Origin of the sequence: Occallatibacter sp. (assembly GCF_036502485.1) — a bacterium.
Classification (GTDB): domain Bacteria; phylum Acidobacteriota; class Terriglobia; order Terriglobales; family Acidobacteriaceae; genus Telmatobacter.
The window spans coordinates 1-82,559 of record NZ_DASXYM010000051.1; the positions used below are offsets into that span (position 1 = coordinate 1).

The 82,559-nt window shown below is 61.3% G+C and carries 70 protein-coding genes; 36 read left to right on the forward strand and 34 right to left on the reverse strand.

All coding sequences use genetic code 11. The features are described from left to right. A partial coding sequence (locus VGL22_RS08350; RefSeq protein WP_465266446.1) for a YncE family protein occupies positions 1 to 785 on the reverse strand: 785 nt, incomplete at its 3' end. A gap of 255 nt (positions 786 to 1,040) precedes the next feature. On the opposite strand from VGL22_RS08350, the gene VGL22_RS08355 reads away from it, so the two are divergent. The 3 genes from VGL22_RS08355 to VGL22_RS08365 all read left to right on the forward strand — a co-directional run bounded on the left by VGL22_RS08355 (position 1,041) and on the right by VGL22_RS08365 (position 3,621). Further along, complete coding sequence (locus tag VGL22_RS08355; RefSeq protein ID WP_465266447.1) at positions 1,041 to 1,919, forward strand: aldo/keto reductase; 879 nt, start codon at positions 1,041 to 1,043, stop codon at positions 1,917 to 1,919. Between the two features lie 930 nt (positions 1,920 to 2,849). Then, on the forward strand, positions 2,850 to 3,107 hold the full coding sequence (locus tag VGL22_RS08360; protein ID WP_465266448.1) for a hypothetical protein: 258 nt from the start codon (positions 2,850 to 2,852) through the stop codon (positions 3,105 to 3,107). A 175-nt stretch (positions 3,108 to 3,282) separates the two neighbouring features. After that, the gene (locus VGL22_RS08365) at positions 3,283 to 3,621 is read left to right on the forward strand and encodes a DUF3303 domain-containing protein (protein ID WP_465266513.1); all 339 of its coding nucleotides are present in this window, start codon (positions 3,283 to 3,285) and stop codon (positions 3,619 to 3,621) included. 132 nt (positions 3,622 to 3,753) lie between these two features. Here VGL22_RS08365 and VGL22_RS08370 read toward each other — a convergent pair whose 3' ends face one another. The 3 genes from VGL22_RS08370 to VGL22_RS08380 form a co-directional block, all read right to left on the reverse strand. Continuing rightward, the gene (locus VGL22_RS08370; protein ID WP_465266449.1) at positions 3,754 to 4,077 is read right to left on the reverse strand and encodes a MoaD/ThiS family protein; all 324 of its coding nucleotides are present in this window, start codon (positions 4,075 to 4,077) and stop codon (positions 3,754 to 3,756) included. A gap of 82 nt (positions 4,078 to 4,159) precedes the next feature. Next, a complete protein-coding gene (locus VGL22_RS08375) occupies positions 4,160 to 5,335 on the reverse strand; it encodes a WD40/YVTN/BNR-like repeat-containing protein (protein WP_465266450.1) in 1,176 nt (391 codons plus the stop codon). Between the two features lie 154 nt (positions 5,336 to 5,489). Beyond that, positions 5,490 to 5,933, reverse strand: a complete 444-nt coding sequence (locus tag VGL22_RS08380) for a MarR family winged helix-turn-helix transcriptional regulator (RefSeq protein WP_465266451.1) — start codon at positions 5,931 to 5,933, stop codon at positions 5,490 to 5,492. Between the two features lie 215 nt (positions 5,934 to 6,148). Between VGL22_RS08380 and VGL22_RS08385 the strand changes: the two genes are divergently transcribed. Next, complete coding sequence (locus VGL22_RS08385; protein ID WP_465266452.1) at positions 6,149 to 7,903, forward strand: ABC transporter ATP-binding protein; 1,755 nt, start codon at positions 6,149 to 6,151, stop codon at positions 7,901 to 7,903. A gap of 69 nt (positions 7,904 to 7,972) precedes the next feature. Here the strand turns inward: VGL22_RS08385 and fliS are convergent, their stop codons facing one another. From fliS to VGL22_RS08400, 3 genes are all read right to left on the reverse strand, one after another. Beyond that, positions 7,973 to 8,422 (reverse strand): flagellar export chaperone FliS, encoded by a 450-nt coding sequence (fliS, locus tag VGL22_RS08390; RefSeq protein ID WP_465266453.1) that lies wholly within the window; start codon positions 8,420 to 8,422, stop codon positions 7,973 to 7,975. Positions 8,423 to 8,436: 14 nt separating this feature from the next. Further along, on the reverse strand, positions 8,437 to 10,497 hold the full coding sequence (gene fliD, locus VGL22_RS08395; RefSeq protein WP_465266454.1) for a flagellar filament capping protein FliD: 2,061 nt from the start codon (positions 10,495 to 10,497) through the stop codon (positions 8,437 to 8,439). A 141-nt stretch (positions 10,498 to 10,638) separates the two neighbouring features. Continuing rightward, positions 10,639 to 11,931 carry a flagellin N-terminal helical domain-containing protein gene (locus tag VGL22_RS08400; RefSeq protein WP_465266455.1) on the reverse strand — a complete coding sequence of 431 codons (1,293 nt, stop codon included), beginning with the start codon at positions 11,929 to 11,931 and terminating at the stop codon, positions 10,639 to 10,641. Between the two features lie 720 nt (positions 11,932 to 12,651). Between VGL22_RS08400 and VGL22_RS08405 the strand changes: the two genes are divergently transcribed. The 4 genes from VGL22_RS08405 to VGL22_RS08420 all read left to right on the forward strand — a co-directional run bounded on the left by VGL22_RS08405 (position 12,652) and on the right by VGL22_RS08420 (position 15,128). After that, a complete protein-coding gene (locus VGL22_RS08405; protein WP_465266456.1) occupies positions 12,652 to 13,137 on the forward strand; it encodes a hypothetical protein in 486 nt (161 codons plus the stop codon). Positions 13,138 to 13,209: 72 nt separating this feature from the next. Continuing rightward, positions 13,210 to 13,512, forward strand: coding sequence for a flagellar FlbD family protein (locus VGL22_RS08410; RefSeq protein WP_465266457.1), 303 nt, complete (start codon positions 13,210 to 13,212; stop codon positions 13,510 to 13,512). A 36-nt stretch (positions 13,513 to 13,548) separates the two neighbouring features. Next, positions 13,549 to 14,319 (forward strand): flagellar motor protein, encoded by a 771-nt coding sequence (locus VGL22_RS08415; protein WP_465266458.1) that lies wholly within the window; start codon positions 13,549 to 13,551, stop codon positions 14,317 to 14,319. After that, positions 14,316 to 15,128, forward strand: coding sequence for a flagellar motor protein MotB (locus tag VGL22_RS08420; RefSeq protein ID WP_465266459.1), 813 nt, complete (start codon positions 14,316 to 14,318; stop codon positions 15,126 to 15,128). The genes VGL22_RS08415 and VGL22_RS08420 overlap by 4 nt, the downstream gene beginning before the upstream one ends. Before the next feature lie 21 nt (positions 15,129 to 15,149). On the opposite strand, the gene VGL22_RS08425 is transcribed toward VGL22_RS08420, so the two are convergent. Next, on the reverse strand, positions 15,150 to 15,566 hold the full coding sequence (locus tag VGL22_RS08425; protein ID WP_465266460.1) for a secondary thiamine-phosphate synthase enzyme YjbQ: 417 nt from the start codon (positions 15,564 to 15,566) through the stop codon (positions 15,150 to 15,152). Positions 15,567 to 15,610: 44 nt separating this feature from the next. Here VGL22_RS08425 and VGL22_RS08430 point away from each other — a divergent pair, with 44 nt between their 5' ends. Next, complete coding sequence (locus VGL22_RS08430; protein ID WP_465266461.1) at positions 15,611 to 15,979, forward strand: tetratricopeptide repeat protein; 369 nt, start codon at positions 15,611 to 15,613, stop codon at positions 15,977 to 15,979. Continuing rightward, the gene (locus VGL22_RS08435) at positions 15,976 to 16,686 is read left to right on the forward strand and encodes a base excision DNA repair protein (protein WP_465266462.1); all 711 of its coding nucleotides are present in this window, start codon (positions 15,976 to 15,978) and stop codon (positions 16,684 to 16,686) included. The genes VGL22_RS08430 and VGL22_RS08435 overlap by 4 nt, the downstream gene beginning before the upstream one ends. Positions 16,687 to 16,788: 102 nt before the next feature. Here the strand turns inward: VGL22_RS08435 and VGL22_RS08440 are convergent, their stop codons facing one another. Together VGL22_RS08440 and VGL22_RS08445 are read right to left on the reverse strand one after the other, a co-directional pair. Next, positions 16,789 to 17,226: a deoxycytidylate deaminase gene (locus VGL22_RS08440; protein ID WP_465266463.1), complete on the reverse strand. Its 438-nt coding sequence runs from the start codon at positions 17,224 to 17,226 to the stop codon at positions 16,789 to 16,791. A 126-nt stretch (positions 17,227 to 17,352) separates the two neighbouring features. Continuing rightward, positions 17,353 to 19,449, reverse strand: coding sequence for a glycoside hydrolase family 3 C-terminal domain-containing protein (locus tag VGL22_RS08445; RefSeq protein ID WP_465266464.1), 2,097 nt, complete (start codon positions 19,447 to 19,449; stop codon positions 17,353 to 17,355). A gap of 385 nt (positions 19,450 to 19,834) precedes the next feature. Here VGL22_RS08445 and VGL22_RS08450 point away from each other — a divergent pair, with 385 nt between their 5' ends. From VGL22_RS08450 to VGL22_RS08460, 3 genes are all read left to right on the forward strand, one after another. Further along, positions 19,835 to 20,362: a prepilin-type N-terminal cleavage/methylation domain-containing protein gene (locus VGL22_RS08450; RefSeq protein ID WP_465266465.1), complete on the forward strand. Its 528-nt coding sequence runs from the start codon at positions 19,835 to 19,837 to the stop codon at positions 20,360 to 20,362. Continuing rightward, positions 20,359 to 21,039, forward strand: a complete 681-nt coding sequence (locus VGL22_RS08455; RefSeq protein WP_465266466.1) for a LolA family protein — start codon at positions 20,359 to 20,361, stop codon at positions 21,037 to 21,039. The genes VGL22_RS08450 and VGL22_RS08455 overlap by 4 nt, the downstream gene beginning before the upstream one ends. Before the next feature lie 80 nt (positions 21,040 to 21,119). Next, positions 21,120 to 21,368 carry a four helix bundle protein gene (locus VGL22_RS08460; protein ID WP_465266514.1) on the forward strand — a complete coding sequence of 83 codons (249 nt, stop codon included), beginning with the start codon at positions 21,120 to 21,122 and terminating at the stop codon, positions 21,366 to 21,368. 100 nt (positions 21,369 to 21,468) lie between these two features. Here VGL22_RS08460 and VGL22_RS08465 read toward each other — a convergent pair whose 3' ends face one another. The 14 genes from VGL22_RS08465 to VGL22_RS08530 all read right to left on the reverse strand — a co-directional run bounded on the left by VGL22_RS08465 (position 21,469) and on the right by VGL22_RS08530 (position 37,147). Beyond that, a complete protein-coding gene (locus VGL22_RS08465) occupies positions 21,469 to 22,710 on the reverse strand; it encodes an ABC transporter permease (protein ID WP_465266467.1) in 1,242 nt (413 codons plus the stop codon). 51 nt (positions 22,711 to 22,761) lie between these two features. After that, positions 22,762 to 24,018: an ABC transporter permease gene (locus VGL22_RS08470; protein ID WP_465266468.1), complete on the reverse strand. Its 1,257-nt coding sequence runs from the start codon at positions 24,016 to 24,018 to the stop codon at positions 22,762 to 22,764. Between the two features lie 120 nt (positions 24,019 to 24,138). After that, on the reverse strand, positions 24,139 to 24,531 hold the full coding sequence (locus tag VGL22_RS08475) for a PIN domain-containing protein (protein ID WP_465266469.1): 393 nt from the start codon (positions 24,529 to 24,531) through the stop codon (positions 24,139 to 24,141). Then, entirely contained in the window at positions 24,528 to 24,782 is a 255-nt protein-coding gene (locus VGL22_RS08480; protein WP_465266470.1) for an AbrB/MazE/SpoVT family DNA-binding domain-containing protein, read from the reverse strand. The genes VGL22_RS08475 and VGL22_RS08480 overlap by 4 nt, the downstream gene beginning before the upstream one ends. 47 nt (positions 24,783 to 24,829) lie before the next feature. Further along, a complete protein-coding gene (locus VGL22_RS08485; RefSeq protein WP_465266471.1) occupies positions 24,830 to 25,687 on the reverse strand; it encodes a 3-hydroxybutyryl-CoA dehydrogenase in 858 nt (285 codons plus the stop codon). Positions 25,688 to 25,768: 81 nt separating this feature from the next. After that, positions 25,769 to 27,832 carry an alpha/beta hydrolase domain-containing protein gene (locus tag VGL22_RS08490; protein ID WP_465266472.1) on the reverse strand — a complete coding sequence of 688 codons (2,064 nt, stop codon included), beginning with the start codon at positions 27,830 to 27,832 and terminating at the stop codon, positions 25,769 to 25,771. Between the two features lie 65 nt (positions 27,833 to 27,897). Continuing rightward, complete coding sequence (locus VGL22_RS08495; RefSeq protein ID WP_465266473.1) at positions 27,898 to 28,497, reverse strand: hypothetical protein; 600 nt, start codon at positions 28,495 to 28,497, stop codon at positions 27,898 to 27,900. Positions 28,498 to 28,565: 68 nt separating this feature from the next. Further along, complete coding sequence (locus VGL22_RS08500) at positions 28,566 to 29,462, reverse strand: hypothetical protein (RefSeq protein WP_465266474.1); 897 nt, start codon at positions 29,460 to 29,462, stop codon at positions 28,566 to 28,568. A gap of 1 nt (position 29,463) precedes the next feature. Beyond that, complete coding sequence (gene leuS / locus VGL22_RS08505) at positions 29,464 to 32,007, reverse strand: leucine--tRNA ligase (RefSeq protein WP_465266475.1); 2,544 nt, start codon at positions 32,005 to 32,007, stop codon at positions 29,464 to 29,466. A gap of 33 nt (positions 32,008 to 32,040) precedes the next feature. Continuing rightward, complete coding sequence (locus tag VGL22_RS08510) at positions 32,041 to 32,868, reverse strand: hypothetical protein (RefSeq protein WP_465266476.1); 828 nt, start codon at positions 32,866 to 32,868, stop codon at positions 32,041 to 32,043. 212 nt (positions 32,869 to 33,080) lie between these two features. After that, positions 33,081 to 33,650, reverse strand: a complete 570-nt coding sequence (locus tag VGL22_RS08515) for a DinB family protein (RefSeq protein ID WP_465266477.1) — start codon at positions 33,648 to 33,650, stop codon at positions 33,081 to 33,083. Between the two features lie 142 nt (positions 33,651 to 33,792). After that, on the reverse strand, positions 33,793 to 34,653 hold the full coding sequence (locus VGL22_RS08520) for a deoxyribonuclease IV (protein ID WP_465266478.1): 861 nt from the start codon (positions 34,651 to 34,653) through the stop codon (positions 33,793 to 33,795). 84 nt (positions 34,654 to 34,737) lie between these two features. Next, positions 34,738 to 36,084, reverse strand: a complete 1,347-nt coding sequence (locus tag VGL22_RS08525; RefSeq protein ID WP_465266479.1) for a Gfo/Idh/MocA family oxidoreductase — start codon at positions 36,082 to 36,084, stop codon at positions 34,738 to 34,740. A gap of 85 nt (positions 36,085 to 36,169) precedes the next feature. Next, complete coding sequence (locus tag VGL22_RS08530; protein WP_465266480.1) at positions 36,170 to 37,147, reverse strand: hypothetical protein; 978 nt, start codon at positions 37,145 to 37,147, stop codon at positions 36,170 to 36,172. A 152-nt stretch (positions 37,148 to 37,299) separates the two neighbouring features. Between VGL22_RS08530 and VGL22_RS08535 the strand changes: the two genes are divergently transcribed. From VGL22_RS08535 to VGL22_RS08545, 3 genes are all read left to right on the forward strand, one after another. Then, a complete protein-coding gene (locus VGL22_RS08535; protein WP_465266481.1) occupies positions 37,300 to 38,055 on the forward strand; it encodes a class I SAM-dependent methyltransferase in 756 nt (251 codons plus the stop codon). Between the two features lie 879 nt (positions 38,056 to 38,934). Beyond that, on the forward strand, positions 38,935 to 39,279 hold the full coding sequence (locus VGL22_RS08540) for a hypothetical protein (RefSeq protein ID WP_465266482.1): 345 nt from the start codon (positions 38,935 to 38,937) through the stop codon (positions 39,277 to 39,279). Positions 39,280 to 39,472: 193 nt separating this feature from the next. Further along, on the forward strand, positions 39,473 to 40,843 hold the full coding sequence (locus tag VGL22_RS08545; protein ID WP_465266483.1) for a TROVE domain-containing protein: 1,371 nt from the start codon (positions 39,473 to 39,475) through the stop codon (positions 40,841 to 40,843). On the opposite strand, the gene VGL22_RS08550 is transcribed toward VGL22_RS08545, so the two are convergent. After that, entirely contained in the window at positions 40,840 to 41,568 is a 729-nt protein-coding gene (locus VGL22_RS08550) for an aquaporin (protein ID WP_465266484.1), read from the reverse strand. The two genes, VGL22_RS08545 and VGL22_RS08550, sit on opposite strands and share 4 nt — an antisense overlap. Before the next feature lie 305 nt (positions 41,569 to 41,873). Here VGL22_RS08550 and VGL22_RS08555 point away from each other — a divergent pair, with 305 nt between their 5' ends. The 8 genes from VGL22_RS08555 to VGL22_RS08590 all read left to right on the forward strand — a co-directional run bounded on the left by VGL22_RS08555 (position 41,874) and on the right by VGL22_RS08590 (position 56,451). Next, the gene (locus tag VGL22_RS08555; protein ID WP_465266485.1) at positions 41,874 to 43,091 is read left to right on the forward strand and encodes an OpgC family protein; all 1,218 of its coding nucleotides are present in this window, start codon (positions 41,874 to 41,876) and stop codon (positions 43,089 to 43,091) included. 173 nt (positions 43,092 to 43,264) lie between these two features. Next, the gene (locus VGL22_RS08560) at positions 43,265 to 46,771 is read left to right on the forward strand and encodes a TonB-dependent receptor (RefSeq protein ID WP_465266486.1); all 3,507 of its coding nucleotides are present in this window, start codon (positions 43,265 to 43,267) and stop codon (positions 46,769 to 46,771) included. Between the two features lie 605 nt (positions 46,772 to 47,376). Further along, complete coding sequence (locus tag VGL22_RS08565) at positions 47,377 to 48,075, forward strand: winged helix-turn-helix domain-containing protein (RefSeq protein ID WP_465266487.1); 699 nt, start codon at positions 47,377 to 47,379, stop codon at positions 48,073 to 48,075. A 66-nt stretch (positions 48,076 to 48,141) separates the two neighbouring features. Beyond that, positions 48,142 to 49,533 carry a sensor histidine kinase gene (locus VGL22_RS08570; RefSeq protein WP_465266488.1) on the forward strand — a complete coding sequence of 464 codons (1,392 nt, stop codon included), beginning with the start codon at positions 48,142 to 48,144 and terminating at the stop codon, positions 49,531 to 49,533. A 319-nt stretch (positions 49,534 to 49,852) separates the two neighbouring features. Further along, a complete protein-coding gene (locus VGL22_RS08575; RefSeq protein WP_465266515.1) occupies positions 49,853 to 51,880 on the forward strand; it encodes a glutaminase family protein in 2,028 nt (675 codons plus the stop codon). 140 nt (positions 51,881 to 52,020) lie between these two features. Further along, complete coding sequence (pstS, locus tag VGL22_RS08580; protein ID WP_465266489.1) at positions 52,021 to 53,019, forward strand: phosphate ABC transporter substrate-binding protein PstS; 999 nt, start codon at positions 52,021 to 52,023, stop codon at positions 53,017 to 53,019. Between the two features lie 501 nt (positions 53,020 to 53,520). Next, positions 53,521 to 56,082, forward strand: coding sequence for an ABC transporter permease (locus tag VGL22_RS08585; RefSeq protein WP_465266490.1), 2,562 nt, complete (start codon positions 53,521 to 53,523; stop codon positions 56,080 to 56,082). Between the two features lie 189 nt (positions 56,083 to 56,271). Next, positions 56,272 to 56,451 (forward strand): hypothetical protein, encoded by a 180-nt coding sequence (locus tag VGL22_RS08590; protein WP_465266491.1) that lies wholly within the window; start codon positions 56,272 to 56,274, stop codon positions 56,449 to 56,451. Positions 56,452 to 56,758: 307 nt separating this feature from the next. Here the strand turns inward: VGL22_RS08590 and cyaY are convergent, their stop codons facing one another. Beyond that, positions 56,759 to 57,082 (reverse strand): iron donor protein CyaY, encoded by a 324-nt coding sequence (gene cyaY / locus VGL22_RS08595; RefSeq protein WP_465266492.1) that lies wholly within the window; start codon positions 57,080 to 57,082, stop codon positions 56,759 to 56,761. Positions 57,083 to 57,346: 264 nt separating this feature from the next. Between cyaY and VGL22_RS08600 the strand changes: the two genes are divergently transcribed. Then, positions 57,347 to 58,219 carry a hypothetical protein gene (locus VGL22_RS08600; RefSeq protein ID WP_465266493.1) on the forward strand — a complete coding sequence of 291 codons (873 nt, stop codon included), beginning with the start codon at positions 57,347 to 57,349 and terminating at the stop codon, positions 58,217 to 58,219. 10 nt (positions 58,220 to 58,229) lie between these two features. On the opposite strand, the gene VGL22_RS08605 is transcribed toward VGL22_RS08600, so the two are convergent. Next, positions 58,230 to 60,101, reverse strand: coding sequence for a serine hydrolase domain-containing protein (locus tag VGL22_RS08605; protein WP_465266494.1), 1,872 nt, complete (start codon positions 60,099 to 60,101; stop codon positions 58,230 to 58,232). A gap of 231 nt (positions 60,102 to 60,332) precedes the next feature. Between VGL22_RS08605 and VGL22_RS08610 the strand changes: the two genes are divergently transcribed. Beyond that, positions 60,333 to 60,938 (forward strand): hypothetical protein, encoded by a 606-nt coding sequence (locus tag VGL22_RS08610; protein WP_465266495.1) that lies wholly within the window; start codon positions 60,333 to 60,335, stop codon positions 60,936 to 60,938. A gap of 147 nt (positions 60,939 to 61,085) precedes the next feature. Here the strand turns inward: VGL22_RS08610 and ribA are convergent, their stop codons facing one another. After that, on the reverse strand, positions 61,086 to 61,754 hold the full coding sequence (ribA, locus tag VGL22_RS08615; protein WP_465266496.1) for a GTP cyclohydrolase II: 669 nt from the start codon (positions 61,752 to 61,754) through the stop codon (positions 61,086 to 61,088). Positions 61,755 to 61,840: 86 nt separating this feature from the next. Beyond that, positions 61,841 to 62,722: a hypothetical protein gene (locus tag VGL22_RS08620; RefSeq protein ID WP_465266497.1), complete on the reverse strand. Its 882-nt coding sequence runs from the start codon at positions 62,720 to 62,722 to the stop codon at positions 61,841 to 61,843. Between the two features lie 258 nt (positions 62,723 to 62,980). Here VGL22_RS08620 and VGL22_RS08625 point away from each other — a divergent pair, with 258 nt between their 5' ends. From VGL22_RS08625 to VGL22_RS08660, 8 genes are all read left to right on the forward strand, one after another. Next, the gene (locus VGL22_RS08625) at positions 62,981 to 64,330 is read left to right on the forward strand and encodes a sensor histidine kinase (RefSeq protein ID WP_465266498.1); all 1,350 of its coding nucleotides are present in this window, start codon (positions 62,981 to 62,983) and stop codon (positions 64,328 to 64,330) included. Positions 64,331 to 64,410: 80 nt separating this feature from the next. Continuing rightward, the gene (gene tpiA, locus VGL22_RS08630; RefSeq protein WP_465266499.1) at positions 64,411 to 65,172 is read left to right on the forward strand and encodes a triose-phosphate isomerase; all 762 of its coding nucleotides are present in this window, start codon (positions 64,411 to 64,413) and stop codon (positions 65,170 to 65,172) included. A gap of 118 nt (positions 65,173 to 65,290) precedes the next feature. Next, positions 65,291 to 66,466 (forward strand): acyltransferase family protein, encoded by a 1,176-nt coding sequence (locus VGL22_RS08635; protein ID WP_465266500.1) that lies wholly within the window; start codon positions 65,291 to 65,293, stop codon positions 66,464 to 66,466. A gap of 508 nt (positions 66,467 to 66,974) precedes the next feature. Then, positions 66,975 to 67,868: a phosphoribosylaminoimidazolesuccinocarboxamide synthase gene (locus VGL22_RS08640; RefSeq protein ID WP_465266501.1), complete on the forward strand. Its 894-nt coding sequence runs from the start codon at positions 66,975 to 66,977 to the stop codon at positions 67,866 to 67,868. A gap of 35 nt (positions 67,869 to 67,903) precedes the next feature. Continuing rightward, positions 67,904 to 68,443 (forward strand): CvpA family protein, encoded by a 540-nt coding sequence (locus VGL22_RS08645; protein WP_465266502.1) that lies wholly within the window; start codon positions 67,904 to 67,906, stop codon positions 68,441 to 68,443. 98 nt (positions 68,444 to 68,541) lie between these two features. Next, positions 68,542 to 68,832 carry a helix-turn-helix domain-containing protein gene (locus tag VGL22_RS08650; RefSeq protein ID WP_465266503.1) on the forward strand — a complete coding sequence of 97 codons (291 nt, stop codon included), beginning with the start codon at positions 68,542 to 68,544 and terminating at the stop codon, positions 68,830 to 68,832. A gap of 318 nt (positions 68,833 to 69,150) precedes the next feature. Beyond that, positions 69,151 to 69,906: an HAD family hydrolase gene (locus VGL22_RS08655; RefSeq protein WP_465266504.1), complete on the forward strand. Its 756-nt coding sequence runs from the start codon at positions 69,151 to 69,153 to the stop codon at positions 69,904 to 69,906. Then, positions 69,903 to 71,900 (forward strand): type II secretion system protein GspD, encoded by a 1,998-nt coding sequence (locus VGL22_RS08660; RefSeq protein WP_465266505.1) that lies wholly within the window; start codon positions 69,903 to 69,905, stop codon positions 71,898 to 71,900. Before VGL22_RS08655 ends, VGL22_RS08660 begins: the two co-directional genes overlap by 4 nt. 304 nt (positions 71,901 to 72,204) lie before the next feature. On the opposite strand, the gene VGL22_RS08665 is transcribed toward VGL22_RS08660, so the two are convergent. From VGL22_RS08665 to VGL22_RS08680, 4 genes are all read right to left on the reverse strand, one after another. Beyond that, positions 72,205 to 73,221, reverse strand: a complete 1,017-nt coding sequence (locus VGL22_RS08665) for a DsbA family protein (protein ID WP_465266506.1) — start codon at positions 73,219 to 73,221, stop codon at positions 72,205 to 72,207. 232 nt (positions 73,222 to 73,453) lie between these two features. Then, complete coding sequence (locus tag VGL22_RS08670) at positions 73,454 to 75,097, reverse strand: NAD+ synthase (RefSeq protein WP_465266507.1); 1,644 nt, start codon at positions 75,095 to 75,097, stop codon at positions 73,454 to 73,456. 37 nt (positions 75,098 to 75,134) lie between these two features. Further along, positions 75,135 to 76,577: a sensor histidine kinase gene (locus VGL22_RS08675; protein WP_465266508.1), complete on the reverse strand. Its 1,443-nt coding sequence runs from the start codon at positions 76,575 to 76,577 to the stop codon at positions 75,135 to 75,137. Beyond that, a complete protein-coding gene (locus tag VGL22_RS08680) occupies positions 76,578 to 77,267 on the reverse strand; it encodes a response regulator transcription factor (protein ID WP_465266509.1) in 690 nt (229 codons plus the stop codon). It abuts the gene before it with no gap. Between the two features lie 263 nt (positions 77,268 to 77,530). Between VGL22_RS08680 and VGL22_RS08685 the strand changes: the two genes are divergently transcribed. Continuing rightward, on the forward strand, positions 77,531 to 77,743 hold the full coding sequence (locus tag VGL22_RS08685) for a hypothetical protein (RefSeq protein WP_465266510.1): 213 nt from the start codon (positions 77,531 to 77,533) through the stop codon (positions 77,741 to 77,743). Positions 77,744 to 77,900: 157 nt separating this feature from the next. On the opposite strand, the gene VGL22_RS08690 is transcribed toward VGL22_RS08685, so the two are convergent. Next, entirely contained in the window at positions 77,901 to 78,893 is a 993-nt protein-coding gene (locus VGL22_RS08690; RefSeq protein ID WP_465266511.1) for an energy transducer TonB, read from the reverse strand. A 428-nt stretch (positions 78,894 to 79,321) separates the two neighbouring features. Between VGL22_RS08690 and VGL22_RS08695 the strand changes: the two genes are divergently transcribed. Then, on the forward strand, positions 79,322 to 82,399 hold the full coding sequence (locus VGL22_RS08695) for an isoleucine--tRNA ligase (RefSeq protein WP_465266512.1): 3,078 nt from the start codon (positions 79,322 to 79,324) through the stop codon (positions 82,397 to 82,399). The last annotated feature ends 160 nt before the right edge of the window (positions 82,400 to 82,559 follow it).

Sequence of the window (82,559 nt, forward strand, 5' to 3'; positions counted from 1 at the left end):
ACCCCGGCTGGCTGGCCCGCAATCGCAATCGCCGCGGTTTGCGTATTCGTTTGGCTGCTGTAGATCGTCGCCGTCCCCGTGCCCATTCCTTGGTCAGCCGAGTAGAACGCACTGTGGAACGGATCTACCGCAACCCCAAACGTAAAGCTGCTCCCCGCCGGCGCCTTGGCGATAATCTGGTTCGTCTTCCCGTCCAGCACCCATACCGCGCCCGGGTTGTAGAGCTGCATCGCGATGTAGACACGATTTCTCAACGGGTCCGCGACCAGGTTCTGAATTCCGTTCATATCGCTGTTCGTGTAAACGATGTTTCCCGTATTCCCATCCACCACCGTCAGCGTGTTGCCGAAATCGGAAACGTAGACGGTATTGGTCTCCGGGTTCAGCGTGACACTCGCCGCATTCACATTCACAAATCCGATCGTCTTGAGCGACTTCGCATCCACCTCGAAGAGTCCGCCGCTCTCCGTCCCCACCCAGAGCACGCCGGTCTTCGGATTCAGCGCCACAGAAGTCGCCGGCCACGGCGTGTTCAGGTTGATGGTTCTGGCAATGCTCAGCTTTTTCTCGTCGATCACCTCAACCACGGCGCTGCTGCCGTTGCTGTTTCCCGCGGGAATGTACGCGCGGTGTCCCTTCGTGTCCACTGCCCCGCCGCCCACGTATCCGGGCACCGGAATGTTCGCAACTACAGTTTGCGCAAAGCTTTGCGCACCGGCGAGCGCCAGTGCACACGCACACAAGCCCGCCAGGGACGCGCGCCCCTCAATCGCTACTAGCCTCATAATGTAAGCTCCTTTAATTGCATCGTGCCGGAAACGGCTTTTGGAATCGTGCGATCTTAATAGATGCCAGGCTTCTCTGCGCGGGTTGCAGTACCAGGCACATTTCACAACCCGTTCACGTTGCCCCGCCAGCCCCTCTGGACCAATGTGCAGCTTTGCCACTCTGTAACTTTGTAACTTTGTAACTTTGCAACTTGTCACTCCCTATCCCTCTTGCCCGTTTCCTGCTACCATTCAGCCAATCGGAGGTCACGCATGAAGGGCTACTCCCGTCGCGATTTCCTTAAGACCGGCATCGCCGCCGGCACCGCGGCCACCGTCGCACCGCCGCTCCTGGCGCAAAAGCTCACCGCCACAGACAAGGTCACGCTGGGCAAATCGGGAATCCAGGTTACCCGCCTCGCCTTCGGCACCGGCAGCCAGAACGGCCACGTGCAGTATTCCCTCGGTCAGAAGGACTTCAACAAGCTCGTCGCCTATGCCTACGAGCGCGGTATCCGCTTCTTTGAAACCGCAGAAGCGTATATGACCCCGGCCATGCTCGGCGAAGCCCTCAAGCCCTACCCGCGCGACAGCTACGTGCTCATGACCAAGGTGACCACCAACGGCGGCGATCCGCACCAGCGCCTCCAGGACATGCTCCGCGTCCATAAAATGCAGTACTTCGACATCATGCTGCTGCACTGGCAGCACGACGCCGGCTGGGTCGAGGAGACCAAGCCCTGGCAGGAAGCCATCGACAACCTGCACTCCAAAAAAACCATCCTCTCCCGCGGCGCCAGCGTCCATGGCCTGCCCGCCCTCCGCCAGATGCCCGGCAATCCCTGGCTGCAGGTAGCCATGATTCGCATGAACCACAACGGCACCCGCATGGACGGCCCCACCTACGCCGACAGCGACAACCCCGGCACAATACCCGAAGTCGTGCAGCACGTCCACCAGGTCAAGAAGGACGGCATGGGCGTCGTCAGCATGAAACTGGTCGGCGACGGCGTCTTCACCAAACACGAAGACCGCGTTGCCGCCATGCGCTTCGCCTTCCAGACCGCCAAAATCGACTGCGCCACCGTCGGCTTCAAGAGCAATCAGGAAATCGACGAAGCCATCGACAACATGAATCTGGCCCTGTCGTAAGCCCAGTTCTCAGTTCTCAGTTGTCATCTACAACCTGCCGTGCCCCATCCTCGCGACTTTTCTCTGTCGCGAGGGTGGGAAACCACACCCCCCCACCCCCTCCTGCCCGCTCCCCCCACGATCCCGGGTGCCCCATCTTCGCCGCGCCTTTGGTTCTTGCGGCTAAGGTGGGAAACCACACCCCCCACCCGCTGTGACAGCGCGCACAGCCTCCTCACCCCGAACCGCGCATACTACCTTCTGCCGCTCTCACAGGCAGCCAGGAAAACTGTGCCCAATTCCGAATTTCAGCTCCGGAACCCTTCAGAATCCCTCGCGAGATCGAGCAGCAAATGTTTACTAGACAATTACCTAGTGCGACTTTTTTGCGACTTCAGCGCACGCCAGGAGCCACTCGTTGAAAATAAACAGATTAGGGTGACTCCGATTGGTGATTCAGATCACATTTTGGTGCCGGAATTCACCCGGAAACACCTCCGCCGCCCGCCCTTTTCTCAGAACTCAACCTACCCGCAACTGTTAACTTGGCAGACAACCCCCACCCCCCCTTGACTCCCCACCCAACCAGCGCTAATCTAGCGGTACACGGGAAAGGAGGTTGATCCAGCTGATGAAATCTGACTGTAATTGTTATGGCTACCAACGTGAGGTGACTGAGGCCTAGGGCATCGCGCCCCAGACCTTCTTGTAAGTCCCCAGCGGAATCAACCCGCCGGGCCAAACGGACTCGCGGCAGCGCGATGGCCTTAGTCCAATCCCAACAGATCACCGGCAACGGCCTGGGACCTCCTCCCAGGCCGTTGTTGCGTTTGCGCGCCTTTCCCCCCCAAGAATTCTCTCGCCCCCTCTCTACCATCAACGCTAGAATCCCGCAGACGTCTCTGTTCGACACCAGCAGGGCTTCGGCGACTGCCGAATAAGGAGGTCCACGTGGCAGACAAAATTACCTTTCATCTGAGTAACGATCAGATGACCGACGTGAACGTGAGCGTGTGGGACGATCGAAACGGCAGCCTGGTGCTCGATACGGCTCCACTCAACCAGGGCGAAAGTGTGGACGTACAGGTCATTGCGGATTCGTCGGGCCACGGAGCGGCCCATTGGGCCTTTGCAAGTAGCGATGGCAGCGTAAACAGCAACAAGCAGCAAACCGATATCGACGAGGGCGATAACTGCACCCTCGGATAAACACGCCTTTGGCGGAGTTCACGCCCGTTACTCTCCGCCGTCCTCGCATCCTGGCCGAGTGCAAACCAGCCACGAGTTTCTACTGGCGCACACTCCTCCGGCAGCGCTGGAATCCCCCAATCCAGTTCCCCCCTGGCCCCCAAACCCCAAGCAGGAGGCTCTCTCCGTGAAAACCATGTTGGTATGGTCACTCAAGTCCGGCGCGTTTCGCGAAGCCGCCGGTCGCTTTCTCGCCGGTCAGGCCAGCCCTCCCGCCGGCATAACCCTTCTCGGCCGCTGGCATAGCACCGATCTCAGCATCGGCTTCACTCTTTACGAAGGCGACGACGCAGCGGCAATGTATGCCGGCTCCGCGCCGTGGGCCGACCTTCTTGACCTGAAAACCCACATTGTTGTCGAGGACGCCGAAGTCGGCCCCATCCTCGCCCAGACCCTTGCCGCCGGCCAGCAGCCGGAGAAGGAAGCCATAAGGAATCCGCCATCCGGGCGCAAACCCGCGTCCTCCACACATTGAGCGCGTGGAACTCCGGTCGTCACCAGTGCTTTGAAGGCAGCACTCAATCGGAGCCGGAGCAATCAACTTCTGGAGGACACGATCTCACTCGGTCCAACAAAAGCGCAGAATCAGCTCAACTTAGCCCAGGAGCTATGAGCAGCCACCCGCAATCGCTCCCACCACCAGCAGCGGCTCTCTCCCGTCCGCTACCCCCTGTGGCAGCTCCGTCTCCATCGGTTCCAGCGAGAAATCCTCCTGGCATGCAAAGAACCGAAGAAACGCCCGCCGCTTTCCCGTATCGTATTCGCGGATCGTGCCGCGCAGCATGGGATACCGCGCCTCCACCCCATCCAGCACCGACCGGATGGTGACCGGCCGCGCCACCTCCACCGCCACTTCCGCCCCTACCTGCGCCAGATTGCGCAAATGAAAAGGCAGACACACCCGCACCATCGCCGTTGATTGACTCTCCATACTCTCCCGCCAAACGACCCCGCTCACACAGCAGAACGGCGCGGACCTCCTCCGCGCCGCCTTTGTCCCGTTGTCCCTGCTTTTACAACGTCTGCACTTCCACACTCAACACCGCCGGCAGGTTGTCCGCGATCGGCTGCCAGGTGTCTCCGCCGTTGGGCGACACATACACCTGCCCGCCGGTCGTTCCGAAATAAATTCCGCAATCATCCAGCGTATCCACCGCCATCGCATCGCGCAGTACGTTCACGTAGCAGTTCTGTTGCGGAAGCCCCTTATCCAGCGCCTCCCACTCATTGCCGCCCGTCCGGCTGCGAAACACTTTCAGCGCCCCGTCAATGGGATAGTGCAGCGAGTCGCTCTTGATCGGCACCACGTACAGCGTCTCCGGCTCGTGCGCGTGCACATCGATGCAGAACCCGAAATCGGTGGGCAGATTGCCGCTGACCTCCGTCCACTGATCGCCCGCGTTATCGCTGCGCAGCACGTCCCAGTGCTTCTGCATAAACAGCACGTCGGGCCGCGACGGATGCATCGCCATGTGATGCACACAGTGCCCAATCTCCGCATCCTCATCCGGCATGTAATTCGAACGCAGCCCCTTGTTGATCGGCGTCCAAGTCTTGCCGCCATCTTCGGTGCGGAACGCCCCAGCCGCCGAAATTGCAATAAACATCCGGTCAGGATTTTTGGGATCGATCATGATCGTGTGCAGCCCCATGCCGCCCGCACCCGGTGTCCACTTCGAACCCGTGCCGTGCCCGCGCAGACCCGGCAGTTCATGCCAGCTCTCGCCGCCATCCGTCGACTTGAACAGCGCCGCATCCTCCACGCCCGCATACACCACATTAGGGTCATTCGGCGAAGGCTCGAAATGCCACACCCGCTTGAACTCCCAAGGATGCTGCGTGCCGTCGTACCACTGATGCGTGGTGAGCGGCTTTCCCGTCTCCTCGCTCGTGTCATACGAGAACCGGTTGCTCGGCTTGGGAGGCCACGCCGGAGTCTCCTCGCCCACCTTAACGCCGGGCTGAAACCACGTCTTGCCGCCGTCATCGGAGCGCTGCACCACCTGGCCGAACCACCCGCTCGTCTGCGACGCATAAATCCGATTCGGATCCGCCTGCGAACCCTTCACGTGGTAAATATCCCACCCGCCGAAAAACGGCCCGTTCACTGTCCACTTCTCGCGCTTGCCATCTGCCTCGCACACAAACGCACCCTTGTGCGTCCCCACCAAAACCCGCACCGAACTCATCGCTTCCGACCTCCTCCTGGGATTCAATAGCCACAACTACAAACACCTTGTCATCCTGACCCTGAGTGCAACGAAGGGGAAGGCTCCGCTTTCTGCACTCGCTCTTCTTTCTGTCATACCCGCAGGGAATCTGCTTCGGCGGGCTCTCACCAACCTATAACAACGCCCTCAACCCTCTCCGCAAACCCTCCGCGTCCCCCTGCAGTTGCTCATCCAGTTCCGCGTGCGTACTCTCCCAAACCGGCATCGCGCGCCCCAGCAATTCCCTACCCTTGCCCGTGAGTTTCAAAACGCGACTGCGCCCATCCTGGGGATGCGGCATCACCTTCACCAGCCCGCGCCGCTCCAGCGGCTTCAGCGCCGCCGTCAACGTCGTCCGATCCACAGCCAGCAACTCCGCCACCGGCCCCATCGGCGGAGCCTCCGGCCGGTTCAACGACATCAATAACGAAAACTGCTGGTTGGTCAGATCAAATGGCCGAAACGCCTCGTCGAATCTCCGCGCCAGCGCCCGCGCCGCCCTCTGCACATGCAGACACAGGCAGGCGTCCTTCACCTTCAGGGTCGTCTGGTACGGAACTCCACAATCGTTCGCCATTACGCCCGTAGCTTACCTTGATATCAACGCTTCACGCAAGAGCGATGATCAGGTAAGTCCATACCCCCTGCACAGGCGGGAAAAACCACACGTGGCGGAGTCTCTTCCCGCCAACGCCCGCGCTCTGCGCAGATTACAGCGGCCGTTTCATGGCAAACTGGAGCCTGTCTGCCACTCCACCCGTACGGCTTCTCCGCGGCCGATACAATAAGATCATGCTTCGCGACCTGCGCCCCCTCTTCTCCTACATGCGACGCTACCGCTGGGGATACATCTGGGGAAGCCTCTCCGTGATTGCCACCAACATCGTCTCGGTTCAGGGACCGCGCATCCTGGGCAAAGCCATTGACTACCTGAAGCAGAACGGCGCCTCGCGCAACGAAGTCCTCTTCTATGCCGGTCTGCTGGTCGCCGTGTACCTGGTCAAAGGCGTCTTCCTCTACGCGCAACGCTGGATTCTCATCGGCATCTCCCGTGACATCGAGTTCGACCTTCGCAACGACCTCTTTAAGCATCTCGAAAAACAGGATTCGGGCTTCTATCACCGTTACCGCACCGGTGACATCATGGCCCGCATGACCAACGACCTGAACGCCGTGCGCATGCTGCTTGGTCCGGCGCTCATGTACAGCGCCAATACCATATCGCTATTCCTGTTTGCGCTCGTCTACCTGCTGCATTACAGCCCTTACCTCACGCTGGTGGCGCTGGCCCCCATGCCTGTAGCCAGCATCCTGGTGCAATACCTGGGCAGCAAAATCCACAACCGCTTCGAACGCATTCAGGCCAGCTTTTCTGATATCTCCGCGCAGGCCCAGGAAAACTACTCCGGCGTTCGCCTCATTCGCGCCTTCGCGCGCGAGGAATCGCAGATCGGTCTCTTCGAGCGACTCAACCAGCAATACATCTCCCGCGCCCTGCGCCTCGTGCAACTCATGGGCATGCTTTGGCCCACGCTCGAATTCATCCTCGGCGTCTCGATGATGATCACCCTGCTCGCCGGAGGTCACCTGGTTCTCCAGGGGCGCATCTCAGCCGGCGACTTCGTGGCCTTCAACGCGTACATGATCCAGTTGATCTGGCCCATCATCGCCGTGGGTTGGGTCGTCAACATCTTTCAGCGTGGGACTGCCTCAGTCAAACGCATTGCGGAACTGCTGGACGAGAAACCCGCCATCGACGACCGCGACGCCGACACGTCCATCCCCGAAACCACGCGCCTTCGCGGCGATATCGAGTTCCGCCACCTCAACTTCAATTACGGCGACATCCCGGTGCTGCACGACGTCAATCTTCACGTTCCGGCGGGAACCAGCCTGGCCATCGTCGGACCCACCGGATCAGGCAAAACCACCCTCGTCAGCCTCCTCTCCCGCCTGTATGAAGCGCCCGACTCCGGGCTGCTCATCGATGGCCGTCCCATCCGCGAATATCCGCTGCACGTGCTTCGCCGCAACATCGGCATGGTTCCGCAGGAAACCTTCCTCTTCAGCGAAACCCTCCGCGAAAATCTCCGTTTCGGCGCGACGGAAGCAACTGAAGCCGACATACTCCAGGCCGCCCACGCCGCCCACATCCGCCAGGAATTCGAAGACTTCCCCAACGGCTTCGACACCATGGTGGGAGAGCGCGGCGTCACCCTGAGCGGCGGGCAAAAACAGCGCAGCGCCATTGCCCGCGCACTGCTGCGCAATCCCGCCATCCTCATCCTCGACGACGCCCTCGCTTCGGTGGACACCTACACCGAAGAACGCATCCTCGGCGGCCTGCGCAGCTACACCACCGAGTCCACCACCATCCTCATCTCCCACCGCGTGTCGACGGTCCGCAACGCCGATCAGATCGCCGTTCTGGACCGCGGACGCATCGTAGAACTGGGCAAACACGAGGACTTGTTAGCGCTCGACGGCTACTACGCCAGCCTCTATCAGAAGCAGCAACTCGAAGAGGAACTCACCGTCACTGGCTGACCTGTTCTGCCTTCGCTTCTCCGTTTGTCGTCCCCGAAGGGGATCTGCTCTTGCGCTTACAGCCACCCCTCACGCGTTCCACCGCATCTGACCGGCCTCCGCAGCATACGCATTGTCCTCACGCCGAGGCGGCATCAGCATTTGCGCAGGCGCGGGATTGATGGTCCCATCCTGCGCTACCTGCCTCCACGCCTCACGCACGTTGCGCACGCACGCGATCGCGTTCTCAAACTTCGCCCGCGAAGCCGCCTGCGAACCCTGCAGAATCTGCGCAAACGTGGCCGCATAGAACTCGCTCAGCGCCTCTGCCGGACTACCGCCCACATCCATACGTAGCCGCGCCTGCAGATGAATGATAATGTCGAGCGCCCGCTTCACCGCCGCCCGGCGGCCCCCCTCGTCGCCGCGATCCACTGCCTCGCATGCCTGGTAAAGGAAACGGACGATCCCGTCGTACAACGCCACAACCAGATCCACCGCCGATGCGCCATCCAGCGCGTACTCCTGGTAACCGTTCATGAAATGACCTCTCCTCACGAGCTCTTATAGCCTGTGATCGCCGAGTAGAGAATGTTGATGCCGTCCAGTTGCGACTTGAGCCCCTGCATGATTTCGTTCGCCTGGTTCAACTCCGCGGTCAGGCTTTTCTGCTGAATCGAGATCAGGCTCTCCTGCTTGGAAACCTGCTTGTTCAGCGACGCCTCCATGTTGCTGTTGGCGTTCTGCGCCAGCTTGACCACGCCCTTGGAAGAAGTGTTGCCGGCACTGTTCAGCACCTTCGCAAAATTCTGGCCCCAGCTGTTCACACTCTGAAAGAACCCAACCACGCTGCCGAAATCCGTGTTAAGCGCCGAATCCAGCACGCTCGCGTCGAACTCCAGAGACCCGTCATAATTCTTTGAAACCGTGATCCCCAGATTGGCAAGGCCCGAGATGTCCGACGAGTTGGTATAGGAGATAGCCTGGGTCGTTGTCTGCGTTGTATCCAGCAGGTTCGAGGTCACTGTTAGAGCTCCTCCGCTTCCCGCCGTTTGCGATAGCAAGGCCAGATACGCCGACCCGTCGCCGTTGGTCACCACCGAAGCCGTCACCCCCACTCCCGCCGTTCCGTTGATGGCATCGGCCATCCCCTGCAGGGTGTTGTGCCCTGAATCCACGGTGATGGTCTGCGCGGTTCCATTGCCCACCTGGATGCTGATCGAGCCGGAAAGAACGTCCGAAGCGTCAGCGACCGAATCCAGCGCCCCGCTTGCGTTTGAATTCCCCGAGGAAGGCAGGCTCGCAAAGCTCAGCAATGTGTCGGTCGTCGCGGTCAGGCTCGAGTCCACTGACAATGCTCCGGCCGTGCCCGCGGTCTGCGACGAAAGCATCAATCGCGACTCGCCATACTGCGTCGAGATCCCCGCCTTCACGCCAATGTTCGCCTGGTTGATACCGTCTGCAATCCCTTGCAGAGTATTCACTCCATCGCCGGTATAGATCGTGTTCGCCTCTGCTGGATCCGGCGCGGCCCCGATCACGATCTTCTGCTCCGTCCCGTTCCCCACCTGGATCGTCATAGATCCAGAGAACGCCGCATTCGTGCCGGCTTCAATCTGATCCAGATAGCCGTTGGGATTCTGTGCGTTGATGCTGCTCACCAGTTGCTGCTGCAGAAGACCCAGTGTCGGCGATCCGAACAAAGGCTCCGAATTGCCCGAGCTATCCTTCCCCTGCTGCGTGTTTATCGCCGACAGGAGCGAGTTGTAGTCCGTCACCATCTGCGCCACAGCGCTCTCCACGCCTGAAGTGTCGTTGCCGATCACCACCTGAATCTCTTCAAGGCTGCCGTCTGACTGCTGCGCACTGGGCGCCAGCACTTGAAACGTTACGCCCGGTATTAGGTTTGTCACTGTATTTGAACCGCTTGTAAGGTCCACGCCGTCTATCGACAGCTGTGCATCCACTCCGTGCACCTTCTCGGTATAGGCGAGGCTGGCATTCGAATTACTCGTGTCCACGAGGCTGGAGCTGATACTGAGGTGCCCGCTCCCTCCGGAAGTGCCGGAAACCAGACTCAGACGCGACCCTTTGGAGTCGGTCAGCACGCTGGCCGTCACACCTATTCCCGCAGAGTTGATCGCCGCCGCCAGCCCGGTGAGTGTGTTATTCGAGCTGCTTACAGTGAGGGTGTGCGCCTTTCCCGTGCCCACCTGGATTGTGAGCGCTCCCGATAGCTTGTCAGAGGCATTCGTGATTGCGGTGAGATACCCGCTCCCGGTCTTAGCCAGACTCGTCACCGTCACACTGTGCGTTCCCGCCACCGCGGAAGAACTCGCCGACGCCAGTGCAAGAACATTCGTGTCCGAGCTCGACCCCGTCTTCTGCGCCAGCACCCCTGTGAAATCACTCAGGCTGCTCACATCCGTCGATATCTTGGAGAGAAGCGTGCCTAAATTCGACAGGACCGTGTCCTGACTCTCGAGCGACGTAAGCTGCGTCTTCCACGGCGTCTCCACCTTCTGAAGATTGGCCACGATGGTCGAGACCGTCGAGCTTACATCAAATCCCGTTCCGCTTGTAGGCGATCCAAAGTTAAGTCCTACCGTACCCATCGCTAGCTCCGCGCTCGTATCTTGCAGTCGGACTACCAAGGCCGGCGGTGAGGAATTAAAGCCATCTCACGAACAGCTTTACCCCAGCACGAAAGGGGCGCCCCCCGGCACCCCTTCCTGCCCGCTAGCGCAGCCTTCTGCTTACTGCAGAAGCTTGGTTACTTCCTGCTGCATGCTGTTGGCCTGTGCCAGAGCCGAGATGCCGGTCTGGCTCAGGATCTGGTACTTCGACATGTTCGAGGCTGCCGACGCATAGTCCGTCGCCTGCACTGCGTTCTGCGCTGACACAATGTTCTCCTGCTGCGTGCTCATGACATTGCTGACAGCGTTGAGGGTGTTGATCTGGGCGCCGATGTAACCATCCTGTGCCGCAACCGAGGAGATGGCCGCATTCAGCGACGTCAACGCGGTCTCCGCGTTGCCTTGGTTGGTCAGGCTGGTTCCGCCCAGGCTGGTGGTGCCCGTGGCACTGTAGGTGATGGCCGCGATGCCGCCGGTGTTGTCGGCCGTCAGAGCGGTAGCGGCAGCGGCCGTTGCCGACTGCGATGTGTCATAACCGCCGGTCGTGATGGCCACCTGCTGCTGGGCAATGCTTGCCGCCGCTGTGCCGATGTTGCCGGAAATCATGATGCCCATGTTGCCGCCAGGCACGGTGCCGCCCGCCCCTGCCTGCGTGGCGGAGGTGAAGGTCGCCGAAAGGCCGCGGCCAGAGGAGTTGATGGCGTTGATCAGACCGCCGACCGTAGTCGCGGCAGACGTGACCACCGTACCGCTCGAGTTATCCGGATTCTTGTAGGTGATGGTCAACGTGGTGGAGTTGATCGTATCGGTGAGCGATGCGTTGTTGACCTGGGCAGTGCCGTTCGACAGGTCCAGGAAAACGTTTTTGCCGCTCGTGTAGCCCATCACGCCGCCCGTATCGCCAAGCGTGGTAGACGAGAGCCCGGAGATGCTGAGGTTATTCAGCGAAGCGCCTTGCGTGGAAGAGTCGCCGGTGTAGATTCCGACCGTGCCGGCGCCGAACACCTTCTGCTGGTTGAAGGTTGTCGTCGATCCGATGTTGTTGACTTCGGAGAGAATCGACTGGTACTCCTGATCGGCCGCGGTCTGCTGAGAGCTGGTCAGAGTTCCGTTCGAGACCTCGGTGGCCAGCGTAACCGCGCGGTTCAGCAGGTTGGTTACCTGCGAGAGAGCGCCGTCCGCTACTTGCAGCAGGCCTACGCCCTCCTGGGCATTGGTCTGCGACTGCGCCAGAGCGGTTGCATTGGCCTGAAGGCCATTGACGATCGAAAGGCCTGCGGCATCATCGGCGCCGGAATTGATTTTGGAGCCGGACGACAACTGTTGCAGAGTCTTCGAGAGGCTGTTGTTGGTGTTGTTCAGATTATGAGCCGCATACATCGCGGACAGGTTGTTCAAGACGCCAAGGGACATGGTGTAACTCCTTAAAATGCGTTGAGTTTACGGTCCACTAACCCTGAAATGCTTGCTAAATGCCTCATACGTGCTGCAAGACATCCCTGGGTGCTTCTTGCACCCATGTCCCTGCCATCGGGCTGCTGCGGGGTGGATACCGTCGCATCTGCGCCATTCTTCGGCTAATCGTTGGGCGTCTTTATCGAACCCCGGAGTTGTCCAGAGCGGGACAGTCGTTTCTTAGAAGGGCGCTTATGCAGCGCCAAACGCCGATCAGTTTCGAGCCGTAGGCGCTCCTGAACGCGCAAAGCAACTGAAGCGGGACTTTTCAGGGTTGTGTCCTTGCGCTTATGCAGTTTCTCCGGCCTTTCAAGCGCATGGCTTTCGACTGAGCTTGTCAGAGTTCTTCTACAAGTTTCAATGAGCCGATGCGACCGTTCAATCGTCAATGCGTAACTGATGCGCGAACTCGCGACAGTCGATTCGGCCTTACGCGGTTGGGAGAGTGTGCGGAGGTCAGCGGCTGAGTGTGCGGAACACGATCAATTGGTTGATCCACTCCCATTCGCCCACCGAGAATGCGTGTCCACAACAAGGCCGAATCCTCTTGTTCGCTCTGGGCAGTGTGCATTGCACGTCTATTTTTGCCGCAGTGCGGGCACTCAGTCTTTGCCTGGTCCTTCATGATGCGGCCGCTTTCACAATTGAGAGCTTTAGCACAACGTTCGTTACGAGATCATGGACGAATTCTTCCATTGGGAGTTGACCAATCACCACGGAAGAAGGATGAGCGGCCGAGTTTCGTCTTCCGAGTTTGCCATCAAGCACTTTATAGATATCGTTGTTAATCGCGTCGCCCGATTTCGCCATTTCCAAAACCTCGGACTCCTTCAAATCGACCGGGAAATCGTCGCAGGATGCAATCGGCTTGGCCTTTGCCCATTTGCCTGGAACAACCTGATATTTCGGATTGAATCCGGCGACGTGATGAGCCAGGATAAATTCGAGCAAATGGGAGTACGCGAGATTCCAACTCATCACGATGGCGGCTCGAAACGCCTTGTGCTCAAAACAAAGGAGCGTTTCATCAAGAATTCACGCTCAGCTACATTTGGAACCAACGCGGGCAGGTCTTTGAGAATCTTCGCGACCTCGATTGTGCTTTGGCGCGGCAAGTATTCCTTGTCGGCTAAGGGATACGTTTTACGCGGCCAAGGTCAGTAATGCCCTTCAGCTTTCTAATCTCTTCAATCTTTTCCGCCCCCCGCCGATAAGCCCTCTATAAAGGAACGCGCAATGATCGAACTAACTCGGCTCAACGGCAATCCAATGGTCCTCAACAGCGACCTTGTCAAAACCGCAGAGGCCTCGCCCGACACCATGCTCACCCTCATTACCGGCGAAAAGCTGATCGTCCGCGAAACCTGTGCCGAGGTCCTGGAGCGCGTGATGGACTACCGCGCCAAACTCCTCGCATGCGTCGCGCGAAGGCTACCTCCCGGCGTGACTCTCGAGCGCGTCGTATCCGTAAGCACGCTGCAAAATCCTGAAGATCCCGCGTGCCGGCCTGAAACCCCGCGCAGGCTCAACCAATGTTGAAGGGCGCCCCTTCCGCATCCACCGCAGGAGCCCATCATGGATAAGTCGAGTATCGGCGGCGTATTGCTCGCTGTGGCCGGCATCCTTGCTGGCCTTCTCATGGAAGGCGGCCGCCTCAGCCAGATCCTTCAGCCCACAGCAGCAGTCATAGTCTTTGGGGGCACGCTCGGCGCGGTCCTCCTGCAGTTCCCCCTTGCAACCGTCGTCACCGCCTTCGGACGCATCCTCCACATCTTCACCGCCCCGCAGAAGCACGACGACCAGCTCGTCACGCAGCTCGTCGGGTTTGCCAACAAAGCCCGCCGCAATGGCGTAGTCTCCCTCGATGCAGACCTCGAGACCATTCAGGACCCGTTCCTTAAGCAGGCCGTGATGCTGGCCGTAGATGGAACGGAGCCCGCCGACCTGAGGCGCATCATGCAGGTCTCACTGGACTCGACCGTTGAGAACGAAGACAGGCTGCCCGCCGTATTCGAATCCGCTGGCGGCTTCTCCCCCACAATCGGCATTCTTGGCGCGGTATTGGGACTCATACAGGTCATGCAGCATCTCGATAACATCGCCGAGGTCGGCCGTGGCATCGCCGTAGCTTTTGTTGCAACCATCTATGGCGTTGGCATCGCGAACCTGCTGTTTCTGCCCATGGCCGGCAAAATGCGTATCCGCCTCCGCGATGACGTGAAGCGCCGCGAGATGATGCTTGAAGGCGTCATCTCCATCCTCGAAGGCATGAACCCGCGCATGCTCGAAGTAAAGCTCTCGGGCTTCGTGAACCATACGCCCAAAAAGCAGGAGCGCGCCGCGTGAGGGCGCGCATTCATCGCAGCCGCGTAACCCATGAGCGCTGGCTGGTTTCATACGCCGACTTCATCACGTTGCTCTTCGGCTTCTTCGTCGTGCTCTACGCCTTCGCGCGCGCCGATGAAAAAAAGAAAGCCGAAATCCCGCAGGCAATCGATTCCGCCTTCACTGCCATGGGCGCATTCCCCGACTACTCCTTCAAACCCGGCAACGACAGATCCTCACGAGGACCCGCAGAAAGTTCCACGGTTGTCATGGGCGCCCAGGCCCTCACGCCCAACATGGTGAAGGATGACCTGAACCGCATCCGCCACGAGCTTGAGCAGCGACTAGCCGGCCAGGTAGCGCAGCACACCGTCATCATCAAGATGGGCCGCGATGGCCTGGTCATCAGTCTGCGTGAGGCTGGATTCTTCAACTCCGGTTCCGCAATCCCCCGCTCTGAAGCGCTGCTCGCCCTGCGAAAGATCGCCGCATCGCTCGCCGGAACAGTCTACGATCTGCGCGTCGAAGGTCATACGGACAACGTACCCATCCACACCCCGCAGTTCGATTCAAACTGGGAGCTCTCGACAGCGCGCGCCAATCACATCGGCCGCGTGCTCCTCGAACTGCATGCCATCCCGCCCGACCGTCTCTCCGCCGCCGGGTACGCCGAGTTCCATCCCGTCGACACCAACTCCACCGCCGAGGGCCGCGCCAACAATCGCCGCGTCGATCTCGTCGTGACTCCCCGTATCGCCATCAACTTCGCCGCCGGCAAGCCCGCCACCAGCAACGGCGCCTGGCGCAAAATCACCGAAGACGATCAATAGACGGGCACTCAGCCCCAATCCCTACGCAATCCCGAGCACCTTCACAATGACACGCTTGCTGCGCTGCCCGTCGAACTCCGCATAGAAGATCCGCTGCCACGTCCCTAGATCCAGCCGGCCATTTGTCACTGGCAGCGTCGTCTCGTGATGCAACAGCAGCGATTTCAGATGGGCATCGGCGTTGTCCTCGCCCGTCTGGTGGTGCTTGTACTCCGGCCGCGCGGGCGCCAGCTCTTCCAGCCATTTCCCAATGTCTTCAATCAGCCCGCTCTCATGGTCGTTTACATAGATTGCCGCTGTAATATGCATGGGCGATACAAAACAAAGCCCGTCCCGCACTCCGCTCTTACCCACAATCTCTTCCACACGCTCCGTAATGTGCACCATCTCACGCCGCTTTTTCGTCTCAAACACAAGATATTCGGTGTGACTCTTCATCGCGCCTTCCACGTGAAATCCTCCAAGCCTTTATCCTAATAACAGTGGACCCCACCGGCCGCCAATCCGCGGAAGATCTTTCGCAGCACGCCCTTGACCTGCTCGCCGCAGGCAGCGCTGCCGAAGCCGCGCGCGCATTTCGCGCGGCCATCGCCGCCGATGAGCACTATTACGAAGCACATCATGGCCTGGTGCGCGCCCTCCGCGATGCCGGCCAGCTTGAAAACGCCGTCGGCGCGGCACTCGCGCTGACGGCCATGACCCCGCAAGATCCGCTGGCACACACCGCCCTCTCCATCTCTCTACAGACCGCCGGCCACATCCCCGAGGCGGAAGCCGCCGCAGCTAGAGCGCGCATCCTGGAGTGGAAAGTCCAGTTGCAATCCCCGCTCCCTGAGAACCAGTCCCCGTGAGCCGCCATCCAGACCACACTCCGGCCAGGCGTCTGCGCCGGATCCATCACCGCCTCCTCGACACCTACGGCTCGCAGTCCTGGTGGCCTGCGCAGACGCCGTTCGAAATGATCGTCGGCGCCTACCTGACTCAGAACACATCGTGGAAGGCCGTTGAGTTATCCCTCAGCAGCCTGCGCGCTGCCGGAGCTCTTACCATGGCAGGCTTGCACGCGCTGCCCCTGGACGAGTTGCAGCGGCTCATCCGCCCGTCAGGATTCATCACGCGCAAAGCGCCGGCACTCAAGGCCTTCGTCACTATGCTGATCGCGGAGTTCGGCGGATCGCTCGACAAGCTGGGTGCCGTGCCCTCAGGCCCGCTTCGAATCCGGCTGCTCGCCCTGCCCGGTGTTGGGCCGGAAACCGCCGACGCCATCATGCTCTACGCGCTCGGCCACCCCGTTCCCGTCGCGGATGAGTATCTGCGCCGCATCGCGGAACGGCATCGCCTGATCCAACCCGCTCCCGGCAAGAACCGCCGCGGCTACGAATCTCTCGTGCAACTCACGGCCAGCGCCTTCGCCTCCGAGCCCGACCCCGAAAAGGCCCAGCACTTCAATGAATTCCACGCTCTCACAGTAGCCGTGGGCAAGGCCCATTGCGGACGCACTCCGCGTTGCCAGGGGTGTCCCCTGGCCTACGATCTGGAATGCGCAGCCACAGGCTGATAAGTGGCGGCATCGGCCTTTGTCTTTCTTTCTGTCATTCCCGGAAGACCGTGTCGTTAGTCGGTGCCGCCATCTTCCCGGCGCGGCACATCGACTCTGGATTCAGTCCCCCGACAGCGCCGGCCGGATAATCAGCTCAACACCCGCTTCCGCAAAAATCGTTCGCGTTATTTCGAAGCTCTCGATCCACCGCTCATTGTTGTTTTCGAGCGTAACCACCCGCTTGATGCCCGACTGCACAATCACCGCGCCGCAGTTGGAGCACGGCATGAATGGGACAACGTAAAGCGTGCATCCCTCAATCGGCTGCCGCGCGCTCAGAATGGCGTTCATCTCGGCGTGGATGATGGTGCGGTACTTCTGTTCCCGGTCATGGAGACGTCCCACCGAGTCTTCCACCCCCGCTGGATGGCCGTTGAATCCAAGCGAAACCACGAACTTGCCGCGCGTAATCACGGCGCCTACCTTGGTGCTCGGGTCCTTGCTCCAGGTGGCCACCAACGCGGCCATATCGAGAAATCGTGCGTCCCAATCGCTCATCTGTCAGCTAATCCTTTGCAGGAAATGCGAAAGATCAGACTAACAGCCACAGCAGCTTTTCAAACTGACACTGCCCGTCCCAGCCACGACACCTCCGTGGCCATGATCGGCAGTTCTGATTTGTCGTTACGGCTTGTATTCGCCCGCCTGATCGACATCGAGCGTCGCCTGCACAGGCAGTTTGTCGCTGGAGCCGCCCGCGAGAACCCGCACCTGCTCCTTTTCCACCCGCCATTCGTGCGCAGCAGCATCCCAGTACGCCAGGTCGCGCGCCTTCAGATCCAAGGTGACAGTTTCCGTCGCTCCCGCCGCAACGTGCACGCGCTTGAATCCCTTCAGCTCAATCTGAGGCCGCTCCACCTTCGAACCCAGGTGCTGCACATACATCTCTACCACTTCATCACTGGCGCGCCGCCCCGTATTCTTCACCTTCACGCTAACCTGCACTGTCCCATCCGCATTCACATTCTGCTTGCTGAGCAAAACGCCTTGGTACGCGAACGTGGTGTAACTCAGGCCATATCCAAATGCATAGAGCGGCTTGTCCTTCGAGTACATGTAGGTGCGCCCGTGCAGCAGGTTGTAATCCATCATCGGCAGCAACTGCGCATCGCCCGTGGGCCACGTCTGGTTCAGGCGGCCCGCCGGCGAATAGTCCCCGAACAGCACGTCCGCCAACCCATGCCCCTCTTCCTGGCTGTTATGCGTCATGTGCACAATCGCGGGCAGGTTCTGCTGGCTCCACGTAATCGCATAGGGAAAGCTCGACCGCAGCACTTCCACCGTATGCGGATTGGCAGCAAACACCTGCTTCACCAGCTCTTCCTGCTCCAGCGCGATCGTCTTGCGGTCCACGTCTTCCTTGCCGTTTGAAGGCACCGGACACTGATCCCAGCCGGCGTTGCAGGTGGGATGATTGCCGACAACCACAATGGCCACATCTGCCTTCTTCGCAAAGGCCTTTGCCTCTTCGGCATTGGAGCCGTCGGTGAAAAGTATGTTGATCTTTCCGGCCGCCGCTTCCTTCATGGCATCCACAATCCCCACCGAATACGGCGGCGTCCCGCTATACCAGTCGAGCAGCACCGTATCGGCCCACGGTCCAATGATCGCTATCGTCTTCACCTTCGCGCGATCCAGCGGAAGCGTATTGTTCTCGTTCTTGAGCAGCACAATCGATTCATCCGTCGCCTTCCGCACCAGTTCTCTGCTCGCGGGCTGCTCCCAGGGCGGCAATGAGCCGTCTGTCTCAACGCCAATTTTGGCGTATGGATCGACTCCCTGCGGGTCCATCTCCCCCAGCCGCAGGTAAAGGCGCAGCAGGTTCTTGAGAGCCGCATCCATATCGGCCTCCGTCACCAGGCCATCCTTGAGCGCCTTCGTCAGGTCCTCCTTGTAGCGGTCCAGGAAATGATTGATACCGGCCTTTACCGCCGCCGCAGAGCCCTGCTCCTTGTTCGGAAACGTCTTGTGATGCGTTATCAGCAGCCCCAGCGCGCCGCCATCCGTGCAGATCAGTCCATCGTTGCCCCACTCCTTGATCATCACGTCTTTCAAAACCGGATGAATCATCATGGGCGTGCCATTCCATGAGTTGTAGGCCGCCATCACCGCGCGCGACCCGCCCTCTTCAAACCCCATCCGGAACGGGACTGAGTAGTACTCGCGGAAAAGCCGCTCGTCGAAATCCGACGAGCTCGACGCCCGCCCATTCTCGTTCTCGTTGGCCAGAAAGTGCTTCATCAGCGACGACGCCAGCCAGTGCTTCGGGTCAGGCCCCTGCAGCCCATGCATGAACCCCACGGCCAGCGTCCCCACCAGGTAGGGATCCTCGCCCATCGACTCTTCCGTGCGCCCCCACCTCGGATCGCGGCTGAGGTCCACATTGGGCGCCCGCACCACCACACCCCCAAAGTCATACACCGGGTTCTGATAGTAGTAGCGCGCCTCCTGCCCCTCCAGTGCGCCAATCTTCTTCAGCAGGTCCACATCCCATGTGTTGCCGAGCCCCTTCTCCTGCGGAAAGGTCGTCGTCGGCAGCGGCTGCCGCCCCTTGGGCCCCCACCCGCCCGGGCCGCCCAGCGCCAGCCCATGCAATCCCTCCACCTGCCCGGAAAACACAAGGTTCAACCGCGCAATCTTGGGATGATCCGACATCAGATTGACCTTCTCGTCCAGGCTCAGCCGCCCCAGCAGGTCAGCGATGCGCTGATCATCGGGCAACTTGGTATCCCGGAACGGATAATCGGCCTGCGCGAACGTGAGAACAGGACACGTCAAAAGAAGCACAAGAGCAAACAAAAGCGATTTTTTAGAGCACACTCGCACAAGCATTCAGTCTCCCAAGGTGGAACAGCGAAGGTTAACATAGCAGGGTTCAGGTTTCGGGGGGTCAGGGTCAGTCGTCAGCCGCAAACGCTCAACCGCCTCAGGCAATCCAACCGCCATGAACTGAACCCTCAGCCCACAGAACCCAAACTTGAATCAGACCCCTGAACCCAGAACGCTGCCTTCCGAGCGCTTTCTTTCCGTAATGCGTCCTTACGTTGTACGATTCTCTCGGATGGGCCGCCGTGTGCGGTCTGCCGACTGAGGGGCTCACAACCTTATGACACGCACGAATTTGCTCTTGAGGCGCAACCGCCGCCCGCAGCCCAACGGCTTCACCCTGATGGAATTGCTGATTGTGATGGCCATCATCGCCATCCTGATGCTCATTGCCATCCCTACCATGGGGAACATGAAGCGCTACGCCAACGAGACATCCGCGATGCAGTCCATCCGGGCCATCAACATGGCGGAGAGTCAGTTCGAAAACACCTATCCCGCCCAGGGATATTCCTGCACGCTGCAGGCACTCGGTGGCGATCCCCACTCCGGACCGCCCTCCGCAACCAGCGCTCAAATGCTGCAGCAGGACCTCTCCACCGGCATAAAGTCGGGTTATCAGTTCGCCATCGGCAACTGCACCAAGAACTCCGCCAATGGTAGCGACCGCGTTACCGGCTACACCATCACCGCGCAGCCGCTCACCGTCGGCCAGACCGGCAACCGCACGTTCTGCAGCGACCAGTTCGGCAGCATCAAATTCGATCCCACCGGCGGCACCAACTGCACCCAGAACCTCGGCCAATGAACTCGGTATTTCAAAAAAATTGGGGCGGCCGGCACCTGCTGGCCGCCATTCTCTTGTGGGCGTGTTCTTCCGCGCTTCCCGCCCATTCTCAGGCGCCCGACGCCCACACCATGGCGCAACGTGTCGACCAGCATTACAACAAACTGCATTCCCTCAAAGCTTGGTTCACCGAGAGCTACGACGGCCTCGGAGTTAAACGCTCCGAAAGCGGCACCCTGCTGATGGAAAAACCCGGCCGCATGCGCTGGGACTACTCGTCGCCGGCCGGCAAGCTGTTCCTGCTCGACGGCAAGTACGCCTGGTTCTACGCCAATGGCGACCCGCACGTGCAGCGCATGAAAGTCAAAGACCTGGACGATCTGCGCTCCCCTCTCCGGTTTCTGCTGGGACACACCCAGCTCGAAAAGGAATTCAATCAGCTCACTCTCAAGCCCGCCGCCAACGGCCAATTCAGCCTCACCGGCGTGCCCAAAGGCCAGGAGAACCGGATCGCCCACGTCACCCTGACCGTACGCCCCGACGGCGCCATCACCGGCATCGAAACCGAGGAGAACGACGGCGTAACCACACGCTTCTCCTTCACCAGCGAGATCGCAAACGCACCAGTCCCCGCCGGAGTATTCAAATTTGTACCCCCACCCGGCGTCCCCGTCGTCGACGGACTGCCTCCCGTGTAGTGCGAGCAACAGCCGACCGGAACCATGCTTTCTCTGGCTCTTAGGTCCAAGATCCGTGCGTTAAACTCACATTCATCCAACTGCGCCGCGCTTCCTTTTCGGTCGCGAGTCATATAGCCGAGGGATACGGCAAGAACAGCAAGGGCCAGTACCTGCAGTCTCTTGGCCATGCGGGAGGATCGAACTCCGAGGTGCAGACGCAGTTGTTCATCTCTGGGCGCTTGAGGTACGGCAATCCCGAGAGCTATGGGAAAATCGACGATCTCTCGCAGCAGGTGAGCCGCATGCTGGTTTCGCCCATGTCGAAGCTGGAGCACGCAACAAATTAGCAGTTCTGTTGCCTCTGGGCTCCGGCCTCCACGCCTCGATCGAATCCAGATGCGCCGCGCAAGTGTCCGGCCTTCTGTTGCCTGTTGCCTGTTCCCTGCTTCACTCATACCTCAACGCTTCAATCGGATCCAGATTCGCCGCCCGTATCGCCGGAATCATGCCGCTGATCAACCCCGTCACAACAAGGATCACAGTGGCTACCACTACGGAAATCGGCGAGATGATCAGCTGAATATCGGCGTCCTGCGCATGCAGCGCGATCTCGCTGTAGAACGGGATGCGCCCCACCAGAATCGAGATCAGATACGCAAGCGCAACTCCCGAGAATCCACCCGCCCCGGTGATCACCATGGCCTCCGCCAGAAACTGCGTCAGGATATGCTTCCGCTGCGCCCCCAGCGCCTTCTCTACCCCGATTTCGCGCGTGCGCTGCTGCACTGCAACCAGCATGATGTTCATCAGCCCGATGCCGGCAATTCCCAGAGTCAGTGTCCCCACAAACGCCAGCAGCACCTGCAGCGCCATAGACAGGATGCTGAACTGGTGCAGCTCCGTCAGCAGATTTGCAACGTAAATCGCATTGTGGTCCGAGGGCCGGAAGTGGTGCGCCGAGGCAAGAATGGAGCGCACGTTCTGCTCAACCAACACGGAATTTCCCTGGTAGTTGAACCAGAACCCGCCCAGATACGTGGTATCGGTGAGGTCGCTCATGGTGCTGAATGGGATGTAAATCTGCCGATTGCGGTCGCTGTCTTCACCCTCCTGCATCTTGGGCGCGAGCACGCCCACAACGGTAAATAGAACGCCGTTCAGCCGTATCGTCTGGCCGATCGCCCACTGGCCTGAAAAGAGCTTGGTCTTGGCTTCCGACCCGATCACGCACACATGTGCCCGCTGCTGCTCTTCCGCGCCGTTGAAAAATCGGCCGCTGTCCGTATTCAGCTTCCAGATGTCCTGGAACACAGAGAGCACCCCATTCACAGTCCATGTATAGGAGTGCAGGTCGTTTCGCACTGTCACGTCTTTGTTCGCCATCGGCGAGATGTGGTAAATGCCGGGTACCGCGGCACTAACGCGGTCCACGTCCTCCTGCGTGAAGCGCACCTGCATCCCCGCCTTGTCCCCGCCCGCCTGCTCGCTGGTGCGCCCGGGGAAGACTCCGATAATGTTGGTGCCCCACTGCGCAAAAATAGCCTGAATGGCGCGGCTGAATCCTGCCCCATACGCCAGTAACAGCACCACCGTCGCAATGCCCCACGCCATCCCCACCATCGTGATCGTGGTACGCCGGCGGTTATACAGCATGGCTTCCCACGCCTGTCCGAAAATGTCTTTGAGCATGGCTCGTCACTCCCCCGCGCGCTTACTAACTCCCCTAGCTCCACTGCCTTTTCAGTTCTCCCGCCGCAGCGCCTCCACCGGATCAAGCTGCGCCGCCTTGCTGGCCGGATAGAGCCCCGCCGCCACGCCACTCACCACCAATGACAGCATCGCCGCAGCCGCAGACCACGGAACAAGCCGCGGCGGGTCCCAACCCGGCATCTTCCCCGTCAGCAGCGCTTGGAGCACACCCATAAACAGTGCAGACGCACCAATGCCAATCGCCCCTGAGACGCCCGTCAGCAAAAGCCCCTCCCAGAAAAACTGCGTAAGGATGCTGCGCTTGGTCGCGCCCAGCGCCTTGCGCAATCCAATCTCTGAAGTACGCTCCGTGACCGAAACAAGCATGATGTTGATAATGCCCACTGCGCCCAGCCCCAGGGTCACAATCCCCACGCCCCCCAGGAAAACGTCCATCGCCGTGAAGATAGCGCCCATCATCTTCATCTCCGTTACAGTGTCCCACTCCTGGAACGCGTCTTTCACCGACGGATCAAACCCATGGTTCTTTGCAACCACCCGGTGCACGGCTGCCTTTGCGGCAATAACCTCGCCCTTCTGCGCCGGCTGGTATTGAATCGAACTCAGCGCGTCCTGGGCCATGTTCTCTCCCTTCAACGGAAAGAGCTGCAGCATGGTGCTGATCGGGACATAAATCTTGCGGTCGTCATAGTCATAATCGCCGCGGGATATCTTGTCCACGGTGCCAATCACCCGGAATGCCGTGCCGTCAATGGTGATCGTTTCACCCAGCCGCGGGCGCCCCGGAAACAGCAGATTCGCGGTCTTGGAACCTACCACCGCAACCAGCCTGCGCTCGTCTACGTCCTTCTGATCGATGAAGCGGCCCTCAATCACCGGGATATTACGCACCGAAGAGTAGGTGGCGTCTGTTCCCATCACGTGGCTCGACGTGTTCGCCCACTGACTCACTTCATACAAATCAGACCGGTTGATTTCGGGGGTAGCCGCTCGCACATCCGCCAACCGGCGAATGTCTTCAAGGTCCCGCATCGTGAGCTGGTAAGGACGCATCCCCGTGTGCTGGTTGGCGATCGCGGGGATGGTCCCGTTAAACATCAGGACAACGTCGTTGCCGAAGCGGGCCAGGTTGCGCTTCTGTCCCGAGCGGAAACCCTCCCCCAGTCCCACAAGCACCAGGAGCGACCCCACCCCCCAGGCAATGCCGAACATGGTTAAAAAACTCCGCAGCTTGTTGGCTGCGATGGCTTTGAACACCTGCCCGAGTGTATCTGCAAAGCTCTGCATAACCGTTCGACTGGACTCACATCGCTTTGGTCCGCCGGAGTACGGAACCCAAGAGGCAAGCCGGTTGCAGACTGATACGAACAGGATGGAGAGAAGGTTCCGTCCGGGAGAGTTATAGCGCTACAGCAGCTTCATCCCTGCCATCTTGGCGGCACCCTTGTCGAAGGTTACCGTTTCTTTGCACCCGGCTACTGACCCGCATCGCTCGATCAGACAGTCGGAAAAATCCGATTGCGCCCGTCCGAACTGAACCAGCGCCTGAGCCACCGCGACCTGACCTTCAATCACGACTTCTGGTGAGTTGAGCAGATGTTCAAGGACACGCGCAATCTCCACTCTCTTCATTCCGTAGCGACGTTGAAGGACCCAAGTCACTTCGGCCAGCGCGACAAGAGACACGAACCCTGGCGCGTTGGGCGTCAAAGCGGCAAGGAATGCCTGAGCCCGGTTGAATTGCTTCGTGTCGTCCTTGGCAAAAAAGCGCACCAGTACGTTGGTGTCGAGTCCAGTCATCGTTCCTTTGACCAATCACCAGCCCAGCCCTGAGCAATGGTCTCGTTCATCTCCTCGATCGTGACGGGTGGGCCGGAATAGTGCGCAATTCCCGCAAGATCCATGATCGAATTTGTCTTAGGCCTGAGGATGTACTCACCATTCGCACCTTCAACAAACCGCACGCGGTCACCCGGTTTGAGCCCGAGCTTTCTTCGAACGTCGATTGGGATCGTGATCTGCCCCTTGGATGTGAGAGCCGCGCTGGCCATAATGGGACCTCATACTCAATATACGCCTTACCAATGGTAAGGAATGGCTACTTCTCGTACGTGTAAAACCCCCGCCCTGACTTCCGCCCCAGCCACCCCGCATCCACCATTCGAATCAACAGCGGGCACGGATTGTACTTCGCATTCCCCAGCCCGTCATACAGCACCCGCATAATGTCCACGCACACATCCAGCCCGATGAAGTCCGCCAGCGTCAGCGGTCCCATGGGATGCGCCATGCCCAGCTTGAACACCTGGTCCACAGCCTCCGGCGTCGCCACACCCTCCATCACCGCGTAAGCGGCCTCGTTGATCAGCGGCATCAGAACCCGGTTCGACACAAATCCCGGCGCATCATTCACCTCCACAGGTGTCTTGCCCAGCTTGATCGCCAGGTCGCGCACCGCCGCGTACACCGCATCCGTCGTCGCCATCCCCCGGATCACTTCGACCAGTTGCATCACCGGCACTGGATTGAAGAAGTGCATCCCGATCACCTGCGCCGGCCTCTGGGTCTGCGCCGCAAGTTTTGTAATCGAAATCGAAGACGTATTTGTCGCCAGAATCGCCTCCCCCGGCAGAATACGGTCGAGTGCCCGGAACAGGTCCGCCTTGATCTCAAAACGCTCGCTCGCGGCCTCAACCGCGAAGTCGGCAGCAGAAAGAGCCTCACGGTCGACGGTCGTCGTGATCCGCGACATCGCCGGCTCCAACTCGGCTTCGGCCAACTTTCCCTTGGCCGCCTCACGCCCCAGATTCGCGCGAATCTGCCCCACCGCCCGGTCCAGAAATCTCTGCTCGATATCGCACAGCAACACCCGAAACCCGCTGCGGGCAAACACGTGCGCAATGCCGGAGCCCATCGTCCCCGCACCGAGAACCGCAATCGTTTGAAGCTCAGACATCGAAGTGCCTCCAATAGACCATCAGGGACTCTACCACCGGCGAATCACAGCAACGGTGACGAGGCGCGAGAACAATGGCGCCTACTTCGTCGCGAAATCCCACTCCTGCTCGCCGCGCTCGAGCACGGCCGCACGGTCCTCCGCAAGAATCCAGCGCTGCTTGATCAGTTCATCCAGCGCGGCCGTGTATTTAGCCACATACTGCTCGCGGCTCTTGTAACGCTCCTCAACCGACTTGCGCGGATCCCCCGTGCGCTGGCGATCCGCAGCCGTCTTCGCAAACGGAATCCACGATGCCTCAAACGACACCCGCTGCTCCGGCGCCCCAATCGACGCATCACGCAAATTCCACGGAGCATACGTCGCAAGCGGTGCGGCAAACTCAGGCAGACGCACTCCGTCACGTTCATTCCCGTCCGAGTCCACCTGCGGCACCAGCACCGGAAACGGCTGCCCCAGCGTCGGCGGCTGGCGCGCGAGAATGCCCGTTTTCCGCCAGTCAGGCCCAAAGTCGAGCCGCCACGCCTCATTCGCTTCGTGCGGAACATTCACGCCCGGAATCTTCGGAAACGCATACTTCTCCAGCGGAATGAGATTCTGGTCCGCAATCCATGGATAGCTGCTGGGCGGCGGCTCCGTATTGCTCCGCACCCACGCATCCATGTTGGTAATCATGGCTCGCCAGAAATACTTCACCGGCAGCGGCGACTGGGGCTGCTGCCCTAGCAGGTCGCCCTTCCCCTTCTCCGGCGGAAACGGCACGGAGAAGTGCTGCAATCCCGTGAAGTGATAAATGCGGACATAGGGCGAAATCTCCGCATCCAGCATGCCCTCCGCGGACGGATGCGCGCTCCCCGAGCCGCCCCCTGGCCCTGGAACCACATGGATCAGCGCCGCCGCGCGCCCCCAATACTCATACGAAGTGTTCGAAAAGAAGATCTTCGGCACATTGCGCTCGCCCGCAACGCGATCCAGCAGCCCACCCTTCACCTTCGCTGAAGCAACCGCCCGGTCCGTTTCCGGCAAATCCGTGAACGGGAACACGTCCGTGGGAAAGAACACAGACGACGTCGGCTGCGCGTCCCGCGATGGTTGCGCAAATCGGTAATTGAAGCTGCCCCTTCCCGCACCGGCCACATGCGCCAGCACACCATCCAGAGCCATGCGGCCCTCTTCATCCCCATTGAATGCCTGGTAAAGATAGTCTCGGAGAAAACGGCCGTTCTGCGAAATCCCTTCACCATATACGCGCTTCACCGGCGCGACCGCGTCCGGCGCATTCTTTGACCACGCGGCGAAATCGCGAATCGCCGCAAAGCCCGCTCCCGCAACCACCGGATCGGCAACCGCATACACATACTCGTAAATCCTGCCCGGCTGAAACCCGCCGTCAAGATGAATGAACCGATCGCTTGCCGTGAGCTTCCCGTCCACCGCATGCGCAAACTTCCACTGCGCGCGCGGAATCGGCGTGCGCGGTGCGTTGCGGGAGTCGCGCACCGTCAGCACATTGCGCGTGTCCTCAGGATCGGAAACCGGGTACTCGGATCCGCCCATCGTTCCCAGGATCAGGTGTCCCAGCGGCACATCCTCCGCAGCCTTTGACAACATGAAATCCCCGCGCAGCAATCCAATGATGGTCTTCCCGCGCTCCTTCGCAACCGGCGCGACAAAACCCAGCGCGCCTTCCCCCGCCGCATCCCACTGCCAGCCCACCGCGGCAATGGTGTAGCCGTTGCGCAGCAGCCAGCCGTCCCCTGCGTTGTGCGCAAGGTCCCAGTCGCCTCCATCCACCAGCCCAATGATCCGGCTGCGGCCGCGATTCGGAACCTCCAGCAACATCGAGCCGTTACCCTTCGCCATGTCCTTGGGCCGGACAACGATGAAGTCTGATGCGAATTCAACCTCGCCGTTCTTGAGGTTCACCGCGTTCACCAGATCCACAATCGCCGAGTTATGCCAGTTGTCCACCTTCAGCTGGTAGTACACGCGCCCCGTGATGCGCTCGTACGCCCCCACATCGCCAAAGGCTTCGCCGTCGAGCACATCCGCGCGCGAGGTGATCTCCACGCGGCTAACACGCGCATGCGCCAGCGTGGCGCAGAGTATCAGGACAACTGTGAGCAGACGAAATGTGCAGCGCATGCGACGCAGAATACCACGCCTTATAACAGCCCTGATCACTCAAGGCGCCACCAGAGCGCAGTTGCTCAGAAATACAGCCAGGGTTTCAACGAATACACCCGCCGAACCTCCTTTTTATAGAGGGCATACCCGGCGGCCGGAATGTATAACGAGACTCTATTTGGACCTTCAAATGAAAGAGTGCCTTCACTCGCGCCTTCAAACCAGTCCAGGAACTTCACGGCATATAAGCCGGGAAAAATGTTCCTTCGTTGCTGCAGGCTCACGCCGTGCGGCCCTATCGCACCGCCTGACGTCTCGTCCCAGCTAAGACGCACCGAATACTGTTCCTGATAGATCGTGCATAGCTCCCGGCTCAGTTGCGCGTGGTTGATTGCGTCTGGGATGTCGCACGCGGCCATGGACGACAAGCCGAAAAAGGACAGCACCAAGACCGGCGCGAGCAGAATCAGACTCGTGATCTTCGCTAAGCGGGGCAGGCGCCGGGCAGGCCTGACTGCCAGAAGCGGGAGCAGATAGAAGACAGCCCCGAACGCCAGATTCAGCCCATCGTTGGTGAAACGTAGCGTGCAGGAGCACAGGTACATGAAGACCATCAGCGCGGCCAACACGGCCAGTGACCGCAGGGGATTGAAACTGCGATTCCCCGCAACCGAGCCACTCATCTAGGGATGCCTCCATCTGTAGCAATTACCGGACGGATGGGGACAGTTCTACGCTCAGGCTGAAAGTTCTACGCTGCACCGCAAAAAATCCGCCAGAACTCAATAAAGCCCTTGAGCCGGACGACATGGAAGTAGTCGCTGGCGATGAAGTAAAACACCGAAACAATCAGCCACTCCATCTGCAGCGTTCCTGCTCCAATCTCGCCCGCAAACGGAATCAGCACGGACGAGAACACCATCGCCAGCACCAGCAGCGCCAGCTTCACAATGCCCATTACCAGGTTGACTTCAACCAGTTTGCCGGTGAAAGGCCTCCCCAGTTTGGCGCTTCTCTTCAGCGCCTCCCACGTCGAGCAATCTTCAAGCAGCAACAGCATCGGGGCGATTGCCACAACCCAGCTGATCAGCGCCCACAGCGTAAAGAACCCCAGCGTCAAAAAAATCGCCCACATGGTGTACCCAACCAGGTCCGGCTCCCCGCCGCTCCCCATGTGTTTGCTCGCCGTCCAGCCAATCGACGCCCACCATCCCCAGCCCGTGATCGCGAAAGCCGCCACCCACGCAGCCTGCAGAGCAATCATCGCGACCGGTCGAAACCGCACGCCCGGCTCCATACGCTTGATCACAACATTGCGGCCGATCGCCGACACCAGAATCCACGCCACCGCGCCCGCCGGCACAAGCCACTGCAACACCGACAGAACATGCGGCTTGTACATGTCCCACGCCACCGCCAGCCGCAACGCACTCACCCACGGATTCGTCAGGTCGACGTTGCTTAGCCCCGTAGCTTCCGGCGGCAATACCGCAAGGATCTTCTGCAGCTGAATCCAGCACACGGCCAGAATCGGCGCGCCAATGATCCACCGCCACGCCACCTCCAATGCCGTGAGCGACGGGCGCGCAAACACCCAGCCCATCTGCCCGACAATGGACTGGGTGCCGCGTAACGGTTTCGCTGCCATGCTACTTGACGACAAGGTTCACTGTCTTTCCGGGTACTACGATCACCTTGGCCACCGTCTTCCCGGCAATGCGCGACCGCACCCTTTCATCCGCCAGCGCCGCGGCCTGCACCACATCGTTCGCCGAGCCCGCCGGCACGCGCACCACGTTCACCAGCCTGCCGTTCACCTGCACCGGAATCTCCAGCTCATCTTCCTTTGCCAGTGCCGGATCGCTCTTCGGCCAGCTGGCTCGTAGCACTGCACCCTCGCCTCCCAGCTCCTCCCACAACTCCGCCGAAAGATACGGCGCAAACGGCGACACCAGCAGCACCAGTGTCGTTAGCAGTTCCCGCACAACCGCCGCGGGCACTTCGCCGGAAGCAAGCTGCACATCCGCCGCGGTCATGTCGTTCACCAGTTCCATAATGGCTGCCACGCACGTGTTGAAGTGCCACCGCCCTTCAAAATCGTGCGTGATCTTCGCGATAGTCTGATGCAGCTTGCGCAGCAGCTTGAGTGAAGGGTCGGCCGGCGCGGTCACAGCCCGGCCCCCGGCAGCCTCGCGCGCCGCACCCGCATGCTTCATCACCAGCCGATACACGCGCCCGAGGAACCGGCTCACTCCCGCCACGCCGTCTTCCTGCCATTCCAGATCGCGATCCGGCGGAGCCGCGAATAGCGCGTACATCCGCGTAGCATCCGCGCCGTAGCGCGCAATCATGTCATCGGGCGAGACCACGTTGCCCTTCGACTTCGACATCTTCGCGCCGTCTTTGATGACCATTCCCTGCGTAAACAGCCGCGTCGCTGGCTCATCGTTTTTGATCAGGCCCAGGTCCCGCATCACCTTGGTCCAGAACCGCGAATAGATCAGGTGCAGAATCGCGTGCTCCACGCCGCCAATGTACTGGTCGATCGGGAACCAGTGCTGCGCCTTCGCCGGCTCAAACGCAGCCGCCGCATTCTTCGCGTCCGTGTAGCGATAAAAGTACCAGCTCGAGTCCACGAACGTATCCATCGTGTCGGTCTCGCGCCGCGCCGGCTGCCCGCACTTCGGGCATGTCACGTTCACAAACTCCGCCACGCGCCCCAACGGCGATCCACCCTGCTGCGTGATCTCGATCCGCTCCGGCAGAATCACCGGCAACTGCTCATCCGGCACCGGCACAATCCCGTCCGTTGCGCAATGGACCATCGGGATCGGCGTGCCCCAATAACGCTGCCGGCTCACCCCCCAGTCCTTCAACCGGAACGTCACCGTCGGCTCGCCAATCCCCTTCTCCATCGCCATCTGCCCCAGCCGCTCCTGCGCCTGGTGACACGTAACCCCGTCAAACTCGCCTGAGTGAATCAACACCCCGTCTTCGCTCAGATAAGGAAGCTCCGGCTCCTCCGCCGCTGCCTCAGCCGGCGCAATCACCCGCCGCACCGGAATTGCATACTTCTGCGCAAATTCAAAATCGCGCGCGTCGTGCCCCGGTACGCTCATGATGGCGCCCGTCCCGTAGTCCGCCAGAATGTAGTTCGCCACCCAGATCGGAATCTGCTCGCCGCTATACGGATTCACCGCAAAATGCCCGGTCGGCACGCCATGCTTCTCAATCGCGCCCACATCCCCGGCCTCGCGCGCTTTCTTCTGCTCGTCCAGCAGCTCACCCACCTGCTTCGCCAGCCCTGAGTCGAGCGCAGCCATCTCCTGTACCAGCGCGTGCTCCGGCGCCAGTTGGATACTGGTGGCCCCAAAAATCGTATCGATGCGCGTAGTGAAAACCCGGATCGGCCTCCCTGCTGTTCCCTGTTCCCTGTTCCCTATCCCCTGGTTGAGTTCTTCCGCCAGGAAGAACTCAACCTCCGTGCCTTCGCTGCGGCCAATCCAGTTGCGCTGCATCGTGCGCACCTTCTCCGGCCACCCCTCCAGCTTGTCCAGCCCATCCAGCAGCTCCTGCGCATATGCCGTAATACGGAAGAACCACTGCTCTAGGTCGCGCTGCTCCACAAGCGTGTCTTCGTGCCGCCAGCAGCGGCCATCAATCACCTGCTCATTGGCCAGCACCGTGGCGCACTCCGGACACCAGTTCACCTTGCTCTTCTTGCGATACACAAGCCCGCGCTCGTACATCCGCAAAAAGAACCACTGGTTCCACTTGTAGTAATCCGGAAGACACGTGGCGATTTCCGTCGCCCAGTCGTATCCCAGCCCCAGTCGCTGCATCTGCCGCTTCATGGCGGCAATATTGCCCAGCGTCCACTCCCGCGGCGGCGTATTGTTCTTCAGCGCCGCGTTCTCGGCCGGCAATCCAAACGCATCCCACCCCATCGGATGAAGCACGTTGTAGCCCCGCATCCACATATGGCGCGCCAGCGCATCCCCAATCGAATAATTGCGCACGTGCCCCATGTGGAGCTGGCCGCTGGGATACGGCAGCATCTCCAGCACGTAATACTTGGGCTTGCCACTATCGGTTGGGTCAGCCGCATACAACGCGGGGTCCGCGGCCCAGCGCTCCTGCCACTTCGGCTCAATCCCCGCCGGGTCGTATCTCAGTTCTTTCTCTTCCGCCATAACTTCTTAGTGTAAACGGACAGATGCTGGCGGCTATCTGGGGTCCGCATGCAACGGAGCACACGAAATCGGGCGCATTTCCTTCCTGGTAACGGGAATGTCTGCCGGCGGCTCAAACCCAGCCACGTCTGGTTCGCCGAGTCTGAGATTCACCAGCTCCTTCATCCAGGATTTCGTCCGGCCCGGGTTATCAAAAAATTGCACCGCCTGGCGAACCCAGAGCCCGCCGAGTGCCGGATCGGTGGCAACCCAGTGCTCCTCGGACTGCACCCCATTGCCTGGAGGATAAGTCCACCGGTATCCCCGCGCCTCCACCCCCGCAATCATGGCCGTGCCCAGTTCTTCGTAGATGGGCGTCGGTTTGCGGGTCTGCGGTTCTGCGTTCCGCCCCATGGCAGCAACGGCATCTGCTGACGCCGCCTCACCCGCCTGCGGCGCTTCCTTTTCTGAGGGAGCGTCTCTCTGATCTTGAGCTCGTTGGAACGAAGCCTGGCGAGAAGCGCACCCTCCGAACGCAGGCGCATCAAAATTAAAGCTGAACTTGAAACGGTCTGAATCCACTTGCCAGCAGCCGTGCCGATTCGCGCTATCCGGCATCTTCCACACCATCACCATGTTTTCGCGGGCGCTCCACAAGATCTCGGTTCCTGCAACCGGGTCGAAAATTCTTGAGCCCCCCAGGTCGGGATGTTTGCCGGTCTTGGCAACATACGAATCCGCGACAATGGTGCGCCCCCGCGAGTCGGCCGCTTCAACACCCGAGTGGACGAACGGGTATGCCGTCTTTCCATCGGCCAGCATGCTTGTATCGGTGAATCGGAATTCTGCCGTGTATGGCTGGAAGATCGGAGATTCTGCCACGCAATCCGGACCCGGCGCGGATCTCTGAGCCACGATGTAAGTCGCCGCTATGATGAAGCCAAACACTGCTGGAACCCTTGAGAAATTCGCACCCATCGGCAAATCTCCGCGATAAAGCCTCGACGGATGCCATTTTACTGCGTAAAGTCGCTCGCGAGCGAAGCCGGTCCCCAACAGCAAACCGGCTTTCGCCCGCGGACCTGCAAAGCTGCCTACTTCTTCGGCCTTGACTCCGGCGGCACCAGCCCTGCCGTGCGGTAGTACACCACCAACTGCCCGTAGTGCTCCCCGTCGTGCTCGATAAATCCCCACGCAAAATCGCTGATGCGCGACTGATTCTTCGAGAACGGATCGACCATCAAGTCGTTCAGGCCGGAGTCCCCCTTGCTCTCGATCAGAGCCGCACTGTCGCCAAACGACTTCTTCACAAACTCCACCACCGCCGCCTTGGTCTTGTAATCCGCGCGCTTCGGATCGCCCTTCGGCGCATCCATCCCTCTCGCCGGATTGATGAAGAAATAGTTCGCGCCCGCCGCGTGCAGCAGTTGCTCGGCAAAGCTGCGCTGCGCCGGATTCGGCTTGAAATCGTACTTGTCCTCTGGCATATCTTCAGCCATCGCAATCAGCTTGCGCCCAATGTCGTTCCACGAGTCGAGCAGTACCTTCGACGGGCTATCCGGCGGCTTCGGCGCCGCATCCTTTGCGGGCGCCTGCGCCATTACCCCGGCAATGCTCAAACAGAAAACCAGAACCAGCGAGGACACTCTGAGAACCTTCCGCATGCCACGATCTCCTTTGCAGTCAAACTACTTTCCATGACTTTGACATCTCGGAGGGGCTCGCCTTAAAGCGAATTGTTGCGGTGCGGCCTCATACGCCGTCGACCGGGATGCATCGACGCAGCCTGCTGCCATCCCAACATCCTTAGCGCTTCTTCACCAGGCTTTTCAGCGCCCGCACATTGCTCGCCTCGTCGCCGTCCTCATCCACCGGCGTCTCCGCAATAAACGCGGAATGCGCAAACCGCGCATCATTCAGCAGCCGCCGAAACGGCTCCTTCCCCATCGTTCCCTGCCCAATGTGCTGATGCCGGTCCAGCTTCGACCCCCGCGCGGCCTTGGCGTCATTGCAGTGCCACACCCGCACCGCATCAAACCCCACCGTCGCCTCGATCTGGATCATGGTCTCCTCGTACCCCTCTTCTGTCACCAGGTCGTACCCCGCTACATGCGTGTGGCAGGTGTCCAAACACACGGCCACCGGAGCATGATTGCGCAACAGCATCACCAGTTCCGCCACCTGGTCAAAACTCCCGCCCAGCGAGCACTCCGCTCCTGCCGTGTTCTCAATCAAAACGCTGAACGGCGTCCCCTGCCAGGGCAACCCATCAATCGCCCGCTCAATCGACTCGGCCGCCAGCCTCAGCCCCTCATGCCGCGTCATGCCCTTCCACGATCCCGGATGCAACACCAGGTACTCCGCCCCCAGCATCAGCGCGCGTTCCATCTCGCCGCGGAACCCCGACACGCTCTTCCGCCGCACCTCTTCCGTCACACTGCACAAATTCACCAGGTATGAAGTGTGTATCACCAGCGGCCCCACGTCATGCTGCGCGCGCAGCTCGCGCAACCTTTCCGCCTGCTCGGGATCCACGGCCGACGCCCGCCACATCCGCGGACTCGAAGAGAAAATCTGAAAGGTGTTCGCGCCCATCTCTCGCGCCCGCAAAACCGCGTTCGACACCCCACCCGAAGTGCCCAGATGAACACCAATACGCCTGGTCATGCTTGCCATTCTAGAAGAGGTGAACCGTAGACTCCTCCATCGGTACTGAGGCGGCGAAGCCGCGACCGGCCCCGCCGCAGGTGGTTATGCCAGCTTCATCGCATCCGGATCCCAGTGCACCACCTGCCCCTTTTCCGCACTCAGATTCGACAGCAGCGCCGCCCCCGCCGCCCGATACCCGAACACCGCATCCTCCACCGGCTGCCTGCGCGTGCGCACGCACTCGAAGAAATTCTTGAAATGGTCGTAGCTGTCGGAATACCCCTTTGGCGCACTGTACTTCTCGCTGCTGCCCAGGTCGCCGTCGCCCGAGTGCGGCGGATACTTCTTGTCATACTCCGCCACCGTCGCCTTCCGGATATCCGCCGGAAACGTCTCGATCGTGTACCCCGGCGCCTTTTGCCGCGGAACCCGCGTCACCGTAAGCCCCGTCCACCCAATCTCAATCGAGCCTTCGTCCCCGGTGAAAAGCAGCGCCTCGCTCTCTTCGCCGCCGTTCACGAAGTTCACCCGCAGGCTCAGGTTGAACCCCTCGCGATAATCGAACAGCCCCAGCATCACGTCATCCACGTCGCGGCCGTCCTTCCAGTAGCGCAGGCCTCCGGTCGCCATCGCGCGCACCGGTCCCTTCGACCCCGTGATGAAATGCGTTCCGCTGAAAAGATGCACAAACAGATCGCCCGCCACGCCGCTGCCGTAAGCCTTCCATTTGCGCCATTGAAAGAACTGCTCCGAGCTCCACGCAATCTTCGGCGCCGAGCCCAGGAACCGCGGCCAGTCGCACGTCTCCGCCGAAGCATCCACCGGGATCGTGTAGTCCCACGCGCCAATCGCCGAGTTGCGATCCCAGTACGCCGTCACCATGTTCAGCTTGCCAATCTCGCCCGCCTGCAGCAGTTCCTTGGCCTTCGCGTAGATCACCGAACTCACGCGCTGGCTTCCAATCTGCAGAATCCGCTTCGTCGACCTCGCCGTCTCAATCATCTCCGGCCCATCCGAATACAGATGGATCATCGGCTTCTCGCAATAAACGTCCTTGCCCGCCTTCATCGCATCAACTGACGCCTGCTTGTGCCAGTGGTCGGGCGTGCCGATAATCACCGCATCGATGTCCTTGCGCGCCAGAATTTCGTTGTAGTCGCGCGTAGTGAAAACGTCATCGCCCCAGATCTCCTTCGATCGCGCCAGCCGGCCGTTATAGCAGTCCGCCACAGCCACCAGCTTCACGCCGGGCACCTGCACCGCAGCCTTGGTGTCGTTCATGCCCTGGCCGCCTGCGCCAATCAGAGCAATCTGGATGTGATCGTTAGCGGCCACCGGCTTCGCCGGCTCCGCTTCCTGCGCAGCGAGAAGATGCATGCCGGGAAGCACGCCCCCCGCCGAAACCGCGCCCGCGGCGCGCAAAAAATTCCTGCGATTCCAAACCATCATGGTGTATGTATCTCCGATGTGTGATTGCGGCAACGCATACAACAATACACACCGGGACCCGAGCGGCGCGATTCCCGCTTCCCCTTCAGCGCGCCTGTGCCGCCCGCGCCGAATCCTCCCGCTCCGCCGCTGAAACTCGCAACCAGCCCGCCCACAACAACCCATCCGCCGCAATAAAAATCAGCAGCCCGGCGAACGCCGGCAGCAGGTGCATAGAGTCCACATACCCCACTACAAAATGCACGCCGAGTGCTGCCCCAAAACCCGCGCAGCCCATCACCAGCACAATCTCCACAAAGCTGCGGCTCAACTCCGCCCATCGCGCCATAAACAGCAGCAGGCATCCAATCGAACACAGCCCCCCGCCAAAGCCGGATCGATCGTGCGCAATGACCGGAATCAGCCGCGGTGAGATGTGCGCCAGCGCCTGCGGATCAAGCCCGATGAAGCGCAGATCGGACGGCACAAACACCATCGTCATCCCGAACACCGCAATCGTTCCCCCGGCCAGCACCAGCCCTGCCGCGCAGCACCCCAGCAGCACCCGGCCCCACCGTCCCACACCCTCATCCCGTCCCCGCGGCGCGCTCCATCTGTCGCCGGCTTGCGCATGCGGCCTCGATCGCCACAGCCCCGTCGCAAACACCGGCAGCAGAAACAGCGTGGCCACCCCGTGCCACGTATCCAGATATCCCTGTCCCAGGTAAGTGAGAAACGCCAGGAACCCAATCACCCCTGAAGCCAGAAGCCCCCACCATGCCCATCGCTCCCGTCGCGCCAGCGGAAAGGCAGCGATCCACATGTACCCGGCGCCAATCGCCAGCAGCGTTCCGCCGTAAGCCACGCGGTCATGAAACATGAATCCCAGCAGTCGATGATTCGCCGCGTGCGCAAGCGTCTCCGCATCCATGCCAATCGCGTGGCTATCCTGCGGCAGCAATTGCCCCGCAACCGATTGCAAAATCGCAAACCCGCCCGCCAGCGCAAGCGAGACCCCGGTCAGCGCCAGCAAGGGCCGCCCATCCGACATCACCGCACTCCACAGGCTGCGCTCGTCTCTCATTGGAATCGCAGTATAACAACGGCTGATTTCAGCGCGCATCGCGCATCGCGCGCGAACCGCTGATCATAAGCAATGCTTATCAGATCGCAAACGATAATAACTTTGCCTGATACGCCCATCAAAGGCGACACTGCCTCTCAGGAGGGCAATCCGTGACACAGAACTGGGATCCGCAAGCATATGGGCGCGAGGGCGCATTCGTTCACAAACTCGCCGGAGACGTAGTGGAGTGGCTCAACGCGCAACCTGGAGAACGGATCCTCGACCTTGGCTGCGGCGATGGCCAACTTACCCGCCAACTCGCCGCTGCAGGCGCACTCGTCACCGGAGTAGATGCCTCCGCAGCGATGGTGCAGGCAGCCAGAAGCCGCGGCATCGACGCAGTCCACGCCGCCGCCGAGCAACTTCCCTTCCCCGACGCTGCCTTCGATGCAGTCTTCTCGAACGCCGCCCTGCACTGGGTCCGTGGCCAGGACGAGACGATGTCTGAGGTGCGCCGCGTGCTCAAGCCCGGCGGCCGCTTCGTCGCGGAGATGGGCGGCCACGGCAACATCGCTGCCATCCGCGTAGCGCTGATGGCAATCCTTGCCCGCCACGGGTATGCGGACCGCGAAGACGGCGTCAACTACTACCCCACACCTGGCGCCTACCAAACCCGCCTTGAACGGCACGGCTTCAATCTCGACCGTATCGACTGGATTCCCCGCCCCACTCCCCTTGGCGAACGAGGCATGGCCGCATGGCTGAACGTCTTCCGGCGCGGCGTGCTCGATAGCCTGCCCGCTGAAATCCGCCAGCCCGTCATCGACGAAACCTGCGCCCTTCTCGCGCCCGCGTTGCAGGATGAACAAGGCAACTGGGTCGCCGACTATGTGCGCCTGCGCTTCGTTGCACGCATCCCTGCCTAACTCGTGCTAACTTCCAACACTTTCTTTTGGAATATCCACACGAATAACTTGCTTTGATTTCGAAGTTATGGCAGAGTAGTTTGAGCGTAGGAGACACACCCGATGAATCACACAACGCAAATCTCGATGCGTAGGCTGGAACGGCTCGATACGAGCTGCGTCGGCCGCCGGGCGTGGTTTCCTAAATTCCAATAGCCCACTGGCTGCTGCTCCTGCGCAAAGCACACGCACATTGGATTCATCTGACCGGATCGTCCCGTAACAGCGGCATGTCCGCGGTTCCGCAGCTCTGTGCCCGAGTGGCGAAGAGGCCTGGTTCCTCGACTCGGATCGAATCCACCAGTCCCCGTCTGTTCCCTCGGACATAGATGACGGCTCTTTGGCTGATGCCTGTGAGACATCGGCGGCTTTGTCTCAGGGCGCCACTTTAGAGCTCGATGAAAATGCTGGTGGAACGGGCTTTGTAACAAGGGCACGACTTTAGTCGGGCCGATAAGCTCTTTCTTTGCGTCTGGGCTTTAGCCCCTGAGGGATGATCCTGATTGTTGCTGAGTTAGTCAGCTTATCGCTCGTGCAACTTAGCACACCCATCGGGATATTTCTCTTCAGGTAACCCGGATTCAATGTCCGTGCAACACAACTCCAGGTTTGGCCGGTGGCGCAGGTTACGGATACTTCGCCTGACACGCTGGTGGTCGCGGGTTCGATTCCCGCCTGGGTCGCGCGAGTGATCCAGTAGCTCAGTGGTAGAGCGCCAATCCCGTTGCCGCTTATTCCCCGGCCTTAACTCCTCCGCGCTGGCTGACCATCACCCCGGCGCAGATTTCCGCGGAAACCGCAGCATAACTCTCCGGCACGCCGGATTAGAAAGCAAATGCCATGGGCAGGTTGAATGTCAAGAATGGAACCCCGGTCGGCCACGAACACCTGTGCCGCCGCTGCAACTGGGGCCAGTGCATGACCGGATACCGCGAGTCGGATTTCATCGTGATCTGCACCAACACGAATCCGAACCTCAAGGTGCCGTTCACCATGCTCGACTGCTCGGAGTTCGACGACCGCAGCCGTCCGGACTGGAAACAGATGTCCAAGCTGGCGCTTGAAGTGGCGCCCACCCGCGTCTCCATGCGCACCGCCGGCTTCAGCACGATTACAACCGTGCAGCCAGTCCGCCGCGTAGCCGACGACGATGAGGATGAGGACGAAGCCGCCCGCATCCTCTAACCACAACTGAACAAGACTGCCGGTGGCGCAGGACACGGGTTCATCTGGAGAACTCCGTTAACCACGGAGGAGCAGGTTCGATTCCTGCCGTCGGTCCGAAAGACCGATGAAGCTAACCGCGTCCGACTTTTCCCCGGCAGTCTTTCTGATCCCTGTTGCCTGTTCCCTCTTCTTTTCGAAAGGAGGCGATGGTATGCGCCTGAATGTATTGAAGCTGAGTCATCTCATCACGCCCCGCACGCACGAGGGCGCGCCCGCCGCGCTTCTCAGCGCCGAGCAGGCCCTCCGCCGCTCCGTTCTCTCCTGCATGCTGTGGGAGCGCGAATTCTACGAGGACGGTGTCGAGATCGCCAGCCGCATCCGCGAACTTGTTCCGCGTGTCGAGGCCGAAAAGGTCGCCGCGCTCTCCGTGGAGGCGCGCGAGCAGATGAAGCTGCGTCACGCTCCGCTGTTCCTGGTGCGCGAGATGGCACGTCATGCCACGCATCGCGGGCTGGTGGCAGACACTCTGACGCGCGTAATCCAGCGTGCCGACGAGCTGGCCGAGTTCGTCGCCATCTACTGGGCGGGCGGAAAGCAGCCGCTCTCCGCGCAGGTGAAGAAGGGGCTGGCCGGCGCATTCGTCAAGTTCGACGAGTACGCGCTGGCTAAGTACGATCGCGCCGGCGCGGTGCGCCTGCGGGACGTGCTGTTCCTCTCCCACGCCAAGCCTGTCGATAGCGCCCAGGCTGAGCTCTGGAAGCGCCTTGCGCAGAATGAGCTGGCCACCCCGGAAACGTGGGAGGTTGCGCTTTCCGCAACCGGCCGCGAAGCCGGAGAGCAGGCTCGGTCAAAGCGCGAGACGTGGGAGCGCCTGCTGGCCGGGCGCAAGCTCGGTGCGCTGGCGCTGCTTCGTAACCTGCGCAACTTCCGCGAGGCCGGTGTAAGCGAGGAACTGGTGCTGAGCGCGCTGGCTGTGGTGAAGACGGAGCGGGTGCTCCCCTTCCGCTTCCTCGCCGCTGCTCGCCACGCCCCGCAGTGGGAGGAGGCGCTGGAGACCGCCATGTTCCGGGCGATTGAGGGCAACGGGGAAGGCCGCACCGCTCGGCTGGCAGGCCACACCGTGCTGCTGGTCGACGTATCGGGCTCGATGGAGTCGCCGCTGTCGCGCAAGGCGGAAATGCGCCGTGCCGACGCCGCATACGGGCTGGCGATCCTGCTGCGCGAAATCGCGGAGAAGGTGACGGTCTACACCTTCTCAGAGCACGCGCGGCTGGTTCCGTCGCGCCGCGGCATGGCGCTGCGTGATGCCATGGAGAAGAGCCAGGCGCATGCGGGGACGTACCTGGGCGCGGCGATGCGGCACGTCGAAGAGAATCACCGGAACGGTTACGACCGCCTGGTGGTGATCACCGACGAGCAGTCGCACGACCATGTGCGCGCGCCCAGCGGCAAGGGTTACGTGATCAACGTAGCTTCAAACCGCAACGGCGTGGGCTACGGCGAGTGGACCCACATCGATGGCTGGAGCGAGGCGGTGGTGGATTACATCGCCTCGCTCGAGACCCTCGATCACCTCGACTAATCACCAACAGCAACCGGCGTTTCGCGGAAAGCCTTCTGCGGAACTCCGGTTGCAACTTCCAGTGTGCCCGCCCGGAACAGCAGCCCGGCCACCAGTCCGCCGATAGTTGGGAAGACGAGGAACAACCACACCTGCGCCAGCGCATGACCGCCGGCCATCAGTGCCGGTCCCAGGCTCCGTGCCGGATTCACGCTCGTTCCCGTGATCAAGATTCCGAACAGATGGATGGCCGTGAGGGTGATTCCGATGGCGAGCCCGGCAAATCCCGCCGGCGACGCCTTCTGCGTTGCTCCCAGAATCACAACGACGAAAATAAACGTCGCCACCAGCTCGAACAGAATGGCCGAGATCATGGTGTATTCACCCAGGTACCCCGGTCCCCAGCCGTTTTGCGCCAGCTTGGATGGATCGTGGCCGCCGCCGACTCCGCTCACGATCACGGAAAGAATCCACGCCCCCACAATTCCGCCCGCAAACTGGCCGGCCCAGTATCCGATCATGTCGCGAAGGCTCATCCGGCCGGCCGCCCAAACCCCCAGGCTCACAGCGGGGTTGATATGGCAGCCGGAGATCGGCCCGATTCCATAGGCAGCGCCGATAAGGGCAAAGCCGAAGGCGACCGCAATCCCGAGGACGCCGACCTTCTCGCCCGCTACCACGGCTGTTCCGCAACCGAAGAGCACCAGAATCAAGGTTCCGATCGCTTCTGCAAGGTATTTCTTCATGGTTTCCTCCTGAGTCCGAGTGGCGCGCCTTTCGGCGCGAATTTCGAAGGCATAGCCGCCGCGCCGGAGAACCAGAGTCCGGGGAGATGGAATGCCGCCCAAAGGCGACCCAGTGTGCGCGGCAGAATATGCGTACCGGAGTCTGGCAGAGCCCCCAAGGCGGGGTCAACCGGATGAAGTGACAGTGGCCATCGCAAAAGATTTACGGCAATTCGAAGTCCCAAACTCAACTCCAGCGCCGGCAGATCATCTAACTCCCCAGGGGGAATCTCGCTCAAGTGATGCCTCTTGCCGAGATAATCGAAATGCCGCTGCCCAAGCACCTTCATCTACCCAAGCTCGAGCGCAGTCCGGAACTGGATGCGCTGCGCGGGCTCTTCCTGGTGTGGATGACCATTACGCACCTGCCCACGCGGTTCAGCGACTTTGTGAACCAGCCGCTGGGGTTCGTGTCTTCGGCGGAAGGATTCGTCTTCATCTCCGCCCTGCTGATCGGAAGACTCTACATCCGCGGCTTGGTGCAGGATCCGCGCCATGCGCGCGCCCAGCTCTGGAAGCGTTCCCTGAAGATCTACAGCTATCACCTCATCATGCTGGCGCTGGCGTTCACCGTCGTGGCGCAAATCGCGATCCACACCCACAAAGCCGCACTCACCAACCTGCTCAATTTCTATTTCGCCCACCCGTTTGTCGCCATCGCCGGCTCTGTCCTGCTCATCTATTGCCCCCCGCTGCTCGACATCCTCCCCATGTACGTCACCTTCCTCTTCTTCACCCCCATCGTGCTCTCCGCGGCCGTGCGCTGGGGTTGGAAGTGGATTCTCGCCGCCAGCGGCCTCGTCTGGCTCCTCGCGCAGTTCGGCGTGCGCGACCTCGTCCACAACGCCATCGTGCACGTAACCCATCTGCCTATTCCCCTGCAGGAATCTGGCGCCTTCAACCTCTTCGCCTGGCAGATGATCTGGACAGTCGGCATGTGGCTCGGCGCCAAATCCGCAACAGACCGCGTCCCCCTCGACAAAATCCCCGCCTGGCTGGCCGCCGTCTCAGCGGCGGTCTGCGTCTTCTTCATCGGTGTGCGCTTCGGCTGGTTCGGCCCGCAACTCACTCCTCAAACGCTTGGCCTCAAACTCGACAAATGGCAGATCGGCCCGCTCCGTGTCCTCAACCTCGCCGCCTTCATGGTCTGCGCTTACTGGTCGCGAAAGTACGTGCTCAAGCTCATTCATCGCGAGCCGTTCATCACCCTCGGCATGGCCTCGCTGCGCGTCTTCTGTGCCCACATCGTCTTCGTCTTCGCCGGGCTCACCATGCTCTACGGCAACTTCAACTCCGACGGACTCGACCAGCTCCACGGCATGCCCGCCATCGCCCTTCTCGCGTGCACGTTCATTTCACTCATGTGGCTCGCCTCACGCGAAGTGCGCAACAAACGCCTCGAGCGCGAACGCCGCAAAGCCCAGCAGCTCCGCGAGCAACACCGCGCAGAAGCCCAACCCGAACTCGCCAAAACCGGCACCTGAGCCAATCGCAATCAGCGCCCCCGCTCCACGGAGCCCCCTGCTGCTTCCCCCTTATCGATTTTTTGCCCCCTCCGCAGTTCTCCTCAGCCGCAATTGACGATACCCTGTAATCGTTCCGTAACAATTGCACTCCTGCGTATCGCGCTTTGGATTCCACCTGGAAGGTGAGAGGGATGTCATGTTGCTCTTCCTCGGCCCGTCTCCGCGGCCGAACCCTATTCGTCCTGCTCTGTTCCCTCATCGCCCTCACGCCTCTTGCGGCCAGGGCACAGTCCACATTCGGCTCCATCCTGGGCACCGTGCGCGACCCCTCCGGCGCCGTCGTCGCCGGGGCTGACATCAAGCTCGTAAACACCGGCACCGCCGCCGAACGTGCCGCGCAAACCGATCAGGACGGCAATTACGCCTTCAACAATATCGATACCGGAGCCTACGAACTGCGCCTGAGCGCGCCTTCCTTCGCCACCGCCTCGCTGCCCGGCATTCAGCTCACAGCAAGAGAAATCCGCCGCGTCGATTTTGTCCTGCACGTGGTCGCCGACACCCAGACCATCGAGATCAACGATCCCCCCCAAGTCATCAACACTGAAACTTCTTCCATCACGCAAACCAAGGTTGGAGAAGAACTGGTCCAGCTTCCCGTCGCCATCTACTCCCGCTCCACCGGCTCTACCAGCCCCATCTCCACCCTCACCACGGAAGCCGGCGTGCAAACCGACGACAGCGGTAACCTCGCCATCATGGGCACCACACCCGCCCTCCTCAGCGTCACCATTGATGGCATTTCCAGCGTGGGCGTCGAATACTCCGGCCCCGTCAACGAGATGTTCCCATCCTTCAATTCCATTGAAGAAATCCAGATCAGCGCCACCAACAACAATGCCGAATTCTCCGGAGTCGCCGACATCACCACCGTCTCCAAGGCCGGAACCATCAAGTACCACGGCGGCGCATTTGAGAATCACCAGAACACCGTCTTCAACGCCGGCGACCCCTTTACCCTCTCCAAACCGAAGATCATCATGAACGACTTCGGCGCCACTCTCGGCGGCCCCCTCCGTTTCAGCCGCTCCGCCAGTCCCTCCACCTTCTTCTTCCTCAGCTATGAAGGCCTCCGCCTCCCTCGCGAAACCCCCATCGTCCTCAGCGTCCCCTCCCAGGACATGCGCAACGGAAACCTGGTGAACTACCTCACCGGTCAGGGCGTGGACGCCATCTACCAGCCCGACGGCATCACCCCCATCGATCCCGCCCACGTCCCCGTGAGCACCATCTCCGCCGCCCTGCTCCAGCATCTCTTCCCCGCTCCCAACACCAACGGCCCGGACAGCTACGCCAACAACTACCAGGTGAATTTCCCGTCGCCCATCTCGAGCGACCAGGGCGACGTGCGTCTCGACCACACCTTCTCGTCACAGCAGAATGTCTTCGCGCGCTTCTCCTACAAGAACCGCCAGGTCGTCACCGCGCCCTCGTCCACCTGCGTCTATACCTACTGCGCTGAGGCCGGCAGCCCCCTCCAGGGCGGCTTCAACACGCCCGAAATCGATGAAGGCCTCACCTTCGCCCACAACTACATCTTTTCCCCCTCCCTCCTCAACGAGTTCCGCGGCGGCTATAACGCGCAGCACACCTCTGAGACCCAGAGCTACTCCACCACCGAGCTACTCGACAATATCGGCCTCACCGTTCCTCAGCCCTCCACCGACTACTCCGAAGCTCCCCAGGTGCTCATCAACGGGTTCATGTCCACCGGCGCCGGAAACCCCGGCAAGCAGCGCGGTCAGATCATCCAGGCGCTCGACAACGTCTCCTGGATTCACCACACCCACACCCTTAAATTGGGAGCCGACTTCAAACGCATCCGCGATCACGATGACAACGTCTTCGGCAACTACCGCTCCGGCTGGTACGTCTTTGACGGCAGCTCGCAGGTCGGCGCCAACGTCGGCGACCCTTACGCCGCGTTCCTCCTTGGCTATCCCGACTGGACCGAGGTCAGCACCACCAACCGTCCCACCATGGACGGCCTCGGCTACTCCTATTCCGTCTACGCCCAGGACGCCTGGAACGTCACCCCGTCGCTCACCCTCAACCTCGGCCTGCGCTACGAGATTCACCCGCCCATCAAGGAGCAGCACGGCAACACCGCCTTTTTCCAGCCGGACTTCAACGGAACCGGAACCGATGGCGCCAACGTGCAAGGCGCCGTAGTGGTGCCTGACGCCGCCGCCCTTGACTACACTTCCAGTGACTTCGCCGCCGCCATCGCGCCCACCCCCATCATGACCGCGCATCAGGCCGGGCTTCCCTCCGGCCTCCATTACACCGATCATCAAGACTGGGGTCCGCGCATCGGCTTTGCCTGGCGGCCGTTCCGCAACGACAAAACCGTCCTCCGCGGCGGATGGGGCCGCTTCATCGAATCGCCCCTGGGCTTTTCGCTGGTCGCCGGCTGGGCCGTGCACGCAAGCTACGTCGGCACGTACAACCAGGACTTCGCCGACGAAGCCCAAACCACGCCCCTGCTCACCTTCAACAATCCCTTCAATCCCGCCGGCGGCAGCACCACCGGAACCGCGGGCTTCTATTACGCCTTCCCCATCCACTACAACGACCCTTCCGTCCAGCAGTGGAACATGACTTTCGAGCGCGATCTGGGCCACAGCATGGGCATGCGGCTCTCTTATGCCGGCAGCCACGGCCACAACCTCGACGCCATGGTCGACCTCAACCAGGTTCCCGCCAATCCCTACGGCTACTACAGCGCCGACCCCGACGCACCCGCCACCGGCTCCTGTATCGACAACGCCGGCTCGGACGGCAGCCAGGTCGCCGATCACCGCCCCTATCCCTGCTGGAGCATCATCCAGAGCGTCGTCAACGCCGCGGAAAGCAATTACAACAGCGCTACGGCGGAAGTCTCGCGCCGCGCCGGCTCCGGCCTCACCTTCGATGCCAGCTACACCTGGACCCGCGATCTCTCCAACGCCGGCGGCGCCGTTCCCAACGCCTTCGCTGTCGCCGGTGGCACCTTCCTCACCGACCGCTTCCATCCCGGCCTCGACTACGGCAACGTCATGTACGATCGCCGCCATCGCTTTCTGGCCACTTATCTCTATGACCTCCCCTACGGCCATGGCAAGCGATTCCTGAACTCACCCGGATTTCTCAATTCAATCGTCGGGGGTTGGCAGATCGGCGGCGTCACCATCTGGCAGTCCGGTCCGTTCCTCACCCCCTACCAGCAGTCCGTCGATCCCGCCAACACCAACATCCTCACCACCGTCGGCCAGGCCCGCACAGACCAGCGTCAGCACACCCCGCTCTATGCTCCTCACCGCAACACCACGCAGTGGCTCAACCCTGACGCATTTCCCTACCAGAACCTCGCCACTCCCGACGGAACAGGCATCGGCCGCTTCGGCAACGCCCCCGTCGGCGGAGTCATCGGCCCCGGCACCGTCAACTTCTCGCTCTCGGCCACCAAGGCTTTCGCCCTCACCGAACGTGCCCAGTTCCTCTTCCGCGTTGAAGCCGCCAACGTCTTCAATCACCGCAATTACGAGCCCCCCAGCATGCAGGCCGATGCCAGCGGCTTCGGCTCCATCACCACCCTGCAGGAAGCCGAAGGCGCCGGCCCCCGCAGCCTCCAGCTCGCCGCCCGCATCACCTTCTAATGATGAGGATGAGAACCTTTAGGGGCCGCGAACAGAACAGTGGCCACCCCTACCCATCTGGGCTCACTCCCACCCGTGACAGCCATCACAGTCTGCCCAGCCCAAACCCCCCATACTCGTCTCCTGCCGGCCTCGCGGGCCGGACAGCGCAGCCATGCACTCAATCGCCCAATCCGCCTTGACAGCTTTCACCGCGCAACCAGGAGCCCTTGTTTACCAGAAAAATAACCATGTGTTTTTCGCTGTTTCTCATCTGTGGAAAACAAGTACCATATAAATCATATAGATACACATTCCCATAAGTGATCCAGCTCACCATTTTGAGGGCCAAACTCCTCTGGTCGTCGCACTTCTTTCTCATCGGGTAGGCTTCACCATTACTGATGAGTACACATAGCGAGCAACCTCAAAACTCGGAAGCACAGACGGCCCCCGCCCCAATCACCTGCAACACACCCCGCGCCAAAGGCGCAGTTGCCCGCACGGCACGTGCCAAATTCACACAACGTTTGCAATTTATTTGCCTGGCTGCATTAATCTAAAGTCGTTTCCGTGCGGCCTTCGCCAACTGAAATCATCCTGGCCGCCGGACGAGGGTAGACCGGTTGAGCCAATCCGTTTTTGTGCTGGAAGATGACGCCGATATTTCGCGGCTTGTGCAGCATCACCTGGAAGCGGCGGGATTCAGTGTCAAGCCGTACCTCACCCCTTCCAACATCATTCCTGACGCCGAGCGCCAGCCCCCCGCGCTCTTCCTCCTCGACATCATGGTCCCCGGTGGCGATGGTCTCGACGTCTGCCGCCGTCTGCGCTCCAATGCCTCTCTTTCCACCATCCCCATCATCTTTCTGACTGCCCGCGCCGGCGAAAACGACCGCGTCCTCGGCCTTGAACTGGGCGCCGACGACTACATCACCAAGCCCTTCGCCACCCGCGAGCTGGTGGCCCGCGTCAAAGCCGTGCTGCGCCGCTTCGAGCGCCCCACGTCCCCCTCGATCATTCGCTTTGAGGAAGTGGTCATCGACGCCGGCGCCATGCAGCTCACCGTGCGCGGCGAGCTCACCACAACCACGGCAACCGAGTTCCGCCTCCTCGACTACCTCGCCCGCCATCCCGGACGCGTCTACAGCCGCGACCACCTCCTCGACGCCGTCTGGGGCGACGCCCGCTTCGTCACCCCCCGCTCCGTTGATGTCTACGTGCGGCGCATCCGCGAGAAGATCGAAATCGATCCCGAAAACCCGCGCTATCTTAAAACCGTGCGCGGCGCCGGCTATCGCTTCGAGATGCCCAAAGGCGAGTAGCCCGGCAGCCGCCGGTCCCTCGATAATCCAGTCATCGTTCTCCCCACCTGATTGGAGTGGTGCGTTTTGACTCGCAAAGTATTTACAAAGCTGCTGGGCCTTTTCGTTCTGCTGCTGGCCTTCCACACCATCGTCATGGAACTCGTGTTCCGCGCCCTGATGGAGCGCCGCGTCGGCGAGGTCCTGCAGCGTCTCGGATGGGAAGCCCTCTGGTCCGGCCTCATCGCTCTCCTCGTCGCACTCCCGCTCGCCGCCTGGGTCGCCGTGCGCATCATGAACCGCCTCCAGCGCGTCGTCGATTTCGCGCGGCGCATCGCCTCCGGCGACCTGAGCGCTCGCCTTCCCGCCTCCGGCCAGGATGAGCTCTCCGCCATGGAGTCCGCTCTCAATCAGACCGCGGAGCGCCTCGGCCAAAGCATCAGTGAAATGGAAAGCCGCCGCCACGAGTTCGCCGCCATGCTCGACTCCATGGAGGAAGCCGTGGTGGCCGTTACCGCGGAAGGCCAGGTCCGCTGGTCCAATGCCGTTATGCAGCGCATCGCCGGCACCCAGATCCGCACCGGCCGCACCCTCGCCCACTCCGTCCGCGACCCCGATCTGCTCGCCTGCGTCAACGCCGCCCTCGAGAACAAGAAAGTCTGCAGCGGCCGCGCCAGTTCCCTCTCCCCCGGACGCGTCTTCGAAGTCAATACCGCTCCCCTCCCCTCCGGCGGCGCGCTCGCCGTGCTCCACGATGTCACTCGCATTGAAGCCGCCGAACGCACCCGCCGCGACTTCATCGCCAACGTCAGCCACGAGCTCCGCACCCCCCTCACCTCCATTCAGGGCTACGTCGAAACCCTCCTCGACGACCCCATGCCCGATCCCGAAACCTCCCGCGAGTTCCTCCACATCATCCAGCGCAGCGCCCGCCGCATGAACCGCCTCACCGAAGACCTCCTCACCCTCGCCGGCGTCGAAAGTCCTGACTACAAGCTCTACCGCCAGCCCATCGCCGCCTCCGCCCTCGTCGATGACGCCGTCGCCTCCATGGGCGGCATAGTCTCTGACGCCGGCCTCCAACTCCAGCTCGACGATGCCCCCGCCGACAAAGTCATGGCCGACCCCGACGCCATGAACCAGGTCCTCGGCAACCTCATTGAGAACGCCCTCAAATATGGTGGAACCGGCGGCCGCCTCCGCGTTGGAGCGCGCCGCCTTGAAAATGAGGTCGAGTTCTGGGTCCAGGACTTCGGTCCCGGCATCGCATCTGAGCACCTGGGCCGCATTTTTGAGCGCTTCTACCGCGTCGACAAGGCTCGCTCCCGCGAATCGGGCGGCACCGGCCTCGGCCTCGCCATCGTCCAGCACATCGTGCACGCCCACGGCGGACAGGTCCGCGCCGAAAGCGAACTCGGCTCCGGTGCAGCTTTCTACTTCACCCTCCCCCTCGCCGAACCAGCCTCTCCCGCCCTCTAACCAAGGTGCCCCGGAGCGAAACCGAGGGGTCCCGATTTGAGACCTGGGAAACCACGAACCCCAGCCAGCCAGTCTCCTGACCGCTCCACCACACACTTCCGTGCCCCATCCTGTCGCCTTTTTCTGGCGACAGGTGGGAAACCGCAAACCTCGATTCCCGCATTCCATACCTGATTCACGGCTTCGCAGGACCCCAACCCCCAGCCCTTAAAATGGACTCCTCCTAGACCTTTGCCTTCAGCAGGGCCACAGGGACGCATCATCATCCTCCGAGGTGCCGGTGAAAGCCATTCTCAAAGCTCTTCTGCTCGTCTTCACAATGTCTCTCTTCTCCACCGCAGTCCACGCCCAGCAACAGCGTCCCCCTGCCGTCCCCCTCATCGCATACGATCCCTACTTCAGCGTCTGGTCCGCCGCCGATCACCTCACCGATCGCAACACTACCCACTGGACCGGCAAGCACCAGCCCCTCTTCGGCCTCCTCCGCATTGACGGCAAGCCCTACCGGTTCATGGGTGAAGATCCGCGCGAAGTCCCCGCCATGCAGCAAACCAGCCTGCGGGTCACCCCCCTCCACACCATCTACGAATTCACCGCCGCCGGTGTAAAACTCACCGCCGAGTTCTTCACTCCGTCCCTGCCCCAGAATCTCGACATCCTCTCCCGCCCCGTCACCTATCTCACCCTCACCGCCAGCTCGGACGCGCCTCACGACGTCTCGGCACTCATCGACGTCGACCCGGTCATCGCCGTCAACACCCCCGACCAGGCCGTCACCTGGGGCCGCTCCCGTGCCCAGGGTCTTACCGTCCTCAACGTCGGCTCCCAGGATCAGCGGGTCCTCAATCGCGCCGGCGACGACCTCCGCATCGACTGGGGCTACTTCCATCTCGCCGCACCCGACGCCTCCAACGCCCAGCTCGTCGCCTCGCATGACGCCATGGACTCCTTCGTGAAATCCGGCACCCTCCCCGCCGCCGACCAGATGGACATGCCGCGCGCCCCGCGCAATGAAGCCGCGCACCTCGCCGTCCTCCTCCCCCTCGGCCAGGTATCTTCCCCTGTGAGCCGCCACGTCCTCCTCGCCTACACCGAGGACTTCGCCATCGAATACCTCAACCGCCGCCTCCGCCCTTACTGGCAGCGCAACGACGACACCGTCGAATCCATGCTCGCGGCATCCGAGCGCGACTACACCAGCCTCCAGCAGCAAGGCGCCCGCTTCGACGAAGACCTCACCGCCGACCTTCTCAAAGCCGGCGGCCCCGCCTATACCCAGCTCGCCATCCTCGCGTACCGCCAGACCCTCGCCGCCCACGGCTTCGCCGCCGATTTCGACGGCACCCCCATGCTCTTCCCCAAAGAAAACTTCTCCAACGGCTGCATCTCCACCGTCGACGTCCTCTACCCCTCCGGCCCCTTCTTCCTCTTCTTCAACCCCGCCCTGCTCCAAGCTCAGTTGAAGCCGGTGATGGAATACGCCGCCCTCCCCCGCTGGCGATTCCCCTTCGCCCCTCACGACCTCGGCACCTATCCCCTCGCCAACGGCCAGGTCTACGGCGGCGGCGAGCGCACCGAAGACGACCAGATGCCCGTCGAAGAGAGCGGCAACCTGCTCATCCTCGTTACCGCCATGGAGCACGAACTCGGCAACTGGGACTTCGCCCGCCAGTACTGGCCGCAGTTCCAGAAATGGGCGGAATACCTCCGCACCCAAGGCCTCGATCCCGCCCGCCAGCTCTCCACCGACGACTTCGCCGGCCACCTCGCCCACAACGCCAACCTCTCCATCAAGGCCATCGAAGGCCTCGCCGCCTTCGCTGAAATGGCCCGCGGCCTCGGCCACTCCGATGTAGCCGACGACTACACCCGCGCTGCCAAAGACATGGCCGGCAAATGGCAATCCATGGCCATCGACGGCGATCACTACAAATTAGCCTTTGACAACCCCGGCACCTGGAGCCAGAAATATAACCTCGTCTGGGATCAGATCCTCGGCCTCAACCTCTTCCCCGCCAAGGTCCGCCAGACCGAAATCGCCTTCTACCTCAAGCACATCAATCGCTACGGCCTACCCCTCGACAACCGCCGCGATTACACCAAGCTGGACTGGGAGACCTGGACCGCCACCCTGGCCGACAATCCCGCCGACTGGAATGCCCTCATGGACCCCATCGGCCGCTGGATCAACGAAGGTCCAAGCCGCGTCCCCCTCACCGACTGGTACGACACTCAGACCGGTAAGCAGGAATCCTTCCAGGCCCGCTCCGTCGTAGGCGGCGTCTATATCAAGGTGCTCGCGGACAAAGCCCTGACGCAGAAATGGAGCAAGGCCGACCGCAAATGAGTTGTGTGAATCAAGCCGTTCACACAATCTTCACAATCCGTTCCTGTAACAATCTGCGCAAGATACGGGCGTTATTCAAACGCCCGTAACATCCGCGTCAGACAATCAAGTACGGCAGAAAATCTGCAAGGGAGCGACACGTGAAGAAAACCGTAATTGCCGCTGGATTGTTGATGTTGGCTATGGGCGCGGCCCAGGCGCAGCACCTGACGGGAGCGGGAGCCACCTTCCCCTACCCCATCTACTCCAAGTGGTTCTCCGAGTACAGCCAGGCCCACCCGGGCGTGGAAATCAACTACCAGCCCATCGGCTCGGGCGGCGGCATCACCCAGGTCGCCAAGGGTACGGTCGACTTCGGCGCCTCCGACATGCCCATGAAGGATGAGCAACTCGCCTCCTCCCCGGTCAAACTGGTGCACATTCCCACCGTTCTCGGAGCCGTCGTGCCCATCTTCAACGTCACCGGCGTCCAGGACCTCAAGCTTGGCCCCGACGTTCTGGCCGAAATCTACATGAACAAGATCACCACCTGGAACGATCCCAGGATTGCCAAGGACAACCCCGGCGTCAACCTGCCCAATGACCGCATCGTCGTGGTCCATCGCTCCGACGGCAGCGGCACCACCTTCATCTGGACCGACTACCTCAGCAAGGTCAGCAAGGATTGGAACGACGGCCCCGGCAAAGGCACCTCCATCAACTGGCCCGTCGGCATCGGCGGCAAAGGCAATGAGAATGTCGCCAGCCTGGTTCGCCAGAACCCCGGCGCCATCGGCTACGTCGAGCTCATCTACGCCCTCCAGAACAAGATCAACTTCGGCCAGGTGAAGAACGCCTCCGGCAAGTGGCTCAAGGCCTCCATCGACGGCGTCACCGCCGCCGCTGCCACCGCCAAGATCCCCGCCGACTATCGCGTCTCCATCACCAACGCCCCCGGCGACAACTCCTACCCCATCTCCAGCTTCACTTACTTGCTCATCCCTGCGAAGTCCGCCAATGCGGCCAACGCCAAGGTGCTGCACGACATGCTGAGCTGGATCATCAAGTCCGGCGAAAGCGAAGCCAGCAATCTGTCCTACGCTCCGCTTCCGCAGAGCCTCCAGGACCAGGTCCTCAAAACCATCTACTCTCTCCAGTAAATCCGCGTCCCACCCAAGCAGAGGCCCGGCCCAAGCGCCGGGCCTCTGCATTTGGCTGATGACAATCCACCCACCACAAACTCCGGCCGTCTGCTGCGTTGCAAGGCACGACTCACAGCGTGCAGAAGAAACCCTTCCTGAACGGCCCTTTGTAACAAGGGCATGACTTCAGTCAGGCCAAGAACTGCCAATAGAATTCCAGGGCTTTAGCCCCTGCCATCGTCGACTTGCCACAGACCCTCGCCCCTTCCCGCAACCTGTCCAGACCTGCTGCTAAATGACGAAGTATGCCGCGGGCTTCAGCCCCTGAGGGATCGGTCTGAAGATAGCCGGCAAGCAGTTTTATTTCTACAGAGCCCGTTCGACCCTGGGTTTTTCCTCCGCGCGCAAACGCCCCTCAATCTTCAACCGGAACCTTACGCACACTCCTCTGTGCCCGCCATCACACAAGCGCGGAACCCTCACCCCGCATCCTCCGTATGCAACCCCAGAGGGATTGTCATGCGAACCCTGCGCCAGGACTTCTTGTACGCTCTGCGGCAGATGCGTCTGTCTCCCGTCTTCACGCTCACCGCCATACTCACCCTGGCCCTGGGCATCGGCGCCACCACCGCCATCTTCTCCCTCATTCACTCCGTCATGCTCAAGTCCCTCCCCGTGGCCTCTCCCGATACGCTCTACCGCGTCGGCGAAGGCAACGACTGCTGCGTGAACATGGGTCCTGAAGACAGCTGGGGATTGTTTCCGCTCGTCGTCTACGAGCGTTTCAAGCAAGCCGCGCCCGAGTTCGAGCAGCTCGCCGCCTTCCAGGCCGGCCGCGATCTCTACAGCGTCCGCCGCGGCCTCACTGACCAGCAGGCCAAGCCCCTCCACAGCGAATACGTCTCCGGCAATTACTTCGCCACTTTCGGCCTCGGCGCCTATGCCGGCCGCACTCTCACGCCTGCGGACGACCAGCGCGGCGCCCCGCCCGCCGCCATGCTCACCCACCGCGCCTGGCAGCAGAAGTATGGATCAGACCCCGCCATCGTGGGCTCCACGTTCATCATCGACGGCCATCCCTTTACCATCGTCGGCATCGCCCCGCGCGGCTTCCACGGCGAAACCCTGCAGAGCGATCCGCCCGAACTCTACATCCCCATTCAGCAGGAACCCGTGCTGGCCGGCGCCAACTCCCTCTTGAACCAGCCCATGGCCTGGCTGCGCATCATTGGCCGCGTCAAACCCGGAGTCAACCCTGCGCCCCTGGCCCCGCGCTTCACCACCATCCTTCGCAACTGGTTCCTCCACGACTTCGGCCCGCTCTTCCCGCAATTCGCGTCGCAGGTCAACCAGGTCCTTCCGCGCCAGCACGTCAACATCATCCCCGCAGGATCCGGCATCTCCGTCATGAAGTCCGATTACGAAGCCAGCCTGCGCATCCTCTTCGCCGTATGCGCGCTCGTGCTTCTCATCGCCTGCGCCAACGTAGCCAACCTCCTCATGGCTCGCGGCTCGGCGCGCGCCACGCACACCGCTGTCCGCCTCGCCCTCGGAGCATCCAGAAAACGCCTCATCCTGCAATGGCTCACAGAGAGCATCGTCCTCGCGCTGGCCGGCGGCCTGCTCGGCATCGTCGTCGCATTCCTCGGCGTAAAAATTGTCATCGCCCTCGCCTTTCATTACGCCACCTTCGTGCCCATTGACGCGATGCCGTCCCTGCCCGTCCTCGGCTTTGCCTTCGCCGTCTCGCTTCTCACCGGCGTACTCTTCGGCACGGTCCCCGCATGGATCGCGTCCCGCGCCAATCCTGCCACCGCCCTGCACGGCGCCAACCGCACCACCCGCGACCGCAGTTCCCTCTGGCAGAAATCCCTCGTCGTCCTCCAGGCCGCCTTATCGGTCGTTCTTCTCAGCGGCGCCGGCCTCCTCACCCGCAGCATGCAAAAACTCGAGGCGCAGGACTTCGGCTTCCAGGTCGACAACCGCGTCAGCGTCTCGCTCTATGCGCCCTTCAGCACCTACTCGCACGAAAAACTCAACGTCACTTATCGCGCGCTGCAGGACCGCCTCAAGCAGATCCCCGGCGTAAAGAACGCCGCGCTGGCGCTCTACACCCCGCTCACCAACAACTGGGGCGAGCTTGTCTTCCTCCCCGGCATGGACGCCCCCGACATCTCGCACCCCGAAAACATCATGATCTCCTGGGATCGCGTGAGCCCCGGCTATCTTGAAACCATGGGCCAGACCATCGTCCGCGGCCGCTCCATCACCGATCAGGACACCGCGTCCACCCGCAACGTCGCCGTCGTCGATGAAGCCTTCGTCAAGCGCTACTTCAAACAGGGAGAAGAGCCCATCGGCCAGGTCTTCGGCATCGACGATCCCCGCTATGACAAGACCTACGAAATCGTCGGCGTCGTCCACACCGCCAATTACACCGATCCCTCCGGCCACTGGCGGCCGCCGCTCTTCTTCATTCCGCTCGCCCAGCACGGCACCTATGACAAGCAGATGGTGCAGATGATCGACGACCGCAGCCACATCATCGAAAGCGCCGTCCTCCAGATCAGCGGCAGCATGGATGGCCTCGAAGCCCAGGTGCGCAAGGCGTTCTCTGAGGTCGATCCCAACATCACCCTCATCCGCGTCCGATCCATGGAGCAGCAGGTCGCCGACCGCCTCGACCAGTCCCGCACCGTCGCCCGGCTCACCGGCCTCTTCGGATTTCTCGCCCTGATCCTCGCCGCCCTCGGGCTCTACGGTGTAACCGCCTACTCAGTCGAACGCCGCACCAGCGAAATCGGCGTCCGCATCGCCCTCGGCGCAAACCGCACCAGCGTCGTGCAGCTCGTTCTGAAGGGTGCCTTCCTTCAAATCGTCATCGGACTGCTCGTCGGAATTCCAGCTTCCATCGGATGCGCCCGGCTGATCGCCTCGCAGCTCTATCACGTCAGCGGATGGGACCCGCTTGTGCTCACTGGATCAGTGCTGGCTCTCGCCCTGTGCGCGCTCATCGCCAGCCTGCTTCCAGCCCGACGCGCCGCCGCCGTCAACCCCGTCACCGCCCTGCGCGTCGACTAGGGACTGCCGCAATCGCGCATGCCGGCGCTTAGTTTTGCTGACGACAATCGCCACTGTCGACCGAGGAGAAATTTCGAACCCGGGAGTGCGATAAGATTGCCCACGACAGCTCCCATGTAAGACGGGCGATCCGGAGACGTATGTCGGGACAAGAGACATTTGAGGGTCACTACGCGCACCTGTCAGACGATGAACTTGCGCTCATCGTTGCAGACCGCTCCGACCTCGTTCCTGAAGCAGACGTGGCTCTCGACGAAGAATTACGGCGGCGGAAGCTATCGCCTGCTGCGCCTCGCCCCTCTCCGCAGTACGAAATACCGCCTGATCTGCACTGCCTGGACGACGATGGGAGCTACGGACGAGCCATGAGGACGAAGAGGTTCCTGGATCGCTTCTGGTACTTGTTCGTGTTCGGGCCGCCGTTGGCGATGTTGTTTTCTGCGCGTTTCGCATACAAAGATCCGGACACGCTGAAGTACAGCCTGCTGTGGATTTTCATGTTTGCGGCGTACTGGCTGCTTCTGAAGGGCCGCCTCGCAGCATTCACATGCCCGGTGTGTGCGCAACGCTTCGGTCGAGGCGATGCATGCGAGCGGTGTGGTCTGCCCAGAAAGCGAGCCCCATCAGCACCGCATCCATGAAAAGGAATTTTGCGGGCTGTATGTGCAGAAGCCCCTCAGCCTTCCTTCCGCTCCTCGATCAGCCGATCCACCAGCGGAATCAACTTCTCCCCACTGCGCGGCAGCACAAAAACCGCCCCCGCCGCGTCCCAGTCCAGCTTGAAGCTGGTCGAAAGAGCCGAAATCCAGATCTGCCGCACCGGCGTATTCGGCGTAATCACAAACTTCCCCGCCGGCTCCTCAAACAGAACATGCATCGCCCCCTGCTGCTCTTCCACTTCAAAGCCCGCCTCGTCTTCCTCTTCGCGCGCAATTAAATGCTTCTTAAGCCTTTCAAGCGCTGCCTCGGCGGCACGGCGAAACTCCTGCTCATCCATCATGGCCCCAGTGTAGCAAGGCCCACCCGCCCGTTTTCCTGCGCTCAATCAAACCGGCAGCGCCCCATCCCGCATCACAACTATCCGTATACGCCCCTGAGAGCGGGGCCTCTAATGACAGACCAGCTTAGATTAATGCTCTTAAAAAATACGAACTCGTCGCCGATCTTTCCCTCTTCTGCACCCCTTGCTACAGCAAGCGCCCGTGTCGCCGCCCCCGTCAATCCGCCGCGCTGCCGCCGATCCCGCGGAATCGCCGCAGCCTGCATGCTTACCGGCTTTCTGGCCGCCTCCACGGGCTGCTGGGCTCTCGACGCCGCGCGCGAAGATGCCGGCACCCTCGTCCGCGAAACCGTCTATAACGAGCTCCACGATCATGACCGCCACGGCTACTGGCGCTACTGGGTCCAGCAGCACACCCAGAACGGCACCCGCATGGAAGAGCAGGTCGAAACCGTCGACGGACCCGTCGGCCGCCTTCTTCTCGAGAACGGCCAGCCCCTCGACGAACAGGGCGAACAGCTCGAACGCTCCAAACTCGTCACGCTCCGCAATTCCCCCTCGGAACAGGCCAACCGCCGCCAGGCCTACCACGAGGATGAACAGCGCATCGGCCGCGTCCTCGCCCTCCTGCCCGACGCCTTCACCTACCAGGACGCAGGCATCGAGAACAATCGCCGTCATCTGCGCTTTGTGCCCAACCCGAAATACTCCGCGCATTCCATGGAAGCCCGCGTCTTCCACCAGCTCAGCGGAGACCTCTGGATCGACGTCCGCATGAAGCGGCTGCACCGCCTTGAAGGCCGCCTGAACGACGACGTGAGTTTCGGCTACGGCATGCTGGGGCGCGTCAACAAGGGCGGCTGGTTCCGCCTGGTGCGCACCCAGGTCGCCGACAATGAATGGAAGACTGAGCGCCTTGAAGTCCACATGAGCGGTAAGGCACTCCTCTTGAAGACCATTGACCACGACACCAGCGAAGTTCGCGGGGGATTCGAAGCCGTTCCCCCCGCCATGACCTTCCAACAGGGATTGAAGGTCCTTGAGCAGACCGTCGCAGCTCGCCAGGCCGCCATGGCCACCGGCCACGTCTCACCCGCTGCCCTCGTCGTGGAACGCACCTCCGGCCCCGGTCAGTAGCGCCGCGCGTTTACGCCCACGTCCGCAGCCCGATAATCCCCCACCACGCCAGGTAAACCACCGCAATCATCAGCGCCAGCGCCACAACCCCTGAATACCACCGCACCCACCGCCGCACGCCCGCGCCAGCTGTAATCACGGCCCAACTGCTCATCAGCACTGCTCCCGCAAAAAGCAGTGTCGTGACCATCAGAGCCACCGACCACACCGACACGTTTCCCAGCCTCGTCAGAATTTCACCCGAGCTCACCACAAAAATCCCGCAGAACGCCACCAGGCTGGCCACCGCAATCAGCGGATAAATCCGCATCGCCCTTTCCGCCGGCCGCCGCCGCCGCGGAATGAACCCGCCAATCATCCAGAACACCGCGTAAATCGGAATCGAGACCACCGCCAGCGCCACAAACCCTGTCAACGCAATCTCCGCCAGCGCCACTACTGTGGGAACCCGCTTCAACACGTTGCCCGCGTAAATGAACGTTCCATCCGCATTGGGCGTGATCAGCGCCGCGGAAGCCGCCGGCTCCGGCGATCCCTCCTTGGGCAGATACCGGAAGAACCGTCCTCCCACGGGCGCAAAGTTCGACGGCCCGTTCATGCCCTTCAACGTCATCTTCCCATCCGCGAACGACACATGCGTGAGCCCCGCAATCCGCTCCAGAAAATGCGTCAGCTCCTGCCGCGGCGAGTCCGGCTCATACCATCCCGCATAATCCGCCACAAACGAAGGCATCGCCGCCGGCGCCGGCACCACCGGCTTCGCAAGCGTCAACGTCACATACTTGCGAATCGCCTTGCTGATTCGGTCGAACGCACCGCCATTGCCGCTGCTGATCGAAAAGAAATAACCCACGCCGTACTCCGACATGTAGCCCAACTCCGTCAGCCCGCCCTCCACGCCTCCGTTATGCCCGTGATACACAAATCCATCACTGAAGGTCCAGTAGTTGCTCAGCCCATAGCCCGCCTTCAACCCATCCTTCGCAGCCCACGTGCTCACCGGGCTCTCCATGCGGTCGATATCTTCCGCCGCAACCAGTTGCACCCCGTTCACCGCACCGCGGTTGAGATAAAACTGCACATACGGCGCCATATCATTTGCCGAAGCGTTGATCGATCCCGCCGGCCGGTAAATGATGTGCCAATAGGGATACGGCGTCTTGCCGTCATCGTGATACAGCGTCACCGCATGCGCCGCCGACAGAAAATACGTGGCTGTCTTCATCCCCATCGGCCCAAAGAAATTCTGCTGCACGTAATCCTCGAACCGCTGCCCCGTCACCTTCTCCACGATGTACGCCGCCACCGCCGGACCCGTGTTGCAGTACGACATCCGCGTTCCCGGACGCCAGCGCGAAACCCGCGATGCCGTCCCATACGCAAGCGCCGTCCGCAGGTCCATCCCATCGGCATTCTTCGCGTACTCGCGCAGATGCATATCGTCCCAACCGGTCGTGTGCTCCAGCAGGTTCACCACTCGCACCGGATCCGTGCTCTCCCAGCGGTTCTTGAACTCTACGTCCGGGGCCAGCTTCCGCACCGGATCCTCGAGCGAGAGCTTCCCCTCCCGCGCCAGCTTCAGAATCGACAGCGAAGCAAACGCCTTTGACGTCGAGCCGATGCGAAACAGCGTATCGGCCGTCGCCGCTTCATTCGCCGCCACATTGGCCGTGCCCAGCGCGCCCACCCACTCCGGGCCGTCCTTGTGCACAATCGCCACTGACACCGCGGGCGTGTGCGTATCCTTGAGAATCTGTTCTATCTGCTGCCGCAGTTCCGCAACCGACCGGGCCGCCTTGGGCTCTTCTTTTTTGGGAGGGTCTGCCACGGCTGACACCGCGAACGACAGCACGCAAATCACGAGGGCAAAGCGCATACGCATAAACGCAGTTCTCCTTTTATGGAGATGAAAAGCTGACTGGATAATTCGGCCCCCATGCTACACCCGCGCCTGGCCTTCAAACACCTCGATCAACTCCACGCCCGCGCCAGAGTAACGGCGAAGACACACCCCAAAGTACGCTGTGCCGGGCGGTGAAGTCCCCTCGGGCGCTTACAAACTCCGGGCGAAGCGAACGCCTGATTCTCCATCTGCGCCTTCGCACACGGTCTTGTGACGGTGCGCATAGGCGCCCGCTGCGCTGGCCGCCTACAATCCTGCCATTTCCAGAAGAATCGGAGCGTTGCCATGCAAGAGATGCAACCTCGCTTTCTGCCGTTGGCGGCCAAAACGGTCGTTTGCCACACCGTCACCTATTTCGCGATGGGCGCGCTGGCTTCCCACTTCCTGCATTACGAGCAGATCTTCAACCAGCCCAATTCCGGTTACCGCCACTTCGGCGATCCACTGCTCATCCTCGGCGTGCCGCTCCAGATCTTCCGCGGAATTCTCTTCGCGTCCATCTTCTATCTATTCCGTGAAGCACTCTTTGGCCGCCCCCGCGGCTGGCTGCGCATGGCGTGGATGCTGATCGGCATCGGCATTTTGGGCACCTTCGCCGCCCCGGCCGGCTCGTTCGAGGGCTTCATCTATACCACGATGCCTATCCCTTTTCAGTTGCGCGGGTACCTGGAAATTGTGCCGCAGGCGCTGCTGTTTTCCGCGCTGCTCTGCTATTGGGTCAATCGCCCGAAGAAAGCCTTGAACTGGACGCTGGGAAGCCTCTATTTCATCTGCTTCGCGCTGCCGATCGTCGGACTGCTGGCCCCGCGCCGCTAGCCAACCCGGCGCCGCGGCCAGCAACTCAGGTATGCGCCACCCACGCCCACCCAAACGCCCTCGACACCGGACGGCCGTCCCTGCAGCCCGGGCCTGCGCACTCCTGCCGCTGAGCTCAAGCGCATCGGAACAGATCAAAACGCAGCCTTATTCCTCGCCCACCAGCGCGTCCGGAATCGAGTCCAGGATGTGCCCCATCTTGGCCTGCTTGGTCCGTAAATAGCGCTCGAAGGTATCCTGCGCCTCCACCTCGGCGGAGACGCGCTCCGTCACTTCGATGCCGGCAGCCTGGAGCGCCGAAACCTTCTCGGGGTTGTTGGTGATGAGGCGAACAGCGGAAACTCCCAGCAGCTTCAACACCTCGGCCGGCAGTTCGTAGGCGCGGCAGTCAGGCGCGAAACCCAGCTCCACATTGGCTTCCACGGTGTCGAGCCCGCTGTCCTGCAGCTCGTAGGCCTTGAGTTTCGCCATCAGGCCGATGCCGCGGCCCTCCTGCTGCTCGTAGAGAAGAATGCCCGCGCCCTCGTCGGCAATCTTGCGCAATGCCAGCTCAAGCTGCAGCCGGCAATCGCAGCGGAGCGATCCAAACACGTCCCCGGTGAGGCACTGGGAGTGGATCCGCACGATGGGCGCCTCCGCATGGATATCCCCCATCACCAGCGCCACCAGCCCTTCAACTCGCTTCCCAGAGGCCTCGCCGTGCTCACAGCAGGGCCTCGCCGAAGGCAGAACGCCTTCAAACCCCATAATTCGAAACGCGCCCCAGCGGGTAGGAAAATCCGCCTCCGCCACCTTGTTCACACTCTCAAACGCCATATTCCCATTCTACTGTCCGCAAAAATCCGCTCAGCGGCATACGTCACAGATGCGCGAGGCAGGCATTTGGGAGCAATGGCCCGTGTTCAGCGCGAGCTGTCGCTGGTGACGCGGATATATTCGAAAATGCCGACAAACATCACAGCCGAGAAAATGTGCCACAGTCCATGCCCCTGGATGATGCTGCCCGGGTCGTAAGCACATTTGCTGTAAACACCGTCATAAGCCGCAAACAGGTTCTTATCTCCGTCCGTGAATTTGAAGATCACCGCCGCCAGCCCGGAGAGCATCGCTACCGAAGTCCACAACAGCACCGGCCGCCAATCCGTCTTCCACGCAAAGTAGATGAATCCCGATTGGCTCCAGTTGATCGAGCCAATGGCCTCGACCACCATGTAGACAAACAGCATTCCCACCAGCAGCGGCGTGAAATAGTCGGAATCGAAAAATTTCACGTGAGTGCGTAGTATCCCGGCAGCACAGCCCAGCCCCACGCCGCCCAAAATCAACATAAGCCACGATGTCACATCGCTGGTCGAGAGGCGCATGACCTTCACCATGGCGTAGACAAGCATCACCAGCACGGCGCTGTAAGTCATCATCATGTCCACGGTCTGGCCGGTCTCGGTGAGCGTTCCGTGGAAATAGCCGCTGCCAATCGCCAGCAGCATCATCACAACGCCGATCGCTTTGCCGAAGGCGAAGTCCGATCGCGTGAAAATGAACAGCCCCGCCGCCAGGTAGGCGAAGTTCGACCAGAAGTTCATTCCCTGCACAAACGGAGCTCGAGGATTCACTTCCTCGCATTGCTCGTGGTGATAGCCATCGATGCGGTCCTGGGTGGTGTGCGCCCAGGGATGGGCTCCGGCAAGGAGGATCACCAGAGTCAGCAGAATCACGGCCAATAGACACGCAGCCCAGATCAGCGTCCAGTTCCAGCCCTCGGGTAGCAAGTCGGGAAAATCCATGATCATTCCTCTTTCCGGGAATGCCGCGCAGCTCGGGGGATGCACGGGCGGGGTTCGCGGTTCACATGATTTGCGTTTCAGCAGGTTTGCTATCAACCAGGAAAGGAAGGCACGTCGGGGAAACACATCAGGGGAAAACCCTGCACACGCTTGCGGGCCCATTTGCTTCAGGTGGTGCTACGGGCGGTTCTGATGCTCGCAAGCATACCGCGAATCGGGGATGCAGGTCTCTAAGAAAACCGGATTGAATGCACGCCTGTGGCGAATCCGCCCCTGCGGTTCGCGCTCCCGCACCCGCTGTACCATGAAAGCGTGACCAACACCCTCATCTTGATCACGCTGCTGGTCAAACTGGGCGTGGCGGCTTCTGTGGCCAGCGCTCTGGCCCGGGCCAAGACGTTCCAGCGCCTCCTATTCGCGGATCGCCGCAGTTCCAATCAAACCGCAGGCCTGCTGGCTTTTCTGCTGGTCCCCCTTACCCTGGGCGTATGGGTGCGCACCACGGTTCCCAACTTCCTGGCAGCCGACATCTCCTTCGAAACCGTGATCCTGCTGGGCCTTCTGGTCGGCCCCTGGTGGGCCATGCTGGGTGGCGTGGTGCTCTCCGCGCCGGCCATGATCCACGCCGAATACCTGTCCCTCCCCTTCTATGCCGTGCTGGGCATCGCCTCCGGCATCCTCGGCCGCTTTGTGGAGCGCGAAGAGATCTGGGGCTTCACCCCGTTCGTCGATCTGAGCCTTTACCGCTGGGTCCGCCGCAATCTCCGCCAGCCCCGCATCGACCGCCAGTTCCTCATGCTCTTCGTCATCGTGGTGCTCGAGATCGCCCGCGAGTGGCTCAGCCGCATGAACCCAAAACGGCTGTTTGCGCTGAACTCCAGTTCCTGGGGTATGCAGCTGCTCGTGTGGCTCTGCGCTCCCGTGGTGGTGGGAATCGCACTCAAAGTGTGGAACGCCCTCCGCCTTGAACTGAAGCTCAAGCAACAGGAACGCCTGCTCCTCGAAGCACGTCTCGACGCCCTGCAGCGCCAGATCAATCCCCATTTCCTCTTCAATACGCTCAACTCCATCGCCTCCCTCGTCCGCCTGAAGCCTGAGCTCGCGCGGCAGATGACCGTAAAGCTTGCCAACATCCTGCGCGGGCTGCTCAAGGAGCACGACACCTACGTTCCCTTGAGCCAGGAGCTCAGCTTCACCGACGATTACCTCGACATCGAGGTCGTGCGCTTCGGCTCGGAAAAGCTGCGCGTCGAAAAGGAAATCGATCCCGCCACCCTCGACGTGCTGGTGCCAAGCATCCTGCTGCAGCCGCTCATCGAAAACAGCATCAAGCACGGCCTCGAGCCGCGCATCCACGGCGGCACCGTGACCCTGCGCAGCCGCCTCCAGGGCGACCGGCTGATGATCGAAGTGGCTGACGACGGCATAGGCATCGTGGCACAGCCCGCATCCGCCCTCAAGCGCGCCGGCAACGGCATCGGCATGAAGAACGTGCGTGAGCGCCTGGAAGTGCTCTACGGCACAGACGCTCGCTTCACAGTCGTCAGCAACCCCGGACGCGGCACGCTGGTGTCCATCGAGCTGCCGGCAAACCCTGACGCCCACTGAAACACTCACGACATGTGCCCCGCGTCACTCCAACGCCAGCCCCCGTCCTCTAAAATCCAATACGAGGAACTCACACGATCATGTCCCGTAAAGCTCTGATTGCCGCCAACTGGAAGATGTACAAGACGCCCGCCGAAGCGAAGGCGTTTGTCGAAGCATTCCTGCCCCTCGTCGCCGATCACACGCGCGATGAGATCGCACTGTTTCCCTCACCCGTGCTCTTGCCCACGGTGATTGAGGCTGCCGGCGGGTCCAACGTCGTGATCGGCGCGCAAAATATCCATTTCGCTGAAGAGGGCGCCTACACCGGCGAGACCTCCGTAAACCAGCTCACCGCCATCGGTGGCACCCACACACTCATCGGCCACTCGGAGCGCCGCCAGTACTTCGGCGAGACCGACGAGATCGTCAACAAAAAGCTGCACACCGCCATCAAGCACGGCCTTGTGCCGGTAGTCTGCATCGGTGAAGTGCTCGCCGAGCGCGAAGCCGGCCTGACCGGAAACGTGCTCAAGACGCAGGTCAATGGCGCATTCGCCGGGATCAAAGGCCTCGCCGCCGAAGTGATCTCGTCCATCGTCATCGCCTACGAGCCCGTCTGGGCCATCGGCACCGGCAAAACCGCCACCCCGGAAATGGCCGTCAACGCCCATCGCATCATCCGCGCCGAAGTGGCCAGCCTGCTCGGCCCCAAGGTTGCAGCCAACATGCGCATCCTATACGGCGGCAGCGTGAAACCTGACAACGCCACCGCCCTCATCGGTCAGGAAGAGATCGACGGCGCACTGGTGGGCGGCGCCAGCCTCAAGCCCGATTCGTTCACCGCAATCGTGAAGTACTGAAGACCGGGAGCAAGCGAAACAGCGAAGAAGCGAAACCCTGAAGCAGCGAAGCGGCCGAACCCCTTCGCTGCCTCGCCTCTTCGCTCTTTCACGGAACTTCAATCCCGTATCATGGCTCATGCCGGAAACCACCCTCCAACGAGCAGCCGGACTCGACTCACCCAACCCAGTTCTCCCTCCCACTCGCGACCTCTACATCGATCGCCTGCGCAGCATCATGACGGCCTTCGTCATCCTCCACCACACCGCCATCACCTACGGCGCCATCGGCGGATGGTTCTGGTATGAGCTCAAACCCTCCCGCGCGATCTCCAGCCAGTTGCTCATCGAGTTCTGCACCGTCAACCAGGCCTACTTCATGGGCTTCTTCTTCCTCCTCGCAGGCTACTTCACACCCGCATCACTGGAGCGCAAAGGCTACGCCCACTTCATCCGCGACCGCTTCCAGCGCCTCGGCATTCCACTGCTCGCATTCATTTTGATCCTCGGGCCGCTTACGGCTGCGATCGCGCATTTTGCGGACACGGGCCGATTCTGGGAAGTATTCCCGTATCTCGCGCAGCACTTTATCCTCATTCCCGGTCCGCTTTGGTTTGCCGAAGCCCTGCTGATCTTCTGCCTCGCCTACTGCGCGTGGCGAGCCAGATTCGGCGCACCGCTCGCATCCGCACAGCGCACACCGCGCCCGGGTCCGCGCGGCAGCACATGGCTGCTGAGTGCGCTCCTCACCGGCATCGCCGCCCTCGCCATCCGGCAGTTCATCCCCGTCGGCGTCAACATCGCATCCCTGCAACTCGGCTACTTCGCAACCTACATCGTTCTGTTCGCCGCCGGCATCGCCGCCTGGCGCTATGAATGGCTTCGCCAACTCTCTTGGAACAACTCCCGGACCGCCGTCCTTTCAGGCATGCTCGCGCTCCCGGTCATGCCCCTGGGCGTAATCCTCTCTCACGCCTTCCACAGCAAGGGCGACTTTGCCGGTGGCCTCTCATGGCAGGCCGTCCTCTACGCGCTCTGGGAGCCATTCGCGGCATGGGGGCTCATCGCCGGATGGCTACTGCTGATGCGCCGTTACGGCAATCAGCCATCAGCCTTCTGGAGCTGGCTCAACCGCCGCGCCTACGCGGTCTACATCATCCATCCACCGGTGCTGGTCGGCGTCACGGTTCTGCTGCATCCATGGGCTGCGCCGGCACTCGTCAAGTTCGCCATCGCGGGCACCCTCGCCTGCGCAGCCTCCTGGCTCATTGCTGATCCGCTGGTGCGGACGCCCCGCCTGCGGCGCATCCTGTAAACGGCACAGCCGCACAGCATCATCGCCTGAAGAGCTGGCAATCTCGCAAAGAGCTGGTGAGGAAATGTGTAGTAAGGGAATGCGTGTCGTTATACAAAAAATCGCCTCCGAAGGAAGTCTTCGCTTCGGAGGCGCTTGCATTTCACAAGATAGCAATTGGTCGGGTACCAGTAGCCGGCACTGGAGGTCGGTAGTACGCGGCTACTGGCAATCCGTTCACAAAACGAGACTAGCAGCGGCTTCCCCTTTCCACGGCTGCCTCGTGTCGCCTGCTCAAGAGAGGTCTGTACTGCTGCCCCTCGAGCCTGTTGACAATTTGAAGTTTCTCTCATCCGTGAGACTCAATCCGTGACGGCCGTCACACTCGTTTGAGTGGATTCAGCACACTGGTTTTCTATTTCTCCACACAGCACGTTACCTCTGGCGGTGCCTGGAACTCCCCGTTTGACAAACCCCGCGGACCGCTCGAAAATCGAAACTTCAAGCCGTTCTCATGAAAGGCCCTGCCGTGCCTGCTCTCATCCAAACTCATCTTGGCAACACCCCTCTGCTTGGCCGCGGCAAAGTTCGCGATCTCTATGCAATAGGCGACAATCTCCTGCTCGTCGCCACCGATCGCATCTCGGCATTCGATCACGTCCTCGGCACCGGCATTCCCGGAAAAGGCAAAATCCTCACCCAGATTTCCCTCTTCTGGTTCGACCTCCTGTCTGACATCGTTCCCAATCATCTGATCGCTACAACTGTCGACCAGTTCCCCGCGGAGTTGCATCCCTATCGCGACCAGCTCGAAGGACGGTCCATGCTGGTCAAGCGCGCGCAAATGTTTCCCATTGAGTGCGTGGCGCGCGGCTATCTCGCCGGCTCCGGCTGGAAGGAGTACCAGGCCCAGGGCACCGTGTGCGGCATCCCCCTCCCCTCTGGCCTTCAGGACGGCTCGCGCCTTCCTGAGCCCATCTTCACCCCGGCCACCAAGAGCCCCGACGGCGCCCACGACGAGAACATCTCCTTCCAGCGCGTGCAGCAAATCATCGGCGCCAGTGACGCCGGCGAGCTTCACCGCCTCACCATGGCCATCTACGCCAAAGCGGCAGCCCACGCAGAATCCTGCGGCCTCATCCTCGCCGATACCAAGTTCGAGTTCGGCCGCGTCGCTAACCAGATCGTCCTTGCCGACGAAGTGCTCACGCCCGACTCTTCGCGCTTCTGGGATGCGAAACTATGGAAGCCAGGCGGCGCGCAGGCCTCCTTCGACAAGCAATTCGTGCGCGACTATCTCGAATCCATTCGCTGGAATAAGCAGGCTCCAGCGCCCTCCCTGCCTGACGATGTAGCGGAGCGCACCCAGGCCAAGTATCTCGAGGCCTTTCGGCTCCTCACCGGTCGGCATCTAACCCTTTAATCCCTTGGATCGCGCCTCGCGCGGAGTATGAAGCTATGACGGCAGTTGACTGGGCGGTTGTCATCATCCTGGTGTGCGCAGTCCTTGGAGGACTGCTCCAGGGCTTCTTCCGCTCGGTGTGCGGCCTGCTCGGCGTCGTCCTCGGCCTGCTCATTGCAGCATGGAACTACGGAAAACTCGCTGCATTGTTTTTGCCTCTTGTCCAGGTGCCCGCCATTGCGAATACAATGGCATTTCTGCTCATCGCAATCATCGTGATGGCCCTCATCGGCCTGATCGGAAACCTGCTGGCCAAGGCCTTCCGCTTACTCGGTCTCGGATGGCTCGACGGCTTGGCCGGCGCAGTGTTTGGCTTTTTTCAGGGAGTGCTTCTGGTCGTCATCGGAATCCTGGTGGTGGTTGCATTTTTTCCCCAAGCCCATTGGATCGCCGATGCCCGGCTGCCGCGCATGTTTTTCGGCGCCTGCCACGTCAGTGCCAACGTAACCCCAGCCGAACTGGGCGAACGGGTACGTAACGGCCTGCACGCATGGGAAGCCGAGTCCCCGCGGTGGATGCATCCGGGGCAAAGTTGAAGCCCATTTTGGGCGAAATTTAAGACCAGCCTTGAGGTGCTGGTTTTGCCGGTACGCCGGCTCGGCGGTTGTGGCAATCTAACAAAAGCGCGAGGTGGATGTTGAGACGAGAACTGGACAGCCTGGTCACACAGATGCATTCCAGCGGAATTCGCTACGAAGATGCCGTCAAGGAATTCAAACGCCAATACCTCCGCGAGGTCCTGATTGCGAACCGGGGTAACCAGTGCAAGGCTGCCGAGGAACTCGGCATGCACCGCAACACCCTCAGCCGCGCCATGGCTGAGCTGGGCCTGAGTCTCGCGGAAGTCCGCGCCGGCCTCAAGCGTCCGCCCCGCTCCGAACGTCCTGTATACAGCACGGCACGCCAGGGCCTTCGCCAGGGCTGACCCGCCAGCGGAATGATAGGAAGAATGGAGATTTGTTTTCCGTCGGATTGATTCTGAGGCCGCCGGACAAACAACGGTTGAATCACAGCCTCTGTAACAGGGCACGATCTCACAGGCTGCTCAAAAATGCCTGAAGGAAGCGCTTTGTAACAGGGCACGACTTCAGTCGGGCCGATAAGCTGCTCATTTCGTTGCTTCTGGGCTTTAGCCCCTGCTAACGCGGACTCACCGCACCAGTTCTATACAATCTGTTCAGCCCGAGGTCGTGCGCGAAATGGAACACACCTCAAATCCGCACCGATAGAGCCGCTGTATCTCATGGAGACTCGGATTCACGACGCCGCACCGCAGCCCCAGATCGCCATCGCTCCCGGCTTCACCTGGGACCAGCAGGACGCTTATCTATTTGACATTGACGGCACCCTGCTGCGAAGCCGCGACCGCATCCACGTCAACTCCTTCGCTCACAGCGTGCAGCGCATCACCGGATTTGAAGTCACCCTCGAAGGCATAGCCCTCCAGGGCAACACCGACACCGGCATCCTCCGCGAAGCCTGCGCCCAGGCCGGCATCCCCCCTGACGTTCTCGAATCCCAGACCGCCGCAATCCTCGAAGCCATGTGCCACAACGTGAACGAGCAGCGTCACGCCATGGAGCTGGTCCGCATGCCCGGCGTCGAAGACACCCTGCGCCACCTCGCCGCGCGTGGCAAGCTCCTGGGCGTGGCCACCGGCAATCTCGAACTCATTGGCTGGCTCAAAATCGAGCACGCCGGCCTGCGCGAGTGGTTCCACTTCGGCGGCTTCAGTGACAACTTCCCGATTCGCTCGGAACTCATCGCGCACGCCGCACGCAAAGCCCGCGAACTGGCCGGCGCCGATGCCCGCGTCTGCGTGGTCGGTGATACCCCCCGCGACATCGAAGCTGCGCACGCCAATTCCCTGCCCGTCATCGCCGTGGCCACAGGCCGCTCCAGTTTCGAAGACCTGCTTGCGCACCACCCGGAAGTCTGCGCCACCAGCCTGGCCCATCTGCTCGCCCACACCCGCGGGCACAACCCGAGCGCCGCATGACAACCCACCGCCAACACACGCTGCTGCCCTTCGCGAGGCTGCTGCTCGCCTGCACCCTTGCGGCGTGCGCAAGTGCGCCCCTGTGCGCGCAATCGCCGGCACCTCCGCAGACGCAGCCTCCCGCGTCAGCCCCCGCAACCCCAGACACAACTCCGGCTGCAGCGCCTCCACCAGCACCCTCCGCGGCACCTCCAGCGGAAAAGCCCGTCAAGCTCCCCAGCACCGCCGACCGCCGCCGCGCTGCCAAGCTCTACATGCAGGCCGCCTCGCTCTATACCGCGCAGCACTTTGAAGAGGCGATGGAGCTCGATGACAAAGCCGCGGCCCTCGACCCCACCAACCCCGACTACGCCCTGGCCACGGAGGTTGCACGCAGCCACGCTGTAACCGCCCTCATCCAGCAATCCACAAAAAACCAGATCAGGGGCGACTACGCAGCCGCCCGCGCCGCACTCGAGCGCGCCCAGCAGCTCGACCCCGGCAACATCAATGTTCGCGATCACCTCCGCGACGTGGCGGACGCCGCCATCCGCACCTCTCCAGGCATCGACCAGTACACGAAAGTGCCCGCCCTGGCCGCCCCCCTTGAGCTTCTTCCCAAGCCCGGCACGCAGAGCTTCCATCTCCACACCGGGCGCCGCCAGATCATCCAGCAGGTCTTCTCCGCATTCGGCATCAACGCCACCGTTGACAACAGCGTCCGCGGCGACCGGGCACGCCTCGATATTGACGACGCTACCTTCGCGCAGGCCATGCGCGCGCTCAATCTGATGAACAACACCTTCTACGTGCCCATCGATCTGCATCGCGCGCTGGTGGCCCGCGACACCACCACCAACCGCATGCAGTATCAGCGCAACGCGGTCGACACCGTCTCCCTCTCCGGCCTGAATGCCAACGACATGACGGAGATCGGCAACATCGCGCGAAACGTGTTTGAAGTGCGCCAGCTCAGCGTCGACCAGAGCTCCGCCACCGCCGTGCTGCGCGGTCCCGTCGACACCCTCAACGCCTTCAACGCTACCTATCAAGACCTGCTCTCCGGCCGCAGCCAGATCATGCTCAACGTGCGCCTCATCCAGATTGCGCACAACAATGAGCGCGTCACCGGCGTTCTGCCTCCCCAAACCATCACTGCCTTCAACGTGTATGCCGAAGAGCAGAAAATCCTCAGCGACAACGCCGCGCTGGTACAGCAGATCATCTCCTCGGGCCTTGCAGCGCCGGGAGACACCCTCACCATCATCGGCATCCTGCTCGCCTCCGGTCAGGTCTCCAGTTCGCTCCTGCAGGGCGGCCTCATCGTTTTCGGCGGCGGATTAACCCAGACTGGCCTGGTGCCCAGCAATCCCCTCACCGTAAGCCTCAACCTCAACTCGTCCGAATCCCGCGCCCTCGACAGCTCCAGCCTTCGCCTTGAAGACGGCGAGGAAGGCACCCTCAAGAGCGGATCGCGTTACCCCATCATGACCTCGACGTTCTCCAACCTGGGCATCGCTAACTCCAGCATCGCGGGCGTTACAATTCCGGGCACCTCCAGCAGCCTCGGATCGCTGCTCTCCAGCTTCGCCGGGACCACTTCCAACATCCCGCAATTCCAGTACGAAGACCTCGGGCTCACTCTCAAGGCGCGTCCGCGCGTGCTGCGCTCCGGCGACGTCGCCCTCAACGTCAGCCTGAAGATCACGGCCTTGGCGGGCGCCGCCATCAACAACGTCCCCATCCTCGCCAACCGCTCCTATGAAGGAGCCGTTACCGTGCCGTCCAACCAGGCTGTGGTCCTGGCCGCCGAACTCGACAAGACCGAGACCCGCGCCATCAGCGGCTGGCCCGGCCTGAGCGAAATCCCCGGCCTCAACAACACCACCCAGAAAGACGTCCAGGCGAATTACTCCACGCTGCTCATCATCATTTCACCGCACGTCATCCGCAGCCCCCACGCCGCCGGCCACACCCCCATGTTCCGCGTCGAACGCACCCAGAACATCCGCTGATCAAGATCCGTCCATTCCGCGCGTAGTGGTTTTGCGCAGCTCACGTGCCAATTCGATACCGTGCCCCATCCTGTCGCCTTTTTTCTGGCGACAGGGTGGGAAACCACGAACCTCGATGCGCCCACATCCGCACAAGGCAACAGGTTTGTCATCTGGAGGGGCGCAGCGACGAAGGACCCGCTTTGGCTTTGCTTTTGTTCAAGCCTTGTTTTCAAGTCCGGCTTTGCCTTCGCAATTGCAAATCTCCTCCAAAAACAAAACGCCCCACCCGTCGTCGACGGCATGGGGCACCCTGCTCAATCATTTACTGCGAGATTCCGTCCAGCTTCTCCTGGTACTGAATGATGTTCTTGAGCGTCTCATACGGCACACCGCCCACTGGAACCTGCCGGCCGTTGATCACCAGAGTCGGCGTCTGGCTGATATTCAGATCCTCCGCCAGCTTCACTGACTGCTCCACAGCGTCCGATGTCTCAGGCGACTTGGCGCAGGCATCCACCTTGGCTGTGTCGAGCCCGGCCTTGGTCACCGCGCTGTTCAGCGTCAGCTGCGCGCCGTCGGCGGTGTTCAGCCCCTCCTGCCCTTCGAACGCGGAGTCGGCAAAAGTGAAGAACGCTTTGTTGCCCCCAAGCTTGGTCACGCACACGCCATAAGCGGCAGCTAGCTTCGCCTGCGGATGAATCCGCTCCAGCGGATAGTTCTGGAACACAATGCGCGCTTTCGGGAAGTCCGTCACCAGCTTGTCCATGTTGGCCTGGGCTTCCTTGCAATGCGGGCATTGGAAATCCGCAAACTCAACCAGCTCCAGTGTCTTGTCGGCTGAGCCGCGATACGGCCCGTTGGCATCGGCCTGCACCTTGGCCCGTGCGTCTGCGTACGGATTCGCTCCAAACGGATAGACATCATCCCCGGCAATAATGTGCTTGCCATCGGGCAGGGCGAAAAATCCAAATGCGCCGGGCTTCTGCTTGCCCGTCTTGTCGCCCACATAGACCACAACCTTGGTGATGCCTTCGGCCTGCGTCTTCATGATCGCGGCCACCTGCCACACGCGGTTCTCGTCGTAGCCCCAGCTCGCGGTGAGAAACTGGTTGATCTCTTCCTTGGTCGGCTTGCTGGCGGTGAAGTTCTTCGGATCCGGCGCCGGAAACTTGGGCGCTTCCGCGGTGGCAACCGGCGCTGAAGGAGCCTGCGCCCCCGTAGCCTGCGCCGGCGCGGGCGGTACCTGCTTCGGTGCGTCCTGCTGTGCGACGGCCACCATGGTGGTTGTTGAAGCGGCCAGCAGGGCGAAGCTGGCAATACGGCCTAATTGATGAATCAAACCTGTTCTCCTTCGAGCGAATGTTCTTATTATCGCTTTCCGTCGCGGCCGCGTGCCACCTCCGGCATACTGAGGACACAAATCCAGCAACGAATCCACGAATAATCTGGGTGTCCCGGATCTCGATTCCGAGACCTGGGATTCACGAATTCCATCTGGCCCCGGCAGAGATTTCGTCCCCAACCACGGCCTGCCATCGTAATGACTGATCTGCGCGAGTCTCTCCGTAAACTTATACCTGAACCTTTACCGCTATGGGAAAACGCCGTCCCATGCCGAAAGACTTCGAAGTGACCTTCAGAACCGGCGCCGCCTGCTGCCGCTTATACTCTGAGCGCTCCACCAGCCGCACCACCTGTTGGACCAGCGACAGCGGAAATCCGTAACTCTCCGCAATGTGCTCCGGCGTCTCATACCGCTCCACATAAGCCTCCAGAATCGGATCGAGCACCTCATACGGCGGCAGCGAATCCGTATCCATCTGCCCCGGCCGCAGCTCGGCCGACGGTGGCTTGACCAGGATCGCTTGCGGGATAACCTCGCCCCCCCGATTGATCCAGCCGCACATCGAGTAGACCCTCAGCTTCATCAGATCGCCAATCACTGCCAGCGCGCCCACCATGTCGCCATAAAGGGTGCAATAACCCACCGCCATCTCGCTCTTGTTGCCCGTCGTCAGCACCAGCGCGCCCAGCTTGTTTGACAAGGCCATCAGCAGCGTTCCGCGAACCCGCGGCTGAATGTTCTCCTCGGTCAGATCGCTCGCCATCCCTTCAAAGAGCGGCTCCAACGTCTTCGTGAACTCGCTGAACAGCCCGCTGATGCCCAGAATCTCGTACCGTATTCCCAGCGTGGCCGCCAGCTTCCGGCTGTCGTCAATCGACCCCTGTGACGAATACGGACTCGGCATCCCCACGCCAATCACGTTCTCCGCGCCCAAAGCCTCCGTGGCAATCGCCGCCACCAGCGCTGAGTCAATGCCGCCGCTCAGCCCCACAAGCACCTTCCTGAATCCGCACTTGCGCACGTAATCGCGCGTGCCCAGCACCAGGGCGTGATAAGCCCCCTCGCTGTCATCCTCTTCGGGAACGTCAATCTCGGCGGCCGTGAATGGATCCACGATCACCAGGTCCTCAGCAAAGCTTCTCGCCTGCGCAACCACTTCGCCTTTCGCGTTGATCGCCAGCGAGGAGCCATCGAAAATCAGGCTGTCATTGCCACCCACCTGGTTCGACAGCACCACGGGGATGCCATCCCTCTTCGCAATCGCCGTCAGCATCCGGCGCCGCACCGCGCGCTTGCCATGCCAGTAGGGTGAAGCCGAAATGTTAATGTGCATCTGCGCCTGCTGCGCCATCAACTCTTCAATCGGGTCGATCGCGTAAAGCCGCTGCGGCCAGAAGTTCTTGTCGTTCCACGCGTCTTCGCACACGCTCACAGCCAGCCGCACGCCATCCAGCTCCACCACCTTCTGGCTGTTGCCAGGGCAGAAGTAGCGCTGCTCGTCAAACACGTCATAAAAGGGCAGCAGCCGCTTGTGCTGCTCCAGCAGAATCTGCCCCTTGTCGATCAGGAATGCCGCATTCACCGCGGGTTTGCCCGACCCCTCCGGCGCCTTCAACGCCACACCCGCCAGCAGCGCACAGCCCAGCTCATGCGTGGCCGCGGCCAGCTCGTCCACCACCGCACGGCAGCGTGCCAGAAAACTCGGCTTTTCCAGAAAGTCGGCAGGCGGATACCCACAGATGCAAAGCTCTGAAAATACCGCCAGCCGAGCGCCCTGCTCCGCCGCACGACGGCTCACGTCCAGAATCTTTGCCAGGTTTCCGGTGAAATCGCCTATGGTTGGGTCAATCTGCGCGAGCGCAATCTTCACACTTCCAGTTTAAACGCCCTCTCGCAAGAACCACGCGCTACCGCACAGCAACGTCCATCAGCACAATAACCGGCAGGATCACGCGGAAACGCGCGCCTCCGGTTCGTCCTGAATCAATCGCAATACTCCCCCCATGCGCCTCCACCGCCCACTTCGCGATAGCCAGGCCAAGCCCGGCGCCCCCCGTAGCCCGCGTGCGAGAATCGTCCAGACGATAGAACCGGTCAAACACCTTCTGCCGCGCCACTTCAGGAATGCCAGGTCCCTCATCCTCGACCGCCAGGAGAATCGCAGGCGTGGCGCCCCGCGCGCCGGGCTCCGCCCACCACATCACTCGAATGGCACTATCGTCCGGCGAGTACTTCACCGCATTGTCGAGCAGGTTGATCAGCATCATCCGCAGGAACCTGCGGTCAGCCAACACCTGAATCGCCGTGTCACCCTCCACCGCAATCGACTGCCCCTTCTCTTCCGCCAGAACCGAGAGCAGCGCCACGGACTCGTGCACCAGTTCGCTCCATGCAAACTCCGTCTTCTGCAGATCGATATCGCCTGACTCCGCATGAGCCATGGTCAGCAGCGTGTCGACCATCGAGCTCAGCTTTGCCACCTCTTCAAGCATGCTGCCAATCACGTCGCAGTACCCATCGGCATTATGATCGGTTTGCATTCCCACTTCACCCACGCTGCGCATCGACGCAAGAGGCGTGCGCAGTTCGTGCGAAACATCCGACGTAAACCTCTTCAGCTTGTCGAAGGAGTCTTCCAGGCGCTCCAGCAGTGTATTCAGCACCAGGGCCATGTGCCCCACTTCATCGTGCGGGTTCTCCACCGGAATGCGCTCGCTCAAGCGGCTGGCCGTGATGCGCACGGTCGTCCGCGCCATGTTATCCAGCGGCCGCAGCGCTTGTCCTGTCAGTCGATACCCCAGGATTCCGGCAAGCGGGAGCGCAAACGGCATCACCAAAGCCATGCTCAGAAAAAATCCCAGCGCCCGCTTGCGCAGCGGATACACGTTATAGCCCACGCGCATGAGCAGCATGTGGCCCTTCATCACATGAAGATGGCTTACCCAAAACACGGGCCTGCCGTCGCACAACCGGGCCCGGCGCGCGACATAGAGGCGCCTGGTGAACTCGCCGGGAGCCGGAGGACCGCCCAGATCGCACTCCCTCAGCCTGTCGTTGCGAAAAAGAACCTCGCCCGTCGGACTCATCACCTGCATCAGCCGGTCAATTACCTTCCGCGCTTCAGGACGGCTGTGGTAGTCCTCGTGCATAAAAAGGTGCCCGTCTCCATCGAAATAGAGCAGCCCTTCTACAGTCTCCAGGTCCTCCACCTCCTCGTGATAAAGCTGCTCGTTGATCTGCCAGTAATGCAGCAGCGAACTACCCACGATATAGGCCGTGAGCAACATGCTGAAGATGACCATGTAGGAGAGCATCAGCCGCGAACGAATCGATCGAGAACGGAACCGCACTCAGTCCTCCTGCGCCTGGCGCAAAACGAATCCCACTCCGCGGATCGTATGCAGCAACTTGGCCGGAAACGGGTCGTCCACTTTGCGCCGAATACGCGCAATGTGCACGTCGATCACGTTGTCGAGTGTGGAGTAGCGCATGGGAGCCTTCCACACGTCGCGCACAATCATCTCCCGCGACACCAGCGTGCCCCGGTTGGCCATCAGGTACTCCAGCAGCTCAAACTCCCGGGCCGTCAAATCCAGAACGCTCCCCGCGCGGGTGGTCACATGCGCCTTCAGGTCCATTGTCAGATCGGCCACCTGGAGGAGAACCGGAGCATCCATCACCGTCCGCCGTTTCAGAGCGCGCAGCCGTGCCAGCAGTTCCGGAAACGCAAACGGTTTCACCAGGTAGTCGTCGGCCCCGGCGTCCAGCCCGCGCACCCGGTCATCCACATCCCCGCGGGAGGTCAGAATCAGCACCGGCGTCTTGGTGCCCCCGCGCCGCAGCTCTCGCACAATCTCCAGTCCGCTGAGCCGCGGCAGCATCAGGTCAAGCAAAATGACGTCGGCCTGGTTGGTGGCAAGGTGCTTCATTGCCTGCTCGCCTGACCACGCAACGGCCGCTTCAAACCCGCTTTGCCGCAGCCCCTCGGCTATGGCATCGGCGAGCTTCACTTCATCTTCAACTATCAGAATTCGTTCCATCGGCAACCGGGAGGGAAGATTTTGTGTACGGGAGTTATGGTTGCATCATCTACTTTCGACAGCTTGCTCGCAAGCAACTTTTAAGGAAGTGTTCAGAAAGTCTTCAGTCAACCTTGTGTTTTGATAGTCGTCGAACCTAATGTGCACGCAAGCAGCGGAGTTGGCATCGAAATGATCAGAAAGCGCTCTCACAGTCGCCCCGCTCCAGGCGCGCACAGGAGCTTTGCGAACCACTACTTCCTACCAGTCTGCAGGAGAGAATCATGAACCAGAGTGGCATTAAAAAAGTCGAAACGATGAAGGCCGGCATTCCCCACAACCTCAATTCTCCTGAAGCGGTATTGCGCGACCTCGCTTGCCTCCTGGAGGAATACGGCCCGGCCTGGTACACCGAGGCTCAGCACCGCCGTGTGCAGGCTGCGCTGCTCAGTGATCCGTCGCGGCACACAGCAACCGCATTCAGCGCAAGCCACTAGACCTGCGCCGACGACCCGGGACAGCGGTTCGCATTTCCGCGGTTCTTCATCGTGCGAGCACGTTCAGCCAGAACTCGGATTGCGCAGCAAAAACCCCAGACTCCGCCGAGTCTGGGGTTTTTCTCGTTCCCTTGATGGGTCCCTGCGCCCCATCCCATCAGTAAAGGCGGAAGTTCACCGCGATCGTCACCATGACGGGGACCGGCTGGCGGCCATCCTTGAGCGCAGGCTTGAACTTGTACTTCCGCACCGCCTCAAGCGCCTTCTCGTCCAGCCCCATGCCCAGCGGCCGCACCACCCGCGGATTCTGCGGATTTCCCTGCGCGTCCACGATCAGGCTGATCATCACCTCGCCCTGGTACTTGGCCCGGCGCGCTTCGTCACTGAACTCGGCTTCCGGTGCGTTGATGGCCACAGGAGCCGAAATGCCGCCGCCCACGCGATAAACACCGCCACCAGTATTGCCGCCGGTCCCCGGCCCGTAGCCGTTCCCGTTGCCTGATCCCAATCCGCCGCCGGAGCCGGTGCCCATACCCCCGCCCGTTCCCTGCCCGTTCGAGGCCAGGCTCACATTGGGCGAGCTGTGGACACCCACCATGGGCAGCAGCGGGTTGTCAGGCAGCTTGATGTCCTTCTGCACATTGATGGCGGAATCGACCGCCAGCTTTGGCTTCTCCACCAGCGGAACCATCGGCGGAGCCTGAGGATGAGGATCAATCTTGGGAAGATGGCCCTTGATCGGATCCACCAGGTCATGCGAACCGCCGCCGCCGCCGCCGCCCGCCTTGTTGGCCTTCAGCGGAGCCTTGAAGTCGGAGATGTCGATGTTGGTCGCGGTCAGCGGCGGCTTCTTGATTTCCTGGTAGATCTTGCGCGCCCCGAAAAACAGCACCACTGCCAAAATCAAGCCGTTGACCACCGTGGCCGTTCCCACAGCCCAGGGGTTGGTCTTGACCGCCATGCGGTCAATCACCGGGATAGGCGCGGACGTCAGCTCAAGAGGTGGCAGCTTGGGCGGGAAAAAGAAGTCCCGGAGGTTGCCGTACAACTCCGTCCAGATAGGCTTCTCTTCAAACCCGCGTCCGAGGAAAGTATCGAGTTCGTGACCTTCCGCCGTGGGTACGTCGGACGGGGTGACTGTTTGTGTCATAGATGTGATCCCGGCAGTTGGACCGGCGTACCTTCCCCTTGGATTCACGGGCCGGCGGTCGTTGCCGTTTCCGCCCAAGGATTCATTATGCTCGAACGTCGTGAGTCTTGTCGCGGCGGCCGGGCTGGAAGTCTCCGAATGGTTACTCGAGTCTACCGGACCAGCGGCGGCCTGTCCGGGCTCCAGAATCTCATATTCCGCAGGCTTAGGAACTCCCATAAGTGAATAGACGACTCGTCCGTTAAGTTGTTAGGGGACTAGCCCAAAAAGTATCCTGATTGCATCTGGATTGTGAGGGAACTGAGCTTTTTGCCAGACACCCCGGCCCGCTGCCCGCGCACCCTTCCCAACCCTCACACATCCAACAAACACCGCCCGTCGCCAGTTACACTTGAAGAGACCGATTCTGCACAAATTACGGAGAACCAATGCCCCCAGCGCCGGAGCTCAAGGCGACCCTGAATCTGCCCCAGACGGCCTTCCCCATGAAGGCCAATCTGCCTCTGAATGAACCACTTCGTCTGGCCCGCTGGGCATCCTTGCGCCTCTATGACGAGCTGCGGAAGGCCGGCAAAGGCCGCCCTTCCTACATCCTTCACGACGGTCCTCCCTATGCCAACGGGCCCATTCACCTCGGCCATGCCTTAAATAAAGGCTTGAAGGATTTTGTCGTAAAGTCCAGAACCATGGCCGGTTATGACGCTCCCTACGTTCCAGGGTTCGACTGTCACGGCCTGCCGATTGAAATCAAGGTTGATGAGCAGCTTGGCCGCAAAAAACTGGAGATGCCCGCCGCTGAAGTGTTGGATGCATGCCGGGCTTACGCGCAAAAATATATTGACCTCCAGACCTCGCAGTTCGAACGAATCGGCGTCTTCGGCCGCTGGGGCTCGCCGTACAAAACCATGTCGCGCGACTACGAAGCGCGCACCCTTGAGGCCTTCTACGGCTTCCTCGAGAAGGACTTCGTCTATCGCGGACTCAAGCCGGTCTACTGGTGCATCCACGACCGCACCGCCCTCGCCGACGCCGAAATCGAGTACGAGAACCACACCAGCCCGTCCGTCTACGTGCGCTACAAGCTGACTTCGCCCGCGGAGGCGCTCGATCCAGCCCTGGCCGGCCGCGAGGTATACACCATCATCTGGACCACGACCCCGTGGACGCTGCCCGCGTCCCTGGCCGTCGCCTTCCACCCCGACTTCGACTACGTCGCCCTCGCAACGGCCTCGGACGCCACAGACCCGGGTGCCCCATCCAGGCTCGGCCTGGGCGGGGAAGGCCCCGTCTACATCGTTGCCGCCGAACTCGCCGCAAGCGTCATCGCGGCTACAAAGCTCCAGAATCCCCGGGAGATCGCCCGCTTCAAGGGCGCTAAGCTCGAGCGTCAGACCTTCCAGCACCCCTTCCTCGACCGCTCCATCCTCGGCGTCCTCGGCGACTACGTCACCGCCGACACCGGCACCGGCGCGGTCCACACCGCCCCCTCCCATGGCGCGGAGGACTTCTACACCGGGCAGAAATACGGCCTCGACCTGACCTGCCGTGTCGACGCCGCCGGCCGCATCCATTACGACGAAAGCGCCTGGAACCTCGCCGCTCCGCCGCCATTCGACGGCCTGACGGTCTGGAAGGCCAACCCCGTCATCCTCGCCCTGCTCGCCGAGCACGGCGCGCTGCTCGGTTCAGGCAACCTCGAGCACTCCTATCCGCACTGCTGGCGCTGCCACAACCCCGTCATCTTCCGTGCCACCGAGCAGTGGTTCATCTCGCTCGAGACGCCCATGAAGCGCGCCGACGGAACCGACACGACATTCCGCCAGCTCAGCATCGAGGAGATCGACAAGGTCACCTGGGATCCCGCCTGGGGCAAAGAGCGCATCACCAACATGATCGCCACCCGCCCCGACTGGTGCATCAGCCGCCAGCGCATCTGGGGCGTGCCTATTGCCGTATTCCTGTGCGAGGGCTGCAATGAGCCCGTCATCGACGCCGGGCTGAACCGCAAAGTCGTCCAGTTGTTTGAAGACCAGGGCGCCGAAGCCTGGCATGAGCCCAAAGCGATGGACCTTCTTCCCGCCGGAACCCAGTGCGCCAAGTGCGGCAAAGCCGAGTTCCGCAAAGAAACCGACATCCTCGACGTCTGGTTCGACTCCGGCACAAGCTGGTTTGCCGTGTGCGAATCCGACCCCGAACTCTCCCGCCCGTACAAAGCTTTCCAGCACGGGGAAGCCGGCGCCTCCGAACAACTCGTCGCGAGCGGGCCTGGTAACAAGGGCACCGCTTCAGCCGGGCCATATCAGCCCCAGGAAAAAGGAGGGGCTTTAGCCCCTGCCGCCCCCACGGTCCTCTACCTTGAAGGCGGCGATCAGCACCGCGGCTGGTTCCACTCCTCCCTGCTGACCAGCGTTGCCCTGCGCGGCCGCGCTCCCTATTCGCACGTGGCCACCGCCGGCTGGACACTCGACGAGCAGGGCCGCGCCATGTCCAAGTCGCTCGGCAACGGCGTCGATCCCGTCGACATCGCCCAGCGCATGGGCGGCGAGATCGTGCGCCTGTGGGTCGCTTCGGTCGACTTCCGCGAGGACATGGCCGCCAGCGAAAACCTCATGGCCCGCTGCGCCGAGATCTACCGCAAGCTGCGCAACACCTTCCGCTTCCTGCTCGGAAATCTTGCCGGCTTCAACCCCGCAACCGACACGATCGCCGAATCCGACCTCCTCCCGCTCGACCGCTACATGCTCGCCCGCACCCGCGAGCTCACCGAGAAGATCCTCGCGTGGTATGAACAATTCGAGTTCCATCGTGTCTATCACGCGGTCAACGAATTCGCCATCGTCGACCTCAGCTCGTTCTACCTCGACGTGCTGAAGGATCGCATGTACACCTTCGCGCCCACCAATCCCGCGCGCCGTTCGGCTCAGACGGTCCTCTGGAAGATCACTGAGACACTGACCCGTCTTCTCGCGCCCATCCTCAGCTTCACATCCGACGAAGTGTGGGAGTACCTGCCCGCCATCGAAGGCCGCGAAGCCAGCGTGCACCTCGCCCTGTTTCCCAAACCAGAAGAGGTGTTTTCGGAAGACCCGCGAGGCATTTCCAAGGATTGGGAAACGCTGCTATCCACACGCAATGAGGTCCTGAAAGGACTTGAACTGGCGCGCCAGGAAAAGAAAATCGGCAAAGCCTTGGAAGCAGATGTGACGATCCACGCCGGACATGATGATCTGCGCATACTTCAAAATTACGAATCCGCACTCAAGGAATTCATGAACGTGTCGAGAGTCACCTTGGTCGATGCTGCGAAAACCGATCCAACGGGAAAGCTCATTGTTCATGCGCCTGCAGTCGATGTGACCCCCGCTTCCGGCCACAAATGCGCACGCTGCTGGAACTTCATGCCTGAAGTCTCCAACTACGGCATCTGGGAGAATGTCTGCACCCGCTGCCAGCATGCCCTGCACGAAATGAACATCGAACCCCCGCAGCCGGAGACCGTCCCGTGAGCCTCACATCCTCTATCCGCCTGCCCTGGCTCCTGCTCATCTCCTTCGTCGTTTTCACCCTCGACCGCTGGTCCAAAACCTGGGTGGCTGCCCACATCGCGCTCGGCAATGCCATCCCGGTCATCGATCACGTCTTCCGCATCTCCCACTGGACCAACGA

Coding starts and splice junctions, on each gene's coding strand:
- VGL22_RS08560 (WP_465266486.1), top strand. CDS start 43,265: ATGTCATGTTGCTCTTCCTCGGCCCGTCTCCGCGGCCGAACCCTATTC.
- VGL22_RS08355 (WP_465266447.1), top strand. CDS start 1,041: ATGAAGGGCTACTCCCGTCGCGATTTCCTTAAGACCGGCATCGCCGCC.
- VGL22_RS08515 (WP_465266477.1), bottom strand. CDS start 33,650: ATGCGGAAGGTTCTCAGAGTGTCCTCGCTGGTTCTGGTTTTCTGTTTG.
- VGL22_RS08680 (WP_465266509.1), bottom strand. CDS start 77,267: ATGGAACGAATTCTGATAGTTGAAGATGAAGTGAAGCTCGCCGATGCC.
- VGL22_RS08415 (WP_465266458.1), top strand. CDS start 13,549: ATGGATAAGTCGAGTATCGGCGGCGTATTGCTCGCTGTGGCCGGCATC.
- VGL22_RS08365 (WP_465266513.1), top strand. CDS start 3,283: ATGTTGGTATGGTCACTCAAGTCCGGCGCGTTTCGCGAAGCCGCCGGT.
- VGL22_RS08410 (WP_465266457.1), top strand. CDS start 13,210: ATGATCGAACTAACTCGGCTCAACGGCAATCCAATGGTCCTCAACAGC.
- VGL22_RS08385 (WP_465266452.1), top strand. CDS start 6,149: ATGCTTCGCGACCTGCGCCCCCTCTTCTCCTACATGCGACGCTACCGC.
- VGL22_RS08525 (WP_465266479.1), bottom strand. CDS start 36,084: ATGATGGTTTGGAATCGCAGGAATTTTTTGCGCGCCGCGGGCGCGGTT.
- VGL22_RS08690 (WP_465266511.1), bottom strand. CDS start 78,893: ATGACACAAACAGTCACCCCGTCCGACGTACCCACGGCGGAAGGTCAC.
- cyaY (WP_465266492.1), bottom strand. CDS start 57,082: ATGATGGATGAGCAGGAGTTTCGCCGTGCCGCCGAGGCAGCGCTTGAA.
- VGL22_RS08605 (WP_465266494.1), bottom strand. CDS start 60,101: ATGCGTATGCGCTTTGCCCTCGTGATTTGCGTGCTGTCGTTCGCGGTG.
- VGL22_RS08655 (WP_465266504.1), top strand. CDS start 69,151: ATGGAGACTCGGATTCACGACGCCGCACCGCAGCCCCAGATCGCCATC.
- VGL22_RS08545 (WP_465266483.1), top strand. CDS start 39,473: ATGCGCCTGAATGTATTGAAGCTGAGTCATCTCATCACGCCCCGCACG.
- VGL22_RS08440 (WP_465266463.1), bottom strand. CDS start 17,226: ATGAGCGATTGGGACGCACGATTTCTCGATATGGCCGCGTTGGTGGCC.
- VGL22_RS08540 (WP_465266482.1), top strand. CDS start 38,935: ATGGGCAGGTTGAATGTCAAGAATGGAACCCCGGTCGGCCACGAACAC.
- VGL22_RS08555 (WP_465266485.1), top strand. CDS start 41,874: ATGCCGCTGCCCAAGCACCTTCATCTACCCAAGCTCGAGCGCAGTCCG.
- VGL22_RS08400 (WP_465266455.1), bottom strand. CDS start 11,931: ATGTCCCTTGGCGTCTTGAACAACCTGTCCGCGATGTATGCGGCTCAT.
- VGL22_RS08645 (WP_465266502.1), top strand. CDS start 67,904: ATGACGGCAGTTGACTGGGCGGTTGTCATCATCCTGGTGTGCGCAGTC.
- VGL22_RS08480 (WP_465266470.1), bottom strand. CDS start 24,782: ATGGCCAGCGCGGCTCTCACATCCAAGGGGCAGATCACGATCCCAATC.
- ribA (WP_465266496.1), bottom strand. CDS start 61,754: ATGGCGTTTGAGAGTGTGAACAAGGTGGCGGAGGCGGATTTTCCTACC.
- VGL22_RS08425 (WP_465266460.1), bottom strand. CDS start 15,566: ATGAAGAGTCACACCGAATATCTTGTGTTTGAGACGAAAAAGCGGCGT.
- VGL22_RS08455 (WP_465266466.1), top strand. CDS start 20,359: ATGAACTCGGTATTTCAAAAAAATTGGGGCGGCCGGCACCTGCTGGCC.
- VGL22_RS08475 (WP_465266469.1), bottom strand. CDS start 24,531: ATGACTGGACTCGACACCAACGTACTGGTGCGCTTTTTTGCCAAGGAC.
- VGL22_RS08370 (WP_465266449.1), bottom strand. CDS start 4,077: ATGGAGAGTCAATCAACGGCGATGGTGCGGGTGTGTCTGCCTTTTCAT.
- tpiA (WP_465266499.1), top strand. CDS start 64,411: ATGTCCCGTAAAGCTCTGATTGCCGCCAACTGGAAGATGTACAAGACG.
- fliD (WP_465266454.1), bottom strand. CDS start 10,497: ATGGGTACGGTAGGACTTAACTTTGGATCGCCTACAAGCGGAACGGGA.
- VGL22_RS08620 (WP_465266497.1), bottom strand. CDS start 62,722: ATGGATTTTCCCGACTTGCTACCCGAGGGCTGGAACTGGACGCTGATC.
- VGL22_RS08695 (WP_465266512.1), top strand. CDS start 79,322: ATGCCCCCAGCGCCGGAGCTCAAGGCGACCCTGAATCTGCCCCAGACG.
- VGL22_RS08660 (WP_465266505.1), top strand. CDS start 69,903: ATGACAACCCACCGCCAACACACGCTGCTGCCCTTCGCGAGGCTGCTG.
- VGL22_RS08635 (WP_465266500.1), top strand. CDS start 65,291: ATGCCGGAAACCACCCTCCAACGAGCAGCCGGACTCGACTCACCCAAC.
- VGL22_RS08590 (WP_465266491.1), top strand. CDS start 56,272: ATGAACTTGCGCTCATCGTTGCAGACCGCTCCGACCTCGTTCCTGAAG.
- VGL22_RS08450 (WP_465266465.1), top strand. CDS start 19,835: ATGACACGCACGAATTTGCTCTTGAGGCGCAACCGCCGCCCGCAGCCC.
- leuS (WP_465266475.1), bottom strand. CDS start 32,007: ATGGCGGAAGAGAAAGAACTGAGATACGACCCGGCGGGGATTGAGCCG.
- VGL22_RS08600 (WP_465266493.1), top strand. CDS start 57,347: ATGCTTACCGGCTTTCTGGCCGCCTCCACGGGCTGCTGGGCTCTCGAC.
- VGL22_RS08465 (WP_465266467.1), bottom strand. CDS start 22,710: ATGCTCAAAGACATTTTCGGACAGGCGTGGGAAGCCATGCTGTATAAC.
- VGL22_RS08495 (WP_465266473.1), bottom strand. CDS start 28,497: ATGAGTGGCTCGGTTGCGGGGAATCGCAGTTTCAATCCCCTGCGGTCA.
- VGL22_RS08530 (WP_465266480.1), bottom strand. CDS start 37,147: ATGAGAGACGAGCGCAGCCTGTGGAGTGCGGTGATGTCGGATGGGCGG.
- VGL22_RS08520 (WP_465266478.1), bottom strand. CDS start 34,653: ATGACCAGGCGTATTGGTGTTCATCTGGGCACTTCGGGTGGGGTGTCG.
- VGL22_RS08575 (WP_465266515.1), top strand. CDS start 49,853: ATGTCTCTCTTCTCCACCGCAGTCCACGCCCAGCAACAGCGTCCCCCT.
- VGL22_RS08585 (WP_465266490.1), top strand. CDS start 53,521: ATGCGAACCCTGCGCCAGGACTTCTTGTACGCTCTGCGGCAGATGCGT.
- VGL22_RS08500 (WP_465266474.1), bottom strand. CDS start 29,462: ATGGCAGCGAAACCGTTACGCGGCACCCAGTCCATTGTCGGGCAGATG.
- VGL22_RS08380 (WP_465266451.1), bottom strand. CDS start 5,933: ATGGCGAACGATTGTGGAGTTCCGTACCAGACGACCCTGAAGGTGAAG.
- VGL22_RS08490 (WP_465266472.1), bottom strand. CDS start 27,832: ATGCGCTGCACATTTCGTCTGCTCACAGTTGTCCTGATACTCTGCGCC.
- fliS (WP_465266453.1), bottom strand. CDS start 8,422: ATGAACGGTTACCAGGAGTACGCGCTGGATGGCGCATCGGCGGTGGAT.
- VGL22_RS08650 (WP_465266503.1), top strand. CDS start 68,542: ATGTTGAGACGAGAACTGGACAGCCTGGTCACACAGATGCATTCCAGC.
- VGL22_RS08405 (WP_465266456.1), top strand. CDS start 12,652: ATGGACGAATTCTTCCATTGGGAGTTGACCAATCACCACGGAAGAAGG.
- VGL22_RS08550 (WP_465266484.1), bottom strand. CDS start 41,568: ATGAAGAAATACCTTGCAGAAGCGATCGGAACCTTGATTCTGGTGCTC.
- VGL22_RS08685 (WP_465266510.1), top strand. CDS start 77,531: ATGAACCAGAGTGGCATTAAAAAAGTCGAAACGATGAAGGCCGGCATT.
- VGL22_RS08470 (WP_465266468.1), bottom strand. CDS start 24,018: ATGCAGAGCTTTGCAGATACACTCGGGCAGGTGTTCAAAGCCATCGCA.
- VGL22_RS08485 (WP_465266471.1), bottom strand. CDS start 25,687: ATGTCTGAGCTTCAAACGATTGCGGTTCTCGGTGCGGGGACGATGGGC.
- VGL22_RS08375 (WP_465266450.1), bottom strand. CDS start 5,335: ATGAGTTCGGTGCGGGTTTTGGTGGGGACGCACAAGGGTGCGTTTGTG.